At 36.6% G+C, this 115,343-nt stretch carries 96 protein-coding genes, 1 tRNA gene and 13 pseudogenes (2 of these 110 running past the window's edge); 52 read left to right on the top strand and 58 right to left on the bottom strand.

The window, feature by feature from the left end; translation table 11 throughout:
* From trmD to deoC, 4 genes are all read left to right on the top strand, one after another.
* On the top strand, window positions 1-170 hold the 3' end of the coding sequence (gene trmD / locus N4G44_RS17295; protein ID WP_474928534.1) for a tRNA (guanosine(37)-N1)-methyltransferase TrmD. Its footprint begins 502 nt before the window's first position; the window shows 170 of its 672 coding nt (coding positions 503-672); its start codon lies beyond the left edge, outside the window; it ends in the stop codon at window positions 168-170.
* A 375-nt stretch (window positions 171-545) separates the two neighbouring features.
* Complete coding sequence (locus N4G44_RS17290; protein ID WP_474928533.1) at window positions 546-1,487, top strand: endonuclease/exonuclease/phosphatase family protein; 942 nt, start codon at window positions 546-548, stop codon at window positions 1,485-1,487.
* 14 nt (window positions 1,488-1,501) lie between these two features.
* A complete protein-coding gene (locus tag N4G44_RS17285; RefSeq protein WP_034702324.1) occupies window positions 1,502-1,972 on the top strand; it encodes an Lrp/AsnC ligand binding domain-containing protein in 471 nt (156 codons plus the stop codon).
* Between the two features lie 2 nt (window positions 1,973-1,974).
* Window positions 1,975-2,721, top strand: a complete 747-nt coding sequence (deoC, locus tag N4G44_RS17280; protein ID WP_474929037.1) for a deoxyribose-phosphate aldolase — start codon at window positions 1,975-1,977, stop codon at window positions 2,719-2,721.
* Window positions 2,722-2,758: 37 nt separating this feature from the next.
* On the opposite strand, the gene dusB is transcribed toward deoC, so the two are convergent.
* Window positions 2,759-3,754: a tRNA dihydrouridine synthase DusB gene (gene dusB / locus N4G44_RS17275; protein WP_474928532.1), complete on the bottom strand. Its 996-nt coding sequence runs from the start codon at window positions 3,752-3,754 to the stop codon at window positions 2,759-2,761.
* Between the two features lie 246 nt (window positions 3,755-4,000).
* A pseudogene (locus N4G44_RS17270) lies at window positions 4,001-7,191 on the bottom strand (hypothetical protein).
* Between the two features lie 186 nt (window positions 7,192-7,377).
* Between N4G44_RS17270 and N4G44_RS17265 the strand changes: the two are divergent.
* Window positions 7,378-8,151, top strand: coding sequence for a T9SS-dependent surface endonuclease, AS87_RS02955 family (locus N4G44_RS17265; RefSeq protein WP_474928531.1), 774 nt, complete (start codon window positions 7,378-7,380; stop codon window positions 8,149-8,151).
* 275 nt (window positions 8,152-8,426) lie between these two features.
* Here the strand turns inward: N4G44_RS17265 and N4G44_RS17260 are convergent, their stop codons facing one another.
* The 10 genes and pseudogenes from N4G44_RS17260 to N4G44_RS17215 all read right to left on the bottom strand — a co-directional run bounded on the left by N4G44_RS17260 (window position 8,427) and on the right by N4G44_RS17215 (window position 17,759).
* A complete protein-coding gene (locus tag N4G44_RS17260) occupies window positions 8,427-11,249 on the bottom strand; it encodes a gluzincin family metallopeptidase (protein ID WP_474928530.1) in 2,823 nt (940 codons plus the stop codon).
* A 53-nt stretch (window positions 11,250-11,302) separates the two neighbouring features.
* Window positions 11,303-12,682 carry an orotidine-5'-phosphate decarboxylase gene (pyrF, locus tag N4G44_RS17255; protein WP_474928529.1) on the bottom strand — a complete coding sequence of 460 codons (1,380 nt, stop codon included), beginning with the start codon at window positions 12,680-12,682 and terminating at the stop codon, window positions 11,303-11,305.
* A gap of 123 nt (window positions 12,683-12,805) precedes the next feature.
* Window positions 12,806-12,976, bottom strand: a complete 171-nt coding sequence (locus tag N4G44_RS17250; RefSeq protein WP_474929035.1) for a DUF1232 domain-containing protein — start codon at window positions 12,974-12,976, stop codon at window positions 12,806-12,808.
* Window positions 12,907-13,146: a hypothetical protein gene (locus N4G44_RS17245; RefSeq protein ID WP_474928528.1), complete on the bottom strand. Its 240-nt coding sequence runs from the start codon at window positions 13,144-13,146 to the stop codon at window positions 12,907-12,909. Before N4G44_RS17245 ends, N4G44_RS17250 begins: the two co-directional genes overlap by 70 nt.
* Window positions 13,147-13,231: 85 nt before the next feature.
* Window positions 13,232-13,771, bottom strand: a complete 540-nt coding sequence (locus tag N4G44_RS17240) for a TlpA family protein disulfide reductase (protein ID WP_474928527.1) — start codon at window positions 13,769-13,771, stop codon at window positions 13,232-13,234.
* 45 nt (window positions 13,772-13,816) lie between these two features.
* Entirely contained in the window at window positions 13,817-14,380 is a 564-nt protein-coding gene (locus N4G44_RS17235) for a thioredoxin family protein (protein ID WP_474928526.1), read from the bottom strand.
* A gap of 17 nt (window positions 14,381-14,397) precedes the next feature.
* Window positions 14,398-15,467: pseudogene (gene aroC / locus N4G44_RS17230) on the bottom strand (chorismate synthase).
* Window positions 15,468-15,480: 13 nt separating this feature from the next.
* On the bottom strand, window positions 15,481-16,905 hold the full coding sequence (locus N4G44_RS17225) for an LIC_10190 family membrane protein (protein ID WP_474929031.1): 1,425 nt from the start codon (window positions 16,903-16,905) through the stop codon (window positions 15,481-15,483).
* A gap of 58 nt (window positions 16,906-16,963) precedes the next feature.
* Window positions 16,964-17,146, bottom strand: coding sequence for a hypothetical protein (locus tag N4G44_RS17220; RefSeq protein ID WP_474928525.1), 183 nt, complete (start codon window positions 17,144-17,146; stop codon window positions 16,964-16,966).
* A gap of 52 nt (window positions 17,147-17,198) precedes the next feature.
* Window positions 17,199-17,759, bottom strand: a complete 561-nt coding sequence (locus N4G44_RS17215) for a YMGG-like glycine zipper-containing protein (protein ID WP_474928524.1) — start codon at window positions 17,757-17,759, stop codon at window positions 17,199-17,201.
* 238 nt (window positions 17,760-17,997) lie between these two features.
* On the opposite strand from N4G44_RS17215, the gene N4G44_RS17210 reads away from it, so the two are divergent.
* The 15 genes from N4G44_RS17210 (at window position 17,998) to N4G44_RS17140 (ending at window position 37,103) form a co-directional block, all read left to right on the top strand.
* Entirely contained in the window at window positions 17,998-18,444 is a 447-nt protein-coding gene (locus tag N4G44_RS17210; RefSeq protein WP_474928523.1) for a hypothetical protein, read from the top strand.
* 1,289 nt (window positions 18,445-19,733) lie between these two features.
* Window positions 19,734-21,029, top strand: a complete 1,296-nt coding sequence (locus tag N4G44_RS17205; protein WP_474928522.1) for a tyrosine-type recombinase/integrase — start codon at window positions 19,734-19,736, stop codon at window positions 21,027-21,029.
* A 136-nt stretch (window positions 21,030-21,165) separates the two neighbouring features.
* Window positions 21,166-22,131, top strand: a complete 966-nt coding sequence (locus N4G44_RS17200) for a hypothetical protein (RefSeq protein WP_474928521.1) — start codon at window positions 21,166-21,168, stop codon at window positions 22,129-22,131.
* 277 nt (window positions 22,132-22,408) lie between these two features.
* Complete coding sequence (locus N4G44_RS17195; RefSeq protein ID WP_474928520.1) at window positions 22,409-22,540, top strand: helix-turn-helix domain-containing protein; 132 nt, start codon at window positions 22,409-22,411, stop codon at window positions 22,538-22,540.
* 12 nt (window positions 22,541-22,552) lie between these two features.
* Window positions 22,553-23,551: a hypothetical protein gene (locus N4G44_RS17190; protein WP_474928519.1), complete on the top strand. Its 999-nt coding sequence runs from the start codon at window positions 22,553-22,555 to the stop codon at window positions 23,549-23,551.
* Window positions 23,552-24,432: 881 nt separating this feature from the next.
* Window positions 24,433-24,936: a hypothetical protein gene (locus N4G44_RS17185; RefSeq protein WP_474928518.1), complete on the top strand. Its 504-nt coding sequence runs from the start codon at window positions 24,433-24,435 to the stop codon at window positions 24,934-24,936.
* A gap of 1,129 nt (window positions 24,937-26,065) precedes the next feature.
* Window positions 26,066-27,589 (top strand): T9SS type A sorting domain-containing protein, encoded by a 1,524-nt coding sequence (locus tag N4G44_RS17180; protein WP_474928517.1) that lies wholly within the window; start codon window positions 26,066-26,068, stop codon window positions 27,587-27,589.
* A gap of 3 nt (window positions 27,590-27,592) precedes the next feature.
* Window positions 27,593-29,728, top strand: coding sequence for a hypothetical protein (locus N4G44_RS17175; protein ID WP_474928516.1), 2,136 nt, complete (start codon window positions 27,593-27,595; stop codon window positions 29,726-29,728).
* A 44-nt stretch (window positions 29,729-29,772) separates the two neighbouring features.
* The gene (locus tag N4G44_RS17170; protein ID WP_474928515.1) at window positions 29,773-30,504 is read left to right on the top strand and encodes a hypothetical protein; all 732 of its coding nucleotides are present in this window, start codon (window positions 29,773-29,775) and stop codon (window positions 30,502-30,504) included.
* A gap of 11 nt (window positions 30,505-30,515) precedes the next feature.
* A complete protein-coding gene (locus tag N4G44_RS17165) occupies window positions 30,516-34,241 on the top strand; it encodes a DUF6443 domain-containing protein (protein WP_474928514.1) in 3,726 nt (1,241 codons plus the stop codon).
* 6 nt (window positions 34,242-34,247) lie between these two features.
* Window positions 34,248-34,718: a DMP19 family protein gene (locus N4G44_RS17160; RefSeq protein ID WP_474928513.1), complete on the top strand. Its 471-nt coding sequence runs from the start codon at window positions 34,248-34,250 to the stop codon at window positions 34,716-34,718.
* A gap of 1 nt (window position 34,719) precedes the next feature.
* A complete protein-coding gene (locus N4G44_RS17155; RefSeq protein ID WP_474928512.1) occupies window positions 34,720-35,046 on the top strand; it encodes a hypothetical protein in 327 nt (108 codons plus the stop codon).
* A 353-nt stretch (window positions 35,047-35,399) separates the two neighbouring features.
* Window positions 35,400-35,744, top strand: coding sequence for a hypothetical protein (locus tag N4G44_RS17150; RefSeq protein ID WP_474928511.1), 345 nt, complete (start codon window positions 35,400-35,402; stop codon window positions 35,742-35,744).
* A gap of 255 nt (window positions 35,745-35,999) precedes the next feature.
* Window positions 36,000-36,290, top strand: coding sequence for a DUF2750 domain-containing protein (locus N4G44_RS17145; RefSeq protein ID WP_474928510.1), 291 nt, complete (start codon window positions 36,000-36,002; stop codon window positions 36,288-36,290).
* Between the two features lie 57 nt (window positions 36,291-36,347).
* On the top strand, window positions 36,348-37,103 hold the full coding sequence (locus N4G44_RS17140; RefSeq protein WP_474928509.1) for a hypothetical protein: 756 nt from the start codon (window positions 36,348-36,350) through the stop codon (window positions 37,101-37,103).
* A 303-nt stretch (window positions 37,104-37,406) separates the two neighbouring features.
* Here the strand turns inward: N4G44_RS17140 and N4G44_RS17135 are convergent, their stop codons facing one another.
* Both N4G44_RS17135 and N4G44_RS17130 read right to left on the bottom strand, forming a co-directional pair.
* Window positions 37,407-37,688 carry an HNH endonuclease domain-containing protein gene (locus N4G44_RS17135; RefSeq protein WP_474928508.1) on the bottom strand — a complete coding sequence of 94 codons (282 nt, stop codon included), beginning with the start codon at window positions 37,686-37,688 and terminating at the stop codon, window positions 37,407-37,409.
* A gap of 148 nt (window positions 37,689-37,836) precedes the next feature.
* A complete protein-coding gene (locus tag N4G44_RS17130) occupies window positions 37,837-38,232 on the bottom strand; it encodes a hypothetical protein (RefSeq protein ID WP_474928507.1) in 396 nt (131 codons plus the stop codon).
* A 94-nt stretch (window positions 38,233-38,326) separates the two neighbouring features.
* On the opposite strand from N4G44_RS17130, the gene N4G44_RS17125 reads away from it, so the two are divergent.
* From N4G44_RS17125 to N4G44_RS17105, 5 genes are read left to right on the top strand one after another with little or no spacing between them, the layout of a single operon-like run.
* Window positions 38,327-40,147 (top strand): KAP family P-loop NTPase fold protein, encoded by a 1,821-nt coding sequence (locus N4G44_RS17125; RefSeq protein ID WP_474928506.1) that lies wholly within the window; start codon window positions 38,327-38,329, stop codon window positions 40,145-40,147.
* 8 nt (window positions 40,148-40,155) lie between these two features.
* The gene (locus N4G44_RS17120; RefSeq protein ID WP_474928505.1) at window positions 40,156-40,980 is read left to right on the top strand and encodes a hypothetical protein; all 825 of its coding nucleotides are present in this window, start codon (window positions 40,156-40,158) and stop codon (window positions 40,978-40,980) included.
* Complete coding sequence (gene qatC / locus N4G44_RS17115; RefSeq protein ID WP_474928504.1) at window positions 40,977-42,275, top strand: Qat anti-phage system QueC-like protein QatC; 1,299 nt, start codon at window positions 40,977-40,979, stop codon at window positions 42,273-42,275. The genes N4G44_RS17120 and qatC overlap by 4 nt, the downstream gene beginning before the upstream one ends.
* Window positions 42,268-42,630 (top strand): TatD family hydrolase, encoded by a 363-nt coding sequence (locus N4G44_RS17110; protein WP_474928503.1) that lies wholly within the window; start codon window positions 42,268-42,270, stop codon window positions 42,628-42,630. The genes qatC and N4G44_RS17110 overlap by 8 nt, the downstream gene beginning before the upstream one ends.
* Window positions 42,624-43,001 (top strand): TatD family hydrolase, encoded by a 378-nt coding sequence (locus N4G44_RS17105; RefSeq protein ID WP_474929028.1) that lies wholly within the window; start codon window positions 42,624-42,626, stop codon window positions 42,999-43,001. The genes N4G44_RS17110 and N4G44_RS17105 overlap by 7 nt, the downstream gene beginning before the upstream one ends.
* Window positions 43,002-43,157: 156 nt before the next feature.
* On the opposite strand, the gene N4G44_RS17100 is transcribed toward N4G44_RS17105, so the two are convergent.
* The 7 genes and pseudogenes from N4G44_RS17100 to thrA form a co-directional block, all read right to left on the bottom strand.
* Window positions 43,158-43,228, bottom strand: a tRNA-Cys gene (locus tag N4G44_RS17100).
* 58 nt (window positions 43,229-43,286) lie between these two features.
* Complete coding sequence (locus N4G44_RS17095) at window positions 43,287-43,775, bottom strand: RDD family protein (RefSeq protein ID WP_474928502.1); 489 nt, start codon at window positions 43,773-43,775, stop codon at window positions 43,287-43,289.
* A 30-nt stretch (window positions 43,776-43,805) separates the two neighbouring features.
* Window positions 43,806-45,170 (bottom strand): DUF4403 family protein, encoded by a 1,365-nt coding sequence (locus N4G44_RS17090; protein ID WP_474928501.1) that lies wholly within the window; start codon window positions 45,168-45,170, stop codon window positions 43,806-43,808.
* 29 nt (window positions 45,171-45,199) lie between these two features.
* Window positions 45,200-45,571 carry a dihydroneopterin aldolase gene (folB, locus tag N4G44_RS17085; RefSeq protein ID WP_474928500.1) on the bottom strand — a complete coding sequence of 124 codons (372 nt, stop codon included), beginning with the start codon at window positions 45,569-45,571 and terminating at the stop codon, window positions 45,200-45,202.
* Between the two features lie 60 nt (window positions 45,572-45,631).
* On the bottom strand, window positions 45,632-46,882 hold the full coding sequence (gene thrC, locus N4G44_RS17080) for a threonine synthase (protein WP_474928499.1): 1,251 nt from the start codon (window positions 46,880-46,882) through the stop codon (window positions 45,632-45,634).
* Between the two features lie 28 nt (window positions 46,883-46,910).
* Window positions 46,911-47,832: pseudogene (locus N4G44_RS17075) on the bottom strand (homoserine kinase).
* Between the two features lie 10 nt (window positions 47,833-47,842).
* Window positions 47,843-50,293, bottom strand: a complete 2,451-nt coding sequence (thrA, locus tag N4G44_RS17070; protein WP_474928498.1) for a bifunctional aspartate kinase/homoserine dehydrogenase I — start codon at window positions 50,291-50,293, stop codon at window positions 47,843-47,845.
* A 462-nt stretch (window positions 50,294-50,755) separates the two neighbouring features.
* Here thrA and N4G44_RS17065 point away from each other — a divergent pair, with 462 nt between their 5' ends.
* Window positions 50,756-50,926 carry a bacteriocin-like protein gene (locus N4G44_RS17065; protein ID WP_155859162.1) on the top strand — a complete coding sequence of 57 codons (171 nt, stop codon included), beginning with the start codon at window positions 50,756-50,758 and terminating at the stop codon, window positions 50,924-50,926.
* Between the two features lie 66 nt (window positions 50,927-50,992).
* Here the strand turns inward: N4G44_RS17065 and N4G44_RS17060 are convergent, their stop codons facing one another.
* The 4 genes and pseudogenes from N4G44_RS17060 to N4G44_RS17045 form a co-directional block, all read right to left on the bottom strand.
* Window positions 50,993-51,139: a bacteriocin-like protein gene (locus N4G44_RS17060; RefSeq protein WP_165579294.1), complete on the bottom strand. Its 147-nt coding sequence runs from the start codon at window positions 51,137-51,139 to the stop codon at window positions 50,993-50,995.
* Window positions 51,140-51,179: 40 nt separating this feature from the next.
* Window positions 51,180-52,198, bottom strand: a pseudogene (nadA, locus tag N4G44_RS17055) (quinolinate synthase NadA).
* Window positions 52,199-52,309: 111 nt separating this feature from the next.
* Window positions 52,310-52,876 carry a guanylate kinase gene (gene gmk / locus N4G44_RS17050; protein WP_073065475.1) on the bottom strand — a complete coding sequence of 189 codons (567 nt, stop codon included), beginning with the start codon at window positions 52,874-52,876 and terminating at the stop codon, window positions 52,310-52,312.
* A gap of 87 nt (window positions 52,877-52,963) precedes the next feature.
* A pseudogene (locus tag N4G44_RS17045) lies at window positions 52,964-53,820 on the bottom strand (YicC family protein).
* A gap of 43 nt (window positions 53,821-53,863) precedes the next feature.
* On the opposite strand from N4G44_RS17045, the gene miaA reads away from it, so the two are divergent.
* Entirely contained in the window at window positions 53,864-54,778 is a 915-nt protein-coding gene (gene miaA, locus N4G44_RS17040) for a tRNA (adenosine(37)-N6)-dimethylallyltransferase MiaA (RefSeq protein WP_474928497.1), read from the top strand.
* 296 nt (window positions 54,779-55,074) lie between these two features.
* Here miaA and N4G44_RS17035 read toward each other — a convergent pair whose 3' ends face one another.
* The 4 genes and pseudogenes from N4G44_RS17035 to N4G44_RS17020 all read right to left on the bottom strand — a co-directional run bounded on the left by N4G44_RS17035 (window position 55,075) and on the right by N4G44_RS17020 (window position 61,994).
* Entirely contained in the window at window positions 55,075-56,487 is a 1,413-nt protein-coding gene (locus N4G44_RS17035; protein WP_474928496.1) for an efflux transporter outer membrane subunit, read from the bottom strand.
* Window positions 56,488-56,662: 175 nt separating this feature from the next.
* Window positions 56,663-59,841, bottom strand: a pseudogene (locus tag N4G44_RS17030) (efflux RND transporter permease subunit).
* Window positions 59,842-59,880: 39 nt separating this feature from the next.
* Window positions 59,881-61,040, bottom strand: a pseudogene (locus N4G44_RS17025) (efflux RND transporter periplasmic adaptor subunit).
* Window positions 61,041-61,397: 357 nt separating this feature from the next.
* On the bottom strand, window positions 61,398-61,994 hold the full coding sequence (locus N4G44_RS17020; protein WP_040998246.1) for a TetR/AcrR family transcriptional regulator: 597 nt from the start codon (window positions 61,992-61,994) through the stop codon (window positions 61,398-61,400).
* 154 nt (window positions 61,995-62,148) lie between these two features.
* Here N4G44_RS17020 and N4G44_RS17015 point away from each other — a divergent pair.
* Window positions 62,149-62,702 (top strand): annotated as a pseudogene (locus tag N4G44_RS17015) (thioredoxin family protein).
* Between the two features lie 210 nt (window positions 62,703-62,912).
* On the opposite strand, the gene N4G44_RS17010 reads toward N4G44_RS17015, so the two are convergent.
* Window positions 62,913-63,818 (bottom strand): AraC family transcriptional regulator, encoded by a 906-nt coding sequence (locus N4G44_RS17010; protein WP_474928495.1) that lies wholly within the window; start codon window positions 63,816-63,818, stop codon window positions 62,913-62,915.
* 123 nt (window positions 63,819-63,941) lie between these two features.
* Here N4G44_RS17010 and N4G44_RS17005 point away from each other — a divergent pair, with 123 nt between their 5' ends.
* From N4G44_RS17005 to N4G44_RS16990, 4 genes are read left to right on the top strand one after another with little or no spacing between them, the layout of a single operon-like run.
* Entirely contained in the window at window positions 63,942-65,171 is a 1,230-nt protein-coding gene (locus N4G44_RS17005) for an MFS transporter (protein ID WP_474928494.1), read from the top strand.
* A gap of 2 nt (window positions 65,172-65,173) precedes the next feature.
* Window positions 65,174-66,433: a trehalase family glycosidase gene (locus N4G44_RS17000; protein WP_474928493.1), complete on the top strand. Its 1,260-nt coding sequence runs from the start codon at window positions 65,174-65,176 to the stop codon at window positions 66,431-66,433.
* Window positions 66,343-66,651, top strand: coding sequence for a trehalase family glycosidase (locus N4G44_RS16995; protein WP_474929026.1), 309 nt, complete (start codon window positions 66,343-66,345; stop codon window positions 66,649-66,651). Before N4G44_RS17000 ends, N4G44_RS16995 begins: the two co-directional genes overlap by 91 nt.
* A gap of 18 nt (window positions 66,652-66,669) precedes the next feature.
* On the top strand, window positions 66,670-69,099 hold the full coding sequence (locus N4G44_RS16990; protein WP_474928492.1) for a TonB-dependent receptor: 2,430 nt from the start codon (window positions 66,670-66,672) through the stop codon (window positions 69,097-69,099).
* A 243-nt stretch (window positions 69,100-69,342) separates the two neighbouring features.
* On the opposite strand, the gene N4G44_RS16985 is transcribed toward N4G44_RS16990, so the two are convergent.
* Complete coding sequence (locus N4G44_RS16985) at window positions 69,343-69,981, bottom strand: MBL fold metallo-hydrolase (RefSeq protein ID WP_474928491.1); 639 nt, start codon at window positions 69,979-69,981, stop codon at window positions 69,343-69,345.
* Window positions 69,982-70,846: 865 nt separating this feature from the next.
* On the opposite strand from N4G44_RS16985, the gene N4G44_RS16980 reads away from it, so the two are divergent.
* Window positions 70,847-72,058 carry a type IX secretion system plug protein gene (locus tag N4G44_RS16980; protein WP_474928490.1) on the top strand — a complete coding sequence of 404 codons (1,212 nt, stop codon included), beginning with the start codon at window positions 70,847-70,849 and terminating at the stop codon, window positions 72,056-72,058.
* A gap of 90 nt (window positions 72,059-72,148) precedes the next feature.
* Here N4G44_RS16980 and N4G44_RS16975 read toward each other — a convergent pair whose 3' ends face one another.
* The gene (locus N4G44_RS16975) at window positions 72,149-72,406 is read right to left on the bottom strand and encodes a hypothetical protein (RefSeq protein ID WP_474928489.1); all 258 of its coding nucleotides are present in this window, start codon (window positions 72,404-72,406) and stop codon (window positions 72,149-72,151) included.
* Window positions 72,407-72,409: 3 nt separating this feature from the next.
* Window positions 72,410-72,640 (bottom strand): hypothetical protein, encoded by a 231-nt coding sequence (locus N4G44_RS16970; RefSeq protein WP_474928488.1) that lies wholly within the window; start codon window positions 72,638-72,640, stop codon window positions 72,410-72,412.
* A 469-nt stretch (window positions 72,641-73,109) separates the two neighbouring features.
* On the opposite strand from N4G44_RS16970, the gene N4G44_RS16965 reads away from it, so the two are divergent.
* Window positions 73,110-75,074, top strand: a complete 1,965-nt coding sequence (locus tag N4G44_RS16965) for a M4 family metallopeptidase (protein WP_474928487.1) — start codon at window positions 73,110-73,112, stop codon at window positions 75,072-75,074.
* A gap of 74 nt (window positions 75,075-75,148) precedes the next feature.
* On the opposite strand, the gene hemH is transcribed toward N4G44_RS16965, so the two are convergent.
* The 3 genes and pseudogenes from hemH to N4G44_RS16950 form a co-directional block, all read right to left on the bottom strand.
* Window positions 75,149-76,177, bottom strand: a complete 1,029-nt coding sequence (hemH, locus tag N4G44_RS16960) for a ferrochelatase (protein ID WP_474928486.1) — start codon at window positions 76,175-76,177, stop codon at window positions 75,149-75,151.
* A gap of 14 nt (window positions 76,178-76,191) precedes the next feature.
* Window positions 76,192-76,719, bottom strand: a complete 528-nt coding sequence (locus N4G44_RS16955) for an NADPH-dependent FMN reductase (RefSeq protein WP_474928485.1) — start codon at window positions 76,717-76,719, stop codon at window positions 76,192-76,194.
* A gap of 12 nt (window positions 76,720-76,731) precedes the next feature.
* Window positions 76,732-77,608 (bottom strand): annotated as a pseudogene (locus tag N4G44_RS16950) (NifU family protein).
* 174 nt (window positions 77,609-77,782) lie between these two features.
* Between N4G44_RS16950 and N4G44_RS16945 the strand changes: the two are divergent.
* Window positions 77,783-78,310 carry a gamma carbonic anhydrase family protein gene (locus N4G44_RS16945; protein ID WP_260542615.1) on the top strand — a complete coding sequence of 176 codons (528 nt, stop codon included), beginning with the start codon at window positions 77,783-77,785 and terminating at the stop codon, window positions 78,308-78,310.
* A 307-nt stretch (window positions 78,311-78,617) separates the two neighbouring features.
* Here N4G44_RS16945 and N4G44_RS16940 read toward each other — a convergent pair whose 3' ends face one another.
* Complete coding sequence (locus tag N4G44_RS16940; protein ID WP_474928484.1) at window positions 78,618-79,022, bottom strand: hypothetical protein; 405 nt, start codon at window positions 79,020-79,022, stop codon at window positions 78,618-78,620.
* A 127-nt stretch (window positions 79,023-79,149) separates the two neighbouring features.
* Between N4G44_RS16940 and N4G44_RS16935 the strand changes: the two genes are divergently transcribed.
* Window positions 79,150-81,279, top strand: coding sequence for a helix-turn-helix domain-containing protein (locus tag N4G44_RS16935; RefSeq protein WP_474928483.1), 2,130 nt, complete (start codon window positions 79,150-79,152; stop codon window positions 81,277-81,279).
* A gap of 54 nt (window positions 81,280-81,333) precedes the next feature.
* Here N4G44_RS16935 and N4G44_RS16930 read toward each other — a convergent pair whose 3' ends face one another.
* Entirely contained in the window at window positions 81,334-81,843 is a 510-nt protein-coding gene (locus tag N4G44_RS16930; protein WP_474928482.1) for a hypothetical protein, read from the bottom strand.
* Between the two features lie 158 nt (window positions 81,844-82,001).
* Here N4G44_RS16930 and N4G44_RS16925 point away from each other — a divergent pair, with 158 nt between their 5' ends.
* From N4G44_RS16925 to N4G44_RS16915, 3 genes are all read left to right on the top strand, one after another.
* A complete protein-coding gene (locus N4G44_RS16925; RefSeq protein ID WP_474928481.1) occupies window positions 82,002-83,006 on the top strand; it encodes an LLM class flavin-dependent oxidoreductase in 1,005 nt (334 codons plus the stop codon).
* Window positions 83,007-83,073: 67 nt separating this feature from the next.
* Window positions 83,074-84,195 (top strand): 3,4-dihydroxy-2-butanone-4-phosphate synthase, encoded by a 1,122-nt coding sequence (ribB, locus tag N4G44_RS16920; RefSeq protein WP_474928480.1) that lies wholly within the window; start codon window positions 83,074-83,076, stop codon window positions 84,193-84,195.
* A gap of 115 nt (window positions 84,196-84,310) precedes the next feature.
* Complete coding sequence (locus N4G44_RS16915; protein WP_474928479.1) at window positions 84,311-84,892, top strand: Crp/Fnr family transcriptional regulator; 582 nt, start codon at window positions 84,311-84,313, stop codon at window positions 84,890-84,892.
* 178 nt (window positions 84,893-85,070) lie between these two features.
* Here the strand turns inward: N4G44_RS16915 and fmt are convergent.
* The 8 genes and pseudogenes from fmt to folK all read right to left on the bottom strand — a co-directional run bounded on the left by fmt (window position 85,071) and on the right by folK (window position 93,080).
* Window positions 85,071-86,014: pseudogene (gene fmt, locus N4G44_RS16910) on the bottom strand (methionyl-tRNA formyltransferase).
* Window positions 86,015-86,098: 84 nt separating this feature from the next.
* Window positions 86,099-86,662: a helix-turn-helix domain-containing protein gene (locus N4G44_RS16905; RefSeq protein ID WP_474928478.1), complete on the bottom strand. Its 564-nt coding sequence runs from the start codon at window positions 86,660-86,662 to the stop codon at window positions 86,099-86,101.
* Window positions 86,617-87,000 (bottom strand): hypothetical protein, encoded by a 384-nt coding sequence (locus tag N4G44_RS16900; protein WP_474928477.1) that lies wholly within the window; start codon window positions 86,998-87,000, stop codon window positions 86,617-86,619. The genes N4G44_RS16905 and N4G44_RS16900 overlap by 46 nt, the downstream gene beginning before the upstream one ends.
* Window positions 87,001-87,058: 58 nt before the next feature.
* Window positions 87,059-87,949: an NmrA family NAD(P)-binding protein gene (locus N4G44_RS16895; protein WP_474928476.1), complete on the bottom strand. Its 891-nt coding sequence runs from the start codon at window positions 87,947-87,949 to the stop codon at window positions 87,059-87,061.
* A gap of 173 nt (window positions 87,950-88,122) precedes the next feature.
* Window positions 88,123-90,030, bottom strand: a complete 1,908-nt coding sequence (locus N4G44_RS16890) for a RecQ family ATP-dependent DNA helicase (RefSeq protein ID WP_474928475.1) — start codon at window positions 90,028-90,030, stop codon at window positions 88,123-88,125.
* Between the two features lie 77 nt (window positions 90,031-90,107).
* Complete coding sequence (locus N4G44_RS16885) at window positions 90,108-91,544, bottom strand: OmpA family protein (RefSeq protein WP_474928474.1); 1,437 nt, start codon at window positions 91,542-91,544, stop codon at window positions 90,108-90,110.
* A gap of 55 nt (window positions 91,545-91,599) precedes the next feature.
* Complete coding sequence (locus N4G44_RS16880) at window positions 91,600-92,709, bottom strand: OmpA family protein (protein WP_474928473.1); 1,110 nt, start codon at window positions 92,707-92,709, stop codon at window positions 91,600-91,602.
* A gap of 20 nt (window positions 92,710-92,729) precedes the next feature.
* Entirely contained in the window at window positions 92,730-93,080 is a 351-nt protein-coding gene (gene folK, locus N4G44_RS16875; RefSeq protein ID WP_474928472.1) for a 2-amino-4-hydroxy-6-hydroxymethyldihydropteridine diphosphokinase, read from the bottom strand.
* An 84-nt stretch (window positions 93,081-93,164) separates the two neighbouring features.
* Here folK and sppA point away from each other — a divergent pair.
* Window positions 93,165-94,916: pseudogene (sppA, locus tag N4G44_RS16870) on the top strand (signal peptide peptidase SppA).
* Window positions 94,917-94,986: 70 nt separating this feature from the next.
* On the opposite strand, the gene N4G44_RS16865 reads toward sppA, so the two are convergent.
* The 5 genes from N4G44_RS16865 to rpmB form a co-directional block, all read right to left on the bottom strand.
* Window positions 94,987-95,241, bottom strand: coding sequence for a GlsB/YeaQ/YmgE family stress response membrane protein (locus tag N4G44_RS16865; protein WP_040998209.1), 255 nt, complete (start codon window positions 95,239-95,241; stop codon window positions 94,987-94,989).
* Between the two features lie 70 nt (window positions 95,242-95,311).
* Window positions 95,312-96,265 (bottom strand): signal recognition particle-docking protein FtsY, encoded by a 954-nt coding sequence (ftsY, locus tag N4G44_RS16860; protein WP_040998207.1) that lies wholly within the window; start codon window positions 96,263-96,265, stop codon window positions 95,312-95,314.
* A 186-nt stretch (window positions 96,266-96,451) separates the two neighbouring features.
* Window positions 96,452-96,601, bottom strand: a complete 150-nt coding sequence (locus N4G44_RS16855; protein ID WP_065722020.1) for a DUF4295 family protein — start codon at window positions 96,599-96,601, stop codon at window positions 96,452-96,454.
* Between the two features lie 19 nt (window positions 96,602-96,620).
* Entirely contained in the window at window positions 96,621-96,809 is a 189-nt protein-coding gene (gene rpmG / locus N4G44_RS16850) for a 50S ribosomal protein L33 (protein WP_474929024.1), read from the bottom strand.
* A complete protein-coding gene (rpmB, locus tag N4G44_RS16845) occupies window positions 96,809-97,051 on the bottom strand; it encodes a 50S ribosomal protein L28 (protein ID WP_002976757.1) in 243 nt (80 codons plus the stop codon). Before rpmB ends, rpmG begins: the two co-directional genes overlap by 1 nt.
* A 241-nt stretch (window positions 97,052-97,292) precedes the next feature.
* Here rpmB and N4G44_RS16840 point away from each other — a divergent pair, with 241 nt between their 5' ends.
* Complete coding sequence (locus tag N4G44_RS16840; protein ID WP_474928471.1) at window positions 97,293-99,005, top strand: T9SS type A sorting domain-containing protein; 1,713 nt, start codon at window positions 97,293-97,295, stop codon at window positions 99,003-99,005.
* A gap of 280 nt (window positions 99,006-99,285) precedes the next feature.
* Here the strand turns inward: N4G44_RS16840 and lnt are convergent, their stop codons facing one another.
* The gene (lnt, locus tag N4G44_RS16835) at window positions 99,286-100,920 is read right to left on the bottom strand and encodes an apolipoprotein N-acyltransferase (RefSeq protein ID WP_474928470.1); all 1,635 of its coding nucleotides are present in this window, start codon (window positions 100,918-100,920) and stop codon (window positions 99,286-99,288) included.
* A gap of 55 nt (window positions 100,921-100,975) precedes the next feature.
* Between lnt and N4G44_RS16830 the strand changes: the two genes are divergently transcribed.
* Complete coding sequence (locus N4G44_RS16830; protein ID WP_474928469.1) at window positions 100,976-101,398, top strand: VanZ family protein; 423 nt, start codon at window positions 100,976-100,978, stop codon at window positions 101,396-101,398.
* Between the two features lie 51 nt (window positions 101,399-101,449).
* On the opposite strand, the gene N4G44_RS16825 is transcribed toward N4G44_RS16830, so the two are convergent.
* From N4G44_RS16825 to N4G44_RS16800, 6 genes and pseudogenes are all read right to left on the bottom strand, one after another.
* Window positions 101,450-101,866 (bottom strand): hypothetical protein, encoded by a 417-nt coding sequence (locus N4G44_RS16825; RefSeq protein WP_474928468.1) that lies wholly within the window; start codon window positions 101,864-101,866, stop codon window positions 101,450-101,452.
* A 103-nt stretch (window positions 101,867-101,969) separates the two neighbouring features.
* On the bottom strand, window positions 101,970-102,311 hold the full coding sequence (locus N4G44_RS16820; RefSeq protein ID WP_474928467.1) for a hypothetical protein: 342 nt from the start codon (window positions 102,309-102,311) through the stop codon (window positions 101,970-101,972).
* A 143-nt stretch (window positions 102,312-102,454) separates the two neighbouring features.
* The gene (gene proC / locus N4G44_RS16815; RefSeq protein ID WP_474928466.1) at window positions 102,455-103,258 is read right to left on the bottom strand and encodes a pyrroline-5-carboxylate reductase; all 804 of its coding nucleotides are present in this window, start codon (window positions 103,256-103,258) and stop codon (window positions 102,455-102,457) included.
* A 308-nt stretch (window positions 103,259-103,566) separates the two neighbouring features.
* Complete coding sequence (gene murB / locus N4G44_RS16810; protein ID WP_474928465.1) at window positions 103,567-104,580, bottom strand: UDP-N-acetylmuramate dehydrogenase; 1,014 nt, start codon at window positions 104,578-104,580, stop codon at window positions 103,567-103,569.
* A 2-nt stretch (window positions 104,581-104,582) separates the two neighbouring features.
* Window positions 104,583-105,071 (bottom strand): hypothetical protein, encoded by a 489-nt coding sequence (locus N4G44_RS16805; RefSeq protein WP_474928464.1) that lies wholly within the window; start codon window positions 105,069-105,071, stop codon window positions 104,583-104,585.
* A gap of 7 nt (window positions 105,072-105,078) precedes the next feature.
* A pseudogene (locus tag N4G44_RS16800) lies at window positions 105,079-106,283 on the bottom strand (pyridoxal phosphate-dependent aminotransferase).
* Between the two features lie 383 nt (window positions 106,284-106,666).
* Between N4G44_RS16800 and N4G44_RS16795 the strand changes: the two are divergent.
* From N4G44_RS16795 to N4G44_RS16750, 10 genes and pseudogenes are all read left to right on the top strand, one after another.
* Window positions 106,667-108,463 carry a T9SS type A sorting domain-containing protein gene (locus N4G44_RS16795; protein ID WP_474928463.1) on the top strand — a complete coding sequence of 599 codons (1,797 nt, stop codon included), beginning with the start codon at window positions 106,667-106,669 and terminating at the stop codon, window positions 108,461-108,463.
* A gap of 128 nt (window positions 108,464-108,591) precedes the next feature.
* On the top strand, window positions 108,592-109,074 hold the full coding sequence (locus N4G44_RS16790; RefSeq protein WP_474928462.1) for a DUF1801 domain-containing protein: 483 nt from the start codon (window positions 108,592-108,594) through the stop codon (window positions 109,072-109,074).
* A gap of 25 nt (window positions 109,075-109,099) precedes the next feature.
* On the top strand, window positions 109,100-109,771 hold the full coding sequence (locus tag N4G44_RS16785; protein WP_474928461.1) for a YiiX/YebB-like N1pC/P60 family cysteine hydrolase: 672 nt from the start codon (window positions 109,100-109,102) through the stop codon (window positions 109,769-109,771).
* A 480-nt stretch (window positions 109,772-110,251) separates the two neighbouring features.
* Window positions 110,252-110,563: an NIL domain-containing protein gene (locus tag N4G44_RS16780; RefSeq protein ID WP_474928460.1), complete on the top strand. Its 312-nt coding sequence runs from the start codon at window positions 110,252-110,254 to the stop codon at window positions 110,561-110,563.
* Between the two features lie 214 nt (window positions 110,564-110,777).
* A pseudogene (locus N4G44_RS16775) lies at window positions 110,778-111,328 on the top strand (LemA family protein).
* 3 nt (window positions 111,329-111,331) lie between these two features.
* Window positions 111,332-111,667: a hypothetical protein gene (locus N4G44_RS16770; RefSeq protein WP_474928459.1), complete on the top strand. Its 336-nt coding sequence runs from the start codon at window positions 111,332-111,334 to the stop codon at window positions 111,665-111,667.
* Entirely contained in the window at window positions 111,607-112,827 is a 1,221-nt protein-coding gene (locus tag N4G44_RS16765) for a DUF2207 domain-containing protein (protein ID WP_474929022.1), read from the top strand. Before N4G44_RS16770 ends, N4G44_RS16765 begins: the two co-directional genes overlap by 61 nt.
* Entirely contained in the window at window positions 112,827-113,249 is a 423-nt protein-coding gene (locus N4G44_RS16760) for a DUF2207 family protein (RefSeq protein WP_474928458.1), read from the top strand. The genes N4G44_RS16765 and N4G44_RS16760 overlap by 1 nt, the downstream gene beginning before the upstream one ends.
* A gap of 234 nt (window positions 113,250-113,483) precedes the next feature.
* The gene (locus N4G44_RS16755; protein ID WP_474929019.1) at window positions 113,484-114,668 is read left to right on the top strand and encodes a beta-propeller domain-containing protein; all 1,185 of its coding nucleotides are present in this window, start codon (window positions 113,484-113,486) and stop codon (window positions 114,666-114,668) included.
* 14 nt (window positions 114,669-114,682) lie between these two features.
* Window positions 114,683-115,343 carry the 5' portion of a prolyl oligopeptidase family serine peptidase gene (locus N4G44_RS16750; protein ID WP_474928457.1) on the top strand. It continues 368 nt past the right edge of the window, so only the first 661 of its 1,029 coding nucleotides appear in the window; its start codon is at window positions 114,683-114,685; its stop codon lies beyond the right edge, outside the window.

Below are 115,343 nucleotides of genomic sequence, written 5' to 3'. Positions count from 1 at the left end.
ACAGCTTCCAGGATGATCTTCTTTCCCCTCCTATTTATACAAGGCCGGAGGTTTATAAAGGTTTGGAGGTACCGAAAGTTTTACTGAGCGGAAATTTTGCTCTGATTGAGGAATGGCGCCATGATGAAGCCGTAAGAATTACTCAGGAAAAACGCCCCGATCTGCTTTAAAATAATAACCGAAAACTGTTAAAAAAAGTATTCTTTTTTTCATTCTTAAGAGATTTTGCAGATAAAAAAGAATAAAAATCAGTATTAAGCTGAAATAAGTTAAAGTTATTAGTTATATTTTATTTCACCTTTATTTTTTTCTTATTAATTTAGTATGCATATACTATTTTGATTTTATTTCTTGTGGTGATAATTTTAATTGATTAATAATTTTGCTGTATAAAGGTGTTTTTATTGATATTTTTTATTAATTTTTACCTATTACTTGCATAATATTAATCTGAAAATATTATAAATAAATTAATGAAGTTTGAAAAAAATAATAAATTTACAACGAAAAAGAAATAGATAATTTTAAGATAGCAAATTTTGCAGATGGAGATGTTCTCTTTTTATAATGTTGAAAATTTATTTTTGCCAGATCCCAAACCCGTTCACAGATTAGACCCTACAAAGTCAGGCTTGAAAAATTGGGATGAAAAAAGATATAGAAATAAGCTTTTTAAAATTTCACATGTTTTTCAGCTGATGAAGGAGGAAAATGGAACACTCCCATTTTTAATTGGACTTTCTGAGGTTTCCGGAAGGAAAGTTTTGGAGGATCTGGTAGAAATGGCACCTTTTAATTCCCAGTATGGGATTGTTCACTACAATTCCATGGATGAAAGAAAGGTAGATGTAGCCATGTTATATCATAAAGATAAAGTGGAAATAATGGATTCAGAAACCATTACTTTCTTCTTTGAAATTATAAATAGAAAAAACACAGAGAATTACGACACAACCAGAGACGTACTGTTTTCTAAAGTTAAATATAAAGGAACTGTTATTAATGTTTTTATCGCCCATCTTCCCTCTAAGCGAGAAAAAGATATTAATAAGCCCAAAAGAGACTTTATACTTAATGAGATCCATGGAAGGATTTTGAAAATAGTAAGTGACGAAAAAGAACATGTAATATTGTGTGGTGATTTTAACGAAAACCCCGATGATGAAAATTTAGTAAAAATTCTCTACGATAACAATCATGAGAAGGTATTGGTAAACCCTTTTCAGGAGCTGTTTCAAACAAGAAATTATTCTACTTTTCATTATAAGTCAGGACTGTTGTATGATCAGATAATCATGTCAAAATCCCTTTTTGCTCATGATGGTTTGAGTTTTCAGAGTGCCCATATTTTTAATTCTGAAAGAATAAGCAGCCAGATGAGAAATTTTGAAGGGCGTCCCTTCCGAACCTATGCCGGTACACGGTATTTAGGCGGATACAGCGACCACTTTCCGGTTTTTGTGAAATTTGAAGAGACAAAAACATAAATATAAAGTAGAAAATGAAAAATTCAAGTAACACAAGTTATCATTTAGACTCGATTGACAAGGAAATCATTTACATGCTGATGGATAATGCTAAGACATCCTTAGCCCACATCTCAAAAAATGTTGGAATATCCACAACAGCAGTACATCAAAGGATTAAAAAGCTCGAGCACGCGGGAGTTATCGAAAACTCAATTTCATTTCTTAACCCTAAGAAAATAGGCTATAAAGTAATTTCGTACATCGGAATGTTTTTAGACCAGCCCAGTCATTACCCGGATGTCGTAAAATCTCTCAAGGATGTAAATGAGGTAGTAGAAGCTCATTATACAACAGGGAATTATACCATATTCCTGAAAGTACTTTGCAAAGACAATGACCATCTGATGCAGATTCTGAGCAAACTTCAGAAGCTGAAAGGCGTGACAAGAACAGAAACTTTCATATCTTTGGAACAAGGTATTTACAGACAACTGAAAGTATAAAGATTATGAACATTGCCCGATATTTGGATTCAACCTATTTGAAAACGCCTGCACAGTCAGGTATTTCAGACGAAGAAACATTACAATTAGATAGAAAACTTGCGCAGGAAGCCATAGATAATGGCATTTTTGCCGTAATGATCCGTCCGGATTATGTAGCGGATATCAAAAAGTATATTCAGGAAAGGCATTCAGATGTTGTGGTAGGAACCGTAATAGGCTTTCATGAAGGAACCTATTCTATTGAAGAGAAACTCGCCGAAGCTTCAAAAGCAATTGAAGCCGGGGCAGATGAACTGGATTTTGTGATTAATTACAATGCTTATCTTAACGGAAATCTTGAGCTGGTAAAAAATGAGTTTGTACAGTGTACAAAACTTGCCCTTCAGCATCATAAGGTTGCCAAATGGATTATTGAGATTGCTGCACTGACAGATGATCAGATTGCGGATCTTACCAAAAATATCTCAAACTGGTCACAGGAACATTTCTCCGAAAATGATTTCCCGAATATTTTTGTGAAATCTTCTACAGGATTTTATCAGACGGAAGGCGGGAAACCGAATGGTGCTACTTTTGAAGGCATACAGATTATGCTGGATAATGCAGGGAAACTTCCCGTAAAAGCAGCCGGAGGAGTAAGAACGCCTGAAGATGCTGAAAAAATGATCAGCATGGGAGTAAAAAGGATCGGGACCTCTTCAGCCTTAGGTTTAATAAGGAACGAATCTTCTTCACAAGGATATTAAAAGCAAAAAAACCATCAGATCTGATGGTTTTTTATATTTATACCTGTGCCTGGTATTCTTCGTAGAATTGTTGTGTTTCCTTAATCAGAGCATCCATTTCTTCTAAAGTAAAGACTTCAAGGAATTTTTTTCTGAATTCTTTAAAATGGGGAACACCACGGAAATAATTGCTGTAGTGCTGTCTCATTTCAATAAGCCCCAGTTTTTCTCCCTTCCATTCCGCACTCCATTCCGCATGCTGGCGTACAGCAAGTAAACGGTCTGCAATAACAGGTTCAGGAAGATGCTCTCCTGTTTTAAAAAAATGTTTGATCTCATTAAAGATCCATGGATATCCTATGGCTGCACGGCCGATCATAATTCCGTCACATGCATACTTCTGTTTGTATTCAAGAGCTTTTTCCGGAGAATCAATATCGCCGTTTCCAAAGATAGGAATCTCAATATTTGGATTTTGCTTAATTCTGGAAATATGTTCCCAATCTGCTTCCCCCTTGTACATCTGGGCACGGGTTCTTGCATGGATCGTTAAGGCTTTGATGCCTGTCTCCTGTAAACGTTCTGCCACTTCATCTATATTGATGCTGGTACTGTCCCAGCCCAGGCGGGTTTTAACCGTCACCGGCAAATGAGTAGAGTTTACTACAGCTTTGGTAAGGCGTACCATAAGGTCAATATCTTTAAGAACCCCTGCACCTGCACCTTTACACACCACCTTTTTTACAGGGCATCCGAAATTAATGTCAACCAGATCAGGGTTCACGGTTTCTACAATTCTTGCGGACATTGCCATTGCTTCTTCATCGCCACCGAAAATCTGGATGCCGACCGGTCTTTCATAATCGAAGATATCCAGCTTTTTACGGCTTTTTATCGCATCACGAATCAAGCCCTCAGAAGAAATAAATTCTGAATACATCAGATCTGCTCCATGCATTTTGCACAGGCGTCTGAATGGAGGATCACTTACATCTTCCATCGGAGCCAGCAAAAGCGGAAATTCCGGCAGTTCTATATTGCCTATTTTTACCATGCTGCAAATTTACGAAATTATAAACATTTGGGAATATGATAATTTCTATGGTGAAGATAGAGTGGTGGGAGTGATGATAGACAACAGATTTCAGACATCAGATATCAGATTTTAAGGGAGTAAATTTTGTTGTTTTTAACTTAAAAGATCTTACTCTGTATGTGTATGTCAGTGTCAAAGTTAAAAGCTAGGAAAGCAGACAAAGCGTACGCTCTATCACTCCGACTCTACAACACTCTCACTCTGCTAGAAACTCGCCTTCACCTGCATACTTCCGATATGGATGGTTCGGTCTCCGGAATTTCTTCCTTCATAATTTAAGTTGAGCTGAAGGAAAGAATTGATGGCCTGCTGGATGAAAACACTCCATACCTGGTTCTTCCCCGGCTTAAGACCGTCTAGCATCTGGTTTCCTACAATGCTGAAATTGTTTCCTGTAAAATCGTTATTAATGAAAGAAAAGTTCCCTCTGATTGAAGTTTTTTTACGTTCCCATTGGATGGTTCCGGTAACGTCAAAAGCTTTTAACAGTTCTTCGCCATCTATTCTTTTTTTCTGGCGGTAAGCGGAAGAAAGCTCTGCCTGAATGGCATCTGTAAACTTATAGGTTGCTTTCGGTTTCGTTTCGAAATTATTCAGCCGGTAATCTCTTGTGGCAAATAACTGGGATGAATTTTTAAGATCATGAATCGAATTTTCCCAGTCGACCCTGAACTCCTTATTGAACCAATATCCGATATTAATGAAATGCGAAACCTGCTCACGCTCTTCATTACTGAAATTAGCATTGATGAGGTTGTCATTCGTAATAAAACGATAATTTCCGTTCCAGCCGGATTTTTCAGTAGGATTAAACTGTACGGAAGCTAAAATATTCTGGTTTTTTAAGATCTGATCACTGTTTTTTTCAAAAGGATTCAAAACGAGAACTTTATCTTTTTTATAAAATGAGTTTTGTGAATTTAATGAAACATTGAAATTCCATCGCTTTAAAAATGCATTCTCAGAATTGAAAACAATCGACGGATTAACGAATAATGCAAGCTGGATTTTATTTTTGTTAGAAGGAATGTACCGTACGGAATTCGTGTAAATTCTGATATACTGAGCCAGGTCAGAATATTCTGCAATTTCAAATTCGTCCAGCTGCTGGACCCCGTCTCCGTTATAATCGGTCCATTTGTATATACCCTGTCCGTCAGTTACCTTAAGATACTGGAACTCCCTTTGAGCTTCCTGCCCGTTTCCAAGTTCGTAAAATGCCTGCAGACGCATCCCGTTTCTGAATAACTGCTGATTATACAGGATATTTCCGACCACGAAATCATTATTTCGGGTCATATCCGCCTCATCATTCTGATAAAAGAATTTTCTGTAATGTACCAAAGCATTCAAAGTAGTTCTTTCTGTTTTAATCAGTTGGCTTTCTGCCATAATTCCCAGAATATTGTTCATGCTTTCCAGCCTGTTATTCCGTACGGAATCATTATCTCTCATATACACTTTTGCAAGAAGCTTGGTACGCGTGCTGTCGCCAATCTTTTTCTGAACAAAGATCTCTTTCCAGCTGAAACTGGTGACATCCATGAGCTGTGTATCATTATACTTTTTCTCATTATGCTCCATGCTTCCCCCAACAGCCCAGCTTCCTTTTTTTCCGGTGAATTCCGTAGAAACACCACCTCTGATAAATTTGGTATCCTGCAGCGTAGCATTGGTATTAAGGTATGACAGGTTTCCTTTTGTAAAGAACTTTCCTGTGATCCAGCTGAAATCAAGATCGTTTTTCATTCCTTTATAGCTGTCTTGTTCGTCCAGATAATTGATGCGGTAATTCAGCGTAGATTTATTGTTCCATTTATTTAAGAAGCTGAAAATGAATCTGTTTTGAGTTCTCTGGCTGAATTCCTGAGCCAGATTGAAATCTCTTGAGAATTCCACATCATTGATGCGGTCCAGAATATGAAACTGTTTGTCAATATATTGATATTCAAAGCTTGGAGTTCCTTTCCAGTTGTTTTTTGTAAAGCTTTTGTTTCCGAAAATGCGCCACGCATATCCCATGTTTTGAGCTGCATCTTTTGATGAAAATAAATTCAGATCATAATTGCTCAGTGAGAAATCGGCCCCTATTTTTCCATCTTTTAAAAGATACTCGGAATTTACGGAGTACACCTGCGATTTTTGAGGGGAAGGAAGTTTTCTTACGGCTTTATAATCTCCCATATTGTTTCCGGCATATTCAAATACACGGCCGTTATTGGTAGTTTGCGTAATTTTATAATCTCCTGGTTAACCCCAAAATATGTGAAAGAAACCTGATAAAGTGTTTCATTCTGATCCGTTGAAAATTCATAAAAGTTTCCGGTAGGATTTAAACGGTAAAGGATCTTATTGACATCGTAAGGAGTCACCACCCCTGAAGGGGCATACATTAAATTCGGATCATTTCCAGCCTCAGCAAGGATTTGCTCATCTTCTTTAGAAAGGTTTAAGGAAAGGGGAGCATTTTTATTGTCATTTTCCATGAACCAGTTCAGTCCGACTTTAAACTTTTCCCTTTGATGTTCTAATTTTCCGGTAAACAGATACCTGGAGTAGTTTCTGTTTGTATAGTTATAGGAGATAGTGATGAAATTCTGCTGGAAGATCGGTCGGAAACTGGTAAATGTTACCTCACCGGTATTATAGTTAATGGTATAATCCTGGTTTTCTCCACGCTTCATGAGGATACCGTCGATAAATACCTGCTCAGAACCTGAAATAAGGGTGATAAACTGTTCTCCGTTCTTACCCGTCAGGCGGTAAGGTCCCTGGTTGCCTTCAACCCCCTGGAAACGGACCCTGTGAAACTCACTTCGTGCCACACCCATGGAAACATCTACAAAGGTTTTATTATCCTTTCCAAATTCGGTCTGGAATTCGAGTCCCATGCTTCGTCTCTGGAATTTTGCAAAATAATTCTTGGATTCTACAAGATCAAGATGCCCCGCCCTTAGGATCGATTTGTCCTTAATGTTCAGCTGCATATAGATCTTATCAAACTCTTCCAGGGTTTGGGTGTAACCGTCAGCCTGGATAGGAAGGTTGTGATCCGAGATACTTGCCAGAATAGTCACATCTTTCGAAAGGCGGCCTGAGATCTGAAGGTCCATAGAACTCTGCACAGACTGTCCCTGATTGTTACCAAATGTAATTCCCCGGATAATGGATCCTTTAGAGTTCAGTTCTCCTAAAAATCTTTTTTTGTCATTCTTAACCAGTACGGCTTCGTCTACGATTATTTTGTTATTGGTTTTCACAAAATCCATCGTATCCTTAGCAAAAATGTCCTGTTCAAATCTTGCGGCAAGGATGCTGTCCTTTTTGATGCTGTCTTCCGGAACATTGGGATTTTTCCACGAAAAAATCTGTGCATGGGCCGAAAATATGCCCATGACAAACAAACCGATCAGAAGAAAAAATTCCGCAAGCCTTTCAAAATAATTCGTAAAAATAACTAAAAATTGTTAATGGAAAGGGGTTAATCATTATTAACAAAAAATTAACCCTATTATTGTCCCAAATGAAAAAAATGATTTATTTTTGAGAGGTAAATTATTAATAATCAAATTTTTTAAATCATGAAAAAACTTTATTCGTTTATCGCTACAGTTATGGTAGCATCAAGTATTTTTGCGCAAACAGTTTTCAATGCTACATTTGATGATGTAACAGGAACTGGAGGAAATGATGGCAGCTGGAGCGGAAGTGTTGCTGGTTCTGGTTTTACTGACGGATCTACTTCATATACTACAGGCGGAGCATGGACTTTTGCAAAAGTTTACAGAGGAAGCGGATGTCTGAAAGCAGGAACCTCATCATTAAAAGGAACTGTAACTACACCTAGTATTGCATTAACAGGAAATGCTACTCTGACTTTTAGAGCGGGTGCATGGAATGGAGCAAGTGAAGTGACAACTTTAAATATATCTGCTACAGGAGCTACTTTAAGTCAAGCTAATGTAACTTTGGTAAAAGGTGCTTTCTCAAACTATACCGTAAATATTACAGGAGCTACAGGAACCGTAGTTCTTACATTTGAAGGTTCTGTTGCTGCTAATAACAGATTCTTTATCGATGATATAAAAGTAACGACAGGATCACTGGCTGTTGCAGATATCAAAAATGCTAAAGCAGGAAACTTCGTAAAAAACACTTTCGTAAAAAGCGATGAGATCACTTTCGGAGCTGATGTAAAAGATGTAAAAGTATACAACATGTTCGGACAGGTAGTAAAATCTGCTTCTGTAAAAGAAAACGGTAGTGTAAACGTTGCTGAATTGGCAAAAGGAAACTATATCGTTACAGGAACTGTAAATAACGAGCCTGTATCTCAGAAGATCTTAAAAGACTAATTTTTAGTTTCTTAATTAATATGATCCCGGGCCATTTCGAAGAAATGGCCCGGGATTTTTTATGGTTTTTTATTACCATCTAATTACTTATTTTAATGTTTTGCTTTAAAAACTATCTTTTATTGTGTGGTATTGTTTTTGATGTTTATAGAACATAGATGGAAAATTTTACATTCTATACTGAATCAAATGAATAAAATTCATTTATAAAAATAAAAGTTAGTTTTCAATATAACATGTTAAAAAAGCAGCTGTTTTTGCAGTTGCTTTTTTTATTAGTACCATCCTCTTCTGGCAGCATTGATGACAGCCCCAAGATTAAGGACCAAAGTATATCTGATGCGTTTTGCATAATCCTTGAAAGAAGGTTCAAAACCTAATGAAGACTGTATCGGGAAGTAAATTTCAAGAAAATCAGGGATAAGCCTTACCTTAATTCCACTGTCCCAGATAAACTCTGCAGGGCGGTTTTTATTTTTATAGATTCCTGCATCCGCATATACATGGAAAATCTTCCATACACTGGAATCTACATTAAAAGAAGTAATCCATTGATTCACAGAGCCAGGGATAAAAGATTTGAAACCTCCGTCAGCAAGGATAAACTGCTGTGAAAGAAGCCCGCTGTTGGCGCTTTCACCCAAAAGATTATAAGAGAAAGAATAATTCGATACCCTCGAAATCCCATAGTTAAAAGTATTGTTCCGGGTTTCATTTCTTATAAAATAGCCGGCAAATAGCCTGACGCTTAGCTTCTGCTTGGGAGCAAATTCCCATCTGTAAAATCCTTCGGCAGTTATTTTATTGAAATCTTCCATCCCCTGAGTGCTCAGGCTTAAGCTTTTTTCATGGATCATCTGGCTGTCGCTGTAGCTATATCCTGCACTCCAGAGATTGTATTTGTCATAATCCTTATTCGCAACCATTGCCGGACTAAGGTCTCTCTCTAAATAATTATAAGAAAACCCTAAGCTTCTGCTCACCGTACTCCGTGGGTTTTTCCTGAAATTGAAATTGGAAAATACTGAACCTTTCCTGTAAGCCAGCCCATAATCATAATGGAAATAAGATCCGGACACCCCAAAAGTAATGCTTCTGAAAATGCTTTCAGCAGGAAGGAAAGAGTAGGAGATGGCTCCTGATCCTGTCAGTTTACCGGTTCCTGTACTGTAAGTTGGAGTAAATGAGTACAGAAATTTCTGATCAAAGAATGACTGGTTTTTCAAATTCACTCCCAGAAGGAATTTATCATATGTATTATTAAAGCGTACTCTTGGAGTGACGTATATTTCGTTATATTCAGGATTGGGAATATCCTTGATAAGTTTGAATTTTATTTTCTTAGTATTCGAAAACAGACCTTTTGCATATAAAAAGTTGTCCCGGTATTTAGATTCCGGAAAAATATAATCTGAATTCAGTGTTACCTTGTGAATATCTTCTGAAGAAGGAAGAGCGAAGTTGGTAATCCTTTCTTTTTCTTCTGTTTCTACCCAATAGGATTTTGTTTCGCCCTCGCTGGTCTGGGTTTCGAGCCTTACCGGAATAGGAGAGTCCGTATTTTTACCAATTTTGATATTCAGGGAATCTTCCTGCTTTCTGATATTTTTCAGCTTGAAGTTAACCCTGTTTTTTTGTTTAAGAAAATCACTGAGGTAGGCAGATGTTTTTTCTTTTTCGGCTAATTCTTTAAGAAAATCTTCCGGGTCAATTTTTTGATCTGTGTTTTTGGCAATATAATCCTTTACAATATCGTTGAAACGATCATAGCCCATTTTTTCTGCCGTATAATTAAAAAGGCTTCCGGTTTCGAAGCTGCTGATCGCCATATCATTAAAATTGCTCAAAACGGTAAAGTTTTCGCTGATCTTCTGGTCCAGATTCTGGGACATGATATATTGATATGCCAATCCATAGCGGTCAATGAGCTTTACTTTTGATGCATGAAACAGCTTTAGTGGCTTTACTCCGAAAATACGGGTCTCCGGCAGGGTACCCAATAGTTTGGTGTCTTTATAAAATTTTTGGAGATACTGTATTTCCAGATAGGATTTCAAGCCGTTTTTAAACCAGTGATGTTTCTGTTTGTCTGCAATAACGCTTTCGTCAAGTATTTTTTTTGCAATAATTCCGAAATAATCAAGATCCGTTTTTTCCGAATCAGTAAACAGCTGAAACTTAAATTTCCAGAATGTAATATCATTATTTCCGAAGAAATCTTCCGAAGATCTGAATTTTTCAGAAATGAAGAGATTCTTGGGAAGAAAGCCTATTCTTTCTTTAATGAATTTCAAATGCAAAGGCAGATAAAATTCAAGGTTTTGTTTTTCTTCCGGTTTCAGATTATACCCGAATTTAATTTCGGTATCTGTATCATCCACATTTACTTTTATGGAAGGAAGTCCGTTGGGTGAGATCACAAATTCAGGATCGGAATCAAGATAGCCTTTAAAGGAGTTCATCTGTACCTGTGGCAGGTTACTTTCGATAAAGCTGTTGGGCGGAAGATCAAAATTGACGGTCCAGAAAGTGTTGAAGCTCACGGATTCCTCAATATCGTGATAGTTTCTTTTAGAAATATTGTCCGGATCAAAATGATCCGGAACAATAAAGAAATATTTTAATGCAGTAATCTGATCAGAAGTCCCGTAACCTGTAAATTTTTTATCAGGAAGGAGCATTCTGTACTGAAGCTGTAATTTGATGCTTTCACCAGGTTTCAAAGCCTCTGTTAAAGGTAGAAAAAGGTTTTCATCCGTATTGGAATTCACCGGGACAGGCTGTTGGGCAGAATCTTTAATCTGAAGATCAAGAAGCTTACCGAGCTGTCCGGTTTTAGCAAAATGGAGATCACTGTTCCTGTCCTCCAGTTTTCTGTAAACCAAAGACGTTCCTTTTTTGTTGTAAGCAGAAACCCAGTTGAGAAGCTTTACCGAATGAAGGTCTTTTCCGGAATGGTTGTAATACACAATTTCCTGATTAACTTCCAGCGTTTTTCTGTCGGAAGATAATTTCGCTTCAATATATATACTGTCTTTCTGCCCGGAAACCTGTACAATTCCCCAAAACAAAACAAGGCAAATGGTGATCTTTTTCAATATCCTGTGATAAAGCCCAAATATAAACTTATTTTGAATATTTTCAACAGGAATTAACCCTGGATCATGTTTTTTTGCAAAGAATTAACATATGCATTCCAACCTTCATTTTTATAAGTAACGGCGGCGGTTTCAGGATCATCGGATTTATAAATTCCACGGCCTACAATGATAAAGTCAGAGTGAAGCATTTTGAAAACATGTTCAGGCGTATTGTACTGCTGCCCTTTCCCGTCTCCTGAGTCTGCAAGATTAACGCCCGGAGTGAACAGCAAAAGCTCTTCAGGAATCTGATTCTGTGATACGCCTCCTATTACGTTAGGATGGGATAATGCCACTTTTAAAGCTTCTTCACGATAGCTGGCTGTAGTAAGGGTACCTTTGGAAGACATTCCCACAATAGCCACAACTCCTACATTTTTGAAACAGTCTAAAGATTCAAATCCTCCGATTACCTGGGAAGTAACAAAATCTGCCCAGTCTGTAATTTTAAATACACCACTGGTAAACTGCAGTTCCTGGGTATTGCCGATATCTGCAAACTTTCTGTCTTCCATCAGTAAGAACTGGTGTTTTTCCGCCAATGCCTTTAAAGGAAGAATTGTTTTTTCGTATTCGAAATCTGAAATGATATCAATGTGGGTTTTTAAAGCAACGATATGAGGTCCCACTTTTTCAGCAAGGGCAAGAAGTTCCTGTGTTGTGGTAACATCAGCAGATGCAATCAGATTGGATTTTTTTGCCAGAGCAGTTTCCAGTAATTTTTTAGAAACGGAATGTTGTGCATGTTCCAGCTTCTGTTCGTAAGAACTTCTCGTTTTTTCTTCAAACTGAATATGGTTGCCCTGAAGGAAATCCTGGATTCTTTTTACTTCCTCATCAGACAGTTCTCCGGTTTCCTGAAGAATGGTGCAAACCTCAGAAATATTGAAAAGGGTATGAACTCTGTAGCCTTTACTTTCCAATAACTGTTTACCACCCTGTTCCCTGTCGAGAACAACAACGATATCGGCTACTTTAAGATCCTCCTGTTCTACTTCTGCAATAGTTTCTATAAGAGATTTCCCGGAAGTGATGACATCTTCCACCAAAAGACAGTTCTGTCCTTTCTGGTAAATTCCTTCGATCAGTTTCTTTGTTCCGTAGTTTTTGGCTTCTTTTCTTTTGATAATTAATGGAATATAGCTTTCCAGAGACATGGCAGTAGCCATCGGAAGGGCTGCATAAGGCACTCCGCAGATGAGATCAAAATTATCCAGAGGAAGCATTTCCAATAAATAATTTGCCAGATTCTTTAAGATTTTAGGATCCGATGCCAAAGGTCTGAGGTCTACATAGAACGGACTTTCAATACCGCTTTTTAAGGTGAACCTCCCGAATTTGATAATGCCCAGCTTGTAGCACTCTAAGAAAAACTCTTTTTTACTTTCCATTATTTTTTATTAGATACTGCAAATTTAATGATTTGAAATAAGGCTTAAAAATTTATCATTCATTTGTCTACAAAAAAACCACCCTGAATGTTTCAGGATGGCTTAAGAATATTTCTGTAAATATTATTTTATAATTTCTGCATCAATAATTTTAGTGCCTTTCAGCCTTTGTTCTGCTTCCCACAGCAAGAATTTATCCACTTCCTTGATCAGTTTAGGAATCGTCAGGGACAATACTGCAAGATCATCCATAACTCCCAAAACAGGTACGGCAAATTCAGGAAGTAAGTCAATAGGGAGATTACATATAAAATTCCCAGAAGAGGAAGAATAATGTCGATGGATCTCATCGGATATTCACCCTTTCTCCATAATTTGACCATCCTGAAAATGTCAGGGATTTTTTTAACGAAGCCTTTGTGGCTGATGGCTTCTTTTGCAAGATTCAATTTTGAATATTTCATTTTTGTGTTTAGTTTTAATAAAATTTTTCAACGTAGTAAATTTCGCAAATTCTATACCAATTAATTATAAAATTTAGTTAAAAAACTACTTGATGATATTGTCAATGAACTGATGCACAGTCTCTGTGTTCCAATCTCTGTAAGCATCTTCCTTAATGATGATCCTTCCGTGCTTATCAATAAGAAAAGTGGTAGGGAATACTTTGGGAAGGATTTTTTCAGAAATGGGGCTTTGTGCAATATATACGGGAACTGAATAATTATTATCTTTCAAAAACTTTTTTACATCTTCTTCCTTATCGTTCATAGCAATAAGAATAAAATCTACATTTCCTTTCCTGGAATCATATAACTTCTGGATCGTAGGCCATTCTTTTCTGCATGGAGGGCACCAGGTTCCCCAGAAATTAAGGAAAACCGGTTTATTCTTAAAGGTTTTAAGGTTGGTGCTTGGCACGTTAATTCCTTTCAGTTCGATGTCATAATCTTCTTCGCTTACGTGTACGGCATTTTCGATCGTCGCGACCGGAAAGAACTGATCCCTGAGGTATTCTTTTACGCCCGGAACGAAAGCAATCACACCGATAATAATAATGAGGACAAGATAAATGATGTTCTTTTTCATAGCTGATCTTTACTGTTATTGTTGCCGTCTGGAATTCAGTATATGTTATAATAACTCCAGGATCTCCTGAACTGCATCCTTACCCCGGTTTTTGGCGTAATACAGCTGCAGATCATTGTAAAAGCTATCTTTCGGATAGGCTTCAGGGTCTGCTTTATGCTTCATAAGCAGCTCGTATCCGTATTTTGGACGCGGGCCCCACGAATTTTTCACATTGAAATCTTTATCCAGGATAATTACCTTGGGAATAGATTCTGTACCGTTGGTCAGATATTGGCTGATCAGGCTTTTATCACTATCCCTCAGGAAAATTTTCACCTCATTGTGCCCTTTGAAAAAAGTAACAAGGGCCGGAACTGTGGCGCTGGCATCACCGCACCATGCTTCTGAAATGATCAGTATTTTCCCGTCAAAATTTTTAGAAGCCAATTCTTTTAGCTGCTCTTCATCCGGAACATACTTTTTCAGGGTTCTGTTCATTCTCTGAAGCCCGAGCTCATAATATTGTTTATAATCAGCTTCCTGTTGGTTGGATGGATTTTCTAATCTTTCTTTTCCGATGCGGACATATTCTTCAAAAGATATTCCCTGATCCCAGTAATTTTTCATTACCAAAAATATTTATATTAAAAATTATTGATGTTTCTTGTCTTGTTGATCAAAAATAAATCAGCCAATACAAATGCAGCCAGACTTTCTACAATAGGAACTGCTCTCGGTACCACACATGGATCATGACGTCCTTTTCCTTCTACAATGACAGGATTTCCATGTTTATCCACACTGTCCTGAGGTCTTAAGATCGTTGCCACAGGTTTGAATGCTGCGCGGAAATAAATATCCATTCCGTTCGAGATTCCCCCTGAATTCCTCCCGAAAGGTTGGATTTAGTGGTGAAATCTGTATTAAAAGCATCATTATGCTCTTTTCCGGTCATTTTAGCTCCGCAGAAACCACTTCCGTATTCAAATCCTTTACAGGCGTTGATATTCAGCATGGCTTTCCCCAATTCAGCCTGGAGCTTGGAAAATATAGGTTCTCCAATGCCCACGGGAACGTTTTTGATCACGCAGGTTACCGTTCCGCCGATAGTATTGCCTTCTTTTTTGATCTCTTTGATTCTTTCGATCATTTTTTCGGCAGTTTCGGCATCCGGACAGCGTACAACATTACTTTCCGTTTTTGAAAAGTCCAAAGCCTGGTATGGTTTTTCACAGAAAATGTCACCTACGGAAGATACATATGCATTGATTTCGATACCGGATAAAAGCTGTTTGGCTAAAGCTCCTGCAACTACCCAGTTGATGGTTTCCCTTGCTGAAGATTTTCCTCCGCCACGATAATCTCTGATCCCAAATTTCTGGTCATACGTAAAATCTGCATGACTCGGACGATACGAATCTGCAATATGATCATAGTCTTTTGACTTCTGATTTTCGTTTTCGATAATAAAACCTATTGGGGTACCTGTAGTTTTTCCCTCGAAAATTCCTGAAAGGAACTTTACCGTATCACTTTCTTTTCTTTGCGTGACAATTGCGGACTGACCAGGTTTCCTGCGATCCAATTCATATTGAATTTTATCGAAATCTACCGTTAAACCTGCCGGGAAATTATTGATGATACCGCCGTAAGCCACGCCGTGACTTTCTCCAAATGTTGTAAGACTGAGAAGATTACCTAATGTGTTGAACATAGTACAAAATTACCTATTTTTCTTCAGATAATAAAGTTTCTGGATTTGTTCTATTTATCGGTGTTTTTGATATTATTGATAACGTTCTCTGCTTCCTTTTTTCTTCTGAAGTAAGTTTTTTCCATATAAATCCTTTTTTAATATTTTTTGGATCGATGTATTGCGGGAAAATTCCGGCATTGACATCATCAATAATATAACCTGCTGAAATTGCAGGAACTGGAGTATCGAAATTGAAAGGGTAATCTTTTGATACATTGAACTTTAAGTTTCCTGTCCGGAAAGTTTCAAATTTATTGTAATGATAGGTCGAGGGTTTGTAAAGCTGTTCTTTTTTTACCCCAGCCATGAAATTTCCCGGTCTGAAACTCGGAATATATGCTCGGATGAAGCTAGGAAAGCTTAAGGTTCCTGTTATCAATATCCCTGCTACTGAGAAAAAAATAAGAGCATTTCTTTTGTTAAGATGAATAAAAAGAATAAAAAATATAACGAAAAAAACATCAATAAAAAACCGGTATTGTGCTGAAAAAGCCAAAACGCATACACTTTTTATAAGGATTGAAATACAAATCAGGCTGATGATCTTTTTCTTTTTAATGAAAGCAAAAACCGAAAATAAAATCAAACTTAAAATAAAAAGAATATTAATTTTTGACTTAATTCCTTCCAGTGTAAACCAGTTTTTGACTGCTTCAACAGAAGAGAACTTTTGAATTTCCTCATAGGTATACTGCATGTCGTAGGTTTTCTGAACAGCATATTGTGACGAAATTTTTAATACTTCCGGGTTGGGTTTACAGCTGAAATCAAAATCACCTGCGGCAACAGGAAATACGGGATACCCGAATGTCCATATATTTTTAATAAAGAATAAAATAAGAATTCCTGTTCCTAAAATCCAGTTTTTATAATCGGGCCTTACAATGAATACAGAATATAAAAATACCAGTAACGGAAGCCATATCATTGTAGGTTTTATGGAAAAAACAAAAACGGCAAAAGCAAAGAGCAGACTGATATTTCTGTTTTCTTTAAGGATCTCATTCAGAAGAATCAGCGATAAGACAATGACGGGAAGATCCGGGCTGGGAGACTGTGAAAAAAGCAGCAATACGGGAATAAAGCACAGCTGAATCCAGGTTCTGCTTTTAAAAATATAAAGCGTGTAAGCAATAAGTAAGATGGCATTGATCCTTAAAAATGGATCAGAAAACCCGGAAAACCCTGCCTGGAAAATATGCCAGACGGACATTTGTCCCAATGTGAGGTCGAGATTGGAAATCCCTTTTACCAGTCCATATTCTGTAATCCATTTGATTGAAGGGATATAATATCCAAAATGATCCAATATATAAGGATGGAAGGAGCTGCAGTATAAAATAATAAGTGAAATACCACCAATTAAAAGGGTATCTTTCTTTGAAAACCGGTTAATCTCCCGGTAAACTTTCCTTTGAAAAAAGAAAAAACTCCGGTGAGTGCAAATGGAATTTCTACATATATATTAATAGGTATAAAAAAGACAATACAGTCCATACCATACTAAGTCCCATTGTTCCGGTCAGAATACTACCGGCAACTTCTCCGGAAAGAGTTCCCAGGAAGCTTTCTATTACTTTTCCCCAGCCCGCAAGCACTGAAAGGATAAGAACTGAAGAAAGGAGAAGTAGAATCATAAAAAAAGATTGCCTAAAAATAAGCAATCTTTTAAATGTTATCGTAAAAATATTAATTACGTGGCTGAACTCGTCCGTCTTTTCTGTCTCCGGCCCTACCGATTGTATAACCGGTTGCGCCCCCAACAACACCGCCTATCACGGCTCCAAGACCTCTGTTTTTCTTAGCAACGATAGCTCCTAATGCAGCACCACCTACGGCACCAATGGCAGTTCCTTTGGCTGCCTTACTCCATCCTTTCTTCTGAGTGGCGGTGGTACCAGTCCCTTGTGAAGAGCTGTTACCATTATTTGCATAGGTTCCGCCTCCTGAGTTGGAATTAGATCCTCTATCTCTATATACTGTTCTGGTCTCTCTTATGATCTGAGGCTTTGAATTGGCTGCAGCCGCTGCCTGAGATCTTTTACTTTCAGAGATACTGTCTGCTTTTTTCTGTGCTTCGTACACTATTTTTTCTTTCTCGATGGCCAGCTTTTGTTTTTCTATTTCAAGCTGTCTTGCCTGAAATTCAAGTTTTTGCTCTTCAAGAGATTTTTCAGCTGTCCTTTCGTCTTTTTTACAGGCTGTCAGTAAAAAAATTGATAAAAAACCTGCTAATACTATCTTTCTCATAATTCAAATTTTTAATAAGTAGTCTCAACCGAAACGGTGGCAACTTTCTTTTTATTTTCAATTATGAAGCCAAAATTTAGTTAATAAATGTTAAAGTGGTACATTGAATAAAAAAGTAGCAAGAAAAATTACAGGACTTTAGCTTATCATAAGGGCCGGATGTAATTTTAAGTTAATTAAAAGTTTTTATTCAATTCATATGAATTGGTTATTTTTGGAAATACCAAATTACTTTATTATGAAAATAGCAATTTTTAAAACAATGGCTTTTGTGGCCCTGGCAGTTACGGCTTTATCATGTTCGAATGATGAAATGATCTCTGATGTTCAACCTCAGACGCGTCCTGAAACTTCCAAACAAACGTTGAAGACCCAGACTTATAAGCTAAGATTCGGTATTGTTAACCTTGATGGGACTAAATCCCTTTCAGGAAATTATGATGTAGGAAGCTTCCTCGCTGAAAATACAGCCACAGGCGAAGTTTATGATACATATTACGGAGGCGGTTTCCAGGCTCTTCCGGCGTATAATGAAGGAATTCCAGCAGGTACATATACCTTTTCTGCTATGCAGGGACAAGGCGGTTGGGCCGGTTATGGTTCGGTAACAGGAACTGTATCGGATGCCCAGGTAGATGCAGACGGGTATATTACTATTTATATTCCTATGACCTGGGCAGAATAGTTCAGGGAAAGATCAGACTACTTTATAAATTCTCATACGAGGATTTTTAATTTGTGTTTTGAGCCTCCTGACCGGAGGCTATTTTATCTGAATAATATTAAATAAAAAAGCTTCTCATTTCTGCGAAGCTGTCGCATGTGAATTGGTTTATATTTCCGGGACTTTTTTATTGTTAATTATTTCTTTCCCTTTTACTTATTCGAAATAATTTTTTGGTAAAAAATACATTTATGACTGAACTCATAAAATATAAAAAGTAAAAAGCATTATTTTTGAGATGTAGAATTATAATGAATAGTTTATTATTTTAAATTATAAAAATTTTTTTTCATCATTTGTGTTTTTGAGGCCTCCGCAATGGGGGCTTTTTTTATTTATATAATGATGCTTTTATTTAAAAAAGAATTTCTGATGTCTTCATTTTATACTTTTCTGACAGAAATGCCGTTTTAATTTTAATGAGGGTATTGTTAAAAACAGAATAAAAGAATTTGATCATTAAAATAGTGTCAAAACATGATATTCGTCATGGAAATACATAAAGTAGCCGATGGAATTAGTATCTAATATGCTGTAATTGCTCTATTTATGGGGTATTCAGGAAGAATCGATTATTGTTATGATTATTATTCCACTTAAAAAGTATTTCTTGTAGTTGAAACTTTGGCACGATTTTTCAATATATGAAGCAACTCATGTTTAATTTGAGTTTTCATGGTTATTAGTTTTTATCCCCGAAGCAATTCGGGGATTTTTTATTGTTGTATGTTACTAAGATTGGTGGTATGGATGTGAGAATATAAAATGCAGAATAAATTTTTTAATGATTATTTAAGACTAGTAAATTTTTTGTCCAACATTTTTCATTCCCGAAAACTATGTTTTTTTAAGAAAAGATACCACAAAAATCACGATTCTTGGATTTATGTATACTCATGGCATATGGTTTGGTTAAAAACTATTACCATCACTAATAATATATCTTTCATTTCTAAAAATTACACTTTTGCCTCTCGTGCCCCGGGAGGCTTTTTTGTGGTTTCAAAATAAAGATGATTGTAAATAAAAAACCTCTAAAAATCTTTTAGATAATTAGAGGTTTTTAGATAGGTACCTAGCGTACCCCAACTATAGCTTCTTTTGATGTGATATGAAATGAAATATTGTTTTAATTTATTGATTATTAATATTTTAATATTTCATTATGTTTCAATGTATTTTATTAGATTGCATTTCTGTTGGAATTTTGTTGGAATAATTTATATATTTGATTTATCAAAATATTATAAATGGCTACTATTAAATTTCGTGTATTGCATAAGTCAGATAATGCTCAGATATACTTACGCTTTTCGTTAAGTAGAGAAAAGGTTTTTCAATCTAAAACAGGTAAAACCATTAATCCTGCATTTTGGAGTAGTAAAACATCCAGGCCAATTCAAAAGCTCCCAGAATTTAAAAATTTAGCTTTAGAGCTTAATGAGTTAGAAATTTTTGTAATGAAAAGCTATAATTCGGATTATGCAAAAGGGGTTATTTTTAATAAAGAATGGTTAGAAGGGAAAATAAACTCTTTTTATAATCGTATTGATGAAAAAACCGATGACAGTGTCTTTTTAATCTACCTTACCAATTTTATAGATTTCAAAAAGAGCATTGCTTCCAATACTAATAGTACTATTGGAAAGTATAATAACTTAAAAGATAGATTTACAGATTATCAGAAAAAAATAAAGAAAAATTATTTGATTGAAGAAATCAGTGCTAAGGTTTTGTTGGATTTTAAAAATTACCTTGTTGTTAATTGCAACCTATTAGAAACTACAGCAACTAGATTTATTAAAAATTTTAAAACTGTTATTTTTGATGCAAGGAATAATGGTAAACAGATCAATCATCAAATAGCCGGATTTACTACTGGAACAACAAACAGTGAGCATAAAGTATTTCTTTCTTTAAATGAAATAGAAAAAATAAAGAGTATCAGTACTCTAAATTCTGATTGGAGTAAAGCTGCTGATTGGCTGGTATTAGGCTGTTATTTGGGGCAAAGAGCAAGCGATTTACTCAGAATGACAGAAAAAATGATTTACTCTAAAACAGATTTTGAGGGTAACTCTTTTAGATTTATAGAGATAACGCAACAAAAAACAGGAGAAAAAGTAGTTATCCCTTTGCATAATGAGGTTGAACTTATTTTAAGTAAATACAATGGAGACTTCCCTCCTGTATTTGCTAATAATCCTGCTTCTAATTCTGCACTATTTAACAGGCATATTAAAAAAGTTTGTGAATTAGCAGGTATCCATGAAATGATAAAAGGCAAAGTTTTTAATGAAATCACCAAGAAAAACGAAATAATAGAAACTGAAAAATGTAATCTTGTTTCTTCTCATGTTTGCAGACGCTCATTTGCCACCAACTTTTATGGCAATAAGCTTTTTACCACACCTCAACTTATGAGTATTACAGGTCATAAAACAGAATCTATGTTTTTAAATTATATTGGTAGAACGGCTGATGATTGGGCGATGCAAACAGCTAAAACTTTTAAGGATCTGTCAGATAAACAAAAAATTTCATAATCTTTTATATCAAAAAATACTATTATTGTTGATTTATGGAGTGTGTCAATATCTCATTTTTAGTTGAATACGTTCTAATATAACGCGACATTCTTTGTCGCATTAGGGAATTAACTTTGATGTAAAATATAGAGTTATGGAAATTCCATTTTATTTAAGTTTCAAAGAATTTGAAAAGAATTATCAAACAGATTTTAAAAAGTGGTTTGGGCACTATTGTGATGCTGATGAAGTAGACTTTTTAAAAGATCTATTAGAGCTATATAGATACTATTTATGTTATAATGTTGTAGAAGATAAATTGGATTTTGAGGGAGTCATTGAAATTATGGATTGTTTAGTTCCTTTTAGAAATAAAGGGAATTTACAAATAATGGGAGCTTTTTTTACAACTTATAAAGACAAAGAAGGAAACCTTTTTCAAAAGAAAACAATTACCATGATGGAATATGCACAACATATTTTAGACTTAGTAAATATGTACCTTAAAAATAATAAAGTAGAAATAGTAGATTGCATAAATATTAAAGATTATTTAGGACGGAGAGATATTATTTCTGACAATGATAGTTTTGGATATTGGATTAATTTTGATATACATAAATTAACACTTCCATTTTTAAGAGCTTATATACCAGTAAATGGTAAGATAGTTAATGCTACTCTTTATCGAAACTTTGGATTTGCTGTTGTTCGTATTGCCAACTTTATAGATGAAAGGCTTAGATCTTTAAATGCTTTTGAATTTAGTTTTTATAATAGCCTAAAGTCAGAAGCAAAATCTCAAGAACCTAATCAAAGTAATTTTCATAAAGAGGCGGTGCCCATCACATCTAAAATCAAAATCACTGGAAGTTTACAAGCATTAGGATATATTTTTACGGAGCTCTTTGAAAAAGGTTATATAGAACCTCAGCGTAAAAATGGCAAAGTTAACGTACAGGGAACCGCTAAAATGATTTTAGATCATTTTGAATTCACCAGAGAAGAAGTTCAACCATCATTAGAAAGTGTTAGACAGTCGTTATTTACACAAAATAAATTCAGTAATGATAAACAGGATCTCTTTAAGATTCCTAATTGTTCCCAACTTGAAAAATAATATTTCATTCTTTAATTATTTGAAAATCAGTAATTAATTATACAAACTGGATAAACTGTTACCAAAACTGGATAACACTTGCCTCTTGCAATGCTTCAACTTTGTACTCATAAATAAAAACAAATCATATGAGTGCAATACAATTCATCGGAACTACACCTAGTGACTTAATCAGGGAGATAAAAAAGAAATCATTCCTGAACTAAAAGAACAACTAAAAGAGGAATTCCAGCCCAAAGAGCCTACCAGCTACCTTACCCGCAATGAAGTATGTGAAATGCTTCATATTGATTTATCAACCCTTCATCGATGGAGAAAGGATGGAACCCTGATTGCCTATGGCCTGGGAAACCGGATCTACTTTAAGAGAAACGAAATTGATGAGTTTATCAACCGTAATAGGCTGTAATTAAGATCTGTTGTGACCTTAGAATTTCAAAGTATCATGCTGGATTTCCTTAAATTCCGAACGTTTTACCAGAAAGTAATAAATAATCTGGTTAATAATACAGACTTTGAACCGTTAAGGAGTAAGGGGAATCATACCATGATATACCAGCATACAAAGCAGAATATTAAACTGGAATGCCGCAAATCTAGAAACACAGTTGAAAACGAATTCATTTTTGTAGATATACTCATCACTCCGCACTATTATTTCAACGGGAATAAACATAACGGGAATGATTTGAACCCCGAAGACTGCAAAGAAGTTTTGACAGAAATATTTTTCTCTATTCTGAAAATTAAGCCCACAGAATTTATAGAGCTGCAACTAATTAATTTGGAATACGGAATTAACATTATCTCTAAAGTTGATATGAAAAACCTCATCGAAGGAATCATAAACTACAAAAAAACCCCTTTTGTTTTTGGTGCCAACATTCAGACTTATAAGATAACCAATGCTACTCCTTACAAGCAGATTAAAGCCTATGATAAGGGCATCCAGTTTATAAACTATCCACAGTACGATATACAAAGAAATACATTTCGTTTTGAGGTTAGAAGCAAGCAGGCAAAGAATATTCGTAAGCTGGGAATCTATTCACTCTTTGATTTATTCAGCGATGAGGTTTACCAAAAGATGGGGGAAAGTTTACTGAGTGAATGGGAAAATGTCCTTATCATCAATTCAGAGCCTGATTTAACTGGGCTAAAACCTACAGAGATAAAATATATTACCGAAGCAGGCACCATTGAATTTTGGATAATAAAACTACAAAATCCTTATCGAAACTGTTATGCAAGAGAAGTGAAAAAATACTACAATAATTTACAGAACAAGAACAATCTGCACCATACAATCAAAGTGCAAATTTTAGACAAAATTTTTGAATTGTTAAGTGGTGCAAATTCCACACAGGAACTACCGATAAAATCTGGATTTTTCAAAAATGAAAAAATTCTTTCAGACTGATAAATTTGGAATATGCACCATTTATTAAAATAACTCTAATAAATAGTGATCCAAACTAATACTATAATTCATAAAAAAGAAAGAAAAAAGAAGCTCAAAAAATATAGAAATAAAGATTATGATATTTTAATAAAGCACAGTTTTATTTAAAGAATGTTTAAAGAAAATTTAAATGTTAGTGAAACCACTGTTTTAATATATAAGCCCTTAAAAAAAGAGGCCGAATTTAAACTTTTTGGCTGAATCTATCTGCGATTTTTTGATACTCAAATTTGAGCTGTAAACTGAGCCACGAAGTGAACCATAAGATGAAAAAAAGTCAGTTTGAATGTTACGGAATCATGCACCTTTGAAATAAAAGGTTGTTAAGGTTTGAAACTTGAAATTATAGTTAAAATTCAAAACTTCATATTTAGAACCTGTGAAAACCTGACATTGAAAATGCAATATGTTAGTCAATGTTAGTATTAAAAAATAGTTTTTGAACTTGAAAAAACTTGAAATTGAATTTTGCATAACCTTATAAAACCTGAGATTGAAAACCCCAAAGCAAACGAAAAGCAACTGTAGAACAACTATAAAAACAGGCTAAAGTAGATTCATTTTTCTACTGGACTTATCGGCCACAGAATAAATTATAAAATTATCACACAATGAAAATAGAAAGAAAACAAACCTTGCGAAATAATAAAGGTTTACAAAAGTTGACAGAATCAGAATCTATAATTAGCTCGATCCTATCTTTAGACAAAATTACTCATGAAGATATAAAAGAGTTAACCACTGAGCAAAGGAAAAATTTTTCTGAAACTATCCAAAATCATTTCAATCAACTGCGGGGTGAAGAAAGGGACATCTTTTATAAAAAGATTGAAGCTATTATGGTAGATGATACTAAAAATCAAATGTGGGAGCAGAACCATATTAATATCATGTGGGCTATTACTTCCCATATCAAAGAAAATGGCAGGATGCCTACAAAAACTGAAATAGCGAGTAAAACAGAACTGAGCAGGCAAACAGTTCATAAGCATTTAACGGATTATAAAAACAGTGCCTACTATTCAGAATTTCACGAACAGTTTCATATCATGCAGTCTAAAGTAATGACCACAGTTTTCCAGCATGCCATTAATGGTGATATGAGGGCTGCTAAATTATATCTGGAATGTATCGGAGCCTTAAAAAACATTTCATCCGGAAATAATCCAAATAATGTAAACAACAATACTCTGATACAAAATCAGAATAATTTTATCCAGATAGGAGGAACAATATTAAACCAAGAGATCATCAAACAAATGAGCCTAGAACAGCTCGACACTATTGAAGGGATTTTGAAAACAATCGAGGTGAAAGAGGCCGAAAAGGATAAACAAGGTTAATAAATACAGTTCTGTCAAAAAAAGAGACACATATAATTCTCCCAACCTTCTCATTCTTTTACAATTGTTATGTTAGTCTTCGGAATATTTTAAAATAACCGACTTTTCTTACTCATAAAAAAGGATTATTTAATTAGTAAAAAGTGAAGGAAAATTAAATTAATAGATTTGAACTGAATGTAAATATTTTTTAAATCGACTTTTAAATTTGAAAATGTGTTATGAGAATGATAAGGGCGCGATCATTTTTAAATTTCCGAATAGCATTTTATATTTTACCTGTTATTTAACTATACTTAAACTCATCCTGCGGAACTTATTACATATAAAGCCTATTTAGATATTAATTTAAATATTTGGCAAAGTTCCCATATACCCTTTAAAAATAAATGAAATACAGTTATATTCATTTGAAGGTATAATATAGTGTTATCTACAATTCTTTTTTACTAAACATATAATAGCCCTGAACTGTTATTGATTCCAAGCAAAGTCTCAATAACTTAATTTCATAAGATAACGAAACAAAAACAATATGGCAAACAATGGAGAATCAACTGTAACTAACAAAGCTCTGTAGTAAAAGCAGTTCTACTTTAATTGGAAAACTATATCAAAATATGGGGAAAATACGGATATGAGTATTTATTTTTTATTCTAAAATATTTTTATCTTCGTAGCCATAATTTTAACGAAACAAGCGTAAGCTGTCACATTGGTATTAGAAAACTGCGAATCTTCTACGACAACCAAATTTTGACAGACTTACGCCCGTGTATCCATATGGGCACGGGCGGGGTCTTTCTGGTTGTCGGGTTCTTCGCAGTACCTCTAATACGGATTGATCTTTGCTCCGTGCCTTTTGCGTTTATATTTAAATAATTTCATATAATTTATTGATTAAATATAATGCGACAGGTCTTGTCGCTGGATGAGAGTAGCTTTGTAACAGGAATTAAATATAATATTAAACCCACACTGATGAACAAACATTATCTATCAGGCTAAAATAGTCACCGTAAAATCACTAATCAAAATATGGGGTTTTCCCCATCGAATTGATTACAAACTAATTTTAAATTCACACAAAATTTCAGATGCCAATGAAAAAAATTACTTAAGCATACTTATGTTGTATGCAGCTATTCCATTATGCGGCCAGCAGATACTCTGGCAAAAAGATATTAAATCCAATACACAGGATTTTCTAAGCCAGGTAACTACCACTATTGACGGTCAATACTTAATTACAGGAAGCAGTATTCAGTCCAAAAGCCAATCGCCAGCAGCTAGCAGCCAAAAGCAAAACAACGGTTACGATTTCCACCTTGTCAAATTAAACCAAAAGGGAGAAGAAGTCTGGGAAAAATATTTCTCAGGTCAAAACCATGATTATTTGTCAGCTTCAGTTGATACCCAGGACGGAGGCTTTCTGATTTCCGGAACCAGCTATTCCGGTAAAGGTTTGGATAAGAAAGAAGACTCCAAAGGAGGGTCAGATATTTGGCTGATACGACTTAACGAATTTGGGGACGAATTATGGCAGAAAACTTTAGGGACTTCTTCCGATGAGGAAGCCCGATCTGTTATCCAGACCGCTGATTTAGGATTTTTTGTAGCTGGAAATGTTCAGAATTCGTCCAAAGGATACGGTTCAAAAGATGTTTTCATTGTAAAGCTCGATAAGGATGGAAAAGAAATATCTCAATCAGTTTTAGGAGGAAAAGGATTAGATGAAGTGGAAAAAATGATTCCTACTAAAGACGGTGGTGCTTTGTTAGGGATCTATTCGAGAAGCAATACAGGAGGTTCTAAGAAAACCGAAAACTCTGGAGAAGGTGATTATTGGATCATTAAACTTGACAAGAACGGAAAAACAGAATGGGAAAAGGACTTTGGAGGAAAAGCAGATGATCATATAAGAACATTAGCATTAACTTCTTTAGGTTATTTGATCGGTGGAGAATCCAGATCCGAAAGATCAGGAAATAAATCGGCTGGAATAGAAGAAGGAACCGATCTGTGGCTGATTTCTTTAAACGAAAGAGGAGAAGATCTTTGGCAGAAATCGTACAATTTCGGGAACAGGGATATTCTGATGGGAACCAGCGTACTTCATTCAGCGGATGATAAATCTTCCAAAGGGATTCTTTTGGGTGGCTATACCCAGGCAGAAGGAAAGATACAGACAGATGATGAAACTTTTTGGATGCTGTATCTGGATCAGGATGGCAATGAAAAGTGGAGAAAACACGTGAAAGGCGAATCAAGAAAAAGAGAAGAAAGACTATCTGATATAAAACTGAATAGAGACGGCTCTATCATTCTGGCAGGAACCAGCGCAGAGGAGCTTGGAAAAGAGAATTGGAAGATTATAAAGCTGGGAGACAAGCAGCTTGACCAGTTAATTGAAAAGCAGGACATCAAAATTTATCCGAACCCGGTATCAGATTATGCTTATGTAGAAATAGGCTTTGATTTTAAAGATGCTGATATTATACTGTATGATATGGGTGGAAGACAGCTTCAGAGTTTGAAGACAAAGAATAAAGTAACCAAGATAAATACCCAGAATTTGATTCAGGGAGCTTATCTGGTGACCATAAAAACGGATAACAATAAAACAGCAAGTGCTAAACTAATCAAGAAATAAACAATGATGAATAAATTAATAAATGGAAAAGAATATCTTCTTTTCCTACTCTTATTTTGTGCCGGTAATATTTATAGCCAGCAGAGCTTAGGAGAAGGGAGTACAGCTCCTATTGCCTCGCCTTCAATGGCTTCCATGTCAAGGTTTACAGACAATCCCGTAAATCAAGTGACGGGTCAGCCTAATATCAATATTCCTGTTATAGAGATTCCAATACAAGATAAAAATATTAAAAATGTCTTTAATTTAAGTTACAACCCTGTTTATGTATGGGACAGTAATTTTTCAGCCAGTGATGTTGGTGCAGGCTGGAGCTTATTTGGAGGAAGTGTAATTTATAAAAAGATTGTTGAGGAACTTGATGAAAGATATGATGATATATCAAGACAGGAATATCAAAAGAATGCTTTTGATGATTTTTACTATTACAACTTACCAGGTATATCCGGTAAATTTCAGATCAAAAGAGATGTAGTTAACAATACTTTTAGCCTCGTTAACATAACTCCCAATAATCTGAAATTTGAATATCAAAGAAGTACTAATACTGCGACATTAAAAGTTGAAAACTTTACCATTACAGACGGAAAAGGATATAAATATATTTTTGATGACTTTGATTACGAAATGAGATATGACGAAGATTTTTTTATTCCTAGGAAAGGATATAAATCCGCCTATTTTTTAACCAAAATAATAAGCCCCATTGGAAAGATACTGGCAACTTATAATTATGATAAAAAGTCAAAAAATCGAGCTTCTACCGGAGAACTGATGTATCAGTACTGTAAATTAAAATCTGTAGATACGGATCTTGGAAAAGTGATATTTGATTATCAGTTTGATGAAAGCTTAAGTGGAACTCCGAATGATCTTTACAGTCTGAAAAAAATAACATTAAAAAACTCTCTTGATCAGATTATTCAATCGTACACTTTTAATTATATAACCTCTGCCGAGCCCTATGAACAAACCCTGAGAAAAAGGCTTCTCTCTTCTATTGTTACGAGTAACAGAAATGATGCAGAAATTGAAAGGACTACATTTATTTATAATCAGGAAAATAATAACTTCCTGCCAACAGTAAACAACAGCTATTGTGATTGGCCCGGATCTGCACCACAGAGTTTTTACACCAATTATAAGTTCACGAATGTTCTGGAAAAAATAATTTCACCATCGAAAGGAGTTACACAATATGAGTATGGAAATCATGAATACTTCTTTGAATACACACCGGAGTACCTGGATTCCATATTACCTACCTATATCGATTCGGATATTCAGACTGTTGTGGCACAGCTCGATTTCCAGTTTAACAGAAGCCAGACAAATACCTATACTTTTACTATTTCCGGAGATCCTAATAAAAAAGTGGGTTTCATGTTTTCTTTTATGGTACAGGGCTATGGCGAAACTCCGGGAGCAGGCAATCCTCTTGACCCTGAGCCGGAACCATTTTATACTGATTTTACAATCAGCAGCAGTTCCGGTGAAGTATTGTATGGTAAAGAATGTTTTCCAAAAACAATTGAGCAGGCCCAAAATACCTATTATGGCTACCCGGGAACATATACAGTACAGTTTTCGGGACCAGGAAAAAGCTATGGTATTTATCAGGTATATGAAATTAAACTTAAAACAGGACCAATCCGAAAAGCAAAAAATACGGTCCAGTATGGACATATCCGGTTAAATAAAATTAAATACTATACAGGCATTAATGAGACTTCTCCCGTCAAAACACTGATTTATAATTACGATAATGTAGAAGGTACAGGATCGAGCGGCTATGTATTTAATTATGATAATGACAGTAAGATGAGTCCTAACGATGGTTTTATTATGTATAAAAATATAAAAATCTCTGAAGCCGGAAACGGATATACAAGAATTTCTTACCTGACTCCGGACGATTATCCTAAATACCAGGATGGAGGTACTCAACAATTTCCTATATATTATTATCCATACTATAATATTACAAAAGAAGGCCTGATTTCAAAAAAGAAATCTACAACGAGCAGAATCAATTATTACGTTCTGAAAACTATACATATGAGCTTAATAATTTTACTGATCAGGTTCGTGAATTTTATATTAATTACGGTTTACATCTTACAAAGCCGGCTTTCGTAAAAAGAATTTCACAGGCCAATAAAGATTATACAAAAACGGGAAGTTTGGTAGAAAGTAAAAAAGAAACCGTTATCAATTCTTCTAATCTTGGCCCTGATTCAATAAAGGATATAACTTCAGATGGTAATGTCATAGAGCAGCAGTTTATATACCCTGCCGGTACCTCCGGATATGCCCATCTTGAAAGTGCCCATATTCTCTCAGAAGCTGTTCAGATTATCAATAAGAATAATGGTAAAACAGTTTTAAACTCTCAGGTAAAATTTGCAAACAATAGCCTTTTGCCTACTTCAGTTGTTTTTGTTAATCCGAATGATAGCAGTACCAAGACAAGTATAACCTATGATCAATACGATTCCGCAGGCAATACCCGTCAATATACCAGTGTGTCTGATGAAAGTACAGGAAAAGGATTCCCTTCCGTTATTATTTGGGGATATAACAATACAATGCCTATTGCTAAAATAGAAGGAGCTACTATAACGGATATAGCAGGATTGGCAGATAATATCATATCAAAATCAAACTTAGACATTGATGCTGCTTCTGAAACAGAGCTTATTAATGCATTGGACGCTTTCAGAACAAACACTGCATTAAAAAAATTCCAGATTACTACATATACTTATGATCAGTTGATCGGTATTACAACACTTACTCCGCCAAACGGAGTAAGAGGGATTTATAAGTATGACCAGAATAACAAATTGAAGGCTCTTGTTAACGTCAATGGAAATATTATCCAGGAATATAAATACAATATCAAACAGCCATAAAAACATAGATCATGAAAAAAATATCAATTTTTATATACTTTTTTGTATCTGCTTTGTTTTATGCACAAAGTCTTAGTAATACAGAGAACTACACCTATAGCAGGACCTATCTTGAACCAGTAACCACCGAGCAACCCGGAGCCCAACAACAGCAAACTGTTCAATACTTTGATGGTTTGGGAAGAAGTAAACAGAGTATCGGCATAAAGGCTTCTCCACTTGGAAAAGATATTGTGGTTCCCGTATCTTATGACAATCTGGGAAGGCCATCAAAAAATTATCTTCCCCTTCCTGTGGATTCTCAAAATGGTGCTTATATGCCAAGCGCAGGGGAAAACTCTGTAAATGCATATTATAATGTTTCCAACGCATTTTCTGAAGTAGCTTACGAAAACTCACCATTAGGGCGAATCGAAAAAGCTGCCGCACCCGGATCTGAATGGCAGCTTAGCGGGAGCCATACACCAAAAGCAGAATATTTGTCAAATGCAGCCGGTGAAGTAAAAAGGTTCAAAGTGGCAATTACTTGGAATTCTTATTTACAAATTAATGATGCAGTGTTGAATTTTGCAGCTAATGATTCCTATACAACCAATGGTTATTATAATGCCAACACACTTTACAAATCAGTGTCCAAAGATGAAGACGGGAATGAATCCCATTCCTTTACCAATTCTCTGGGCCAGACTATTTTAATGCGGAAAATTAATGTAAAAGAAAACGGAGCAGTTGAAAATCTGGACACCTATTATGTGTATGATGATTTCGGTAACCTTTCTTTCATGATTCCCCCAAAAGCGTCAATTGCCAGCACAGGCGCGGAAATCCAGCCTCTACTAAATCCTTTATGCTATCAGTATAAATACGATAAATACAACAGGCTTGCAGAAAAGAAACTTCCTGGAAAAGGCTGGGAATATTTTGTATACGATAAACAAAACAGACAGGTACTAGGCCAGGATGCCAACTTAAGAACAAGTGTTAATAATTTTGGAAAGCCGGGCTGGATGTTCACCAAGTATGATGCATTCGGAAGAGTAGTTTACAGTGGCTTTTTTGCCAATACGGCGTCAAGGATAGCTATGCAGACGGCATTAAACAATATGTCTGCTAATGCAAATAATAATGAAACAGCAAGTACTTCTCCATTTACGCAGAATAATATTAATGTTTACTATACAAAAGAAGCATTCCCAACAGGGAGTATGACCATCTTATCAGTTAATTATTATGATGAGTACCCTGAAGGGGCACCTCAACGCCCGGACCAGATACAGAATAAACCTGTTTTAGCTTCTATTCCTACTCTTATTACTTCCAATGGGCTTGCATCTGTAAGAAGTACAAAAGCACTACCTACCATCAGCTATACTAAAAATATTGAAAATGATAACTGGTCTTCAGATGCCATATGGTATGATCAGTTGGGGAGAGCAATTGGAAGTTACAGTAAAAACCATTTGGGAGGGGTTACCAAAACAGAGGCTTTGCTTGATTTTTCAGGGAAAACCCAGCTGGCTTTTACCTACCATTCAAAAAGTACGGCCAATACTGAAGTTACGGTTAAAGACAGGTATACGTATAGCCCTCAGGGATATTTACTTAAGCATTACCAACAGGTTGATAGCGGAATGGAAGAGCTGCTTTCCGATTACACTTATAATGATTTGGGACAGGTTATTAATAAGAAAGTGGGTAATAATCTTCAGAGTATAGATTATACTTATAACATAAGGGGATGGCTTACCGGGATCAATGCTGCTGATATAAATAATATGGGAAGCAAGCTGTTTTCCTACAAAATAAAATATAATTCGGTTGAAGGGGCGGAAACTCCCAATAACGAATATCCAGGACTGAAAGTAAAACCTAAATTTAACGGGAGTATCTCGGAAACAGACTGGAAAGTTGCGGGCGAAAATATCCTGAAAAGATATGGATACAGCTATGACGGGGCAGAAAGGCTAAGGGCCGGGTTTTACCAGAACGAGATGAACCCTTATCTCAAAGAATACAGTGAGATTGTAGACTATGACAAAAACGGGAATATTTCTACATTAAAAAGAACCGCAAATTCTTCCGCCGGTACTGCCATAGCTATTGACGATCTTACTTACATTTATGATGGTAACAGATTGAGTACTGTAACAGACTACTCACAAAATTATGCAGGATACCCGTCCTTATCCGGAATCCTCATAGATTATGATAGTAATGGCAATATGACCAGCCAGAAGGATAAGGGGATATTACAGATAAAATATAACCATCTTAATCTTCCTTCTTCTGTTACTTATGATACAACCTATATCATTCAGGAAAAAAATGGCACTTCTGCAGAAAGAAATTACAATACTCAATACATCTACTCTGCGGATGGAACAAAGCTGAAAACGGAGTATACTTATTATTCCAACAAAAGCGAAATGGAGCTTAAAAGGGTTTCTGAATACCTTAATGGCTTCCAGTACGAAGATGGCGGACTTCAGTTTTTTGCCAATGAAGAGGGTTATTATGATTACACTCAAAAGAAGTATATTTACAACTACGTTGACCATCTTGGAAATGTAAGGGTAAGCTATGCCAGGAATGCCAGCGGAAGCGCAGAGATCATTGAAGAAAATCATTATTACCCTTTCGGGTTAAGGCATAATACATCCAATTTGCTAACCAGGGCTTACCGTAAAAAATACAATGGTAAAGAGCTTCAGGAAAACGGTATGTTGGATTACGGATGGAGACTGTATATGCCGGAGCTGGGAAGATGGAACGGTATGGATCAGCTTTCTGAAAGTTACCATTCTGCTTCTCCATATGCTTATGTAATGAACAACCCTGTCAATATGTATGATCCGGATGGAAGAATGAGTATGGACCTGGGTGCAGGCTTTTGGAATAACTCTCAGGATGGTACAACCTGGTACAATACAGGTTCAGGGTTTACCAGTTCAGATGGTATTTCGATGGACTATGATGGGAATAGTATCAATTGGAGCCAACCTTACACTAATATGCTGCTTGCCAATATTGGTATTGCAACAGGTTCAAGTACTGATGGTGAAGGTGGGGTTCATGTTAATATACCTCCTATTGTACTTTCAAAGAGCAGCTTCTTCTGGGGAATGGAGATCCGAAGCCATGTAAATGAATACATGGAATGGTGGAATTCAAAAAGTGATTTGGCTTGGGACAGAGTTAGGAATGCTGGAAGATATAATGATCATGGCATTAATTTTATAGGTGGTGCTGGAGATCCTATTGGTATTTTTGATGTAGGCGGGCAGGTTTTAAGTACTTGGGAACCGGAAAATAGGTATCTTGCAATGGGTATTGCAATCATAGGGGCTGTAGCACTAAAAAAACCAGGTTTAGCAGTTAAAGAAGAAAGCAACTTATGGAGAGTAGGAGCTTATAAAGAAATGAAAGGAATAGAAGCTGGATTAGATGCACACCATGTTGGGCAAAGCGCAATTATGAAACGGCTTGTTGCCGGCTATGAACACAATACAGCTCCAACGATATTAGTACCAGTTTTAGGACATCGTAAACTTATCCCAGAAATTGGTAGAATGGCAATAACAAAAGGATCTGGAAATTTTACAAACGCCCGTCAAGTATTAGCAAGAGATATATTTGAATTAAGACGCGTTTACAAATCTCAAAATATACCAAATAGTGCACTACAAGAATTAATTCAAATGAATAAACAGATGTACCCTGGAGCATTTATAAAATAATTAAATATGGAAAATATAATTGATAAAACTTATGCGGAAGCAGTAAAAGGATTAGATGAAGAAATATTAAGTGATTGTGATACATGGTATAAATATGTTTTGAATTTACCAAAAGCTCAACAAGTTGTTTATACTGTTATTTTACTTCATTGGCAAGTTGAAAATGGAGGATTTCATCAATATTTCTTTAATTCTTATGGCCAATTTGCTTATTTAACCATTACAAACTTAAAATTAATAGGAGCAACCCAAAGAGTTGAATTATTAGATACTGCAACCCATCTTGTCAACGAGGAATATTTGATCGAAGACGCTTTTAGAAATCTAATTTTTAACAGGCAGATTTCGAAAATTGTAGATTTCGATGAAATGTTATTTAATAAATTAAATGAAATAGATGATAAATATTATAATATAGAAGGTGAGGATGTTGCCATTTTGCTTGAAGATTATTTAAATAAACAATCTAAAAATTAAAATGAAGCTTTTAGAATTAGTTCAATATTTCAGAAATGGAGGCTCTTATAAAGAGTTTTGTCAATTACAAGATTTAAATACTGAATCTGAAGTAATAGAAATCTATATGGAGCAACCTTGGGAAATTGACAAAGATTTGGCATTTTTCGAAATTGAAAAAACAGAAGGTAATATTGAATATTCTCCCAATGGTAAAGAATATTCTAATTTATTTGATTTCTACTATTTTTTGGATGCAATAGAAGAATCTAATAATGATGAAAATCAATCTTTATCCAATGAAAAGCTTACAAAACTTCTTTACAATTATGCAATAAACGATGCATAATAGAGTTAATCAAAACCTGTCTTTTATAAGACAGGTTTTTTTAAATATTGATAATTTTAAAACAACTGGCAACAAGCAATGCCCAATTAACAATCCTTCTGAAGGAATGATCGTAAAATACAATATGTGAACCCAAAAGAATTAGTAAAATTTTGAATAATCAAGAATTAAATAGAAAAAAATATTTAGAATCTACAAAACGTATAAAAGAAGAATGGTTCACTAGTGAAATACCACACTAGTATAGCTATATAATCCTTTAGGAAGTTTGGATGACATGTATTATGATTTGGAAGATGAAGATATTGCCGATTTGTTAGGAGATTATTTAAATAAACAATCTAAAAATTAATATGAAGCCAAAAGAATTAGCGGAAATTTTGAAGAGAAGTGTTATAGAAGAAAATCTCGACTCGTATCAAAATTTATTAGAAACTACAAATGAAGCTACAGACCCTATTTGGAAAGGTATTTTACCAATCTATATAGATTTTTCAAAAGAAGAAAAAGAAACTTTTTTAAAATTTTTGCGTATTGTTGAAATCAATACTTTATCACATGTATTAGGTATATTCGATGGGACTACATATGCTGAAGGTATAAATGACGAATTTATTATAAATATGGAAGGGAAAAAGGAAAAGTTGAATGGCGATTTGCAAAATTTATTTTTAGAATTAATTGAAGAAGAAGGATAATTCAATAATATTTCAAAAACATTAATAACTGGAATAGAGTATTGTAAATCAATACTCTATTTTTTTCACTCATTATTAATTAATACTTTAATCGCTAAAAAATGAACTTTGATTTTAAACAAGGAAATTATATTCATTATAATTGTCACAATACCTATTGAAAATGCATCATAAAGAAATTGAAAATGTCTTAAGCTTAGAACCTTTCAAAAGGTACGAATACTTCAATAAGAAAGTTGCTGATTTTGAACAATTATGGACATCGTTGATAATGAAGAAAATTACGCTGTCTCAGAGGTTGATGATTTTAGTCTTATTTCATTCTGGCCTGCTGAAGAATTTGTATCACTAGATCTTCAAGAAGGTTGGGAAAATTGTAAACCCCTTAAATTAACGTTAGATGATTTACGTGATGACATATTTGATATTATCAACTCTGAAAATTATTTAATAAATGTTTTTCCTGTAAATGGGGGAACAGGATTTGTGGTTGATCTTGAAGAATTTACTAGAGACTTAAATGAAGAATTAGGTAAGATTGAATAAATTAGGAAGGTCACTGTGACCTTTATTATCAAAAATAAACAATGAACAATTATTAGAATGAGCATTAGAATTAATAAAGAAAAAATAAATCAATGGCTTAGAAATACATCAGTAATACTAAATAAGCCCTATAAACCTGCTAATAATCCCCCATTCGCAATACTCACTACAACAGGAGTTATCTATACATTAGGATTATTTTATCTATGGGCTTTTTTTGATTTTTACAATATCCGATACTTTTTATATTTTGATTTAAAGGATTCACTTGCTGTTCTATATGAAAAACTGATGCTCATAGTTTTTATTAGTATTGTTATATCTCCATTTTTAATCATCTTACATCCCAAATTAACAGGGACTAAGAAGAGGAACTCAAAAGCTAAGAGCAAGTTTTCAAACTTATCCATTGCTTTGGTAATGCTTATCTTTTTAGGAGAAATACTGGTTTTTTTACAAGTCTATGAATTTGCATCCATTTTTATAATTCTTTTTTTGGTTATGGTGGCAGGCTCTGGATATGTTTATTTATATGAATATCCCAGCTTGGGAATTTGTATGTTATTATCTGTACTATTTTTATTCGTTTTTAGTATTGCAAAAATTGAAGCAAAACATGCAACCAAAACAAAATTAAAAGCAAATATTGTCCTAAAAAGCCATTCTGAAGTTCCTATCCTGAGAGAAAATGACAGTTGTAAATATTTAATATTCAAAACATCAAATTATTACTTCATTAAGGATGATTGTAGACATTTGATTCTTACTTACAATGCCTCATCAGGTGAAATGACAAGCTTTACACCTAAATAGAATGCCTCATTAGTCATAAATCCGAATGCGTCATTGTAAATCTTGTTTATATCAAGAATATTTCCTTGTTAATCAACCATAAAGGAACATAGTATTATAATCAATCATTCAAAAATTGAAAACCATTATTTGATGCTATAGTAATCAAGGGACTTATCACATCTAAAAGTTTTTTTTCAGTAATGTCAGATAAGTCTGATGTTATGTAAAAATATTCTTGCAGTAATCTTTCCTCTGGATTTATATCTGAAAAAATATCAATAGCGAGTCTTTGAAGGTTACAAAAAGAGTCAAAATGCTTTTCTAGTATAGGAAGTTTATTTTTTTATACAGATTAAATTTTTTATCAGCAGGGATTAAATTCCATATTTGATTATGTGAAACAAAGCTGTAAGGAATGAAATGTTCAATATCATAATTTTGAATTGTAAGTTTTGTTCCAGTATAAATACAATTAACTGATCCAACTTCTTTAAAAATAGTGTTCCAAAATTTTCTTTGCTTTACAAGATTACTTCTGGTAGCAGGTTTTATCAGTTTATTTGGAATATCTGGAATATTTGGATTTCTTACTTGTAAGAACAAAACAAGATTCCAATAAATAAAGTCTTTTATAATTCTAGAGTTTTTCTGAAAATATTTTTTCCAATCCGAATCAATAATGACTTTATCATGGTATAGAGAATAAATAGGGCTACTAACTTTATCTTGGGATAGCTGATATATATCTTTCTTATTTTTTTGGATACCAGGGACTCAAAAACCAGTGGGGAACATTTTTATCAAAGTGGTTCAATATTTTAACTGTTTCAATATTATTTGTTCGAGCAAGCCTGGAAACGATTTCATTTTTATCCTCATCAATATTAATCATTTCTAATACTCTTATTTTATGACTGCTTTCTTGAATAAGATCCTGGGAGCCAAAAGAAATATTAAAATAATTCACTGTGTACCAGGATTTAGCTATCATTTTTATAAATAATTCATGCTTAGTTATAATGTCTAAGCCAGACTCAATACTATCTATAATAGCCAGTAACCAATAAAACTTATATGTTGTTGATTTACTATTAAAGCAAGAAGCTAAGAGATGAATGGGCAAGTTTTCATTATAAGGAAGTTGCATCAGAATTTATTTGATAAAAGTTAATAAAAATGTGGTAATCCGTAATTATTAAATCTAAAAACTTTGTATTTTACATGATTCAAATTAAAATATTATGTGGAAAGATAGTGAAACATACATTGACTTATTGAACTTTGATTATTTAGTTGAGGTTACGAAAGATATAATTGAAAATGAAGATTTGTCTCCTTGTACAATTGGGGTTTATGGAGATTGGGGTAGTGGAAAGTCTAGTTTGGTTGAAATGATTCTAAAGTCATATGAAGGTAATGAAGATTTTTTATGTATAAAATTTAATGGGTGGCTGTTTGAAGACTATGAAGATGCCAAAACAGCTTTGTTAGGTACAATTATAGATAAAATTAAAGAAAAGAGAACTCTTACTGCAAAGGCTAAGGCTGGTGTAAAAAAACTATTAAAAAATATAAACTATCTTGATTTAGCAAGTAAAGGGTTAAAGTATGGAGTTGATTTTATGCTTACAGGAGGATTAGGAACCATTGCAGATATTACAATACAACAGGTTGCTTTACATCTAAAATCAGCAGGACAGGAAATAAAAGATGAGGAAATAAAAAAAGTTCTTGAAGGTACTTTTTCAAAGGAAGAGGTAAGGAAAAATCTTAGAGAGTTCCAAAAAGATTTTGAAGAATTACTTAAAGAAACAAAAATTAAAAAATTAGTTGTTTTTATAGATGAACTTGACAGATGTAACCATGACACAATTCTAGAGACTTTAGAAGCAATAAGATTGTTTTTGTTTACAAAAGGAACTTCGTTTATAATTGGTGCTGATGAAAGACAAGTAATGTATGCTGTAGGAAAAAGATTTCCAGAAGTTAAAGGAAACCACTTGGATATTGGTAAAGAGTATCTTGAGAAAATGATACAATATCCAATAAAAATACCTCAGCTGGGTATTTACGAGATGGAGTTTTATATTACATCATTATTTCTTCAAGAAACTTTCAAAAAAGAATATGCTGAAATAATAGACTTTCTTAAAGAAGAAAGAGAGCAAAACTTCATTAAGTTTGAGATTAGTTATGATTTAATAAAAGATAAGTTTCAAGATATTGATGAGGATAAATTAAAAGATGTAATATCAGTATCAAAACAGCTTTCATCAGTACTATCTAATAGGCTTAATGGGAATCCAAGACACTGTAAAAGATTCTTGAATGCACTATCCATGAGAATGAAAATGGCTGAGTTTAAAAATATAAACTTAGACAAAAAGGTTTTAGCTAAATTAATGTTAATAGAATATTTCAAAGATGATGTATTTAAGAAAATAGGAGAACTTCAGGCAGATGAAAATGGGAAGCCAATAGAGATTAAATTAATCGAAGAAAACAAATGGGATGATGTTGAAGCTTTGAAGCTTTGGAAAGATGATTTCTGGCTAAATAATTGGATAAGCTCTGAACCTAAACTATCAGATATTGATTTGCAAAACTATTTTTATTTCACAAGAGAAAGTTTACAAACTACTTTCTTTAAATCATCTTACTCTCTTAGCTCGGAAGCTGAAAATATCTTAAAAGGTTTGCAAGCAGGCTCTGATACTTTCAGAAATGAAGCGATTAAAAAATCAAAAAATATAAATGAATTTGAATCTTCAGAGATTCTAAAAACACTTTTTGTATCAATCGAATCATCTACGGAGATTGATTTAAACTTATTAAAGTCATTTCTTGAATGGGGTAAAGCTAATGAAAGCCTACATTCTGATACTATAGCAAAATTATCAACCTTACCTGCAAAAGCTATAAAATTCACTTTCATACCCAATATTTTTGAGTTTGGAAGAGCTACTGATAAGCTTGAAGATATTAAAGAACTGGCAGGAAAATGGGAAAAAGAAAACACAAAATTAAAAAAGGCAATTGAGCAGGAACTAAAACAAAACTAAAGAAAACTATGGGAACATCAAGTATGTATGGGGGCTATTCCAATGGGGGTTCGCAAAATAATCCTTTAATACCACCAGATTTTGAGGATAACGAACAGGAAAACACTAATAATCCAGAAAGTCAGAATTCTGAAAATGATTCAGAAGATAGCAATACTGAGCAAGAACAACAAGAACAGACTGTTGAATGGAGTAATGCAAAAACTTTCATGTCAAAAGTGGCTTCTGGAAAATCCAAGAATATTAAAGGAGCAGTTTCAAAGTATGTAAAAGCTTATGGAGGTGCTAAATCTGCTTCAAAAAATGCAGTAGGAGGAATAAAAACAACTATTAAACTTGGAAATTTTGTAAGAGGTATTTCAGAGCAAGGACTGAAGGAAACTCTGAATGAATACAAGATAGATTATAAGGATAGAAGCACAAAAGAAGTTCTAAATGAACTAGTAAACATTTTAGCTCCTTCCCCTAGTACAAAAGAAGATGCTATTTCAAGAAAGGCTTTGATACTTACAATGGAAGTGTTATATGAACTTATAGAAAAAGAAAATTTAGAAATAGAAGCTATTGAAAACCTAGATGTAAACATCATAATTCCAACTTATATAGAAGTATATATCTACCAGAAGCTAATAAATGATTTAGGTTCAAGAATTGAAAGTAATTCTAAAAGCGCAGCAGATGCAGTAGCATTAGAAAAGGATATAAAAGAATATATCCATTCTAAGATTGAGATTGTCTTTAAAGGTAAAGAGATTAAAGATTATAAATTCTCAACAAAAGAAATATTAAGCCTTTATAACCAATGTTACACCGTAATGGAAGATTTATTATGACAGAATATATATTTAAACTAAATACTGATGATGTATTAACTGTAGACTCCGCAATTGAAGTAGATTTAACTTCAAAGGAAGATTACAATCACACTTTTTTTAAATTATTAAGACCTCTATATCGTATGCCACACTTCTTTCAAAATGAGGCATTAGATTTATGGTACATCTCTTTAATGGTATATTATGTTGATAGAAAAGTTTTAAGAAAAGGAACATTTGACAATTGGACTAGAGAAGTTAAACTTTATATTCCAGTATTAGAAGTTGATAAATGGAATGAAAACAAGGATCTACTTATAGAAATGATTTCTTATTTAAGTGGAGATATTTGGGATTTTGAGTTTAGAAAAAGAGAGCTAAATGAAAATGAAGCTAAAATATCTGAAAATGTTGCCAGAAGTTATCTCTCAAATAAGTTTATCCCTGATAGCTTCTGTATGCTATCTGGAGGGCTAGATTCATTTATTGGTGCAATAGACCTACTAAAAGAAAATAAAAACATTGCATTTATTGGACATTATGGAGGAGGAAAAGGAGTAAAGCCTTTCCAAGATAAAGTCATCTCATTATTGAAAGATAAATTCGAATTACAAGAAGGACAGTTTTTTAATTTTAATGCAACTCCAATAGGAGGGGTTGAAGATACAACCCGAACGCGTTCATTTATGTTTTTTATGCATGCTATTATTCTAGCATCTTGCATGAATAAAGAAGTTAATTTATATATTCCTGAAAATGGATTAATATCTTTAAACATCCCTCTTACCAATTCTAGGTTGGGTAGTAGTAGTACTAGAACAACACATCCTTATTACCTAAAGATGCTTCAAGAGTTATTAACAAAACTTGGTATCAAAGTAATATTAAAAAACCCTTATCAGTTTTTAACTAAAGGAGAAATGTTATTAAACTGTAAAGAACCAGATTTTATTAAACAACATTATAAAGAGACAATGTCCTGCTCACATCCAGATCAAGTCAGATGGGTAAAAGGTAGTTTTGAACCTAAACATTGTGGTACATGTTTGCCATGTACTATTAGAAGAGCTTCTGTTTTAAAAGCATTTGAGGTTGATAATACGCTATATAGAGATGTTGATTATGAAAATAGGAAGGCTAGTATAGAACTAAGATCTTATAAGATTGGACTTTTAGATTATGCTGAAAATAGTAAGGGGTTATTTACAATTCAAATGTCTGGTAAAATTGATGAGAATATAGATGAGTATGAGGATTTATATAACAGGGGGATGGAAGAATTAGCTACTTTTATAAATACGAAAAATGACTAATTTTTTATTTGATACTCATGCTCATTTAGATTTGTCAACTAATTTTAATGAGGAAGTTAATAGTATTGAAAAACTAAAAATATACACAATAGCTGTAACAAATCTTCCTCCTCTCTACATTAAGTTTAAAAGTAGGATTGAATCAAAATATATAAAACCCGCTCTAGGGTTTCATCCTGAACTTATTGAGAAATACCAAAAGTATATACCTCAAATGTGGAGCCTATTAGGTGAAGCGAAATATATCGGAGAGGTTGGCTTGGATTATAAGGTTGGAATTAACTCAAAAGCAATTCAATTAAGTTTTTTTGAATCGCTTATTCATAAATGTAATGATTTAGGGGAAAAATATTAACTATACATAGTAGAAATAGTGTTGATGATGTTTTATCTATTATAGGAAGTAGGTTCAATAGTAAGTTCATCTTACATTGGTATTCAGGTAATTTAAAAAATATAGATATAGCAGTTGCTAATGGAGCTTACTTTTCTATTAATAATGCAATGTTCAATTCTAATAATGGTTTAAAGATAATAAATCATATACCTATTGATAGGTTACTTTTAGAATCTGATTATCCGTTTGTGATGAATAAGGGTAAAACACCCTTCAGAGTTACTGATATTAATCAAGTTGTTATTAGTTTAGCAAAATTCAGAAATAAAGACTATAATGAAATGTTGAGAGTTCTAGATGCTAATTTTAGAAAATTATTAGAAGGTTAAAACTGGATTATGGGAACATAAATCAAGGAAGGGAAGAATGGAGATTAAGAAAGTATATAAAAAAGCTTTTTTATAACTGGTTGGAATTATGTTGGAATAAATAAAAATAAAAAACCTCTAAAGATCTGTTAGTAAGATAATTAGAGGTTTTTAAAGAGGTACCTAGCGGATTCGAACCGCTGTAGATGGTGTTGCAGACCACTGCCTAGCCACTCGGCCAAAGTACCGTTTTTACCATTTTTGAGGTGTGCAAATATAGCAAAAAATTTTAATGAACAAAAATTTTTAAATCATTTCTTTCGCTCCAATGCTGTTGATATCGCTTTTTAGCTGTGTTTCAGCTTCATAATCTTTGATGTTAATAACACGTGTATTGCTCCATTGATCATGAAAACCGTTTTCCCCTAAAAATGACAGTTGGTCAACAAGGATAATTCCTCTTATGATATTTCTCAAAAAATAATTTCCGACAGAAGGTTTCTGCCCGTCAGTCATGATCACCTTGGTTCCCGTAATCAGTTTTCCCAGGCTTCTTCCGCCGGTGGCAGCTTCTACTAAAAATGTAAACAATATGTAGGAAATAATACCGAGTAACCTTTGTACCAGATCGCCGGAATTGACAATCCATTCTTTGAAAGCGGGACTGATGAGCATTAAGATCATAATAACGATAAAGAAAACGATGTAAAATGCTACAAGGTCAATTAAATAATTGGCAAATCTTGCTCCTTTGGAAGCGCGGTGCCTGTCTACAATCTGTAAATATTTCCTCATTGGTGTATTAGTTTTTTGTTGATTTATAATTTAAATTCCGTTAAGCATTAATTTTAAAGTGGCATTGGTTTCAATAACAGCAGTGATTCCCGATTCGTTTAATAAAACACGGCCCGGTTTCAGATTAAAAACTCTTCCGTTCATCTTTAAGCCTTTATAATATTCTTTATTAAATGCCTCTTCTATACTTTTCTTCGAAGCCAGCTCCAGTTCCTGCGTCGGGATTCCGTATTCCTCTTCAATCATCTTTACAATTTTCCCCTTAAAAAGAAGGGTAGCCGTTTTCTGCAGGATATTGGCGGTTCTCAGATTAAATTTTGTGTTGGAAAGTACAATTTTCTTTTTCATTTCATCATACACCGGAATCCCTGAAATAATGGCTTTGCCATTTACATAACCTTCCGTTTCAGCTTCAATGATCACTCTTCCTTCCGAACCGTAAACCCTGATATCTTTGATCTTTACTTTAGAACCTCTTACATCATATTCTTTGTTCATGAACATATTGCGGGCAATATTCGTTGCTTCTGAAAAAGGGACATTCGCTGTAGTTTGAAGTAGGAATTTATCTGCCAGGGCAGGAACAACGTTGAAATTACTTACCGATCTTACCGTCGGGGTAGCTGCAGGTTTGCTTCCTGTAAACGTTTCCGAATAAATATCCATTCCGATATTCGTTGTAATTTCATTTCCATAGAATTTCAGAGGAGTAATGTTTACGCCGACCGGAGTTATTTTCAGCCAGGTGTTATATTCTTCAGAAATATTAAAGGGTTGGGCAAAAACATTCCAGGCCATTACCGCATATTGCTGGAAATTCAGCTGGGTAGCCATCTGTTGGTCAATGGTTTTAGCGAATTTTCCCTGCTGTTCCTTCAGGCTTTTTTCTACCAGTGAAGTGATAGGAATCTGTATTTTGCCATAATCCAGGACAGGTTTTGTTACCCATCTGAATCCATTGGGCTGAGTATTGGTAGAAATTGTCCAGTTATTGTTAAAGCTGATGGTGGTGTTGAAGGACATCACCGTTTCAAAAGTTGTATTCTGATACGAATATACTCCAAGGGTACCGATGCCCTTTTCTGCCCATATTTTTATAGGAACCTCAATCAGCAGGTTTTGGCTTGTTCCGCCCACCAGACGGATAGGACGGGTTTTCCATACTTTTACCTTGAACTGGTCATTATTGTTATCCGTATAGGAATCATCCTGAAATATCAACTCCTTTACCGAAGCGTTAATCATATTACTGATTTCGGAAAGCGGAATAGTGACCGGCATCGTAATGTTGGACCGTATCTTCGGAAAATTATAAACGGCAGATTGATTATCAACGGCAGTCTGGCCAAAAACAAAAGCGAAGCTTAATAAAAATAATAATTTGATGGATTTCAATTCTTTATATTTTTTGTGAAGATAAAAATTTAAAAATCGTCAGGCTTGAAGCTTTTTTCCAGTTCAATACTTGCCCCTTTCATTTCGCCCTCCATGGGTGGTGAAGTTTTGGTGATATTCAGCTTAATGTATGAAATCTGGGGAAAGCTTTGATGGATCTTCATGATGATCCTTCCTGCTACATGTTCCAGTAATTTGGATTTAACGGCCATCTCCCGGTGAATGATCCCATTGATGTCAGCATAGCTTATCGTATCGTTCAGGTCATCCGTTTCTGCGGCTTTCCAAAGATCCGTGTGCAGTTCTGCATTTAAAATATAATAGGTCCCGATGATATTTTCTTCGGGAAGTACACCGTGGTAGGCATATATTTTTACATCTTCAAGAAAGATCTTGCTCATTTGTTCCTGATTTTTATTTCAGCAAAAATCGTTTTAATTCTTCAAAATCCGCATGTATTTCTACAGTTTTTTCTCCTTTTTCATAAGGGCATGCAGTGCCTCAGGTACCTCTGTAGTGATATGGGCTGCTTTTTCCACTGCTTCAGGGAATTTTACCGGATGTGCGGTTCCCAGTATGAGTCCTTTTTTGCCCGGATTTTCATTCAGATATTGTTCCAGGGAAGCAAAAGCAACAGCGCTGTGAGGTTCAAGAACATATTCATATTTTTCAAAAACTTCTTTTATAGTTTCTAGTGTTGATGCATCATCGATGGAATATCCTGAAATCATATTTTTTAATGAATCAAACTGATGTCCAAAAAGCTCCAGAATCCTTGTGAAATTACTCGGATCACCCACATCCATGGCATTAGATAGGGTTGCCACAGCTTTTTTAGGATGATACTGATGGTTTTTCAGATAATCGGGGACCACATGATTTTCATTACAGGCAGCAATAAAATGTTCTGCAGGAAGCCCCCGGAAATACGTAAGAAGCCCGGCACAAATATTTCCGAAATTTCCACTTGGGACACCAATCACCGGATCCTGGTTTTCGTGCTGTTTCCATTGTTTTAAAGCTAATAAATAATAAACCTGCTGTGGAAGCCACCTTGCGACATTAATGGAGTTCGCCGAAGTCAAAAACAGTTCAGAATTAATGCTTTCATCCGAAAATGCCTGCTTCACAAGAGTCTGGCAGTCGTCAAAATTACCATCCACTTCCAGCGCAGAAATGTTTCCTCCTAATGCAGTAAGCTGTTTTTCCTGAACGGCACTTACCCTGTTTTTGGGATAAAGAATCACCACATTGATTCCCGGAACATTGTAAAAACCATGAGCAACAGCCCCTCCTGTATCTCCGGAAGTGGCAACGAGTACCGTTATTTTCTTATCCTGATCCTTCAGGAAATAGGAAAGGCAGCGGCTCATAAAGCGGGCTCCCACATCTTTAAAAGCCAAAGTAGGCCCATGGAAAAGCTCCAGAATAGAGATTCGTTCATTGATTTTCTTCAAAGGAATATCAAAGCTGATGGTTTCTGCTGCAATATTTTTCAATATCTCTGCTGGAATTTCATCCCCAATAAAATCTTTCATACATCTGAAGGCAATTTCTTCATCAGAATACAGATGCAGGTTTTGGATAAATTCTTCATCAAACCGGGGAATAATTTCCGGGAAGAAAAGCCCTTTCCGGCTTCCCTGGCTTTTTATAGTTGCTGTTTTAAAATCAACGGTTTCCTGCTTGTTTTTTAAATTATAATATTTCATTGTTTTAATTTGTTGGGTTCATCATTGATCATTCTTCAACGATTTCAATTCCGGAAGGGTTTATTTTGGATACGTATACAAAACTCATGATTCCAATTTCATCATATGCGGATTTCATCAGCTGTGCAATTTTTTCTGCTGTTTCTTTTTTTCTGCAAGCATGAAAATGGAAGGACCTGAGCCCGAAATCCCGCCACCAAGCGCTCCGGCTTCCATACTTTTTGTTTTGATCTCTTCAAATTTCGGAATCAGAATGCTTCTTACAGGTTCTATAATCACGTCATTAAGGCTTCTCCCGATCAGGGAAATATCATTTTTAAGGATTCCGGCTACCAGTCCGGCAATATTTCCCCATTGCTCAACGGCATCTTTTAATAAGATATTTTTCTTTAGAATCTGTCGTGCATCGGAAGTTTTAACTTCTACCTGCGGATGTACCGCAGCGACAAACAGATCCGGGCTTCTCAGTGGAATAATATCAATAGGAGAGGAGGATTTTACTAAAGTGATCCCCCATAAATGCATGGGGCAATATTATCCGCGTGGCGGACTCCGGAAGCAAGCTCTTCCCCGAACATGGCGAAGTGCACCATTTCCTCATCAGATAAAATATTGCCCAATAAGGCATTGGCCCCGAAAGCGGCTCCGGCGGCGCTAGCCGCGCTGGAGCCGAGCCCGCTTCCCGGCTTGATATGTTTACGGATCGTTACTTCAAAACCTTTTGTCAGGTTTAATTCCTGAATAATATTTTGCAGTACAACGCCAGCTACATTTTCAGAAGGGTTTTCCGGAAGTCCGAACTGGTCTTCATGCCTGATTATAATCTCCGGCTTATCCAGTAATTTCAGTTCCATTTCATCATAAGGCTCATGAATAGCCATTCCAAGGATATCAAACCCGCAGACAAGATTGGCAACGGTAGCAGGAACCTTTATTTTTATTTTTTCCATAGTATTTATTTTAAACTGAACGTATAATATCTGCAAAAACACCGCTTGCCGTTACTTCAGCGCCCGCTCCGGCTCCTTTTACAACCAGAGGCTGTTCGGAATACCTTAAAGTTTTGAAGATAACGATATTGTCTTTGCCATACAGGTGATACAGGTCACTGTCCGGAGCTACATGCTGAAGGCCTACTTTAGCTTTTCCATCCTTAAATTCGGCAGTATATTTTAAAATTTTGCCATTGCTTTGTGCATCGTTCACCAGGTTTTTGAAGTGATCTTCATATTCAGTAAGTTTTTCATAAAAATTTTCTACACTTCCCTGAAGACATTCCTGTGGCAGAAAACTTTCATTCTCAATATCTTCGAACTGGAGCTGATAACCTGCTTCTCTTGCCAGAATTAAAATTTTCCGTGCGACATCTGTTCCTGTGAGATCCAGACGGGGATCCGGTTCTGTAAAGCCTTCCTTCTGTGCCTGGGCAACAACTTCTGAAAAGGTTCTGCTTCCGTCATAATTATTGAAAACAAAATTCAGGGTCCCGCTTAAAACAGCCTGGATGGATGTAATTCTGTCCCCGCTTTTGATGAGGTCATTAATGGTACCGATAACCGGAAGTCCTGCGCCTACATTGGTTTCAAAATAGAAACGGCAGCTATGGTTTCTGGCTGTATTTTTTAAATTTTTATAAATTTCAAAATCTGAGGAAGCCGCAATTTTATTGCAGGCAACAATATTGATGCTTCTTTTTAAGAGGCTTTCATATACTGCGGGAACTTCTGAACTGGCTGTAATGTCAATAAAAACAGAATTCCGCAGATTCCTTGAAATAATCTCTTCTGCAAAACCATGAATAGAGGCTTCAACACCTTTTTCACCCCAGTTATTATAATCGTTTTCGGAGATTCCCTGATCAGAAAAAATCATTTTTCGGCTGTTGGAAAGTCCTGCAATTCTTAAATTGATCAAATTATTTTCGCGGAGGTAAGCATTCTGCTCAAAGATCTGTTCTACAAGTTTTGAACCTACATTTCCGGTGCCGCACAGATATAGATGTACTTGCTTGATTTCGGATTCAAAGAATTCTTCATGAAGGACATTAACTGCTTTTTTAGTGTCTTTTTCTGAAATTACAATGCTGATATTTCTTTCTGAAGATCCCTGTGCGATAGCTCTGATGTTAATACCGTTGTTACCCAGACATCCGAACATTTTCGCGCTGATCCCGCTTCTGTTTTTCATATTTTCTCCTACCAGCGCAACAATTGAAAGCCCGGTTTCTATTTTTACAGGAGCAGTTCTCTGAAGTTTTATATCGTCGGCAAATGATGAATTGACCGCATTTTCTGCATGATAGATATCTTTTTCATTAACGGCTATTGTGATAGAATGCTCCGAGGATCCCTGAGTAATAAGAATAACGTTGATTTTTTCAAAGCTGAGACACTGGAAGAGTCTGGCAGAAATTCCGGGAATTCCAACCATTCCGCTGCCTTCCAAAGTAAGAAGAGCAATATGACTCATATTAGAAACCCCTGCAGCAGCTTCTTTGATTTCATCCGATGATGTTTCCAGATTATGGGAAACCAGAGTACCGTGGGCATCCGGCTCAAAAGTATTTTTAATCTTCAGGTCAATGTTCTTTGCCATTACAGGCTGTATGGATGGCGGATAAAGCACTTTAGCTCCAAAATGGGAGAGTTCCATCGCTTCATGATACGAGATTTCCGGGATTGGTTTCGCATTGGAAACTAATCTTGGATCTGCGGTCATCATACCATTCACATCGGTCCAGATCTGAAGTTCTTCAGCTGAAACTGCTGCTGCAATGATGGCTGCGGTATAATCTGAACCACCTCTTCCTAAGGTCGTAGCATTTCCGTTCTGATCGCTGGCAATAAAGCCCGGAGCAACGATAATCTGATTTTTATGATTTGCTGCAAAATTCTTTAAATTGTGATCCGTAATTTCAAAATCTACTTTTGCATGGGTAAAATTACTGTCTGTTTTAATCTGTTCAGCTGAATTCATCCACAGACAATCCAGGCCTTCATACTGAAGCCTCGCCGCGATAATGTTGGATGACAAAAATTCTCCATATGAAGTAATTCTGTCTTTAATTTTATCTGTGAATTCACCCAGGACGAAGATACCGTTATAAATATCTTCCATATCGTTAAAATGTTTTTTTACGAAACTGAGCCATGAGCTTTGTTCTAAAACAGGAATAAGTTCTTTAACGAGCTGTAGGTGATTTTCTTCTAGGTCTTTGATGACCGGGATATAGTTTTCATTTTTAGCAGAAGCATACTCAGCTGCTTTTATCAGTTTGTCGGTAACGCTGTGAAGTGCTGAAACTACAACAATAACTTTGCTTTGTAAAGCTTCTTTTTTAATAATATTTTCTGCCAGAATAATGTTCCGGGCATTGGCAACTGATGTACCGCCGAATTTTAAGACTTTCATCTGATAGGTATTTGAAGTTGGATAAAATGAGAGGGTTACTCTTTACAAAAAGAGTACGGGTACAGGAAATAATATGTGAAAATTTACCCCGCTACGGGGTAGTTGTTGTAGTTGTGAATGTAGAAACAGATGATAGGGCCGAAAGTAATTCCGGTACAGAAATATCTGATATGTTTCTTAGAAAATTCATTCTTTACCAAACAAATATACAAATTATTTGGAGATAACAAAATTATTTATGGAAGTTGTTTAAACTTTAACATTGATTATTTTTAACCACTAAGCGTTTTTAGAGCCGGGCTTTTTGGATCATAAGTACACTTAAGTTTTGTGCAAATCTTTGATTTCATCTTATGTGAACTTTTCTTCGGAATTATTTTAAACTTACTTAGGTGAAATAAAGTGTTGTTTTAAAAAGGATATTATTCATATTTGTATAACCTAACAATCAAATCTTAAAATATGAAAAATTTGAAAAAACTTTCAAGAGAAGAAAAAAGCAGAATCAGTGGCGGTTTTACCGAGTTTCAGATTGAAACATGTGGGGGTGCTGCCTATGTATGTTTCCGTGGCGGCGGCGCGTGGGGCTGCTGGAGGACTCCCGGAGGAACCTGTTATCCTCCGATGGTGTAATAAAAAAGGTTGTCTCTTTAGTTTGAGACAACCTTATACTATTAAAATTGATGAATTCATCCACTTTTAAGAAGTGGCTAAACATTTTGGCGGGCTGCCACATACTCCGGGAATGCATACTTCATCGGGTTTACAATAAGTATCACATTCTCTTGCTGTTCCGCCATTGATAGTTTTCAGACATTCTTTGTCTAATTTTTTTAAATTTTTCATAAGTAAGGATTTTGGTTGGTTCCTTAAATATATAAAAAATTTATTTTATGCTTTTTGAAAGGTCCAGCATAGCCTCAATCGGCTTCAAAGCTCTTAAACGAAGCTCTTCGTCGATGAGGATTTCCGGAAGTTCGTATTTCATACACAGGTACAGTTTTTCCATGGTATTGCGTTTCATGTAAAAACATTCCGAACAGTTGCAGCTTTCGTCAAAAACAAGAGCAGGAATAAGTTCTTTATGCGGTGCACGTTTTTTCATTTCATGAAGAATTCCTTCTTCTGTAGCGATAATGAACTTCTGGCAGTCGTCTTTCTCTACGAAATTCAACAGGGCAGAAGTGGATCCAATAAAGTGCGCAAGTTTCAGTACAGCTTCCTCACTTTCAGGGTGGGCAATTAATTTTGCATCAGGATTGTCTGCAAGCTGCTTGGCAATTCTTTCCATTGAAAATGCTTCGTGTACGATGCAGCTTCCGTCCCAAAGGATCATATCGCGGCCGGTTTTTTTAGATAAGTATCTTCCCAGGTTTTTATCCGGTGCAAAGATGATCGGCCGGTCTTTCGGAAGTGCTTCAATCACGGTTTCCGCATTGGAACTGGTCACAATAATATCACTTTCTGCTTTGGTTTCTGCATTACAGTTGATATAGGTGGCGATCAGGGCATTCGGGTGCTGCTCGCGCATTTTTCTCAGACCTTCACCTGAACATCCGTCTGCCAGGGAGCATCCTGCCATAGTGTCGGGAAGAACTACTTTTTTAGTTGGATTAAGGATTTTAGCAGCTTCAGCCATGAAGTGGACTCCGCAGAATACGATTATGTCTGCATTGGTTTCTTTAGCCTGTCTTGCCAGCTGCAGAGAATCACCCAGGAAATCAGCAATATCCTGAATTTCTCCCGGCTGGTAATAATGGGCCAGGATCACCGCATTTTTTCTTCTTTAAGTTTCAGAATGGCTTTCACCAATTCTTCTCCTTGAGGGATTGCTATATCTTTTATATCCAAAAATCCTCTTACAGGAATGGCAGATTTAGCTTTTTCTAATGTTTCGGTACTCATATCAACCTCAATGTTTTTTGATTATAGAAGTTAGAGGTTAGAAATTAGAAGTTAGAGTTTAGCTTTGACTTAAATAAGTGTAATGTATAACTAACTTCTAATTTATAGTTTCTAGTTTCTTTCTATAAATTTTTTTATTAAACTTTCTATTTCTTTTTTTGCTTCATCAAGATCGGTATTGATAACGATCTCGTCAAACTCTTTCGCAAAGGTCATTTCTTCTCCTGCCTTTGCTACACGGGTTTTGATGGTTTCTGCATCATCTGTGTTTCTGGAGATCAATCTTCGTTCCAATTCTTCTATGGAAGGCGGCTCAATGAAAATGGAAAGAGCTTTTTCTCCAAAATATTTTTTTAAAGAAATTCCACCTTTCACATCCACATCAAAGATGACCACTTTTCCCTGATTCCAGATTTTTTCCACTTCAGATTTTAAAGTACCGTAATATTTGTCAGTATACACTTCTTCATATTCTACAAAAGCATCTTCCGCTATTTTCTGTCTGAATTCGTCCGGACTCAAAAAATGATAATCCACGGCGTGCATTTCGCTTCCTCTGGGCTGTCTTGTAGTGCATGAGATTGAAAATGCCAGTTCCGGAAATGTTTCCAGAGAATGTTTTACTAATGTAGTTTTTCCGCTCCCCGACGGTGCTGAAAATATGATAACTTTATTCATTTTGTTCCGGGTTCCGGGTTTTGAGTTCCGGGTTTAATTCCGCTTTATTGTTAACTCGAAATCATCCCGAATCTCGTACCCCGTAACTTATAATACGTTTAACGTCTGCTCTTTAATTTTTTCCAGATCATCTTTCATCATAACCACCAGTTTCTGGATCTCTGCATGGTTGGCTTTTGAACCTAAAGTATTGATCTCTCTTCCGATCTCCTGAGAAATAAAACCAAGTTTTTTTCCGTTGAAATCTTCATTATCCATTACTTCCTTATAATACTTAAGGTGCTGGGTGAGTCGTACTTTTTCTTCTGCAATATCAAGCTTTTCCGTAAAATAGGCCATTTCCTGGTAGAAACGTGTTTCGTCCACGTTTTCAAATTCTTTTAAAGACTTCTGGTAGCGTTCTTTTACAGCAATGATTCTTTCTTCTTCAAAAGGAATGACTTCGGAAAGATACTGATCAATATTCTGGATATTTCTTTCCAGTTCTTCATGTAAAATAGCTCCCTCTGTTTTTCTGAATTCCATAAAACGGTCTACCGCAGCGTGAACGATCTTGGCTAAAGATTCCCATTCTCCTTCCGTAAGCTCATCGGGTCTTGAAGTAATGGCATCAGGAAGCCTTACTGCCATTTTCAGGTATTCAAAGTCCGGACCGTCAGAAGCAATGTTACGAAGTTCACTGATATAAGCATCGATTAAACTCTTATTAATTTTCACATCGTTGGATTCTTCCAGATTTTCCAGATTGATGTAGCAGTCTACCTTCCCCGGATAATTCTGTCGTTCAGGATTTTTCTGATTTCGAATTCTTTCTCTTTATAGCGTAAAGGTACTTTGATATTTAAATCAAAGCTTTTGCTGTTCAATGATTTAATATCTATCGAAATCTTTTTACCTTCAAAAACACCTTCGGCTCTGCCGAATCCCGTCATTGATAAAATCATAGTTTTTTATTGTTGTACAAAGATAAACATTTAAATTAGCACTGTGAAAAATTTGATTTCTGTTGTAGGACCTACTGGAATAGGCAAAACAAGACTGGCAATTGATCTGGCAAAGCATTTCAATACCGAAATTGTTTCCTGTGATTCACGCCAGTTTTTTAAAGAAATGAAAATAGGGACCGCATCACCTTCTGAAGAAGAGCTTGCAGAGGCTCCCCATCATTTTATAGGGAACCTTTCGGTTCAGGATTATTATTCTATCGGGCAGTACGAGGAAGATGCCCTGAAAAAGCTTAACGAACTTTTTACTGATCATGACACCGTTATTTTAGTCGGTGGAAGTATGATGTATGAAAAAGCTGTCATCGAAGGTCTGAATGATCTGCCTGAAGCTGATGAAGCCAATCAGAAGAAATTACAGGAAATTTTTGATTATGAAGGAATAGGAAAGCTTCAGGAAATTTTAAAAGAACTTGATCCTGAGTATTTTGAAGTGGTAGATTTTCACAATCACAGAAGACTTTTACGGGCTATTGATGTGATCTGGCAGACGAATAAAAAATATTCCGAGCAGATTGCTGTTTCCCAGGAGTCCAGGGATTTCAATGTGACCCGCATAGGAATTGAAGCACCAAGAGAAGAGCTTTATGACCGGATCAACAGAAGAGTAGATATGATGATGGAGAAAGGTTTACTGGCAGAGGCGGAAAGCCTTGAACCCTATAAAGATCTGACGGCCTTGAAAACCGTAGGTTATTCCGAATTATTTAAATATTTTGACGGTGAATGGGATTTGGATTTTGCCGTTTCTGAAATCAAAAAAAACAGCCGCAGGTATGCAAAACGTCAATTAACCTGGTACAGAAAGGCAGATGATATCCATTATTTATCTTTAGGATATTCTCAAGAGGATTTTGAAAATCTTTTAAGATGGATTTCTGAACAGTTTCAAAACTAAATATTTCAATATTTAACCATTAAGAATCATTGAGTTATTAAGAATATTAAGATGGGCTTTGCTTTCTTAGCTAAACTTAATTGGTACAATAATCTTAATGATTAAATAAGCTTCAAATTTATATCTGCTCGATCTGCTCAATCTGCGAGCGTAAAATAATCTCTCGCAGATTGAGCAGATCGAGCAGATGTTTGTGTTATTTTGTGGGCTTTATTTTTATTGGCTGGGGTTACGGGAAATAAAAGCGGCCTCTGGAAATCAGGGACCGCACTAAAAACAATATAATTAAAAATTTACTACTTCCAACCGCCGCCAAGCGCTCTGTAAAGATCTACAATGCTGCTCAGTCTTTGTCTTTTTACGGATGCAAGATTCAGTTCAGCCTGCAGAGAATTTCCCTGAGCTGTAATCACTTCTAAATAATTGGCCATACCGCCTTTGTAAAGCATTTCGGCACTTTTAATCCCATCTTTTAATGTTGCAACTTGTTCAGTTGCTTTTTGTTCCTGAACTTTTAAACTTTCATTAGAAACCAAAGCATCAGAAACTTCACCTACTGCATTTAATACAGATTGACGGAAAGCCAGAACATTCTTCTCTCTCTGGATTTTAGCTACGTTAAGGTCTGTCTTCAACTGTCTTTTCTGGAAAATGGGCTGGGTAATTCCTCCCAGTACAGATCCGAACAGAGATGCCGGAATCTGGAACCAGTTATCAAACTTGAAGGAATTCACTCCTCCGTTGGCTGTGATTTTCAAAGCAGGATACATATTTGCCTGAGCTATTCCTACCATAGAATTGGATTCCAGTAAAACCAGTTCCTGCTGACGAACATCCGGACGACGGCTTACCATAGCTGCAGGAAGTCCTGCGGAAATATTCTGTGGTAAAGAAGTATCAGACATTTCGATCGTTCTGCTAATTTTAGTCGGATTTTCACCTACAAGAATGCTCAAAGCATTTTCCTGAATGGCGATATTCTGCTCCAGCTGAGTGATCAGTAATTCTGTAGACTGTTTTTGAGCAGTTGCCTGCTGAACGCCTAAAGAGGTTGTATCACCGCTTTGCCACATTTTTTCAGTGATGGAAAGGGTATTGGTGCTGAGTTCCAGATTGGCTTTTGCGATCTGGATCTGTTTGTCAAGCATCAATAAATTATAATAGCCCTGGGCGATAGCTGCCACCACTTGGGTCTGTACAGCTTTTGTTGCTTCATAAGTCTGTAGATACTGCATTCTTGAAACTTCCTGCTGGTTTTTGATTTTCCCCCAGATATCGGCCTCCCATGAAAGGTTGAATGCTGCATTATAATCCTCAACGTGATTTTGACCTAAAAATGAGTTTAAGCTCTTCCCGTTCATGCTGTTTTCCGACGGTTTGGAAATCTGTGCCGAAACTCCGAAACCTACATCAGGATACTGAAGATATTTGGCCTGTTTCAGTTTCTCCTGTGAAGAAGCTACCTGTTTTAAAGCAATCTGAAGATCATAGTTGTTTTTGATTCCTTTCTCAATCAGTCCCTGTAGAATAGGATCGCTGAAAAACTGTTTCCATTCCAGATTGGCGATGCTTGCCGTATCAGCAGTAGCTGTGTATTGGAATTTTTCCGGAAGCTGAAGATCCGGTTCCGAGTATGCCAGTTTGGACACACACGAAACCGAGGCTACAGCCAATATAAAGGTTAGAAAAATATTCTTTATTCTTTTCATAATTTTTTTAAATAAATTTTTAATTGAGTACAAAAACTTTGAGAAGTGGTGTCGCAAATTGTCTTTAGTAGGAGAGTGCTTTGCTTTTTTGAACCATTAAGGATATTGAAGAAACCTTAAAAGTTCACAGAAAACTTAATTTTAATATCTCAAAGTTTTGTACATCATTTATTTATTAATGAGCCGCTGCTAAAAGTTCTTCCTGCTGTTTTTTCAGAAGTCTTCTCTTTTTTCTGCTTGGCATTTTTTCATGCAGATACTGGAAGATCACATACATCACCGGAATAATGAAAATCCCGAATACTACTCCTGTAAACATTCCGCCTACGGTACTGATTCCGATAGAGTGGTTTCCTTTTGCCGCAGCACCCTGGGTCCAAACCAATGGAAGCATCCCGATGATGAAGGCAAATGAGGTCATCAGAATAGGTCTCAGACGCAATCTTGAAGCCTGAAGTGCCGATTCAATCAATGTTTTTCCTGCTTTCCTTCTCTGAACGGCAAATTCCACAATAAGGATCGCATTCTTCGCCAATAATCCTACGAGCATGATCAAACCTACCTGAACGTAAATATTATTATCGATTCCGGCTAATCCCGTAAATGCAAATACTCCGAAAATCCCTGTAGGAACTGTAAGAATAACGGCAAACGGAAGAATATAGCTTTCATACTGTGCTGCCAATAGGAAATACACAAACAGTATACTTAAAAGGAATACGAATGCTGTCTGGCCTCCTGTTTTAATTTCCTCACGGGTAATTCCTGTCCATTCATATCCGAAGCCTCTCGGAAGTGATTTTTGGGCTACTTCTTCTACTGCTTTAATGGCATCTCCGGTACTGTAACCCGGTTTTGGAGTTCCGTTAATGGTAACGGCTGTGAACAGGTTATTTCTTGTTACGGTTTCAGGCCCGAAAGTTCTTTTTAAAGTCACTAAAGTCTTTACAGGAACCATTTCACCTGTGTTGTTTTTCACATAGATCCCTTCCAGTGAATTGGCATCCGTACGGTAAGGAACATCTGCCTGGGCCATTACCCTGTAGTATTTCCCGAATCTGTTGAAATCTGAAACGAAACTACTTCCGTAATAAATCTGCATGGTCTGCATAAGCTCTGTTACAGAAACTCCCAGCTGATTGGCCTTATCCGTATCTACATCGATGGTGTACTGTGGGTTTCCGGCAGCATAGGTGGTAAATGCAAAGGCAATTTCCGGACGTTTCATCAGCTCCCCGATGAAGGCCTGTGTGGTTGCTCCCAATTGTTCATAAGAACCGTTGGTTTTATCCTGAAGCATAAATTCAAAACCTGAAACGTTACCAAAACCTTGTACGGTAGGGAAGTTGAAGAAGAATGCATTGGCATCTTTTACCTGTGAAACCTTACCTGTTAAAGCAGCTGCAATCTGATCCGGATCTTTCATTTCACCACGGTCTTTATAATCTTTAAGCTTAATAAAACCTGCGGAATATGGGGAAGCATTTGCATTACTGATGAAGTTCATCCCATCCGCTACCCAAAGGTGGTTCATGGCTTTTTCGCTCTTTACGATCTTATCAATCTGTTCCGTAGCCCTGTTGGTTCTTTCAAGTGAACTTCCCGGAGGGGTATTCACAGCATACAGAACGAATCCCTGGTCTTCTGTCGGGATAAATCCTGTCGGAGCTTTTTTAATCAAGAAAACACTTCCTGCAATGATAAGCGCTAAACCTCCTACAGCCACCCATTTGTTTTTGATTAAAAATTTAAGGCTGTAGATATATTTTCTGGTCATATTATTAAAGGCCACATTGAATGCGTTGAAGAATCTCGCTCCAAAGCCTTTTTCTGACCGTGTTCTCCATGCTCGCCCTGAGGATCGTTCAGGAATAAAGCACATAAAGCAGGACTCAAAGTCAATGCATTTACTGCGGAGATCATAATGGCAATTACCAATGTGAAGGCAAACTGTCTGTAGAAAACTCCTGCAGGCCCCTGCATGAAACCAACCGGGATAAATACGGCACACATCACCAAAGTAATGGAGATAATGGCTCCGGAAATTTCACTCATGGAATTCGTGGTTGCCTGTTCTACCGGCATTCCGGTATGTTCCATTTTGGAATGGACGGCCTCGACCACAACAATGGCATCATCCACTACAATCCCGATGGCGAGTACCAATGCAAACAGGGTCAACATATTAATACTGAAGCCAAATAATTGCAGGAAGAAGAAGGTACCGATAATGGCAACCGGAACTGCAATCGCGGGGATCAATGTAGATCTGAAATCCTGAAGGAAGATATATACTACAATAAATACCAGGATAAATGCAATAACTAAAGTTTCAACAACCTGATGAATAGACGCATCCAAAAAGTCTTTGGAATTGTACATAATGATCGGTTTTACTCCTTTCGGAAGCGTGGTTGAAAACTGATCTACCTGTTTTTCAATTTCAGAAAGAATATCATTGGCATTTGAACCTGCCGTCTGCAGAATAGCGAATCCTGCTACCGGCTTCCCGTCAACTCTGTTAGTTGCAGTATAAGTGTATGAACCGAATTCTACTCTGGCTACATCTTTTAATCTTAAGAATGAACCGTCATTATTGGCTTTAATTGCAATATTTTCGTAGTCTCCGTTCTGGTTTAATTTCCCTTTATACTTTAAAATATATTCGTAAGTTTCCTTACTTCCTTGTCCAAGACGTCCCGGCGCAGCTTCAAGATTATGATCTTTAATGGCTGCCATTACTTCCTGTGGAGAAAGATTGTTAGCTGCCAGACGGTCTGGTTTCAGCCAGATTCTCATGGAATAATCCATGGTTCCGAAAACCTGAGCCTGTGCAACACCCGGAATACGCTGTATCTGAGGGATAATGTTGATTTTAAGATAGTTTTGCAGAAACAGCTCATCATATTGCTTGGGATCTTCACTGGTTAATCCCATGAACATGATCATACTGTTCTGTACTTTCTGGGTTGAAATCCCGGCCTGAACTACTTCCTGAGGAAGCTGGCTCATAGCTTTGGATACTCTGTTCTGAACGTTTACGGCAGCATTATCGGGATCAGAGCCCTGCTTGAAGAAGACGCTCAGCGTCATAGTACCGTCGTTACTGGAATTGGAGGTCATGTACGTCATGTTCTCAACCCCGTTTACCGCCTCTTCAATAGGCGTAGCTACTGATCTTGCCACAACCTCTGCGTTCGCTCCCGGATAAAATGCGGTTACCTGAACACTTGGCGGTGCAATGTCCGGGAACAGGGTAATCGGTAGATTGAAAACCGAAAGTGCTCCCAGCAATAGCAGTATGATGGAGATGACCGTTGAAAGTACCGGTCTTTCTATAAATTGTTTTAACATAAGAAGTTTATTTTTTTAAGTCTTCTGTATCGGGATGGATTACAAAGGTTTAGCTCTCAACAGGCTGTCGGATGAAATGGCTTTCGGCTTGATAGAAACACCATCTTTTAAGTTCCCGATTCCTGTGTACACGATTTTCTCGCCTGGAGTAACACCTTCAGATACAAAGTAATAGCCTGATGTTTTTCCTGAGATCTTAACCGGTTTGCTGGTTACCTTGTTATCTTTTCCTAAGATATACACATAGGTTTTATCCTGAATTTCGAAGGTAGATTCCTGCGGAATAACGACAGCGTTGGAAAGCATCTGAGGCATGCGTACTCTTCCCGTATTTCCGGTTCTCAGAGTTCCCTGTGCATTCGGGAAAACAGCGCGGACACTTATAGCTCCGGTTGTTTTGTCAAACTGTCCGTCTACAATGCTCATCTTTCCTTTTTCTGGGTAAATACTGTTGTCGGCGATAACGAGTTCTACCATCGGCATATTTTTCAGTTTTTTTTCCAGGCTTGCTCCCGGATATTTATTCTGAAATGCAATAAAATCGAGCTCGCTTAAAGAGAAATATGCATAGATCTCGCTGATATCCGATAGTAAAGTCAATGGATTAGGATCTGTTCTTGAGATCAGGCTTCCTTTTTGTAAGGAATTCTTCCGATGTATCCGCTTACCGGTGCTGTAATCGTAGTAAATCCTACATTGATCCTTGCACTTCCTACTGATGCTCTGGCTTGTGATGCTGCGGCAACGGCTGCGGCATAGTTAGCTTTTGCTGTTTTCAGTTGCACGTCAGAAACTACTTTTGCGGCTACCAGCGGCTGAAGTCTGTCTACTTCCACTCTGGCTTTCTCAATATTGGCATTGGCAGCCTGAAGGTTGGCCTGAGCCATATTTACCTGTTCGCCATAGCTTCTTGAATCTATTTTAAACAGAGGCTGTCCGGCTCTTACGTAAGAACCTTCCTCCACGTAGATCCTGTCCAGGTATCCGTCTACCTGAGATCTGATCTCTACGTTATTTTTACCCTCCAGTGCGGTAGGAAATTCCTGATATGTTGTAGCTGGAGATGTGATCACGGTATAAACCGGAAGTTCCGGTGCAGGCGGTGCCGCATTGGAACCTTCTGCTGCTTTGGTGCAGTTCTGCAAAAGGATAATACTAGATATAAGTACGATAAACCTTATTTTTCCAGGTATTTTCATTGTTGGTTTAATTTTTTTAATGAAGTGTTAGATTTAAGTAATAATGTTCATTTAATAAATTCTGTTATTTTTTCTAACGGTGTTAATGATAGATTCAAAAAAATTTCAGAATTTTTAATAAAGGAGTCAGATCGTCATTTTCATAATAGTTGCCTGTTTAATGTTGGATATGTATATATAATGAGGTGTATTAATTGTGTGTTAATTTATCTAACGGTGTTAAGTGAAGAAACGGAGTTTCCTGGCAAATGGTGGATAATAGTTTTCATTGTTACTTTTTTAGTTTTTTTAATTGAATATTGTACTGATATTCGATGTTATTTTTCCTAACGGTGTTAATTATAAATTCAAAAAAATTTACAAAGACTTAACAAAAGCAGAAACCGTTTCGTCCAGAGTTGTTTTATTCATTGTAGAAGGGATATCCGCATTTCGCATCATCATAATAGAGATCAGCCCATGTACCGCTGAAAACAAAGCGTGAGACATATGACAGGCGTTCTCTGTATTGTTTCCGTTCTTCTTGATAATGTTGTAGGTACATTCATAGATCAGGTCCTGGAATGAAGAAAATTCTTCCTTCATCTGGCCTTTACCGCTGCACTGCATTCCCAAACCAAACATCAGCTGATAATATTCCTTATTCTTAAAAGCAAAGTCCCAGTAAGCATCCACTATAGCAATAAGCTGCTCTTCCGGAGTGTCAAATTTTCTCTGTGCTTTTAATAATTCTATGTGAAGACAATGGAAACCATTAATGGAAATTTCATATAAAATAGCTTCCTTGTTTTCAAAATAATCATATACTACAGGAGCACTGTATTCAATAGCATCTGCTATTTTACGCATCGACAGTGATGCCCAGCCCTCCGTTTTAGCCAAACCGAAAGCAGCCTGCAAAATATTTGCACGGATGGATTCTTTCTCTCGTTGACGGCGTTCGTGTAAGCCCATGATTTTTATTTACTAACAGTGTTAGCAAAACTACAAACTTTTAAACATATCTTCCAAATGAAATTTGATATTTAACATTTAACGCAAGTTTATAAATTCCCGGATTGGCTTGTATTAAAAGAAACTTTATCTTTGTGGGCAAAGAATAAAGGATATGAATACTCCCTCAAATATGCTGGCTCTAGGAACCAAAGCTCCTTTTTTGAGCTTCCGAACCCGTCGAAAAATAACGAAATTCAGTCTCTGGACGAGCTGAAAGGAGAAAAAGGAACGCTGGTGATCTTTATGTGCAACCATTGCCCGTTTGTACTTCACGTGATCGACAAGATCAACGAACTGTATGAAGATTATAATGATAAAGGAATTGAATTCATTGCAATCAATGCTAACGACGTGGAAAAATACCCGGCAGATTCTCCGGAAAAAATGATCGAGTTCCAGATTGAGAGAAAATTTGACTTTCCTTATTTATATGACGAAAGCCAGGCTGTAGCAAAAGCTTATGATGCGGCATGCACACCGGACTTCTATTTCTTTGATGATAAACTTGACCTGATCTATAGAGGACAAATGGACGATTCAAGACCGGGGAACAATAAAGATGTAACCGGGGAAGATCTTATCATTGCTTTTGAAAACCTTTTATTAGGCGAGCCGCAGGAGGAAATCCAAAGACCAAGCATGGGATGCAATATTAAGTGGAAGTAATAAAATTTAAAGTTCAAAGTTTAAGGTTTAAATATTAAAGTTTAAAGTTTTTGACCTTACTTATAATATAGCTGTTCTTTTTTAGAGCAGCTTTTTTTATACACAAACCTCTGTGTTATCCGTGAAATCTGCGGGAAATAAAATACATTTTTGAATGAAAAATGCTTCGAATCCGCTCAGCATGACAACCGAAAAGAGGATTGCATAATTCTAAAAACCAGCTGTAACTTTCACTTCTTTTTCAATCTTCAAATCTACATTCACTTTATTGTGGGAGAAATTCTTTATAAATTCAGAAGGTGTCTTCTGCGTATACTTTTTAAACATCCGGTTAAAATACGTTACATTATTAAACCCGCAGCTGTAACTGCACTCTGAAATACTCTTATCCTGCGACATCAGCAGACAGGCCTTATTGATGCGATAACGGTTCACAAACTCCGTAAAAGTAATCTGGGTCGCTTTTTTGAAGAAATTACAGAAAGCAGGGAGAGTCAGATTCGCAATTCTGGCTACGTCTTCAATATTGATTTCCTTGTCATAATGATGTTCCACATAAGTAAAGATATTCTCCAGCCTTGTTTTATTTTTTAAGATAATGGTATACGGCATAATTTCTTTGTTCAGAAGATCATAATCATTGCATTGGGAAAGTTCAAATAAAATCTCAAGTAATAGCAGATATCTTTTGTAGCCTTCAGATTCAAGGATCAGTTTCAGCTTGGGAAGCATTGTTTTTTTTATTTTAGAATGAAAGTGGATGCCATATTTTGAAAGTTCCAGCAAATTTTTGATAGATCTCGCTTCTACTTCCTGCTGTGGAAACTGAAGAACTTCTTCTTTGAACTGCAGAACAATTTCTTCATGAGGATCCGTAGAATTCAGTCCAAATCCGGAATGGGGAATATTAGAGCCTATCAATACCAGATCCCCGTTCGTATAATTACTTTTATGATACCCGACATGGCGGGTTCCGTTCCCGGAAATCACACACACCAGTTCAATTTCGGGATGATAATGATATTCCCATTTGAATTCGGAGATCGGCGAATTGTTGTGCAGCGTGCGGAAGGAGCTTTTTTCATTGGGAATTATTCTTTCAAAACTAACTTTCATTTCATTAATCGTATTTATTCAATAAAAATACGAATTATATTAATATAGTTCAAATATTGATTTATTGTGTTAAATTAATGTTAAGCTAAATGCTTCTATCTTAGCCGGCAAGAAATGATCTCCATGAAAAATTTCAATATAAAAGCTGTATTATTTTTAAATTATTTCGTTTTCGCAATTCTTCTGAATTCCGTGGGAACTGTTATTCTGCAGGTACAGCAAAACTTCGGAATTTCAAAATCTTCAGCCAGTGTTCTGGAAGGCTTTAAAGATCTTCCGATTGCCATATGTTCCTTTATCCTGGCATCGTTTCTGCCCAAAATAGGGATTAAAAACTCCATGCTCATCGCTCTTTTTCTGGTGAGCGGAATGTGTTTTGTGATGCCGTTTGCCAATGATTTCTGGTTTTTCAAACTGTTATTTACCATTGTAGGAATTTCATTTGCGCTCATAAAAATTTCCGTTTTTACCTCTATTGGCCTGATAACCAATACTGACAAGGAGCATTCAAGCTTTATGGGCTTTCTGGAAGGCTTTTTCATGATTGGTGTCCTGGCAGGAAATGTACTTTTCAGTTTATTTATAGATGATCATAACCCGAAATCTACCCAATGGATGAATGTATATTGGGTACTGGGAGCACTTTCGGCATTATCATTCCTGTTTTTATTCTTCTCAAAATTAAATGAGAGTGAAGCCAGAAGTGAGAAAACGGATTTGCTGGGAGACCTTAAAAACAGCATCAGCTTGTTCAGCTATAAAAAAGTACTGTTTTTTCTTCTATGCGCTTTCCTTTTCGTATTGGTGGAGCAGAGTTTTCAGACCTGGACGCCTACTTTTTATAAAGAAATTTTAAAGCTGCCTACTTCCATGAGTATTCAGGCCGGCGCTGTTTTAGCCGGGGCTTTTGCTCTGGGCAGGTTTTTATCCGGATTTTTCTCCAAGAAATTCAGCTGGATCTATGTGGTTTCCTTTTGTGTGATCGGTTTTGCCATCAGCATACTTTTGGTTCTGCCATTAACCCATAATATTCAGATCAGTGAGGGAACCGGTTGGTTCAATGCTCCGCTTGTAGTGTACTTATTTCCGTTGATGGGTGGTTTGCTGGCACCGATTTATCCAAGTATCAATTCTGTGATTCTGGCATCCATTCCAAAATATCTGCACAGTGCCATGTCCGGACTCATCGTGGTTTTTTCTGCCATTGGAGGTACAATAGGATCTATGATTACGGGTTTTGTCTTTCAGGAATTCAGCGGGCAGCAGGCATTTTATCTTTCACTGATACCGCTTTCACTGCTGATTATTTCAGCCATTTTCATGAATAAATTAAAAATAAATCCTAAGAAATAATAATGAATAAACAGCTTTACATAAACGAAATCCAGGTTCTTTTTGACGATGTGCAGAGAGCCAGAATCTTTGAAGATCAGAAGATGATGACCGATGCAGTTCCTATGTTTCCTGTTTCGGAGATCAATGCGGAATATGAAAAGAAAAAAGGAGATGCAGGATTTGATCTGAAAGATTTTGTAATGAAGAATTTCGATTTTCTCGGAGCCAGAATTTCAATTCAGAGAGAAGATCAGCTGCCGATTGACCAGCATATCGAAAAACTCTGGGACGAATTGACCCGTACAGCTTATGAAGAAAAAGGTACACTGTTGAAACTTCCAAAGCCGTACATCGTTCCGGGAGGCCGTTTTAATGAGTTCTTCTATTGGGACAGCTATTTCATTATGCTTGGGTTACAGGTTTCCGGAAGAACAGAAATGATGGAAAATATTGTGGAAAACTGTTCGTATTTAATCCAGAATGTCGGTTTTGTTCCGAATGCAAGCAGGACTCATTTCCTGAGCCGCTCCCAGCCGCCCTATTTTTCGCTGATGCTGGATCTGCTTTTTGAAACGACAAATGATGAGAGTATTTACACTAAATATCATGACACTTTAGAGAAAGAATATGCTTTCTGGATGAACGGGGAAGAATGGCTGGAAAATGATTCCGCAGTGAAAAGAGTGGCAAAAACAAAAAACGGGGATATTCTGAACCGGTATTATGATGCAGAAAATGCCCCACGACCTGAAAGCTACCTGATTGATATTGAAGACAGTGAGAACACGGATGAGGAATTTTACAGAAATATAAGAAGTGCCTGTGAATCCGGCTGGGATTTTTCCAGCAGATGGTTTGCAGACGGAGAACATATACAGACGATAGAAACGCTGAACATAGCAGAAGTAGACCTTAACAGCCTTTTATGGCATCTGGAGAAAACTTTAGCCCAATCTTCAGCGCTTCTGAACCTGGCAGAAAAAGAAAATTATTTTACTGAAAGAGCAGCAAGACGCAGACAGATGATCAATACCTACTTTTGGGATGAAAACACTGAATGTTATAAAGATTATCACTTAAAAAAACACAAAAACACACCGTCTGAACATATTGCTGCTCTTTACCCTTTATTTCTCGGACTGGCAGATCAAACGCAGGCTGAAGCTGTTGCTAAAAGTATTTCGGATAAATTTCTTTATCAGGGAGGACTTGTAACTACTACAAAAAAAGCGGACAGCAATGGGACCTTCCGAATGCCTGGGCACCTTACCAATGGTTAGGATTTAAAGCAATGAAAAACTATGGCTTCGATAAGCTGGCTGATGAAATAAAAAACAACTGGTGCGGAAATGTGGAAAGGGTATACAGCAACACCGGTAAATTAATGGAAAAATATAACGCACTGGACACAGAAACCATTGCAGGGGGTGGAGAATATCCGAATCAGGACGGATTCGGATGGACCAATGGGGTTTATCTCAAATTGAAACAAAACTAACTATATAAAAATCATGCTATGAAAAAAAGATCGATATTTTTAATGGCTGCCACGGCTACGCTTTATTTTAACAATGCGTATGCCCAGGAAATGCCCCAGGACTCTATCAAGACGTCTTCCATAGATCAGATCGTTATTACCGGAAACTCAGGCCCGAAAAAGAAAATAGAATCCAGTACGGCTATTTCCACTTTTACCGCAAAAGAAATCCAGAAGCAAAATCCTATCAGTGCTGCTGCACTTTTACAGAGGGTTCCGGGTTTTGCCGTTGAGACTTCAGGAGGTGAAGTAGGGAACAATCTTTTTGCAAGAGGTATTCCTTCTGCCGGAGCTTATGAGTTCGTGCAGGTGCAGGAAGACGGTCTTCCGGTTTTTGAAGACGGAGCGCTTCAGTTTGCCAATGCAGATAATTTTTTCCGTGTGGATAATTCAGTGAGCCGTCTGGAAGCATTGAGAGGAGGTTCAGGTTCCATTTATGCCAATAATTCTCCCGGTGGTCTTATCAACTTTATTACTAAGGAAGGGAGTAATGATTTTAAAGGAACAGCCAAGCTGGAAACCAGTACTTACGGCCTTATGCGTACCGATCTGAACGTAGGCGGTGCATTAGTTCAGGATAAATTGTTTTTTAATGTTGGCGGATTCTACCGAACGGATAATGGAATCAGAAAAACGGGTTTCAGAGCCAATAACGGCGGGCAGATCAGAATGAACCTTAAATACGTCTTCGATAAAGGCTATGCTAAAGTATATTACAAAAAACTGGATGACAGAAACACTTTTTTCTTACCGATTCCTCTGACCCAAAACGGAAACGATTTAAAAGAATTCTCCGGTTTTGATCCGAACTACGGAACTTACAGCTACAGAACAATCAGCCAGCTGAATATTCCTCAGGCAGGAGGCGGTTTTTTCAGCAGAAACCTGGAAGACGGAATTCATCCGAAAGTTGATGTTTTAGGAGCTGAATTTAAATATGATCTTGGAAATAACTTCTCTGTTTTAAACAAAACAAGGTATACCAATATCAATATGAATTATACAGGGATTTTCCCGGCAGGAGGTCCTCAAACCGGAGCAGACTTTGCAAAGGCTAATGGAATAACCGGAAATAATTATCAATATTCATTAGTAGGCAGCGGAGCAGTTGTAAATCCGGCTTTTGTTCAGGAACTGGGCTTCTGGGCTATTGATAAGCAGATGAATAATTTTGTGAATGATCTTCAGTTCAATTATAAATTTGACAAAGGAAATGTAACAGCCGGTTTCTATAAATCAAACTGGAAATCTCATCAGTACTGGAACTGGAGTAATATTCTGACAACAGCAACAGATAAACCACAGCTTCTTAATTTAGTTGATACTTCTCTTACTCCAAATTCTACAGGTTATTCTAAAACTTATAACGGAGTTACGGATATGTCTTTCCTGTTAAGAGACTCCCAGGTTCAGGGAAGTTTGAATGATCTGTATGCAAATTTTGATTATAATGTTACAGATAATCTGAGCATTAATGCAGGTCTTCGTTATAGCCGTGATTTCTACAAAGGATATTCTGTAAATACCACAACTGCAAACCTGAATAATTCCGGCCTGACTACTGATGGAACACATAGCTTTGCTACAACAACAGCAGATGATAATATGAGTGTTCTGGGAAATAAATATAATTACTGGAGTTATGACATTGATAAGGTTTCCTATACTTTGGCAACGAACTATAAAATCAATAAGGAAAATGCGGTTTACGCCCGTTTTTCTCACGGATTCAGATCACCAAATGAAGAGGCTTATTACAATTATTTCACCACTCCTAATCCTGACCAGCCTTTAAAGCCTGTATTAACCAATCAGGTAGAAGTGGGGTATAAGTATTATTCCCGTACATTTGATGTTGCAGTGATTCCTTTTTATTCCACACTTAAAAATCTGTCATTTACAGACGTATTTTCCAATGGAACTTCAGAAAATACCTTTGCCAATACTAAAAACTATGGAGTTGAGCTTGAAGGGTATGCAAGATTGTTTAACAATATATTGGAACTTACTTTCAACGGAACCATTCAGAATCCAAAATATAGTGGATTGGAAGAAGGAAGCCTTTTGGAAGGAAATGTGGTAAGAAGAATGCCAAAACTGTATTTTAATATTTCACCGGCTGTGAATATTACAAAACAGTGGAGAACCTATGTAAGCTATAATTACTATGGAAAACGTTTCCAGGATCAGTTGAATGTTCAGACTTTACCGTCATTCAGTGAATTTGGAGCCGGAATGTCTTATCAGCTTGGAAAAATCCGTTTTGCAGTTGATGGAACAAATATCTTTAATACAATCGGTATTACGGAAGGTGATCCAAGAGCCGGTTCTCCAACCGGAGACGGAACTATTATGGCAAGACCAATCATGGGTGCAGCTGTAAGAGCTTCCATCACCCTGGATTTTTAATACTTATATTTTCTTCATAAAAAACCGTCAGGATATTTTTTCTGACGGTTTTATTTTGGTTGTGAATTGTGAATTTTAGAGCCAAGAATCAAGAGCCAAGAGTCAAGATTTTAGACTTCAGATATGAGATTTCATTCAACATATTAGAACATAGACTCTCATCATCTCAAACTCTCCCACTCTCAAACCCGAATCCCGCAGCAATTAACCTCGCATCCCGTACCCCGAAACTCGTATCGCGTTTTACTTAAAAAACGGATTATACTGCTTCTCGAATCCGATCGTAGTAGGATTTCCATGGCCTGAGAAAACCTTGGTTTCATCATCCAAAATGAATAATTTATTCGTGATACCGGTGATCAGCTGGTCATAATTTCCCTTATAAAGATCAGTTCTTCCGATGCTGCCTTCAAACAGGACATCACCTGAAATCATGAATTTCTGATCTTCATTGTGATATACAACGCTTCCCGGAGAATGACCGGGAACATGATAAATTTTAAACTTTTCCCCGTCCAGTTCAAGCTCTTCACCTTCTTTTACGTATACGATGTCTGCTTTTACGGGATCCACAGAGAATCCGAATCTCATTCCGCTTGCCTGAAGCATATCCAGTACTTCCTGATCATCCTGATGCATATGAACCGGAACCTTAAAAGTGTCAAACGCCCACTGTAATCCTAAAACATGATCAATATGAGCATGGGTAAGAAGAATCTTTTCGATTTTCAGCCCGTTTTCAGAAATGAAGCTTTCAATAGCTCCGGTTTCCTGTTCGTTCATATTTCCCGGGTCAATCAGCCAGGCATTTTTATTCTCGTTGTAAAGGATATAGGTATTTTCGCTGGCAAAATTGAATACGAAGCCTTGAATCTGAAGCATATTATAATATTTTATGGAGACAAATTTAGTTACAAAAGTTCTGTATTGAAATATTTGAGCTGATTTTTAATTGAAATATTTAATAATAAAAGATTCTTTGACTTTGCTCAGAATGATATAGTATAAAACTATTTTATTTCTTGTCATTCTGCTGTTTAGAATATATAATTAAATAAGTTTTCTAAAACTGATTGGTGTACCCATAAATTATACATAGCTAATAACTCCAGTAATAAAATTGCCCCAAACGCAGAAACAGATCCTGATGTAATTTTATTTTTAAATAAATATCTAAGATAAAACACACAACATGTTTGGACAATAATAAATTCTATAATATACATTTCTTTATTTTTAAGTTCTTTTTTTGGAAAAATTACTATATTACTAAAGCAATTTATTAAAAAGATCATAAATTGTTTTGATTGTAAATATGCCGATTAATACTATTAGAGTATACATTCCTGCTTTAGGTTTTATCCATACATTTTCTTTAAAATATTTACTTTTTGAGACATAATTTATACAGATAAATAGGACTGCAAAATTATAAATCAACTCTAATATTAATAATGTAATTATATTAGGTATAATACCGGAGAAGATATATTCAAAAAAATACGCTAGAATTAATAATAAACAAACGACAGGAAAGAAATAACTACTATCAAATATTTTTCTCATAAAATTAATTACTTAAATGTTGTGTCTCTTCAGTATTGAAAGGTATAATAAATCCACCGAATAATTGTTGGTATTTCCTGTCTCTTTCTTATTAGGTCTTTATTTTTTGAAGTTATTTATTTATGCTAAAACTTTCACATCCTCTATGGTTTAAAATTGATTTTTCGCTATCTTCGTCATAATGAAAACTTTGCGAATACTTTTACTTTCTTTAAGCGGACTGGTTTTTGGACAGAACATCCAGAGCATACAATTATTCAATCCGCAGACGAACGATGAAACACCTGTTATCAAATTCGGTGAACAGCTGGTTTTAAGCTTTGATGACCTTACGAATGCCAGTGAAATCTACAGATATACGATTAAGCATTACGACAGAAACTGGAATGATGACAACCTGTTTTTTACCCAGTTTGCCACCGGAAGCCTGAATGACCTTCTGGATCAGTTCCAGTATTCCTTCAACACCCTGCAGGCTTACACGCATTACAAGCTTAGCTTCCCAAATGATAAAATACAGCCGAAAATATCAGGGAATTATGAGATCATTGTGTATAAAGATTCAGCAGACAGGCCACTTTTTAAAAGACGTTTTTATCTGGTAGAAGATGCGGCCACAATTGCGTTGAACATTTCAAGAATCGCGGACGCCAGAAATCCCAATGTGAATCAGAGAGTAGAAGTGAAAGCTACTTCAAAAGGAGGGGACCTGTCTTCCAATGTTAATTCCATGACCTTAAATGTCATGCAGAACAACAATCCGAATGTGGTGGTGAATAATATGAAACCAAGTTCTACATTAGGAAATCAGTTGCTTTTCCAGCAAATGAACTTAACATTCCCCGGCAATAACGAATTCTATTATTTTGACAATAAGAATATGAATATGGCGGCAGATATGGTAAGCGCTACAGAACTGAAAGATGGGGTTAACCAGACTTATCTTCATCCTGTCTGGGCTTTTCCTCTTAATTATCAGTACCAGCCTGATGTAAATGGTGCATGGTATTACAGAAGAAATGATCTGGGACTGGAAAGAAACGCTGAAAGGGAAGCTGACTATTCATGGGTTTATTTTTCCTTAGATTCCGATCCTGTAGATAAAGAAATTTATGTACTGGGAGGTTTTAATGATTTTAAGCCGAGCAAAGAAAACCAGATGCAGTACGATGCTGCCAACAAGAAATATGTAGCCAGAATATTTCTGAAACAAGGGTTCTATAATTATATCCTTGCTACAAAAGAAAGCAACGGATCTCTGAATTTCGGAGAAATAAACGGTAATTTCTGGCAGACTGAAAACCTGTATCAGGCATTTTTGTATTATGCGCCTTTCGGGCGTAATTATGACGGCCTGATGGGATATGGTGAATTCAGAACGCCTGTAAAATAATAAGATCACATTCCATAAAAAAACCTTATAATCTCTATAAGGTTTTTTGCCAGTGGCATATAAATATAATAATAGTTTTCAGGTCGTTTTTTAATTCAATTCTTTAAAAATAGCTGTTATAAATAAATTTTCTTCGTTTTCGAAAACATAATGAATAATGACTGGGAAGTTTTCCATTTTATTCACAGCAATTTCACTGGACTTTATTGTTGAATTTGCCAGGATCTGATTAATAGATGCTTTCAGATCATCAAGAAAATCTATCCCTTTATTTTCTTTTTCCGTATTAAAAACACGCATAAGCAGCCTTATGTCATTTTTGGCAATAGAAGAGAGAAGAACATTCATTTTTTAGGCACAGTTCATTTTCAGGTCGGAAATATTTTCATAAAAATCAAGTTTTGTTTTTGGGTTTTCCTGATGAAACTGAATTCTGTACAAAACTTCGTCAATCTGAAACTGGGGAACAGATAATCTGTTCTGGATTTCTAAATTGTCAACCATTTTTGCCAGGGTTTCCAGCAGTTCGGGTGTAAAATTCTCAATCTTATGGACTAAAATTTTGGCTGTTGCATTCATCATTTCTAATTTTTTGGGTTAATGAAGCTGTTTGATAGGGTAAAGGTAATAAAAATATTTAATATTTGTATTTTATTGTTGAAAAATTATGGGTTATTTTGTTTTATTTATGTTTTTTTTAGATTGTTTTGTTTTTTTATGGGGGGTATGTTTTTTTTTTTTTTTTTTGATTTGCTTTTATCATGAATTATTATGAATATTTTGTTTTGGGAGACTTTAAATTGATAGAGTAATCAATATTATGCATTGCATATCGAAAAAAATATTTCATAAAATGTGGAATTATATAAAAATTATTAGTCTATAATTTTTATAGAGATAAAAATATTTTGAATTAACTTCAATGTTTTTAAAAAATAGTTAAATTAAAAATACTCATTTAATCTATTTTTTAAATTTTATTTATTTGTATCATTGTTTCTTTGCGAAAAATATATAAATTCGTTCTCACGTTCAAACAAAATAATTTTTTATGAAAACAAAATTTATCTTTGCAGTCAGTATTGCAGCCTCTGCCTTTGTTTTTGGGCAGGAAAATCCATCAAAATTAATCTCCGGTAAAAACGGACTTCATGCGGAACTCATCAGGTTCGATAAAAACGGACCGGATTTTAAAGGTCAGCCGGTTTTATTTGATGAAACATCAAAGAGAGTGTCTCAGGGAGAAGGTCTAAAATTAGGTTCAGAAAAAGATGCGCTTGGTTTTGAGACCCACAGATTCCAGCAGACAATTAATGGTATTCCTGTAGAATACGGAATGATGGCAGTACAGACAAAAGGAGGCAAGGTAGTAGGGGAAACCGGAAAATGGATCCTTAAAGCACCTGCATCTGCAGAAAAGAAAGCAGCTATTTCTGAAAGTATTGCATTACAGAGTGCTTTATCTTTTGTAGGTGCCGAATCTTATAAATGGCAGAACAAAGAGGAAGAGGAATTCCTTAAAAACGAATCCAAAAACCCGAATGCCACTTTTGCTCCAAAAGGAGAACTGGTGTACTATTCAGATCCTTCTGATGAAAAGCTTGCCGATTTAAAGCTTGCTTACAAATTTGATATCTATGCAGAAAAACCATTAAGCAGACAATACGTTTTCGTAGATGCTAAAAGCGGCCAGGTTTTAGGTATCAATGCTTTAATTCATGAAACCAATGCTCCGGGAACTGCTACAACAGCTTATAGTGGAAACAGAGCTATTGTTGCTGACTCTTATAACGGAAGCTACAGATTAAGAGAAACCGGAAGAAATACCGGAACTGCTGTAGAAACATACAACCTGAAAAAAGGAACCAATTATTCGGCTGCAGTAGACTTTACAGATACTGATAACAACTGGAATAACGTAAACACCAACAAAGACCAATATGCTACTGATGCTCATTGGGGAGCCGAAATGACCTTAGATTATCTTTATACAAAGTTTGGCAGAAAGAGTATCGATAATAATAATTTTGCCATAAAATCTTACGTACATTACTCAACCAACTATTTTAATGCGTTTTGGGATGGTTCCAGAATGACTTATGGAGACGGAAGTTCTACTACAAACGGAGGCAAACCGCTAACTGCTCTTGATGTTTGTGGTCACGAAATTACGCATGGAATGACTTCAAAAACGGCCAACCTTGCTTATCAAAGAGAATCGGGAGCTTTAAATGAAGGCTTTTCTGATGTCTTTGGAAATTCTATTGAGCTTTGGGCAAGACCAACACAGGCAAGCTGGAAGTTAGGGGAAGATTTTAGTTATGTAATCAGAGATATGGCTAATCCTAATGCTTACAGCCAGCCTGATACTTACAAAGGAACCTACTGGAAGGATGCAAGTAGCTCTTGTACTCCTCAGGGAAATCCAAATTTGCCGGGATATAACGATTATTGCGGAGTTCATACCAACTCAGGAGTACTTAATTTCTGGTATTATCTGTTAGTAACCGGAGGTTCAGGTACAAATGATAATGGTTTCGCTTATAATGTTACAGGAATCGGATTAGATAAGGCAGCAGCAATTGCTTACAGAACATTGACGACTTATCTTACTTCTTCTTCTGCCTATGCCAACGCAAGAACAGCTTCTCTTCAGGCAGCAGCAGATCTATACGGAGCCGGCGGAGCTGAAGTTACTCAGGTAACCAATGCATGGAATGCAGTAGGTGTTGGAGGAGGAACTTCCGCAGCAGGAAAAGTAGCAGCACCACAGGCTGTACTTTATACCATCAGCCCGAATCCGGCTACCGACAAATTTACTGTTGAATTTGAAGGAAAAGAAGGAAATGGAATTGTAGAATTAGTTGGTTTAACAGGGAAAAAAGAAGTTTCTGAAAAAATCAAAACTATAGATGGTAAAAATAAAGTAGATATTCAGCTTCCATCTAATATACTTTCCGGAATATATGTAGTAACGGTTAATGGGCAGAAAGCAGGAAACCTGATCAAAAAATAAATTTTAATATATTTCTCCAAAAAGGGCCACAAAATAAATTTTGTGGCCCTTTTATTTATTGATGGATTTCACTCTTAAACTAAGTAGAAATCATTCAGTTTTTCTTCACACAGAATCTTTACCACCTCTATCCAGCGGTCTTCATCGTTAAGACATGGGATATAGTGGAAATTCTCTCCGCCTCCATGCAGAAACTGTTCCTTACCTTCCACTGAAATCTCTTCCAGGGTTTCAAGGCAATCAGAAACAAAAGCAGGGCAAACAATAGCCAGGTTTTTCACTCCCTTTTTCGGAATCGTTTCTAATGTTTCATCCGTATAAGGTTCTATCCATTTGTCTTTTCCTAATCTTGACTGGAAAGAAACAATTGTTTTTTCTTTTGGAAGTCCTATTTTGGCAATTACCGCTTCTGTAGTTTTATAACACTGATGACGGTAACAGAACTGGTGGCTTGGATTATTATCTCTCGAACAACAGTCGTTAAGGTTACATGTTTTTGTAGGATCTGTCTTATAAATATGTCTTTCAGGGACCCCATGATAAGAGAACTGCAGAACATCAAAATTTGCCGGAAGCTTTTCTTTAATGCTTTCTGCCAGGCAATTAATATAAATATCCCTGTTGTAAAACGGCTGTATATAATTGATCTTTACTTTAGGAAACTTCTTTTTCCTTACTTCCTCTGCTTTTTCAATCACTGTTTCCGTTGTACTCATCGCATATTGCGGGTATAGCGGAAATAAAACGATCTCTGAAACTCCCTGATCAACTAATTTTTGAATACCTGCTTCAATACTCGGCTGTGCATATCTCATCCCGATTTCTACAGGGACATCCACTACTTTTTGTAGCTTTTCCCGGATTTTTTCAGTGATGACGATTAAAGGAGACCCTTCATCCGTCCACACTGTTTTATAGGCTTCTGCAGATTTGGCGGGTCTTGTTTTAAGAATAATCCCCTGAACCAGCAAAGCACGGAAGATCCAGCGGTAATCAATTACCCTTTCATCCATTAAAAATTCATCAAGATATTCCTTTACATCATTTACAGCCGTAGATTTTGGCGAACCAAGATTGACCAGTAAAATTCCTTTTTTATCCAATATTTTAATTTTTATTAAGAAACAGTGTTTTCGAAATCTGTTATCATTGTTGATACTTTGGCAAAGATATCACTTTCAGCCAAGCCGTTAGCGTTAAACTTTCCCTTTATGCCTTTTATTAAAAGCTGATGCCGGTCCTCCGTCCGGGCTCCAAGTGTTTTCAGAATCATGATCAGTTCTTCATGTCCCTTTTCTCCGTTGGCAGAAGCTGTTACTACAGCAACCGGCTTTTCGGAAAAAACAGTGGTGGAAACACACCATTCCAGTAAGTTTTTCAGCCTGCTCGGAATACTGAAAATATATTCCGGGGTGGAAAATAAAATACCGTGTGCATTTTCAATTTCCTTCCTGATTTTCAACACTTCATCGGGTGTATTGCTGTCTGTTAATGAAGTATCAAAATGGGGAAGTACCGAAAGGTCATCCCGGATTTTGAAATCAGTATCCGGATGTTGATCCAGAACCTGTTCTATTAATTTCTGATTGCTGGAATGTTTTGTAGCACTTCCGATGATGATCAGAATATTTTTCCCGGGTGGCATGGTAAAAATCGATTATCCGTTTACAGCTTCCACTTTTTCCACTAAGTCCGGAACAAATTGTTTTAAGATATTCTCAATCCCGTTTTTCAAAGTAGCGGTAGAGCTTGGACATCCTGAACAGGCTCCCTGTAAAAGCATTTTGGCTGTTTTATTTTCCTGGTCATATTCCATCAGGGAAATTTTACCACCGTCATTTTCTACTGCAGGGGCAACATATTCATTTAAAATATCTGAGATCTTCTGTTCGTCATCCGTATATTCTCTGTTGATGATCTTTTCAACAGGATTTTCATGCTTCTGAGGCTCAAGGTTGGAAATTTCCCTCCGTTCTGAAGGTATTCAGCAATAAAACCACGTACAGGCATCATTACCTGGTGCCATTCCACAGAGTCATCTCTTGTTACAGCCACAAAATTATCGGAAATGAAAACTTCCTTTGCAAAATCGAATTCATTAAAAATAGCCTGAGCTAAAGGAACACCTTCTGCTCCGTCTTTTGATTTTACTTCCACAAAGCCTTCAATAAGAAGTTTATTGGCAACAAACTTCATCGCGCTGGGATTAGGGGTCATTTCCGCATAGACCTGGTAAAGTTCCTTTTTTTCTGAAGGTAAATTCTTGGATTTGCCAATAGTTCATCCTCGATAACGTTTTTCAGGCTTTCAGCTACATGTTCCCATTCTACCGTGTCCTGTTTCGCTACAGCTACAAAATTGGCCGTAATGAAAATTCTTTCCACAAAAGGATAATTGAAAAGTTCCTGGGCTAAAGGAATTTCTGAAATATCTGAACTTCTGTCCAACTCTAAAGATCCCGGGATCAGGTTATAATCCGCGACAAATTTCATCACTTTCGTGTTTTCAGTTGGTTCTATAAGTATCGTACGCATTTTTTCGTTAAATTTGAGATACAAAAATACGCAATTAGAAATTAGAAGTCGGAGATTGGAAATTAGATTTTTGCTATCACGGTTATTTAAAAATCGAACTTGGAAGTTTAAAATAGCTGTTGCAGGCCTTATTATTTTCAAATTGACTCATTTTCAAATTATCAAATCAATATTATGGCAATTGTAAAAGAACTTTTAGGAAAAACACCTCAGATAGGAGAGGGTACATTTTTGGCAGAAACGGCAACCATTATCGGGGACGTTACGATGGGAAAAGACTGCAGTATCTGGTATAATGCAGTGATCAGGGGAGATGTGCATTATATCAGAATGGGGGATAAGGTAAATGTTCAGGACAATGCCATGCTGCACTGTACCTATCAGAAACATCCTCTGGAGATCGGGAATAATGTTTCCATCGGACACAATGCCATCGTTCATGGCTGTACCATTAAAGATAATGTACTGATCGGTATGGGAGCGATTGTTATGGATGCCTGCCTGGTAGAAGAAAATTCTATCGTAGGAGCCGGTTCTGTGGTGACGCAGGGAACTCACATCAAATCAGGAGAAGTATGGGGCGGAGTTCCCGCAAGGAAAATTAAAGATATTTCTGCCCAGCTATTGGAAGGTGAAGTAAACAGGATTGCAGATAATTATGTGAAATATTCTTCGTGGTATAAGGAAAATCTGGAAGTTTGAGGGGTAAAGAAGGTGCGGGATACGAGGTTAATTGTTGCAGGTTATCAGGTACGGGTTTCCAAACTCACAATGAAAGTCTGATGTCTGAAATCTGAAATCTGAAATCTGACATCTAGCATCTTGATTCTTGGTTCTTGACTCTTAATTCTAAAAACTCCCATTCACTTGCGAAGCAAAATTCACGATTCACCATAAAAAAGCTCCATCATAACGACAGAGCTTTTTTTGATCCTTAGTATTAACTCCTGAGTGAGTTTTTTATGTTGAAGATTCAACAGGATATCAAACCTTTGCTTTGATTTTTTCTTTATTGTTCCGCTGTTATAAGCTGTGCTTTTCCGTTAATACATTTTACGGATGTAGGCGGCATTACCATCATACAGTCGGAAGTAATATTATATTTTTCATTGAAGGCTTTTACCTTCTGAGTATATTCCTCAATTCTTGGAAGAATGGTAGTTTCTATCTTTTTAGGATAGGCAATATATTGCTGAGGTCCGCCACAGGCTTTAGCTCCCATCGGGGCAAACGTCCATTCGGAGGCATTGGTACATTTTTCTCTGGATGCTTCAGATTCAATGGATGCTTTTAATTTATCCAGCTGTGCCTGCTCATATTTCTGGCTGTCTTCATCTGCTGGTCTTTCAGAAATATCTTTAGGCAGATTGGTATTAACGTTCTTGGATGTATTGCATGAAACCAGGGCAAACACAGTGCATAATACTAATAGTGGAGTATATATGAAATTTTTTTCATTATAATTTCTTTTCTGTTAAAGAATTTTCAAAAGTTATGCCAAGGTAAGAAAATCAAATTCATTTCCGTAATTTTGAAGCACAATGAACAATCATTTTTTTGACTTAATAGAGCATACGAACAGAAGCGTTTTTCTTACAGGGAAAGCAGGAACCGGGAAAACTACTTTTCTTAATGAATTTGTAAAGAAAACGAGAAAGAAGTATATTGTGGTTGCTCCTACCGGAATTGCTGCAATTAATGCAGGAGGAGTTACTATCCATTCCATGTTTGGGCTGCCTTTAAGGACTTTTTTACCTACTACCGACCGTATTGATGGAAGTTTGGCGAATAATATTGCCGACCTGATGCCACATTTTAAATACAGAAAAGATAAGCTTAAGCTTTTAAGGGAAGTGGAAGTTCTTATTATTGATGAGGTTTCCATGCTGCGGGCTGATGTTCTTGATATGATGGATTTCTCATTGAGATTTATCAGAAGAAACAACCAGCGTTTCGGTGGGGTACAGATGCTGTTCATTGGAGATCTTTATCAGCTTCCACCTGTGGTGCGGGACGAGCATATTTTAAAGATATGCTATGATTCACCTTTTTTCTTCGACAGTCATGCTATTAAAGATATTCCGCTACTGACGATTGAGCTGACTAAAGTGTACAGACAATCGGACGAAAAGTTCCTGGATATTCTGAACGCCATCCGTGACGGAGATGTAGCCAATATAGATTTTGACGAACTTAACAGAAGGTACGATCCTGATTTTAAAGCAGGAACAGAATCTTACGTCTATCTGTGTTCGCATAATAAGATGGCAGACGAAATCAACCAGGAAAAACTGGAAGAAATTGATCTGACCGTAAAAACCTATGAAGCTAAACTTTTCGGTGATTTTAAGGAAAACCAGTTTCCGAACGAACAGTTTCTGGAATTAAAAGTCGGGGCACAGGTAATGTTCATCAGAAATGATATTACCGGTGAGAAGAAATATTTCAATGGAAAGCTGGGGGAAATTTCTGCTTTGGACGATAATGAGATCAAAGTGGTTCTCGATGGCAGCGAAAGGGAAATAACAGTTAAAAGAGAAGTCTGGGAACAGAAAAAGTATTTCCTTGATACTGAAAAAAACATCAAAGAAGAAGTGTTGGGAAGTTTCGAGCAGTTTCCCATCAAGCTGGCGTGGGCAGTTACCATTCATAAAAGCCAGGGGCTGACATTTGATAAGGTGATCATTGATGCCGGGAAAAGCTTTACAGCGGGACAGGTTTATGTAGCACTGTCCAGATGTCGTACATTGGAAGGAATTGTTTTGAAATCCAAAATCACACCTGAAGTTATTTTCAAGGACAACAGGATTCTGCAGTTCCAGGGAAGTACTTTAGCCAATGACAATGTAGAAGCTATCCTGAACCGTGAAAAATATGATTACAGCATCAAAAAAGTACTTCGTACGGTAAACTGCCTGTGGTTTCTAAATGAAGTGGAAGAGTGGAATAAACTTTCAGTCACCACAAAAAATATCGATCATGTAAAGACCAATCAGCTTTATCTTCAGCTGAAACATGAAACCACCAACCTTGGGAAAATCTTCGAAAAGCTGGAAAGAGTGATCTCCCAGAAAGTGAATAATTTCATTGAAAACAAGGAAGAATGGTCTGATATTGAAAGTAAAACCAAAGGAGCGGTTAATTTCTTTTTTACAGAAATCAGGGACAAGGTTTTTAATCCGCTGAAAGAATTTTATGCAGAAATTAAAGGGGCAAAAGGTCTGAAACAGTACAATGAAGAATTCAGGAACTGGCTGGAAGATACCGAAGAATACCTGAACAGTCTGAAAGAAATCCATTTGCTGGAAACGAAACTTTTAGATGAAAAAAATGATAAAGAAATCAGTTTAAAGATTGCAAAAGTACCTTCACAGGTTCTCACTTTCCAATTATTTGAGCAGGGGAAAACCATCGGAGAAATTGCTTTGGAAAGAGGTCTTGTAAAAGAAACTGTGATCGGTCATCTTGCCAAATTTGCAGAACAGGGACTGCTTGATATTTCAAGAGTAATTACTTCAGATAAGATCAAAGCCTTTGAAAATGAGTTCTATAAAAATCCTCACGAAACTTTAACCGAGTGGAAGAATGCTTTGCCAAATGATTTTGAGTTTAATGAGATCAGGATTTTGATTAATCATTATAATTATAAGAAAGAGAAATCAAATAAATAGTAAGCTTAGTTATGGTTCTTCGAATATCAATTTAGAGTTGATATAATGATTTTTCTATTTTTTTAGTTGTTCAAAATTGTACAGTGTAATAAAATCGATCTTATGTTGCCAGATCTCATTTGTAGAGGTTGTTGGAAATGCCCCGGATATTGAGGTATTCTCAAATTCATCTTTAAAATAATATTTTATATCTGCTTTATAATTCAAAGGGATTTTTAAATTATTTCTTAGGTTAAGTAAAGTTTTCCAATCCTTATTTTCTTTTCCATCATTGTAATAGGCTCCCATAAAAAAGATTTCAACTGTGTTGTCTTTAGGATTTTCAGAAAAGAGTTTTTGAGATTTACTTAATGAATAGTATTCTTTATATGGCTCAATATTTAGTACACGATATTCATATTTACCATCTTTAATTTCTTTAAGCTCAAGAGTTATTTTTGAACCGATTGGAAAAGTAAAAATACCATAATCAGTTGGAAATTTAGTTGGAATGTTTTTATGTTCCTGCGAATTTAATTTACTTGTAAAAATTAAAATTGCAAAAATGAATAATATTTTTTTCATGTATCAAAATAGTCTATAAACAAAAGTAAGCAACCTAAAATCAATTTCCAATAGTTTTTGCCTGAACTCCTCAATCTAACCTATCAATTACAAAAAGTAACTAATGCAATTTATAAGGCTTAAATTTGTTTGGTTTTTCAGACCTAAAATTTAACTATATGAAAAATTTTGAAATATCGGTGCTTGACCTTGCTCCCGTAAAGCAGGGAAAAAGTATTCATGATACGTTTCAGGACAGTTTGTCTTTGGCCAACCATACTGAACATTTAAATTATAAAAGATTCTGGCTCGCTGAGCATCACAATATGGAAAGTATTGCCAGCTCTGCCACCACGGTTCTGATCGGGTTTATTGCCAACGGAACCAAAACCATAAGAGTAGGCTCCGGCGGAATTATGCTTCCCAACCACAGCTCGCTGATCATCGCAGAACAGTTCGGAACACTTGAATCTCTTTTCCCGGGAAGAATAGACCTTGGTCTGGGAAGAGCTCCCGGTACCGATGGAATTACGGCTCAGGCCTTGGGAAGAAATCCTGCCATCATCAATCAACAGTTCCCGAGACAGATTCTGGAACTTCAGAAATATTTTTCGAAAGAAAACTCTGACGCCTTAGTTCGTGCCATTCCCGGTGAAGGACTGGATATCCCGCTTTACATTCTGGGATCCAGTACAGACAGTGCCTGGCTGGCTGCAGAACTTGGATTGCCTTATGCTTTTGCGGGACATTTTGCCCCGGAGCAGATGGAAATGGCATTCAATATTTACAGAGAACATTTTGAGCCTTCTGAACAGCTGGATAAGCCTTATGTCATGGCTTGTATCAATGGTGTGGCGGCAGAAACTTCAGAAGAAGCCCATAAGATTTCCACCACCTTGTTCCAGGCATTTATCAATATCATAAGAAACGACAGGAAACCTTTTGCCCCGCCGGTAGATGATATGGATGATATCTGGTCGCCCATGGAGAAAACAATGGTGCTTCAGAAACTGAAATATACATTGATCGGAGATCAGGCAGAAATAGAAGAAAAACTGAAAGATTTTCAGGAAAAGTTCAATGTGGACGAATTAATTATCAATTCGCATATCTACGATCATCAGAAAAGATTAAGGTCTTATGAGATTTTCAGGGATGCAGTAAACTCTTTATCCAAAGCCTAACAAACCCTTCATATTAATTGGCAGATGCTTATTTTTATAAGTATCTTTGCACAAATAAAAAGTAAACATGTCTGATATTAAATTGAATACTATTCCAGAGGCTATTGAAGACCTTAAAAATGGTAAAATAATCATAGTAGTGGATGATGAAGACAGAGAAAATGAAGGTGATTTTCTTTGTGCTGCGGAATTGACGACACCTGAAATTATCAATTTTATGGCACTCCACGGAAGAGGGCTGATCTGTATGCCGCTTCCTGAAAAAAGATGCGATGAGCTTGGTCTTGAAGTGATGGTAAGCAGAAGCAGCGATCCTAAGGAAACCGCTTTTACCGTTTCAGTAGACCTTCTTGGCAACGGTACTTCTACCGGAATTTCTGCCAGCGACAGGGCAAAAACCATTTTAGCCTTGATGGATGAAAAATCCAAGCCGACGGATTTCATGAGACCCGGCCACATTTTTCCGCTTCGTGCAAGAAAAGGAGGAGTTTTAAAAAGAGCAGGACATACTGAAGCAGCGATCGACCTTACGAATCTGGCAGGTTTAAAAGAAGGAGGAGTGATCTGTGAAATTATGAATGAGGATGGCAGCATGTCCCGTTTACCGGAACTTCATGCTTTTGCCCAGAAACATGATATGAAGATCGTTTCCATCGAAGATCTGATCCATTACCAGCTTAAAAAAGGAAACCTTATCGAAAGACTGGAAGAAAGAAAGGTAAAAACTGCTTATGGTGAGTTTGACTTTTTTGCTTTCAGAGAAACTTCAAATGATCAGATTCATTTTGCCCTGACCAAAGGTTCATGGACTGTTGATGAACCTGTTTTGGTAAGAGTTCAGTCTTCAGATTCTTATTTTGATGTACTGACAAGACTTAACAACGGTGAAAAACCACTATTGGAAAAAGTTACCAATATGATCAATGAAGCAGGAAAAGGAGCTGTAATTTTCATCAATAACGTTTCCAATTCCGAAAATACGCTGAGAAAGCTTCAGCAGTTCCTGAATTACCAGGACGGGCAGGAGCAGCATCCTACTTTGGCGTACAATTACAGAGATTACGGTATCGGAACACAGATCCTGAAAAATCTGGGGATCAATAAATTTAAAGTAATCACACAGAACCCTAATATCAAGCCACAGGTTGGCGGATATGATGTAGAGGTAACCGAAATGGTTCAGCTGTAAAGGTGAATTGCGACAAGTGAATTAACTTCATTGCCAATTTTCAGAAAGCGAAATTTAAAATAAATTCAATATAAAAGGTTTAGGATTTTTCTAAACCTTTTTTTATTTTTAAACCATGACAGAGTCTTTAAAAAAACACATCAGGCAATACATTGAAATCTCGGACGAAAAGCTGGAAAGATATTGCAGTGCTTTCAAGGTTAAGAAATTAAAGAAAAAAGATTTTCTTCTGAAAGAGGGAGACATCTGTGAAGCTGAAGGATTTGTAGTAAACGGATGTTTTAAAGTTTTCCGTACAGATAAGAATGCAGACGAGCAGATCCTGTATTTCGGAGTGGAAGACTGGTGGGTTTCGGATATTGACAGCTTTATCAATCAGATTCCGTCCCAGCTTAATATTCAGGCTATTGAAGACAGCGAGATTCTTTTAATTTCAAAAGAAGATAAAGACAAGTTCTACCGTGAGATCCCTGAAATAGAAAGCCTGATGAGGTTGAAGTTCCAGATGTCAATCATTGCTCTGCAGCGTAGGATTATCGATAATCTAAGCAAACCTTCCGATGAACGCTATCAGGATTTTTTGAAAGAATATCCTAAAATAGCTCACCGTCTTACCAATATCCAGATTGCGGCTTATCTTGGCGTTACGCCTGAATTTATCAGCAGAATCCGCAGAAAAATTGTGAGCAGAGACTAGAAAATGTTGAAAATTATTGTCAATGGTGAATTTTTTAGAGCCAAGAAACAAGAACCAAGAGTCAAAACTTTAAATATCAGATTTCAGACTTTTACGACTAAGTTTGTAAACTCGTAACTCTTATCTCGTAACCCGCAACCCGCAACAATTAACCCCGTATCACAACCACCGAACCTGACTACAAACTGATCTCATCAAAATTTCTGAATCCGTTCAGGAAATCTTTTACGGTCATTCTTTTTTGCCCTCAAGCTGAAGTTCCTGTGGAAAATAGACGCCATCTTCCGTATAGATTTTGAATTCATTCTTAGAAATTTCCAACGTTCCGGAAGTTTTTCCATGATCGGTAATTTCGAATTTTCCTGCAAAAATCTTTAATCCTTTTTCCTCTTCTCCAATTTTTATAGTCGTGAAAGCAGCCGGATAAGGAGACATTCCAAGGATAAACTGATGAACGGTTTTTGATGGGGCTTTCCAGTTGATTCTGGTATCTTCTTTAAATATTTTATAGGCATTTTTAGGATGCTCCACATGAGGCTGGAGTCTTTCGGTAATGGTATTTTCTGCCAGGCCGTCAAGAGTTTTTACCACCAGCTTTGAGCCCATTACCATCAATCTGTCGTGCAGGCTTCCTGCATTTTCATCCGGCAAAATTGTCAGCTCTTCCTGAAGCAGAATATTGCCTTCGTCTATTTTTTCATTAATGAAGAATGTCGTAGCGCCGGTTTTTTCTTCGCCGTTAATAACCGCGTAATTAATAGGGGCCGCTCCTCTGTAATCGGGAAGCAGCGATGCATGAAGGTTGAAAGTTCCCATTTTAGGCATTTCAAAAAGAACCTTGGGCATCATTCTGAAGGCAACCACGACAAAAACATCGGCATCCAGTTTTCTAAGTTCTTCCAGAAACTCAGGATTTCTCAGCTTTTCGGGCTGGAAAACCGGGATGTTGTTTTCTGAAGCATATATTTTTACCGGCGACTGATGGATCTTCTGTCCACGGCCACTGGCTTTATCTGCAACAGTTACAACACCTACGACTTGATGATTGGAATGATGAATAGCCTCCAGAGAAGTTTTTGCAAATTCCGGGGTGCCTAAAAAAACGACTTTCAATGATTTCATGGGACAAAGATAAGTTTTTGATCTGAGAGTCGGAAGGCATTAGCGTTTGAAGCCGGAGAGTTATAGAAATGATAAGTATTGTGACTAATGAAATCCGGCTCTAAACTCTAATGGAGTTTGATTGGTTTTGTTTTTAAAGAGCTTGCTGAACGATTGGGAATGCTCAAACCCGAGCTCATAAGCTATTTCGCTGACAGATAATTCTGTAGTGGACAACTTTATTTTAGCTTTTTCAATCAGCTTTTCATGAATATGCTGTTGAGTGGATAGTCCTGTGATGGTCTTCAGCACAGTATTCAGATAGCCAGAAGACAGATTGAGCTTCCCGGCAACAAACTGTACTGTAGGAAGTGAACTAACCTCACCTTCAAAATAAAATTCCAATACCTCTTCGAATTTACTTAAAATTTGATGGTTGGCTTTTTTACGGGTAATGAACTGACGCTGGTAAAATCTTTCCGAATAGTTCAATAGAGTTTCTATCTGGGAAATGATAATCTGTTGGCTAAATATGTCGGTATTTGTATTGTATTCATTATCAATATTTTCTAAAATGCTGACAATAGTAGCTTCTTCTTTTTCAGAAATAAATAATGATTCGTTTACTTTATAATCAAAGAATTCATACTTTTTAATTCCTTTTGCCAAAGAGGTATTCCAGAAAAATCCGGGTGTATCAATAATGTCCAGCCTGCATGTTTCGCGTTTGTCACAGTATCTGTCTCAATGCTAAAGACCTGGCCGGGTGCAATAAAAAACATTACGCCATCGTCAAAATCATGTTCTAGCTGCCCGTATTTCATCTTTGCATCAAAATCCCGTTTTACAGAAACCGCATAAAAATCGTAGAATAGGTGCAAAGGCTTATCATGATTTAAATTGGGATAGGTCTTGAAATTGATCAGGCTAATCAAAGGGTGTTGTGGTCCAGGAAGGCCCATCAGTTTATGATAATCGCTAATTGTTTTAATTCGTTGATACTGCATTCTATAAAATTAAAAAATTTATCACCTTTAATACCAAGCCTTATCTTATAATTTGATGCTAAACATTCTTATAATAAGCTGTAAATTCCTTTACAAAATCTTCTAATCCTACTTTTCCTGTAACGGTTGACTTCTCTGCGTCATAATCTTCCCTCATTTTACCGTTATGGATACTTGTATTCAAATCAATGGTATTGGATATAACATCTTCCGAAAGACCCTGCTTTTCCATATTGTTTCTGACTTCTTCATGGGTAAAGGTTTTCCATTCTAAACCAGGGATACCGATTTCTTTTCCTATTGCTTCGGCAATCTCGCTGGCAGTGCGGTCATCACTTGCAATATACCTTACATTTATACCAACGCCTGAGCTATCTGTCAATTCCTCAAATGACATATCTGCAATATCTTTGGTTGATGTGAGTACAATTTTATCATTACCTCCGTAATTGGAGCCTATGAAGCCAAGATTTTTGATCATCCCTGCAAAATGGAAGAGGTTATAATAAATATATCCTGAACGTATATGGGTAATGTTAACGGCAGGCAGTTTGTTAAGGATTTGTTCTACATCATGAGCCCCTGTAATGAAACCTGTTTCTTCCGGCAAATGGGCACCCCAGCTGCTTATATTGACTATTTTTTTTACACCGGCTTTTTTGATGGCTTCCGCATAAGCATTTCCGATAAGGTTATAATATTCTCTCGAATTGGGAATTGAATAATTGGGGGGAACCATAGTGAATACAGCATCTGCACCATTAAAAGTTTCTGTTAAAAACTCTGCATCATCTACTGAACCAATGGCCGGAATTGCTCCTATCGATTCGATTTCTGATGCATTTTCCGGACTGCGGATAACGCCAATTACTTTATGACCGTCTTTTACTAATTGCCCGGTTAAATTTTTTCCGATATTTCCCAAAGAACCTGTGACTACAATTTTCATTTTTTTGATTTTTTTGTTAATAAAATGATGGGACAAAGGTCAAATATCGTCCTGACTCTTATGTAGCCAAATCAATCTTTATTGTAGTCAAAAAATGGTTTGATTTAAAATTTTAATCAATTTTGTAAATTGTTGATTTACAGTTCAAGCAATATTTAGTTTTGCTATTGATCTCACTCATGATTCAGCGCATACGTTCTGAAATTCAGCATTTTCACTTTTCCTGAATCTAAGAGAAAGATAAGGTTTTCTAAAATATTGTTTTTAGAATGATAATTGAGCTGAACAGAAAGATCCTCAATAGTAGAAGGTCTTTTAGCCAGAAGATTAATGATCTGCTGGGAAATATTCTTCCCGAAAATGGATTGTTTGTTCTTTTCGCAAACTGAGCACTGGCCACAGTTTTTCGTATTCTTTTCTCCGAAGTAGGCGAGAATGAGCTTCATTTTACAGTAATCCTTATTTTCTATAAAAAATTTCATCTCTTCCCACTTCTGAATTTTATTTTTTTGGATATGTTCAAAAAGTTTCCAGTACTCTCCATTGATGATCCTTTCATCACGGGGTTTCAGAAATTTTATGCTGGATAAAGCTCCATCTACATATTCCAGATAGTTTTTTTGCTGGAGTTCTTTCAATCGCTCCTTGATCAGTGGTACACTTACTCCGAGCTTATTACTGACCTGCTGCTCACTGAACATAACTTTGTGGGTAGTAATTCCTGACACCGTACGAAGCAAAAGCTCTATGAAATAAGCGTCTTTCTGTGGCAGTTGGTCTATTTCCTCAGCATTGAAGAGAAGTTCCAGAGAAGAAAGGCTTTTGTTGTCGTTGTGGTAAATGATTTCCTGGTTATGCAGAAAATTAAGCACATTACTTATCTTTGCTTTGGATAGGCGGGTGAAATTCTGAATTCCCTGGATATTCAGCTGGAAAACTTTTTCCGGCAGTTCGTATTCCGCCACCTGAAAAACAGAGTACAGGTAAGTGATAATCTTTAAAAATTCTGCTTTATTGGGAGTCTGATTTTTTAGGATTTCGTCAAAATTGAGCAATTCCTGTTTGTTCCAGAGAAGGAATGCAAAGCTGTCTTTACCGTCTCTTCCAGCTCTTCCGATTTCCTGATAGTAATTTTCCAGCGAAGGGGCAGGTGAGAAGTGTATTACAAAGCGAACATTATCCTTGTCTATTCCCATACCGAAAGCATTGGTTGAAATCAGAACATGGTTGTCACTTTTATTCCAGACGGCCTGTTTTGTATTTTTCTCTTTTGTAGTTAATCCCGCATGGAAATAATCTACGTTTTTAACATTGTTTTTATTCAGGAATTCTGCAAGCATTTCTGCATCCTTCCGGGTTCTCACATAAACAATTCCCGAGTCGTTATTGTGTTTCAAAACATCAAAGACGCGTTGAAATTTATCAGAAATTTCATCTGTAAAGATTCTGATATTTTCTCTTTTAAAACTTTTCTGGAAAACAAAAGGCTTTTTAAGTTCCAGTTTATTTTTAATCTCTTCAAGAACTTTAGGAGTTGCGGTTGCTGTTAAAGCAAGGCAGGGGATCTTTGGATGATTTTTTCTGAAGTCTTTAATATTCTGATAACTTGGCCGGAAGTCCTGGCCCCATTCTGAAATACAGTGGGCTTCATCTACAGCAATGAATGAGAGCTGGATTTCTTCAATATTCTGAAGAAACTGTATATTGGTTAATCTTTCAGGGGATACATACAGCAGCTTGGTAAGGCCATCTTTGCAACGGTCGTATATCGCTTCTGCATCATATTCATCGAGCTCGGAAGAAAGATATTCTGCTTCAATACCGCGAAGCTTAAGCTGGCTTACCTGGTCTTTCATCAGAGCAAGAAGGGGAGAAATAACGAGACAGGTTCCTTCTTTCAGTAAAGCCGGAAGCTGGTAGCAAAGAGATTTCCCGGCGCCGGTTGGCAGAAGGACCAGACTGTCATTTTCTTTAATGACAGCGTCGATGATTTCTTCCTGGGAATCCCTGAATGTGTCATAACCCCAAAAATATTTGAGGGTATCATATTTCAGTTTTTGAAAATCCTGCTGAGAAATCATAAGGTAAAAGTAATAAAAGTATTACAACAAAAAAAGCCGTGCAATGCACGGCTTTGATATATTTACTAAAAAGTTTATTATTTAGCTTCGAAATATACTCTTCTGTTAGCTCTGTTTTTCCATTCAGGACATTTAGTAGCCGGGTCACACTCAGGGTATTTAAGGTCTTTTTCACCTCTACCGATTGCGTTTAATTTAGAAGATTCTACTCCGTTTTTGATCAGATAGTTTTTAACGCTATTTGCTCTTCTTTCAGAAAGTTTTTGGTTATAAGCATCAGAGGCTCTTGTATCTGTAGCTCCGATTACGTTATAAGCTCCGTTTGAAGAGTTGATATAAGAAACCGCATTGTTAAGGATTGGAGTGTTTGAAGGTAAAATTCTGTCAGAATTTAAATCAAACTCAATTCCTTCAAGTTTTGTTTCCGTTTCTACTACAGGTCCTGCAGTAGTTGTAGGACATCCGTTGTTTTCAACTGGTCCAGGAACGGTTACACACTTATCGTAAAGGTCAATTACACCGTCAAGGTCAGTATCAAGAGCAACACCAGCACCATCCACTCTTGCACCAGCAGGAGTATCAAGCTGTCTGTCCCAATCGTCACAAACTCCGTCATTATCAGCATCGCCTTTTTTACATACTTCAATATCCTGGTTTTTGTTAGCCAAAACATCAAGTTTGTAATAGATTTCCTGAAGCGGGTCATGCCACATTAGGTGAGATTCGTGTTTTCCTAATTTCAATGTAAGACCTAAAGTCGCATTGAAGAAGTTGTCAGATACCTGCTCTTCACGCTTGTTGATTGCGCTGTATTTGTCACCTCCACCGTCGAACTCATCATCACCAGTTACTACATACATTAATCTACCTTCAAGATCTAGTCTTCTGTTGATTTTGTATTTTAAACCGGCACCAGCCTGCATAAACATTGAACCTAGTTTGAAAGGTTTAACTTCCGTAGCTAGTCTTTGTCCGTTGATATCTTTCTGATAAGCTCTGTAAGCGATAGTACCGATACCAGCATATCCGTGAAGTGCCCATCTGAAAGGAGAGTGGTTGTCAACTCTTCTCAATAAATTAGAGAAGTTGATATCTCCTAATAAAGAGATCGCATCATACTGAGTTCTTGCACCTACAGCTGTTGCATCAGGAGCAGCATCTTTGGTGTTGAACCATCCTTGTCTCGTTTCACCTCTGTCATATTGTAATTTTAAACCGAACGCATGAGTGATCGCTTTATCAATACTTACATAAGCAGAGTATCCGAAAAGGTTTTTACCGTTACCATTCTTGATAGATGTTAAATCAGCGGACTGTACCAAAGGCACACCTGCACCGGCTGAAATAGACCAGTCGTTAAATCTTTTTGATTGATTGGTAAACGGAGACACATTGGCAGAACCAGAAGAAAATGTGTTTGGATATTCTCCATTTGAAACTGCTGTTGAGTCTTGTGCATAGCTTACGGCTGGAATTGCCATTGCTAAGGCTACAATTGCTAAACTTAATTTCATAGTGTATTTTTTTATTTAGTTAATTAAATGATTTTATTGTATAAAAACAGTTGTGTTATTTTGTTGGGCATCCGTTGTTTTCAACAGGTCCCGGAACTGTTACACACTTATCGTACAGGTCTATCACTCCGTCAAGATCCATATCTAAAGCTACACCGGCACCATCAACTCTTGCTCCTGCCGGAGTATCAAGCTGTCTGTCCCAGTCATCGCATACGCCGTCATTATCTGCGTCACCTTTTTCACATACTACAAGATCTGTAGCTGCGTTTTCCAGTACGCTGGTTCTGTAGTATGCTTCCTGAAGCGGATCATGCCATGCCAGGTGAGATAATTTGTTTCCTAATTTGAAAGAAACTCCTAAAGTAACCGACAATGCATTATCAGATCTGGAATCACTGATCATGTTATACTTTGAACCTGGAGTTGCAGGATCATAGTCGTTAGGACCAGCCCATCCGCCTCCGTCAAATTCATCATCCCCACTTATAATATACATTGCTCTCGCTTCGATATCAATAAGTTTTGATACTTTGTATTTCAATCCGGTACCGAATTGATAGTAGATTGAGTTAATATCTAATTTCTGATCGATGAACAGAGGAACTCTTTTAGGATTATCACTCCATCTGTATTCATTTCCGTCATGCAAAGAAGTGTTATAGTTCTGAATCCCGATACCTGCATATCCATGTAACGCCCATCTGTAAGGGGAGTGGTTATCTACTCTTCTTAATAAGTTAGAAAAGTTAATATCTCCCATTAAAGCAAGTTGGTTAAACTTGGTAGTTGCTGTACCTACCCCTGCCGCAACACCTGCTGCGCCATCTAACATTGCTTTCTGTTTTGTTTCACCTCTCTGGTAGATAAGGCTGACTCCAAAAGTATGGGTAATCTGCTTATCAAGACTTACGTAAGCATTATATCCCCAGTTTACCTTTTTATCATAAAAAGATCTCAGGTCAGAATGCACCATGAAAGCAGCACCTCCACCAACGGAAATAGCCCAATCGTTGAAACGTCTGGCTTTGTTGTCGAAACGCTGTACATTAGCAGAACCTGAAGAAAAGGTATTAGGGTACTCACTAGAAGAGTTTACTGCGGTACTATCCTGGGCATAAGCCGCGATAGGTAGTGTGGCCAATAATAATAAACCTAATTTCATATATGTTTTTTATGTTTTATTTAGATAAAATCTTTCAATAATATTTTAGAAAATTCTCTTTCAAACAAATGTTTATGGTGAGGTATTTCTAATCTTTCTGATCTGAAATGCAGATCGTTATATTTAATGATATCAATATCTATTATTCTGTCGCTATACCCGCCGGAGGCCTTTGAATCCTTGATTCTTCCCATCTCAGCTTCTATATTTTTAACAAAATCAAGCAACTGGATTGGCGAGAGGTGCGTGAATATTAATGATGCAATATTACAAAAAATATTGGAACTGACAAATTCTACGGGTTCGGTAATTAAAAATTCGCTTATTTGTGAAATGTGATTCCCGCCCTCACTGATTTTCTGTAAGGCCACTTCTATATTTTTTTTGATCTCTAAGGTTACTTCCTAGTAACAAAACTACCTTATGCTGCGACATATTGGAAAATTGATTGATTTATGAGAAGTTTCTTCAAAAACGTCTTGGCAAATATAGTGGCAATTGTCCTATTATGTGCCTTATTTTTCGTCTTTTTCATTATGATGCTTGTGTTCAGTTCTATGGGGAATGACAAATCTGTTGTGGTGAAAAATAATTCTGTTCTTACGATTAATTTAAAAACCAATATAATAGACAGTCCTACCGAAGAGGAAATGGGGCTGTTCAATATCAGCGACAAACAAAAAAGTGTTATGCTGTATGATGTGCTGGAAGCTATTAAAAAAGCTAAAACGGATGATCATATTAAAGGGATAAGTATCGAAGCGGATGATTTTCATGCAGGAATGACCCAGATTGATGATATCAGAAATGCAATCGAAGATTTTAAAAAGAGCGGGAAATTTGTATATGCTTATGGAAATGCTGTTTCGCAGGCTTCCTATTATTTAGGATCTGTTGCTGACCAGTATTACCTTAATCCGTCAGGAATGATAGAGCTGAAAGGTCTGGCTACTGAAGTGGCATTCTTTAAAGATTTTGCAGATAAATATGGTATCGGTATCGAAGTGATCCGACACGGAAAGTTTAAGTCGGCTGTTGAACCTTTTTAAGAAATGATATTTCCCGGAAAATAAAGAACAGCTGAGCACTCTTTTAAATGATATCTGGAAAAATACTTCAACTAAAATGGCTGTTTCAAGGAAAATGGATACAGCACAGTTTAAAATGGTTGTCGACAGCCTGTACGGGATGATTCCTGAATTAGGGCTTAAATATAAGCTCGCTGATAAACTGATCCAGAAAACAGAGTATGATCAGATGTTAAAGACTAAACTTAGCCTTAAAGAAAAAGAAAAGCTGAATAAGGTATCTTTAGCGGGCTATATCAGATCCTATGCAGACGAAGATAAGTCAGGGGAGAAAGTAGCCATATTATATGCTTCGGGTGGAATTAATAATGGTGACGGTTACAATGAGATCTATTCTGAAAAGTATATTAAATATATCAAGGACCTTCAGAATGATGATAAAGTGAAAGCTGTTGTTTTCAGAATTAATTCTCCGGGTGGAAGTGCCAATGCTTCAGATGAGATTTTATTTGAATTGCAGCAGCTGAAGAAGAAAAAACCTTTAGTGGTTTCTTTCGGCGACTATGCCGCTTCGGGAGGTTACTATATTGCAATGGCAGCCGATAAAATCTATTCTGAGCCTAATACACTGACGGGATCTATCGGGGTCTTCGGAGTAATTCCTTATTATAAAGATCTTGCCAACAAAAACGGCATCCGTTCAGATATTGTCGCAACCAATGCCAACTCTCAATACTATTCTGCCCTGAATGGTGTTACCCCTTACGGAGTAAACCTGATTACCAGAAGTGTGGAAGGTACCTATAAAAGATTTGTACATTTCGTTACCCAGAACAGAAAACAGACTTTCGAGCAGATCGACAATGTAGGAGGGGAAGAGTATGGAGTGGTGTTCGTGCCAAACAGATCGGTCTTGTAGATGAATTGGGAACATTGAATGATGCTGTCAAATTCGCAGCTCAGAAAGCAGGATTGAAATCTTACCATGTATCTTCTTACCCGAAAAAAATGTCACAGTTTGAGCAGATCTTCAAAGATCTGAACGAAGATGATATTTCTGCCAGGATCATTAAAAATAAAATAGGTAAAGCCAACTATGAAATCTTACAGCAGATTACCGATGAAAAGCTGCAGTCTGAGGTGAAAATGGAAATGCCTTACCAGATCAAGATCAACTAAACTAATTATATTGTACAAAAAACCCCGGAACTGAATTTCAGTTCCGGGGTTTTATTTTTTTTATCTGCTTTTAGCCTTTCCTGGTGGCCATTCCGTAGATCCAGAGAACGATTAACGATCCTCCGACAGCTAACAGCATACTTCTGAAATCGAAACTATCCGTAGTTCCCCATCCCAAGAAGCTGCCTATAAATCCTCCCACGAAAGCACCAACAATACCTAAAATAATAGTCATTAACCATCCGCCGCCTTGTGTTCCCGGCATAATAAGTTTTGCAATTGCCCCTGCGATAAGACCAAATATGATCCAAGTTAAAATTCCCATAGTCCTAAATTTTTAATTGTTAATAATGTATGAATTTGATATACTAATTTAAAGATAAATATGATAAAAATCATCTCTTCTTGAAAAAAGAATCTACAAATTCTGTACCATTAAACAATTGAAGGTCCTGCATCTTTTCGCCTACCCCTATATATTTTACCGGAATCTGGAACTGATCTGATATGCCTATAACGACACCGCCTTTGGCTGTTCCGTCAAGTTTTGTTACTGCCAATGCGTTTACTTCTGTGGCTGCTGTGAACTGTTTCGCCTGCTCAAATGCATTCTGTCCTGTAGATCCGTCAAGAACCAGCAGGATTTCATGAGGAGCATCAGGAATTACCTTTTGCATTACCCTTTTGATCTTGGAAAGTTCATTCATCAGGTTGATCTTATTATGAAGCCTTCCTGCAGTGTCAATGATCACTACATCTGCACCCTGTGCCACAGCACTCTGTACTGTATCAAAAGCTACAGAGGCAGGATCTGATCCCATGTCCTGTTTAACGATGGGAACACCCACCCTTTGGCTCCAGATTGTCAGCTGGTCTACCGCTGCTGCCCTGAAGGTGTCTGCTGCTCCAAGGACAACCTTTTTACCTTCGGATTTAAACTGGTGGGCCAGCTTTCCGATTGTTGTGGTTTTTCCTACACCGTTTACACCGACTACCATGATGACATACGGCTTTTTAGAAGTATCTATATTTCCTGTTCCGGCATGAGGATTTTCCAGGAGTAATCCTGAGATCTCTTCACGCAGAATAGCATCAAGTTCACCTACGCCTACATATTTATCGCGGGCAACACGCTCTTCAATCCTTTCTATGATTTTAATGGTTGTGGAAGCCCCTACATCAGATGCAATCAGTATTTCTTCAAGGTCATCCAGAACTTCATCATCTACTTTGCTTTTACCGACTACGGCCTTCGTCATTTTTTCAAAGAAACCCTGGCTGGATTTTTCCAGGCCTTTGTCTAAAGTTTCTTTTTCTTCTTTTTTGAAAATATTCTTAAACCAACTCATTTATGAATTATGGAATTTTATTGTTTAATGATGGAGGTGGGTGATGGAAGTTTGAAGTTACAATTCTGCTGTGATGAAAGCAACTTCCAACATCCAGCTTCTGACTTCCAGCTAGATTAAAAACAAAGATAACAAAAAAACTACCCAAAATCTGAGTAGTTTTTTATATTGTAAATAAAGTGGAGATTATTTCTTCAAATAACCGTCTACTTCGTCTGCATTCATTACTTTTTCTTCGAAAACGTAAGCACCTGATTTAGATGACTTAACCATTTTCACAACTTTGGTCATTTTTTTTGACCCGGTCTGTAGGGTTGCTACTACTTTCTTTGCCATGGTAAATTATATTTATAAATTACTTGATTTCTTTGTGAACTGTAACTTTCTTAAGAACAGGATTGTATTTTTTCAATTCCAATCTTTCAGTAGTGTTCTTTTTATTTTTAGTAGAAATGTATCTTGACATTCCTGGCATACCGCTCTCTTTGTGCTCTGTACATTCAAGGATTACTTGAACTCTGTTTCCTTTTTTGCCATGATTTATTAATTCTTTTTAATCAATCCGTTTCTAGTAGCTCTTTCAATAGCTTCCTCGATTCCAATCTTGTTAATCACTCTCAATCCATGAGCTGATACTTTCAGTGTTACGTGCTTATCTTGCTCCGGAAGGTAAAACTTCTTCTCTAATAAGTTAATTTCAAAACGACGCTTCGTTTTGTTATTAGCGTGAGAAACGTTGTTACCAACCATTGCACGCTTTCCTGTTATTTGGCAAATTCTTGACATATCTCGATGTTCTTATTTGTATAAATATTTGAGAGTGCAAAATAACGAAGAAATTTTTAGATAGACAAATCTTTTGGAAAATATTTACAAATAACTGACTGATTAATAATCATGATTTTTAAAATAAAATAATCCCCAATACAGCCTAAACCAAGTGACTGATATATTTCATGTAAACTTTCCCTGAAAAGCAAATCCTAATACTATATCTTTGTTTTTAATTAATCTAAATAAAAATAATATGACGAGGATCTGTATTCTTTTATCAATGCTTCCCGTTGGATTTATGGCACAAAACTATATTGAAATCCAGACCGGTATGAAGAATTATTATTACGGAGCTGCTGATACGGCAGATATGGACGGGGACGGAAAGCAGGATATAGTGATTAACGGAGCGGTTGACAGTGACCATGATGGAAACGTAGATACATCTTTCAATGAAGTGTATAGAAATAATGAAGTTTCACTGGTGCCTTATGCTGATCTTGGAGCAGATGCAACCCATCTGGGAGATATAAAATTTATGGATTTTGATAATGACGGGCTTCTTGATATTATTTCTACAGGATTAAGCTATAATGATGTAGTCAATTACAAACATTACAGGTTCCGTAATACAGGAACGGCTTTTACGAAAGAAACAGAACTGGAAGGAAAAGTCTATGGTTCTCTGGAAGCTTTTGATTTCAATAATGACGGTAAAATGGATTATGCTGTTAATGGAACTCAGTATGTGGAAGGTGCCGGTTTTTTGAATAACCTTGATTTTTACAGGAATACCGGAACTGACTTTGAAATTTTCAAGGCCTGGCAGCCGGGAACGCAGAATGGGAGTTTTAAGCTGATTGATCTCAATAATGATCATCTCCTTGATCTTATCATTTTGGGAATGGAGCAAGGCGATAGTCCTTCTTGTAAGGTTTATCTGAATCAGTCGGGAACTCTTATGTTCTCTCAGGATTTTACGCCTCTTTCGGGTGGTAAAATAGATTTTGCAGATTTCAATGCGGATGGTTTCCAGGATGTGGTGATTTCCGGTCAGGATGTTGATTATAATAGTTATCTGGCTGTACTGATGAATGACGGAACAGGACATTTAACCGAACAAAAAATAAATATTCCTGAAATTGCAGATTCATCTGTAGTAACAGGTGATGTGAATAATGACGGTTACTATGACTTTATGGTTTCCGGTAATGATGCAAATACCAATGCTGTTATAAAAGCTTTTCTATACAACCCTTCAACACAGAATTTTACTGAAAGTATACCTGCAGGACTGCGTGCTTTGGGAGGTCCGGGTTTCGTGAATTTACTTGACTTTGACAATGACAACCGTCTGGATGTTTTGCTGGCCGGATTTGATTGGGCAGATCCGGGCATGCCTTCACTTACCAAAATCTTCAAAAATACTTCAACTGAAGTTAATCTGAAACCTGTACCTCCCGCAGTCCTTCATTTAACAAAAAACGGGAACCGCTTTAATTTCTCATGGAGCGGGGCATCAGACGATAAAACCCCGGTAAATGCTCTCCGTTACGAAATCAAAGTAGGGTCCACACCCGGAGCGGCAAACCTTGCAAAATACATAGTGACAACGCCTTCCTGGTTCCTGGATCTGGATCCTTCCGTTCAGAATGCATACTGGAGTGTACGATCAATAGATGCCTCTAAAGTTTTTTCTGATGCTTCAGCCCAAAGTGCATTGGGGATACGTGATGTAGTTAAAAATAATCAAATTTCAGTCTATCCGAATCCGGCATCAGATAAAGTGTTTATCAAAGGTGAAAAGGTTTCGGAAGTTGAAATATATTCTATAGATGGAAGGAAACAAAATGTTGTTTTAAATAATGACCAGTCCATCAATGTATCTCATCTTACAAAAGGAGCTTATCTGTTAAAATTTAAAATAAAAAACGAAATAACCACCCTGAAACTCATGATTAAATAAAGAGGAGTTCTATTAGTAAGAAAAGCCAGACGTCCAGCTGGCTTTTCTTTTTTTATTGTGAGTAATTTAAATGAGGGAATTTTTTGACCACCCCGTCAAAAATTCTTTGAATTTTCGCCACCCCTCCAGGGGAGGGGAATTTCTCGCCGCTTAAATAGTCCCGGAGCTTTTTACTCTGGTACATTTTAGGGATACAGGTACTGAATAAACGTTTAAAATTTATACAAGCTGTTGTGCTTATTGATGTAAATAATTAATGGCACTTGTGTGTTGACGAAAACTAAGCCTTATTTGTTCTGTTCCTGAATTTTTCAATCAGGAAGTAGAAAAGTAAAAACCCTAATGCAAAAATAGAAAACCTTGACAGCAGGTCTCCGGCTCTCGTATAGAAAGTCTTGGTTTCATAAAGATTCACTTTGGCAAATAATGTCGTTTTATCACCGTAGAAAGTATCGGCTGTTACTTCCCCTTTTGCGTTAATATGGGCTGAGATTCCACTGTTGGCAGCGCGTGCAATTTCTCTTCTGGTTTCAATAGCTCTTAATTTTGCATAAGATAGAAGCTGCTTGTGGCCTTCGGTAACACCCCACCATGAATCATTCGTCATGATGCCTAAGAAATTGGCTCCTTTTTTTACATAATCTGTTGTAAATTCACCGTAAATGCTTTCATAGCAGATGATAGGTGCCATTCTGCCTTTATTGTAGGGGTTTGCAAAGGATTTTCTTTCCTTGTCTATTCCTAGTGAAGCAACAGTTCCGCCCAAATTCAGCATGGCATCACCTAAAAGAGGTTTCAGCACGCTCATGTATGGGAAAATCTCAACTCCGGGAACAAGCTTCCCTTTGTGATACACCTGAACCTGTTGTTGTGGTGCAATCTGAATGGCTGTATTGTAGCTTTCCACCCAAAGGCCCGGATTAATCTCATAAGCTTCCTTGGGAATATTTTCTTGGCTTTTATAAAAACGGTGTGAAGAAATTCCTGTGGCAAAAACGGCTCCCGGATGTTTGGATAAAAATCCTTTCACATTGTTCAGAAGCAGGCTCTTTTCAAAAGCGGTTTCGGAGATCGATCCTCTTCCGGGAAGGGCGGTTTCCGGAGCAATAAAATAATCGATTTTCCCTTTTGAATTATTTTCGGCTAAAGTTAAAAGATCATTTTCGATCGTAAGGCTGTCTTTTGAATACTTTTCTGCATAAGGATCAAGATCCGGCTGCAGCATCAGAACATTAACCTGTCCAGAAGGCTTTTCATTGAAATTGTTGTATTTAATTAATGAAATGATCATCGGAAGAATGATTAAGGCTGCTACGATTGATGTATTTCTGATCAGATCCTTTCGTTTTCTTCCTGCTTCCCAGGTTCTTATGGTGTAGAAAATTAAAACATTAACTCCTAAAATCCAGAAGCTTCCGCCGGTTGCGCCAAGGGTATCATACCACTGGATTAGTTTTGGATATTCGGAGAATACATTTCCTAAATTCAGCCATGGCCACGTCAGTTCCCAGTTCAGGTGGAATTTTTCAAAGCTCATCCAGATAGCAATCAGGAATCCCAATCCCCAGTACGTTCCCTGAGCATTTTTGTACCAATGGTAACATTGGAAAACAAGGGAATATAAAAAGGAATTGACAAGAACCGGAAATACCACAGCCATCATGGAGTGGCTGCCGTCCGGATTTTTAGAACCGTACAGCCATCCTGTAGTGACGATGTTCCAGATCACAAAACAAAGATAGGACAGCCCGAAAACCATCCAGCTTTTCCTATTGTAAGAGGAAAATTTTGAGATTCCATGCTCCATCATCAGTAAAGGAACAAGGGCAAAAAATATAAAGAACGGAACTCCGTAAGTAGGCCACGAAACGGACAACAGCATCGCTGAAATGAGCGTAAGTAAAACGTATTTCATTAATTTGATTTAACACACAAATTTAATGTTTTTGAAATGAATAAATTTGCACTTCATGTTAAAGAAATTTTATAAAATCATTATTGTTCCTTATACGCTGTTTTTACTTTACCTCATGTTTTTTGGGATGGGCCGGTCTCAGTATGAAGACAACCAGATCACTGTGGAACCTGTTATGTCTACCATAAAATTTATCCACAATACCATTGAACTGAGATATATTGTAACCATTGTTTTGGGGAATATCATAATGTTCATGCCTTTTGGATTTCTGGGATGGGTTTTGCCCGGCCTTAAAAGTCTCAAAACATTACTTTATGCTTTTATCTCTTCTATTGTTATTGTTGAGGCGCTCCAGTATTTTACCAGAATGGGAATATTTGAGGTAGATGATATTATCCTTAATACTTTTGGTGTTTATCTAGGATGGCTGCTTCGTAAGTTTATTGAAAAGAGGTTTAACAGTTTGCTTATTTAGGTCTGCACATTAATGACTATTTGCCAAAATATTCCTTTTCAAAAGCTTTATTTATCTTATCTGCATCAGTGATATAGCTTGTGAAGGATTTCCATACTTCTTTTTTGTGTTGGCATCTATTAAACTCCATTGAAGATAAGAAGTAGAATAATGTTTGATTTCCAGTATATAATCTGAATGAAATGTGGTTAAGGCTTTTGCCAGTACATATTCTCTTTCTTTATCCAAATCAGAATAGATGATACTTGAAGAAGTAACATTATGCTTTTTAAAAGTATTGTCTAATTCCTGTTTTAATTGATTAATTGTTTTGTCCGGAAATGTAATATTTTGAAAGATAATTAATACGTTATCTGCATTTTTTACGTTAAAGGTTGTATCGGCAACAGCGTGGGACATATTATTTGTTGAGCAACCGGTAGTTAAAGCTAAAATACAAAAAGCTAAAAATAAACTTCTTAAAATCATTTTTGTGATGCTGGAATTAAATTATTTTTTGCTAAATCATCAATTATTTTAATTGCCAGCTTTTCGCCTCCACTTTTTTCTGTAAACATATTGATTCCAAGGGTTACAGTTGCCTTATAAACAGAATAATCATTTTTTTGTCAGTGATGTTTACGTCATAAGTTGCGAAAGCTGTTCCGTCAGACCATGTAGTAACTTGCATGTAATTAATATACATGATGTAACTAGGATTGTATTTTTCTTCAGCTTCCTTCAATGCTGTTTCATAGTTCAGCATGGCAGGTCTTATAGCTAATGAATTATTTCCTACTGTACGTTTGTTTAATTCCGAGCTGATGGTTGAAATAAAGGTATCTTCAATTTTTCTTGATTGTCCGCCATTAAAAATGACTAGTACTTTGTCTAATTTCGAGTTTTTAAAATCAGAAGAGACGTTGCTGTTCATTTTTACGGTACTACAATTAAAGAATAGTATTACCACAGCAAGTAGTAAAAATTTTAGTTTCATTTTGTGTTTTTTAAAAAGTAAATATATAAAAAATAGATTAACTTTTTTATTTTGTTATTTATTGCTTAATAAAATATTGATTATCCATTCAGTTCTTTAGCCCGCTTTTCCGCATTCAGAATTCCATCTTTTAAAGTTTCTTTTAAATGCTGCTCTTCAAAAGTTTTTAAGGCTGCTTCTGTGGTTCCACCTTTGGATGCTACATCTTTAATAAGCTCTTCAAGGCTTTTTTCAGAATTGTTGATCAGGTGATAAGCGCCCAGCATGGTTTGCTTTACAAACAGTTTGGAAAGATTCTCTTCTATGCCCATTTCCATGCCGGCTTTTATCATAGCGTCAATAATATAATAGAAATAAGCCGGTCCGCTTCCTGAAAGTGCCGTAACCCCGTCCAAAAGATCTTCATTTTCTAGATACACTGATCTTCCGGTACTGTTTAGCAATCGTTCAATATTGATCAGCTGGCTGAATGAAATACCGTCCGCAGCGGTATAGCCGGTAATTCCCATTCCCAGGAGGGTAGGAGAGTTCGGCATCGCTCTTACAACGAGTGGGTGATTTAATAATTTCTGAATTTTTTCAATCTTGATTCCGGCCATAATAGAAAGAACCATTTGGTTTTCCTTCAATGTAAACCTGAAATTCTGAGCAACATGCTGAAAATCCTGAGGTTTAACCGCTACAATGATGAGATCGGCATCCAGTTCTGTAGTTTCTTCAAAAGTAGAAACTCCGGATTTGGGAAATTCTTCTGCTATTTTGGAAATTTTAGACTGATTTCTGGTGATCAGGTGAAGATTTTCAGGTTTGATCAGTTCGTATTTTAAAAATGATTTGGAAAAAGAAAGGCCCATATTGCCGGCTCCGAGAATAGCGATTTTCATGTTTTATGTTCTTTTTTTAGCTAAAATAGTATTTTTATTCCTAAAAAAGGCTGTATTCAATAGTTTGAAAACAGCCTTTGTATTAATGTTGTTCAAACTTTATAAAAACCACAAAGCTTTCATTTTAAAACACTTTAGTTCACTTAAGCAAGTTTAAAGTGATCCGAAGAAAAGTTCACATAAGATGAAAATCAAAGATTTTCAAAAAACTTAAGTGTACTTCTTATGCATAAAGCTTGGCTCTAAAAAAGCTTAAGTGTTAAACCTTTTGTGATTAAAATAGTCATATGAAAATTTAAGCAACTTCATTATAAAATATTCACTTCCCGTTCGAGTTCTATTCCGAATTTCTCTTTTACGGAGTTGATGATTTCTGTCGAAAAATCGAAAATTTCTTTTCCTGTAGCGTTTCCTGTAGCATTTACGATAACCAGTGCCTGGAGTTTATGTGAGGCTGCATTTCCGATTTGCTTTCCTTTCCATCCGCATTGTTCGATCAGCCATCCGGCAGGAACTTTTACAACGTCGCCGTTCGGATAGCCGGGAATGTTTTCAAACTGCTGCTTCAGGTCTTCAAATTGAGCTAAAGGAATAGTAGGATTTTTAAAAAAGCTTCCTGCATTTCCTGTTTCCTTCGGGTCGGGCAGTTTGCTTTGTCTGATATTGATGACCGCCCGGGAAACATCCTGAATAGTAGGATGGGTAATTCCTGCATTTTCCAGTTCAGCTTTTATCGCACCATATTCTGTTCTGATGTGATGGCCTTTCTTTGTTAATTTAAAAGTGACTTCCAGAATTACATATCTGCCTTTTCCTTCCTGCTTGAAAACAGAATCCCTGTAGCCGAAATGACATTCTTCAAGGCTGAATGTTTTAAGTTCAAGGTTTTCAAGGTCTAAAACTATACAGCTTACAAAAACATCCTTTATTTCTGTTCCGTAAGCTCCGATATTCTGCATGGGTGAAGTTCCTACGTTTCCAGGGATCAGGGAAAGGTTTTCAAGTCCGCCGTAGTTCTTTTCAAGCGTATAAATTACGAATTCGTGCCAGTTTTCGCCGGCTTTTGCCGTTACCAGTACTTCGTTTTCATTAAGTTCTTCTTCAGAGATTCCTTTTAAGCTGAGCTTAATGGCAATGCCGTCAAAATCCCTTGTCAAAAGAATGTTGCTTCCGCCTCCCAAAAATAAAATCTGAAGATGGTGGTCTTTGGAATAGCTGATTGCAGACCTGAGCTGTTCAAGGGTCTGTACTTCAGTGAAATATTTGGCTTTGACGTCAACACCAAATGTATTGTAAGGCTTTAAGGAAAAATTTTCTTGCATTTTTATCGGTATTCTGTGGGAAGAATGAGGTTGAGTTGTTCTTTAAACAGTTTCAGCTGTCTGTAATGCAGGGTGTCTGCATAAGAATTGACGTAAATATGTGATTTTTTCGGAGTCCTGATCTGAAAAGTTTCATCGATGCCGTCTACAGATTGCTTGCTTGGAGAACTTTGTATGACGTCCAGATCTTTAATATGAATCGGGGAAATGAGATTGTTCCAAGTCTGTATGCTGATGGCTGAATCCCACTCTTTGTGGATTCGGCGGGCGGTGATGCCCTGTTCTGCATGGATGGAATCTTTGGTGACCTTGATGATTTTATAATCTCCCTGGTCGCCACCGATGTTGGATAAGCTGATGAATGTTATTTCATTCGGGTTTTTACTGACCGCTGAAGTTGGCTCCTTGCTTTTGTCACAGGAAAAAAATGCCGGCAGCAAAAACATTGAAAACAGAAGTTTCAGGTAGGTATTTTTTATTGCCGGCATCATGTATGTTTTAGAGACTGAATTCTTCTCTGTATTTCTTTAAAGCGTCTTTAAGGATCTCAGCACTTCTTTTAAGATCTTCCTCTTTCAGAACGTAGGCAATTCTTACCTGTTTTTTTCCTAATTCAGGATTGCTGTAGAAGCCTCCTGCAGGAGCTACCATAATGGTTTCCTTATTAAGGGAGTATTTTTCTAAAAGCCATTGTGCGAATTTCTCCGTATCGTCTACCGGAAGCTCTGCCACACAATAGAAAGCTCCTTTTGGTTTAGGACAGATTACTCCTGGAATGGCATTCAGAAGGTCTACCAGTATGTTTCTTCTGTGGGTATATTCTTCTCTTACTGCACGGATGTAAGCGCCATCATTTTGGTGGGCAGCCGTAGCAGCAATTTGTCCCAACAGAACCGGGCTCAGTCTTGCCTGTGCAAAAAGCATCGCTGCATCATGGATTTTTTCGAACGGGTGATCATGCATCCGATTCTTACTCCACACATAGAATAGCGCTTGGATTCTGAATCGATGATGATACAATTGTCGCTAAGTTCCGGGAAATCCAGCATGGATATCTGCTGTTTACCGTCATATACATATTCTCTGTATACTTCGTCGGAAATAACGACGATATCATATTTCAATGCAATTTCTGCAAGTTTCTGAAGCTCTTCACGGGTATAAAGGTATCCTGTAGGGTTACCCGGGTTGCAGATAACGATTGCTCTTGTTTTTTCTGTGATTTTTTTCTCAAATTCTTCAATCGGAGGAAGGGCAAAGCCTGTGTCGATAGTAGATGGTACCGCTACCACATTCACATTGAATGCACTGGTAAAGCCATTGTAATTAGCATAATAAGGCTCAGGGATAATCACTTCATCGCCATCGTCACATAGAGTGGAAATGGCAAAGTTTAATGCTTCAGAACCTCCGTTGGTCACAATAAAGTTGTCAGGCGTAAGATCTGTAAAGCCTAGGGTGTGATAGTATTCTGTAAGGGCTTTTCTGTACTCTATATTCCCTTCAGAAAGTGCATATTCCAATACTTTAAGGTCAATATTCTTTAAAGCATTTAAAGCGGTTTCCGGTGTTTCAATATCAGGCTGTCCGATATTGAGATGATATACTTTTATTCCCTTTTGTTTGGCTTGTAAAGCGTAAGGAACCAGTTTTCTTACCGGTGAGGCAGGCATATGCTGTGCTCTGTTTGAAATATTTGGCATTGTTCAAAAAATTTGTATGGCAAAAATAAGATTTAATTTCTCAATAATAAAATAACCTGTTATCCATTTTTAATGCTTTTTAATTGCTTTGAAAACCAGTGAATTATAATTGATTCCGGTAGTAATCTTTGTGTTTTATGTTTAATACTGATCAGCAGCTGCTGAAAAAATAACAGGATTTGAAATTATTTGCCAGTTGAAATTATAAAAATTGTCAAAATAATACAATAAAATGTGAATAAAGCATTTGGTCATGAAATAATGTTTTCTTATGGTTTTAATATCGATATTTTAATATAATTGATAAATACTTGAATATTTTGTAAAAATATGATCGTTGTATTAGTTTTTTTATTAAATTTCGATGCTAATAAAAAATAATTATGAAAATACATTTACCATTTAGAGTCTTACCAGTTATGGCTCTTTTTGCGGCATCCGCAATGAATGCCCAAAACTTTCAGCCTATGCCTGTCCAGTCCGGATATACGGCAGATGTAATTGCAAACGGAGTAGGTTCTGCTATGACCTCCACAACAGAAGATGTGGATGGAGTTTCTTTTGCTTTTGTGGCCAGGGATTTTCAGCTTACATCAAGCAGTACGGCACTTACGTACGGGCTTCCGGTTAACGGAATTATTAATTCTGCAGTGGCTTCCACTCCGGGGCTGAGCTTTAAACTTGGTGATCTTTCCGGAAACAATTCCTTAAAGATTTCGAGCAATACATCCGGCAGTAACAGCGGAACACTGGCGTTTGTAACACCTGTTCCCGCTTTTAAACTATACATGCTTTCTACAGGCGGAAGCGGTGCATGTACAGTGAATGTAACGGTTAATTTTACGGATAATACTACTCAGGTATTTTCAGGGGTAAGTGTTTCCGACTGGTATGGCGGATCGAGCTACGCTATTCAGGGAATCGGAAGAATCAACAGAAGCAACAATGTTCTGGAACCAAATTCTACGAATCCAAGACTATACCAGGCAGCATTGACTATCGATGCAGCGAACCAGACGAAACCTATCCAGAGTGTTACTGTAACCAAAGTAAGCGGAACGGGAATTGCCAATATTTTTGCTTTCTCAGCGGATGTTTATACAGATTGTGTAGCTCCAACGCTGCAGCCTGTGGGAACCCTTACTTCAAGTTCTGCCCAGGTTTCATGGACGGTACCCGCCAGCGTTCAGGCAGTAAGCTATGATGTTTATTACAGCACCAGCTCTACAGCTCCTACGGCCGCAACAACGCCTAATCATCCTGGTGTTACAGGAACTTCATTTACCATTCCGTCTTTATCACCGAGTACAACTTACTATTATTGGGTAAGAACCAATTGCAGTACTGCAACTTCCCAGAGTGGGTGGTCGTTCTCAGGAACATTTACCACTTTATGCGGTTCTATGGTTCCGACGTATACGAATAATTTCAGCACCTTCCCCGGAACATGCTGGGCGAACGGTCTTTCCGGAGGCACACCGGCTACAGGGCCTACAGGAACAAGTTCTTATTGGGTATCCGGAGGGTTCTTAGGTACCGGCTCCGGCGGATCAGCAACCATCAATCTATACTCGGCAGGCAGAACGGGCTGGCTTAAAACTGTGCCTTTCAATCTTTCTGCCGGTACTTATAAAGTTAAATTTGATTACGGAGTTGCAGCATATCTGAGTACTGCTGCCTCACCAATGGGATCTGATGATGTTATTCAGTTCTTGGTTTCCAATGACGGCGGAACTACGTGGACTGTGCTGGAGACGTGGAATCAGGCTAATGGACCTACCAATGTTTCAACTCCATATGTTTACACTTTGACAGGATATAACAGTGCCAATACGGTTTTTGCTTTTTACGGAACGGACGGAACCGTAAATGATGATCCTGACTATAATTTCTATGTCGATAACTTTACAGTTGAAAGTGCACAACTGAGCACTTCAGAAGTGAAAGAAGGGGTGAAAAAGGCATCTGTTCACCCGAATCCTTTTAAAGATATTCTTTATATTTCAGACAATAGAGAAGTGAAATCTGTAAATGTGGGAGATGCTTCCGGCAGAGCTTTGAAAACTTTTGCAGGAAACGTAAAAGAGCTGGATCTGAGTACCCTGAATGCAGGCTTGTATTTTGTAACCATCTATTTCAAAGACGGATCGCAGTCTACTGTGAAAACGGTTAAAAAATAAATTTTTTTAATGTCAATAAAGTTGAGCGGCAGTGCATAGGTGTACTGTCGCTTTTTTTGGGATTAAATTTCAATTCATGATATCTATAAATTTCGTTATTTTGGAAGAAATTAAAAAATTAACTGAAAATGCAAATTCCGGCAGACTCCGTAAACGATTATATTTCAAAGATTCCTGAAGAAAGGCAGGAAGTATTTAAAAAACTATTTGATACTGTAAATGATAATCTTCCTAAAGGCTTCAAAGAAGGAGTCAGTTATGGAATGGTAGGATGGGCAGTTCCTTTGGAAACTTATCCTGCAGGTTACCATTGTGCACCCGGTACACCTTTACCGTTTATGGCGCTGGCTTCTCAGAAAAATTTTATTGCATTCTATCATATGGGAATCTATGCAGATCCTGAATTATTGGAATGGTTTGTAGCTGAATATCCAAAGTATTCCAAAAGAAAGCTGGATATGGGGAAATCCTGTGTAAGATTCAAAAAAATGGATGATATCCCTTTTGAACTCATTGCTGAGGTCAGCAAAAAAATGACCGTTGAAAACTGGATCAATATGTATGAAAGCCAGTTTAAAAAATCAAAAGAATCTGCTTCAAAAGGAAAGTAGACCTGTATTTAATGATAAGAGCATTATGATTAAGCTTAAAAAAGAACTGTTTCAGAAAAATCATAAAATATTAACCTATACTATTTTCTTTGTTGTCATTCTGTTGTTGCAGTATTGCACGCCCCAAGCCCGATCCGCTAAGCTGAAGAATGGAGATCTTCTTTTTGTTACAGCTAAAGAAACCGGACTTTCGGGCGCGATCAATAACGTAACCCAAAAACAGAAAGAAGCATCTTTTGATCATATCGGCATTGTAGAAAAAGAAGAAAATCACTGGTATGTCCTGCATGCAGCTCCAAAAGGAGGTTCCCAGAAGCAGGATCTCAAATCTTTTCTTACCGACCAGTCTGATGACGGCCAGAAAGTAATGATCTACCGTCTTAAACCGGAATATCAGAAATCTATTCCTGTTGCTCTCAAAAAGGCAGAGTCCATGCTGGGAAAACCTTACAATTTCAATTATATCCTGGATGAAAATTCTTACTACTGTTCAGATTATATTGAAAGGTCTTTCAGGGAAGATCATATATTCAAGCTGGAACCTATGACTTTCATTGATCCGAAAACCGGTGAAACCAATACGTTCTGGAAAGAATTTTACAACAAGAAAAATTTAAAGGTTCCGGAAGGAGAGCCAGGCTGTAATCCCAACGGATTGGCTGCTTCGGATAAACTGGAAAGAATAGGAGAGCTGTAAATATACTTTACAATAAATATGATCCCTGAAGATTTAAGTCTTTGGGGATATTTTTGCAATCAGGTAAAATGAAATCCCTCGCTGATTGGGCGGATAAAGCAAATTTTTAGAAATCTTATAATCACAAAAGGTTTAAACACTTAAGTTTTTTTAGAGCCAAGCTCTATGAATAATAAGTTCACATAAGATGAAAATCAAAGATTTTCATCTTATGTGAACTTTCTTCGGAATCACTTTACACTTACTTAAGTGAACTAAAGTGTTTTAAAATGAAAGCTTTTGTGGTTTGTAAAGTTTAAACAATTTTTAGGAATAAGGCCTTCATAATATTTTAATGTCTTAAGAAGAAAAAATAGTTAAAATTTAAAAATATTAGTCTACTAATTTGGTGGACTAATATTTTTTTATATTTTTGTCAAAGATTTAACGCAAGAAAGCAACCATGATCTAGAAAATGTTTAACTAAAAAAATTGTTAGTGATGATTACACCTAATCCTACGCTGCAGGTATTACCAAAAAAGATAAGCCTGCCTAAAAAAGAACTGATACTGGAAATAGAATTGAATGGCAAAATGAAATTTGAGCATTTAATGAATACGATCTATAATCAGTTCGGGATCTGTCACAGGGTGTTGTCTGCTAATGTAGAATATGTCAACGGATATAGTTTTGGTTCAGTACAGTTATATATTAATGTAAGTTCAGAAGATTACCAGCAGCTGGAATTCTATCTGAATAAAAATAAACTCTTGAATACCACGGTGGAGTATAACTGCCGTAAGTATTTTTAAGGGGGAGATTCATATAGTTTTAATTACAGAAAGTATCCGGTTTTTTATCGGGTACTTTTTATTTTTTATGGTTTAAGGGAAATCCTTGAGGTAAAACTTCATTCAATATTTAATGATTCAAAAAAGACAGCTCTGAAAATAAGCTTATTCTATTATTGATCTTTATTTTAGGTTCAAAAAAACACTACTTTTAGAGATTATAAAACCAAAAATTATGACCATAATAATTATTATTGCTTTACTTGCAATTTGTCTTTTGTATGCAGTATCTATCTACAATCGTCTTGTTAAACTTAAAAATCTGGTTCAGGAGGCATGGAGCAGTATTGATGTGATGCTGAAAAAACGACATGACCTTATTCCCAACCTTGTAGAAACAGTGAAAGGCTATGCTACCCATGAGCGTGAAACTCTGGACAGTGTGATAAGAGCCAGGACTCAGGCTGTAGGTGCAGATTCGGTTCAGGCTAAAGAAGCGGCAGAGAAAACCTGAACCAGGCTATGATGAATCTTTTTGCCGTAGCGGAACAATATCCTGACCTGAAAGCCAATACCAATTTTCAACAGCTTCAGAGTGAACTTACCTCTATAGAAAACGATGTGGAAAAATCAAGAAGATATTATAACGGGACTGTCCGTGAAAATAATACCCTTGTAGAGTCTTTCCCAAGCAACATCATCGCCAATATGTACAAGTTTGAAAAATCGCCTTTCTTCGAACTGGAAAATATTGCAGAAAGAGAAGTTCCAACCGTAAAATTCTAAGAAATGAGAAAGTTGCTGCAGCTTTTCCTTCTTCAGTTTTTTTGGATAGCCTTTGCACAGACTGATGCTGAGCGGATGGATCAGCCGGCTATTATCGGACCTGAGAAAATCATTTCTTTCCATTCTGATATTGACATTGATAAAAATTCAGGCGCTACCGTTACTGAAAATATAAAAGTATACAGTCTCGGCAATAATATCAAAAGAGGAATCTTTCGTGCACTTCCCTTATCCAGAAATCTGAATAACAAAAGCCAGAAGGTGAGGTATCATATCATATCCGTGAAAAAAACGGTGAAGATGAAGATTATCATGAAGAAACAGAAGATGGTTATTTAAAAATTTATGCGGGAAATAAAGAGGTGCTTCTGGATCCCGGAACCTACGACTATGAAATAAAATATAAAACAGAGAATCAGATCGGCTTTTTTCCTAAGTATGATGAATTTTACTGGAACGTCAACGGAACATACTGGGATTTTGATGTTGATACTATTTTCGCCAGGGTAAATCTTCCTGCCGGAGCGGCTATTATCCAGAATTCCTGTTATACCGGGATTTATGGAAGTAACAGCCAGAATTGTACTTCCAAAGTACTTTCGGATAACTCTATAGAATGGAGTGCTTCCGGCCTTAAACCGAATGAGGGTCTTACCATAGCGGTAGGTTTCCAAAAAGGAATTATGGTTCCGCCTCCGCCGCCTACTTTCCTTGAAAAATATGGCATTTTAATAGCCGGATGTGTTATCTTCCTGGGATTGCTTCTGTATCTTTATTCTACATGGGTGAAATATGGGATCGATCCTGAAACTCCAACGGTTTATCCGCAATTTAATGTTCCTGAAAACCTTTCGCCGGCCTCTCTGGGATATATCAATTCAGAAAGTTTTAAAAACAAATACCTTACGGCTGCTATCGTCAGTCTCGCTGTAAAAGGATATGTAAAGATCATAGAAGGTGAAGATTCAGGTTTGTTAGGCTTTTTCAATACAAAGACTTTTACACTTAAAAAGTTGAAAGAAGCAGATGAAAGCCTTCCGAAAGAAGAAATTAACCTGATGAACAGTCTTTTCTCAGCATCTGAAGATTCTGTAAAATTTGTTGGAAAATACAATTCGAAAATTGAAACTGCGGTTCAGAATTTTAAAGTAGCACTGAGCTTTCAGCATGATAATTTCCTGAATGAAGGAAATAACACAAAGAAACTTGTAATGCCTTGGTTGGTGATCAGTATTGTTTACGGTCTGGGGTTATTTATAAGTTATAGCCTGTTGCCTGAATTTGAAAGAGTTTTGGCCGGAGCGTTTTTGTATGTTATTCTTTTTGTAATATTTATATTGATATCATTACTGCTCAAAAATGCTTCCTGGAAATTTTTGATTCCGCTTCCTGTTGCTGTTATTTTAGGAGTTGGTGGAATTATTTCTGCTGGCGGAGGGGTATTGAAGATATTAATTTCAACGTTTGCTATATTTTCTATGTTCTTGCATTTTCAGTAATGGTGGTTTTTCAATACCTGATCAAGCAGCCATCGAAAGAAAAGCTGAGAAAAAAATCGTTGATAGAAGGCTTCAAAATGTATATGGGAGCAGCTGAAAACGAACAGCTGAAATTTCATAATCCTCCTCAGATGACGCCTCAGGTTTTTGAAACTCTCCTTCCTTTTGCCATGGTAATGGGAGTTGACCAGATCTGGGGACAAAAATTTGATGAATTGCTGAAAATAACTGCTACAGAATATCAGAATACCTGGTACTACGGCGGTGTAATGAACCATCATGCATTTGCCAATACTTTAAACTCAAGCCTTACCCAATCCATACAGTCTGCATCTACCAAACCTTCCAGCTCAGGCAGCGGTTCCGGTGGCGGTGGATTCTCCGGAGGCGGCGGAGGTGGTGGTGGAGGCGGTGGCTGGTAAGCTTATCATTAATTTATCATCATTAATAAAATATTAAACCTGTACTTGATGCAGCGGTTTTTATAAAATTCTAAAGAGAAAGCTTCCGGGCTTTCTTTTTTATGATCCGGGATTCTATAATTTTTTTTTCAACAGATGATGAATTAATTTATTTTTAAATGATTTGATATCCAGCTGACTATGATATTTTTATTATATGTATTTTAAAATTTATATTTCTTTTAAAAGAGATGTATTAATTTAGCAGACCTTCTTGCTATCCGGATAGAAAGCAATTTAAAAGTATTTATAATAATCATACGATATGAAAAAACTGAAGTTTTTCATTTTAATCTTTTTGGATTAATCAATGCTCAAAGAACAAATCTGGCTCCGTCAAAACCGGTAACAGATACCTATTTTGGAATTAAAATAACAGATGAATATAGAAATCTTGAAGATTTAAAAGACGCATCCACAACGAGTTGGATGAAGTCCCAGACTGAATATTCTACTTCTGTCCTTAATGAAATTCCAAATAAAAATTATTATCTGAATAGAAGATTAGAGCTAGATAAAAGACAGGGCTATTCAATTTCCAACTTAAAGATTACAGCCAAGGATGAGTATTTTTATGTAAAAAAAGAAGCTAACGAAAAATCAGGGAAAGTATACTATAGAAATGGCTTTAACGGAAAAGAATTATTATTGTACGATCCGTATAAGCCCGATCACGATTATTTAGTTACCTTGATCAGTCCGAGTTGGGACGGTAAGAAACTTGCCATTTCTTTATCAGAGAAAGGAAAAGAAATTTCACAGATTACTATCATGGAAGTGGAAAATAAATATATTTATCCACAGGTTATTACCCAATCCAATCCGGCTTCTGTTGGAGGAATAAAATGGCTGGAAGATAATTCAGGCTTTTTCTATGTATATTATCCCGTAGTTGATGTAACGTCTAATCAATTTGGAAAGAATACCCAGTCGGTTTTATACAGAATAGGGGAAGATCCGGATATTCGTAATGATGTATTTTCGAGTACAAACAATCCTGATTTAAAGATCAGTGATGATGATTTTCCCGCTATTGTTTCCATTAATGCTGACGATCAGTATTATGTTGGTATATTGGTGGATACGGATGATTTTCGAAAGACATTTATCTCTGATAAAGAAGATATTTTACAGGGCAAGAAAAATTGGAAACCGCTTTATGATAAAGATGATATGGTAACGTATCTACGCTTTGCAGGAGATGAAATATTTTTTCTTTCGGGATATAATTCATCAAATCTGAAATTGTGTAAAACCAATGTGAAACATCCTGATTTCAGAAATCCGGATGTTTTGGTACCGGAAAAAAAGATGAGGTATTTAAGGATTATACAGTCACTAAAGATGGAATCTACTATACAACGACGAAAAATGGTGTAGAAGCAAAACTGTATTTGTATAAAGATGGTAAAGAGACTCCTATTGTATTGCCCTATGCATCTGGAAATGTTGATCTACAGTCTAAAGGTAAAGATTTTTCAGATATCTGGGTTTCTTGTTCCGGCTGGGCAAACGAAGAGCAACGCTTCCGATATACCCTCAGAGAAAATACTTTTACTTTGGAAAATTTAGCCCCTGCGCTGGAATATCCTGAATTTAAAGATATTGTTGTAGAAGAAATAACTTTTAAAGCAAGGGATGGGGAAGAAGTACCTTTGTCCCTGATCTACGATAAAAATATAAAAAGAGATGGAAACATCCCCGTTTTAATAGACGCCTATGGTGCCTATGGGACATCCAGGAATCCGTATTTTGTTAAGAGTTATATGTTATGGGCGGCACAAGGAGGTTTGATTGCCGTTGCCCATGTGAGAGGAGGAGGTGAAAAAGGGGAGCAATGGCATTTGGCCGGCTTCAAAGCAACAAAACCTAACACGTGGAGAGATGTGATTGACTGTGCAGAATACCTGATTAAAGAAAAATATACCTCAAAAGAAAAAATAGCTGTCTGGGGAGCAAGTGCTGGAGGGATTGCCGTCGGAAGAGCAATAACCGAAAGACCGGATTTATTCAAAGCTGCAATGATTGAAGTGGGAATTACCAATATAACCAGAT

The sequence above is a fragment of the Chryseobacterium sp. GTID13 genome (assembly GCF_056172655.1).
This window is presented reverse-complemented; position numbering and strand designations above follow the sequence as displayed.

Bases quoted from the DNA above. Each gene is read 5' to 3' on its own strand.
- N4G44_RS17290 (WP_474928533.1), top strand. From the start codon at position 546: ATGGAGATGTTCTCTTTTTATAATGTTGAAAATTTATTTTTGCCAGAT.
- N4G44_RS17285 (WP_034702324.1), top strand. From the start codon at position 1,502: ATGAAAAATTCAAGTAACACAAGTTATCATTTAGACTCGATTGACAAG.
- dusB (WP_474928532.1), bottom strand. From the start codon at position 3,754: ATGGTAAAAATAGGCAATATAGAACTGCCGGAATTTCCGCTTTTGCTG.
- N4G44_RS17265 (WP_474928531.1), top strand. From the start codon at position 7,378: ATGAAAAAACTTTATTCGTTTATCGCTACAGTTATGGTAGCATCAAGT.
- pyrF (WP_474928529.1), bottom strand. From the start codon at position 12,682: ATGGAAAGTAAAAAAGAGTTTTTCTTAGAGTGCTACAAGCTGGGCATT.
- N4G44_RS17245 (WP_474928528.1), bottom strand. From the start codon at position 13,146: ATGAAATATTCAAAATTGAATCTTGCAAAAGAAGCCATCAGCCACAAA.
- N4G44_RS17240 (WP_474928527.1), bottom strand. From the start codon at position 13,771: ATGAAAAAGAACATCATTTATCTTGTCCTCATTATTATTATCGGTGTG.
- N4G44_RS17235 (WP_474928526.1), bottom strand. From the start codon at position 14,380: ATGAAAAATTACTGGGATCAGGGAATATCTTTTGAAGAATATGTCCGC.
- N4G44_RS17220 (WP_474928525.1), bottom strand. From the start codon at position 17,146: ATGATTCTACTTCTCCTTTCTTCAGTTCTTATCCTTTCAGTGCTTGCG.
- N4G44_RS17215 (WP_474928524.1), bottom strand. From the start codon at position 17,759: ATGAGAAAGATAGTATTAGCAGGTTTTTTATCAATTTTTTTACTGACA.
- N4G44_RS17210 (WP_474928523.1), top strand. From the start codon at position 17,998: ATGAAAATAGCAATTTTTAAAACAATGGCTTTTGTGGCCCTGGCAGTT.
- N4G44_RS17205 (WP_474928522.1), top strand. From the start codon at position 19,734: ATGGCTACTATTAAATTTCGTGTATTGCATAAGTCAGATAATGCTCAG.
- N4G44_RS17200 (WP_474928521.1), top strand. From the start codon at position 21,166: ATGGAAATTCCATTTTATTTAAGTTTCAAAGAATTTGAAAAGAATTAT.
- N4G44_RS17195 (WP_474928520.1), top strand. From the start codon at position 22,409: ATGCTTCATATTGATTTATCAACCCTTCATCGATGGAGAAAGGATGGA.
- N4G44_RS17185 (WP_474928518.1), top strand. From the start codon at position 24,433: ATGGTAGATGATACTAAAAATCAAATGTGGGAGCAGAACCATATTAAT.
- N4G44_RS17180 (WP_474928517.1), top strand. From the start codon at position 26,066: ATGTTGTATGCAGCTATTCCATTATGCGGCCAGCAGATACTCTGGCAA.
- N4G44_RS17175 (WP_474928516.1), top strand. From the start codon at position 27,593: ATGATGAATAAATTAATAAATGGAAAAGAATATCTTCTTTTCCTACTC.
- N4G44_RS17165 (WP_474928514.1), top strand. From the start codon at position 30,516: ATGAAAAAAATATCAATTTTTATATACTTTTTTGTATCTGCTTTGTTT.
- N4G44_RS17160 (WP_474928513.1), top strand. From the start codon at position 34,248: ATGGAAAATATAATTGATAAAACTTATGCGGAAGCAGTAAAAGGATTA.
- N4G44_RS17155 (WP_474928512.1), top strand. From the start codon at position 34,720: ATGAAGCTTTTAGAATTAGTTCAATATTTCAGAAATGGAGGCTCTTAT.
- N4G44_RS17150 (WP_474928511.1), top strand. From the start codon at position 35,400: ATGAAGCCAAAAGAATTAGCGGAAATTTTGAAGAGAAGTGTTATAGAA.
- N4G44_RS17145 (WP_474928510.1), top strand. From the start codon at position 36,000: ATGGACATCGTTGATAATGAAGAAAATTACGCTGTCTCAGAGGTTGAT.
- N4G44_RS17140 (WP_474928509.1), top strand. From the start codon at position 36,348: ATGAGCATTAGAATTAATAAAGAAAAAATAAATCAATGGCTTAGAAAT.
- N4G44_RS17130 (WP_474928507.1), bottom strand. From the start codon at position 38,232: ATGCAACTTCCTTATAATGAAAACTTGCCCATTCATCTCTTAGCTTCT.
- N4G44_RS17125 (WP_474928506.1), top strand. From the start codon at position 38,327: ATGTGGAAAGATAGTGAAACATACATTGACTTATTGAACTTTGATTAT.
- N4G44_RS17120 (WP_474928505.1), top strand. From the start codon at position 40,156: ATGGGAACATCAAGTATGTATGGGGGCTATTCCAATGGGGGTTCGCAA.
- qatC (WP_474928504.1), top strand. From the start codon at position 40,977: ATGACAGAATATATATTTAAACTAAATACTGATGATGTATTAACTGTA.
- N4G44_RS17110 (WP_474928503.1), top strand. From the start codon at position 42,268: ATGACTAATTTTTTATTTGATACTCATGCTCATTTAGATTTGTCAACT.
- N4G44_RS17095 (WP_474928502.1), bottom strand. From the start codon at position 43,775: ATGAGGAAATATTTACAGATTGTAGACAGGCACCGCGCTTCCAAAGGA.
- folB (WP_474928500.1), bottom strand. From the start codon at position 45,571: ATGAGCAAGATCTTTCTTGAAGATGTAAAAATATATGCCTACCACGGT.
- thrC (WP_474928499.1), bottom strand. From the start codon at position 46,882: ATGAAATATTATAATTTAAAAAACAAGCAGGAAACCGTTGATTTTAAA.
- thrA (WP_474928498.1), bottom strand. From the start codon at position 50,293: ATGAAAGTCTTAAAATTCGGCGGTACATCAGTTGCCAATGCCCGGAAC.
- N4G44_RS17065 (WP_155859162.1), top strand. From the start codon at position 50,756: ATGAAAAATTTGAAAAAACTTTCAAGAGAAGAAAAAAGCAGAATCAGT.
- N4G44_RS17060 (WP_165579294.1), bottom strand. From the start codon at position 51,139: ATGAAAAATTTAAAAAAATTAGACAAAGAATGTCTGAAAACTATCAAT.
- gmk (WP_073065475.1), bottom strand. From the start codon at position 52,876: ATGAATAAAGTTATCATATTTTCAGCACCGTCGGGGAGCGGAAAAACT.
- N4G44_RS17035 (WP_474928496.1), bottom strand. From the start codon at position 56,487: ATGAAAAGAATAAAGAATATTTTTCTAACCTTTATATTGGCTGTAGCC.
- N4G44_RS17020 (WP_040998246.1), bottom strand. From the start codon at position 61,994: ATGGGCTTACACGAACGCCGTCAACGAGAGAAAGAATCCATCCGTGCA.
- N4G44_RS17010 (WP_474928495.1), bottom strand. From the start codon at position 63,818: ATGAAAGTTAGTTTTGAAAGAATAATTCCCAATGAAAAAAGCTCCTTC.
- N4G44_RS17005 (WP_474928494.1), top strand. From the start codon at position 63,942: ATGAAAAATTTCAATATAAAAGCTGTATTATTTTTAAATTATTTCGTT.
- N4G44_RS17000 (WP_474928493.1), top strand. From the start codon at position 65,174: ATGAATAAACAGCTTTACATAAACGAAATCCAGGTTCTTTTTGACGAT.
- N4G44_RS16990 (WP_474928492.1), top strand. From the start codon at position 66,670: ATGAAAAAAAGATCGATATTTTTAATGGCTGCCACGGCTACGCTTTAT.
- N4G44_RS16985 (WP_474928491.1), bottom strand. From the start codon at position 69,981: ATGCTTCAGATTCAAGGCTTCGTATTCAATTTTGCCAGCGAAAATACC.
- N4G44_RS16980 (WP_474928490.1), top strand. From the start codon at position 70,847: ATGAAAACTTTGCGAATACTTTTACTTTCTTTAAGCGGACTGGTTTTT.
- N4G44_RS16975 (WP_474928489.1), bottom strand. From the start codon at position 72,406: ATGAATGTTCTTCTCTCTTCTATTGCCAAAAATGACATAAGGCTGCTT.
- N4G44_RS16970 (WP_474928488.1), bottom strand. From the start codon at position 72,640: ATGATGAATGCAACAGCCAAAATTTTAGTCCATAAGATTGAGAATTTT.
- N4G44_RS16965 (WP_474928487.1), top strand. From the start codon at position 73,110: ATGAAAACAAAATTTATCTTTGCAGTCAGTATTGCAGCCTCTGCCTTT.
- N4G44_RS16955 (WP_474928485.1), bottom strand. From the start codon at position 76,719: ATGCCACCCGGGAAAAATATTCTGATCATCATCGGAAGTGCTACAAAA.
- N4G44_RS16945 (WP_260542615.1), top strand. From the start codon at position 77,783: ATGGCAATTGTAAAAGAACTTTTAGGAAAAACACCTCAGATAGGAGAG.
- N4G44_RS16935 (WP_474928483.1), top strand. From the start codon at position 79,150: ATGAACAATCATTTTTTTGACTTAATAGAGCATACGAACAGAAGCGTT.
- N4G44_RS16930 (WP_474928482.1), bottom strand. From the start codon at position 81,843: ATGAAAAAAATATTATTCATTTTTGCAATTTTAATTTTTACAAGTAAA.
- N4G44_RS16925 (WP_474928481.1), top strand. From the start codon at position 82,002: ATGAAAAATTTTGAAATATCGGTGCTTGACCTTGCTCCCGTAAAGCAG.
- ribB (WP_474928480.1), top strand. From the start codon at position 83,074: ATGTCTGATATTAAATTGAATACTATTCCAGAGGCTATTGAAGACCTT.
- N4G44_RS16915 (WP_474928479.1), top strand. From the start codon at position 84,311: ATGACAGAGTCTTTAAAAAAACACATCAGGCAATACATTGAAATCTCG.
- N4G44_RS16900 (WP_474928477.1), bottom strand. From the start codon at position 87,000: ATGCAGTATCAACGAATTAAAACAATTAGCGATTATCATAAACTGATG.
- N4G44_RS16895 (WP_474928476.1), bottom strand. From the start codon at position 87,949: ATGAAAATTGTAGTCACAGGTTCTTTGGGAAATATCGGAAAAAATTTA.
- N4G44_RS16890 (WP_474928475.1), bottom strand. From the start codon at position 90,030: ATGATTTCTCAGCAGGATTTTCAAAAACTGAAATATGATACCCTCAAA.
- N4G44_RS16885 (WP_474928474.1), bottom strand. From the start codon at position 91,544: ATGAAATTAAGTTTAGCAATTGTAGCCTTAGCAATGGCAATTCCAGCC.
- N4G44_RS16880 (WP_474928473.1), bottom strand. From the start codon at position 92,709: ATGAAATTAGGTTTATTATTATTGGCCACACTACCTATCGCGGCTTAT.
- N4G44_RS16865 (WP_040998209.1), bottom strand. From the start codon at position 95,241: ATGGGAATTTTAACTTGGATCATATTTGGTCTTATCGCAGGGGCAATT.
- ftsY (WP_040998207.1), bottom strand. From the start codon at position 96,265: ATGAGTTGGTTTAAGAATATTTTCAAAAAAGAAGAAAAAGAAACTTTA.
- N4G44_RS16855 (WP_065722020.1), bottom strand. From the start codon at position 96,601: ATGGCAAAGAAAGTAGTAGCAACCCTACAGACCGGGTCAAAAAAAATG.
- rpmB (WP_002976757.1), bottom strand. From the start codon at position 97,051: ATGTCAAGAATTTGCCAAATAACAGGAAAGCGTGCAATGGTTGGTAAC.
- N4G44_RS16840 (WP_474928471.1), top strand. From the start codon at position 97,293: ATGACGAGGATCTGTATTCTTTTATCAATGCTTCCCGTTGGATTTATG.
- lnt (WP_474928470.1), bottom strand. From the start codon at position 100,920: ATGAAATACGTTTTACTTACGCTCATTTCAGCGATGCTGTTGTCCGTT.
- N4G44_RS16830 (WP_474928469.1), top strand. From the start codon at position 100,976: ATGTTAAAGAAATTTTATAAAATCATTATTGTTCCTTATACGCTGTTT.
- N4G44_RS16825 (WP_474928468.1), bottom strand. From the start codon at position 101,866: ATGATTTTAAGAAGTTTATTTTTAGCTTTTTGTATTTTAGCTTTAACT.
- N4G44_RS16820 (WP_474928467.1), bottom strand. From the start codon at position 102,311: ATGAACAGCAACGTCTCTTCTGATTTTAAAAACTCGAAATTAGACAAA.
- proC (WP_474928466.1), bottom strand. From the start codon at position 103,258: ATGAAAATCGCTATTCTCGGAGCCGGCAATATGGGCCTTTCTTTTTCC.
- murB (WP_474928465.1), bottom strand. From the start codon at position 104,580: ATGCAAGAAAATTTTTCCTTAAAGCCTTACAATACATTTGGTGTTGAC.
- N4G44_RS16805 (WP_474928464.1), bottom strand. From the start codon at position 105,071: ATGATGCCGGCAATAAAAAATACCTACCTGAAACTTCTGTTTTCAATG.
- N4G44_RS16795 (WP_474928463.1), top strand. From the start codon at position 106,667: ATGAAAATACATTTACCATTTAGAGTCTTACCAGTTATGGCTCTTTTT.
- N4G44_RS16790 (WP_474928462.1), top strand. From the start codon at position 108,592: ATGCAAATTCCGGCAGACTCCGTAAACGATTATATTTCAAAGATTCCT.
- N4G44_RS16785 (WP_474928461.1), top strand. From the start codon at position 109,100: ATGATTAAGCTTAAAAAAGAACTGTTTCAGAAAAATCATAAAATATTA.
- N4G44_RS16780 (WP_474928460.1), top strand. From the start codon at position 110,252: ATGATTACACCTAATCCTACGCTGCAGGTATTACCAAAAAAGATAAGC.
- N4G44_RS16770 (WP_474928459.1), top strand. From the start codon at position 111,332: ATGAGAAAGTTGCTGCAGCTTTTCCTTCTTCAGTTTTTTTGGATAGCC.
- N4G44_RS16760 (WP_474928458.1), top strand. From the start codon at position 112,827: ATGGTGGTTTTTCAATACCTGATCAAGCAGCCATCGAAAGAAAAGCTG.